Source organism: Streptomyces narbonensis (genome assembly GCF_014649015.1).
GTDB classification, from domain to species: Bacteria; Actinomycetota; Actinomycetes; order Streptomycetales; family Streptomycetaceae; genus Streptomyces; species Streptomyces narbonensis.
Map to the genome: position 1 here is coordinate 115,343 of NZ_BMSF01000009.1, position 112,849 is coordinate 228,191.

Consider the following 112,849-nt stretch of genomic DNA (forward strand, 5'->3'; position numbering starts at 1 on the left):
ACCCGTGAGCTGGCGCCGGGCTCGGTCGACGTACGGCTGCGGGGGACGGACCCCGAGTTCGTGGTGACGTCCCCGTTCGGGACCGAGGCTCCGCACGACGCCGCCGCCACCATGGCAGCACCGATGGCACCACCTTCCCCCCTGGTGGCGCCGCCCGTCGGGGACGGTGACGACGGGGGCACCGCCCGCATCAACTTCCGCCTCCCTGCCCACCTGAAGGCCCGGGTGGAGGACGCCGCCGGCAAGGAGGGCCTGTCCGTCAACGCCTGGCTCGTCCGGGCGGTCGCCGTGGCCCTGGAACCCGCGGGAGCGGCCCAGCCCGCGCCGCGGCCCAGCCCCGTCGGCCAGAGCTACCGGGGCTGGGTCCGCTAGGGGGTGTCGTCAAATTCCCGTCTGCCCCTCAACGTCTGGCACGCACTCTCGCCGCACCGGGCGAAAGCCCACGTACGTCCAGTACGTGGGCTTCCACCCGGCACGCCGAGAGCACGCACCAGACGCCGCAGGGCCGCCCTTCGGGCGACGACGGGAATTTGACGACACCCCCTAGCCGGACCCCACCCCACCATCACCCGCACCACCTGCGCGAACACCCACCAGAGCCAAGAGGACGGGACAGCCATGCCTTCTTACGAAACGCCCGAGCCCATCACCGCGATCCTGGACTTCGAGGTCGGCACCGCGCGCCTCGTGGCGAGCGAGCGGAAGGACACGGTCGTCGAGGTCCTGCCGAGCAACGGCGCCGAGGACGTCGACGTCCGCGTCGCACAGCAGACCAAGGTCACGTACGCCAACGGCACCCTGACCGTGAAGGGGCCCCGCAAGCGCTCCCCCTTCGGCAAGCACGGCTCGATCGAGATCACCGTCGAACTGCCCGCCGGCTCGCGTCTCAACGGCACCGCCTCCATCGGGGACTTCACCGGCGAGGGGCCGCTCGGGGAGTGCCGGGTGAAGGCCTCGCTCGGTGACATCCGGCTCGCCGAGGCGGGCGTCACCCACCTGCGGACCGGCCACGGTGACATCCACGTCCACCGCGCGACCGGCCGGGCGGAGATCCACGGGCAGGGCCGGATCGAGTGCGACGAGATCACGGGCCCGGCCGTCGTCAAGAACGGCAACGGCGAGATCGCGATCGGCGAGATCACCGGCGCGCTCAAGGCCAACTCCGCCAACGGCCGCATCACCGTCGGCCTCGCCCACGCCTCCGTGGACGCCCGGTCCGCCAACGGCGCCATCCGCATCGACGAGGTGGTCCGGGGCGTGATCCGGCTCCAGGCCGCCGCGCACGACGTGGAGATCGGCGTACGCGAGTCCACGGCGGCGTGGCTGGACGTCAACACCCGGGTGGGCGCCGTGCGCAACGGGCTCGGCGCCGCCGAGGGGCCCGACACGTCCGAGGAGACCGTCGAGATCCACGCCCGCACCGGCGTGGGCGACATCGTGATCCGCCGCGCCTGACCCCTCCCGAGCCCGCTCACTCCCGAGCCTGACCCCTCCCGAGCCCGCTCACTCCCGCGCCTGACCCCTCCCGAGCCTGTTCGCTCCGGGGCCTGGCCCCTCCCGAGCCCGCTCGCTCCCGAGCTGACCCCTCCAGAGCCCGCTCGCTCCCGGGTCGCACCTCCCCCGGCCCCCCAGCCTCCCCCAGACCCCGGCCTCCCCCCGGCCCCCAGCCTTTCCCCCGGCCTCGCCGTCGCCACCCTCACAGTGGCGACCCGCAACCGGGCAGGCAATTTCACATGTGCCATGTCACATCACACCAGCACAGGGAGACGCACGCCATGACCGCGACACCCCTCACCGCCCTGGCCACCGCCCCGGCGATCTCCGCCCTCGGGCTGCGCAAGTCCTACGGGGACAAGGTCGTCCTCGACGGCATCGACCTCACCATCCCCGAGGGCACGGTCTTCGCCCTGCTCGGCCCCAACGGCGCCGGCAAGACCACCACCGTCCAGATCCTCTCCACGCTGATCGCCCCCGACGGCGGCCGGGCCCGGGTCGCCGGCCACGACCTCGCCGAACGGCCCGAACGCGTCCGGGCCGCCATCGGGGTGACCGGCCAGTTCGCAGCCGTCGACAACCTCCTCACCGCCGAGGAGAACCTGCTCCTCATGGCCGACCTCCGGCACCTGCCCCGGCCCGAGGGCAGACGGCGCGCCGCCGAGCTCCTGCGGCGGTTCGACCTCACCGAGGCCGCCCGCAAGCCCGTCAGCACCCTGTCCGGCGGCATGCGCCGCAAGCTCGACCTCGCGATGACCCTGGTCGGCGACCCCCGGATCATCTTCCTCGACGAACCGACCACCGGGCTCGACCCCCGCAGCCGCCGCACCATGTGGGAGATCATCCGCGAGCTGGTCGTCGACGACGGCGTGACGATCTTCCTCACCACGCAGTACCTGGAGGAGGCCGACCAGCTCGCCGACCGCATCGCCGTCCTCGACCAGGGCCGGCTCGTCGCCGAGGGCACCTCCGAGGAGCTCAAGCGCATCGTCCCCGGCGGCCACATCCGCCTCCGGTTCGCGACGCCGGACGAACTCGACACCGCGGCACGTCACTTCGGCGCGGCGGCCCGGGACCCGGAGGAGCTCACGCTGCGCATCCCCAGTGACGGCGGGATCGCCACCCTGCGGGCCGTGCTGGACGTCCTCGACGGCGCGGCCGTCCGGGCCGAGACGCTGACCGTGCACACGCCCGACCTCGACGACGTGTTCCTGAACCTCACCGGGCACGGCCCGCCCGGCACCGCCACGGAGATGACCCGATGAGCTCCCTCTCGTACGCCGCCGCCGACTCCCTCACGATGCTGCGGCGCAATCTCAAGCACGCCATGCGCTACCCGTCGATGACCCTCTCCACCGTCGTCATGCCGGTGATGATGCTGCTGCTGTTCAACTACGCCTTCGGGGGCGCCCTCGGCAGCGGGATCGCCGGCGCGCCCACCGGCGGCGGGGAGTACATCGACTACGTCGCCCCCGGCATCATCCTGATGGCCGCGACGGCCGGGGCGGTGGCCACCGCGGTCGGTGTCTGCGTCGACATGACCGAGGGAATCGTCAACCGGTTCCGTACGATGTCGATCTCGCGGGCCGCGTTCCTGACCGGGCACGTCGTGGGCAGTGTCATCCAGACCATGATCGCCATCGCCCTGGTGATCGGCATCGCGCTCGGCATCGGCTTCCGCCCCGACGCGTCCGCCGTCGAGTGGGTCGCCGCCATCGGGCTCCTCACCCTCCTCACGCTGGCGCTGACCTGGCTGTCGGCCGGCATGGGCCTGGTGGCCAAGACCCCCGAGTCGGCCAGCAACGCGCCCCTGCCGCTCACCTTCCTGCCCTTCCTCGGCAGCGCCATCGTGCCGACCGACTCCATGCCGACGGGGCTGCGCTGGTTCGCCGAGTACCAGCCGTTCACCCCGATCATCGAGACCCTGCGCGGCCTGCTCATGGGGACCGGGATCGGCAACAGCGGGTACCTCGCGCTCGCCTGGTGCGTCGGCCTCGCGCTCGTCGGCTACCTGTGGGCGCGGTCCGCCTTCGGCCGCACGGCCACGCTCTGACGCCCCACCACCGCACCGCACCCGCTCACGCACTCACCACGGAGGACACGATGCAGAACGTACCGTCGACCCGCCCCGAGAACGCGGAGACCGTGAAGACCGGGGAGACCACGGAGCCCGGCGCTCCGGTCACGCTCCCCACACAGCGTGCTGCCGGCTGTCCCTTCGACCCGCCGGCCGGGCTCGCGGAGCTGCGCGAGGAGCGGCCGCTCGCCCGTATGACGTACCCCGACGGGCACGTCGGCTGGCTGGCCACCGGTCACTCCACGGTCCGCGCGATCATGGGCGACAGCCGGTTCAGCTCGCGCTACGAGCTGCTGCACTATCCGTTCCCCGGCGGGCCCGAGGGCCCGCTGCCGTCCGCCCCGGTCGGCGACATGACCGGGATGGACGCACCCGAGCACACCCGCTTCCGGCGCATCCTGACCGGCAAGTTCACCGTCCGCCGGATGCGGCAGCTCTCCGACCGGGTCGCGGAGATCACCGAGGAGCGCCTGGACGCGATGGAGCGCGGCGGCCCGGGCGTGGACCTGGTCGAGGCCTTCGCCCGCCCCCTCCCCGCGCTGATGATCTGCGAGCTGCTCGGGGTGCCGTACGCCGACCGCGAGCGGTTCCAGGGGCACGCCCACACGATCATGTCCATGGACGTGACGCCCGAGGACCGGTACGCCGCCTTCGTCGGGCTCCAGGAGTACATGGCCGAGCTGGTCGCGGCCAAGCGCGCCGCGCCCTCCGACGACCTGCTCGGCGACCTGGCCCGGGACTCCGACCTCACGGACGAGGAACTGGTCGGCATCGGGGGCTTCCTGCTGGCGGCGGGGCTCGACACCACCGCCAACATGATCGCCCACGGGACGTTCGCGCTGCTCACCGAGCCCGCCCAGGCAGACGCGCTGCGGGCGGACCCGGACCTCGCTCCGCAGGCCGTCGAGGAGCTCATGCGCTATCTGACCATCGCCCACACGAGCGTGAAGTCCGCGCTGGTCGACGTCGAGCTGGACGGCCTGCTCGTCAGGGCGGGCGAGAGCGTCACCCTCTCGCTGGAGGCCGCCAACCGGGACCCGGAGCGGTTCCCCGATCCCGACGTGCTCGACCTGCACCGCAAGGCCACGGGACACCTGGGCTTCGGGCACGGCATCCACCAGTGCCTGGGGCAGCAACTGGCCCGCGTGGAGCTGACGGTGGCCCTGCCGGCACTGCTGCGGCGGTTCCCCACGCTGCGGCTCGACGTGCCGGCCGAGGAGGTGCCCCTGCGGACGGACATGAGCATCTACGGCGTGCACCGGCTGCCGGTCACCTGGGACGAGGCCTGATCCCGTGGATGTCCGAGTCGACCGCGACCGCTGCCTCGGCGCCGGAATGTGCGCCCTGACCGCTCCTCGGGTCTTCGACCAGGACGAGGAGGAGGGCCTGGTCGTCCTGCTGGACGCCCGGCCGCCGGAGGAGCGGCGGGCGGCGGTCCGGGTCGCCGCCGGCGTCTGCCCGGCATCGGTCATCACCCTCACGGAGCACGGCTCCTCCCCTGCCGCTTGACCACACCACCGCACACCCGTGACCGCCTCCGCAGGAAGAGGCCGAGGCCCCGGGCGAGTTCCCCTCGCCCGGGGCCGCCTTGCGCGTGCCGTGGCCGTCTCACCCCGCGCGGCGGATCCGACGGGCGGTGTCGCGGAGCCAGAGGGCGCTGCACTTGGGCGTACGGGTCTGGGTGGCGTAGTCGACGCGGACGAGGCCGAAGCGCTTGTCGTAGCCATAGGCCCATTCGAAGTTGTCCAGGAGCGACCAGGCGAAGTAGCCGCGGACGTCCGCTCCCCCGGTGCGGGCCCGGGCGACCGCGGCCAAGTGGGCGGAGAGATAGGCGGTGCGGTCGGTGTCGTCGACGAAGCCGTCGGCGTCCGGGTGGTCCTCGTACGCGGCGCCGTTCTCGGTGACGACCATCGGCGTGCCGGGGTAGTCGCGGGAGACGCGCAGGAGCAGTTCGGTGAGGTCGTGGGGCATGACCTCCCAGCCGAGGCCGGTGACCGGGAGCCCGCCGTGCGGGAGGTTGCGGGTGACGGGCAGGCCCCGGGCGTCGGTGGTGGCGCCGCGCTCGTCCGTTCCGGAGGTGCGCATGGAGCGGTAGTAGTTGACGCCGAGGGTGTCGATGGGACTGGCGATGATCGGGAGGTCGCCGTCCTCGACGGGGATCTCGATGCCGTGCGCGGTGAGGTCGTCGATCAGGTCCTGCGGGTACCGGCCGCGCAGGATCGGGTCCAGATAGAAGCGGAAGCCGATCGCGTCGGCCCGGCGGGCGGCCTCGCGGTCGGCGGGACTGTCGGTGGCGGGCCGGCTGGTGCCCAGGAGGTGCGTGACGGCCAGGTCGAGGGGGCGGCGGGCGGCGGCCCGCAGGCGCTGGACCGCGAGGCCGTGGGCCAGGTGCAGGTGGTGGACGGCTGCCACCCCGTCGGCGAGGGAGCGACCGCCCGGTGCGTGGATGCCCATGACGTGGCCGAGGACGGCCGAGCAGAAGGGCTCGTTGAGCGTGGTCCAGTGGGTGACGCGGTCACCGAGGCGCTCGTGGACGAGTTCCGCGTAGTCGGCGAAGCGGTACGCGGTGTCCCGGGCCGGCCAGCCGCCGGCGTCCTGGAGCTCCTGGGGCAGGTCCCAGTGGTACAGGGTCAGCCAGGGGGTGATCCCGTACCCGAGGAGTTCGTCGACCAGGCGGTCGTAGAAGCCGATGCCGGCGGGGTTGGCCTGGCCCCGGCCGCCGGGCTGGACCCGGGGCCAGGAGACGGAGAAGCGGTACGTGTCGAGGCCGAGCGAGGCGAGCAGGGCGACGTCCTCGGGCATGCGGTGGTAGTGGTCGCACGCCGTGTCCCCGGTGTCGCCGTTGTCCACGGCCCCGGGGACCCGGCAGAAGGTGTCCCAGATGGACGCGGTGCGGCCGTCCTCGTCGGTGGCGCCCTCGATCTGGAAGGCGGAGGTGGCGGCGCCGAAGCGGAAGTGCGGCGGCAGGAGATCGATGAGCGCGTCGTGCTGGGCGGTGACGGACGGGGCGGGGGCGGTCACGGGGGCCTCCTGGTACCGAGGGGCGGACGGGAAAGCGGCCCGGGCGCCTGTGAGGGCGTCCGGGCCGTGGGCGGGAACGGGGTCAGGGCAGGCGGTGGTTCTCGTCCAGCACGACACCGCGCTCGGGCCGGTACAGGTCGAAGCCCCGGGTGTCGCACTGCAGGCCGCCGACGATGCAGTGGTCGACCATGGCCTTGAGGGTGCGCTCCTCCCACGCGTTGAAGAAGTCGTAGTGGAAGGAGTAGCCGCGGCCGCTGGCCAGGCGGACCTGGGACATGTCGCCGTTGACCGGCCACGCCATCTTGAACTCGATCATCGGCAGGGCGACCGGGTGGGAGGCCGGGCACATGTTGTCGTTGGTGCCGGGCTTGACCACCGGGTAGGCCATGTGGCTCTTGTGGTCGGGGGTGTCGAGGTACAGGCCGTTCCAGCAACTGGGCGCCTGCATACGCAGGTTGAGCTGCACGTCGGGCCGTGCCGGACAGGTCGCCGGGATGTCGGTGTTGAAGAAGCTGTCACCGCACTCCCAGCCCTCGACGAAGCCCTTGTGGGCGCGGAACTCCTCCGCGCTCTGCATCGGGTTTCCGACGACGAACCGCAGGCCCTTGGGGAAGGGCCGCACGCTCCGGTAGTCGGTGACACCCGCCTTGTAGTAGATGACCTGCGGTCCGACGGGCAGGATCTTCTGGTCGCCCTTGTACAACGAGGGCATCCAGTACGCGGAGGCGTCCGCGGGCGCCTTGCAGGTGGTGCTGCCTCCGTAGAGCGAGCCGGTGGTGCTGGCGGCGTTGGTGGAGGTGTTGCCCATGAACGTGTGGTCGTGGGACTTGCCGAACTGGCCCGGGTAGACGATCGGGTCGTCGGGCGCGGTGTGGGTGACGGCGCAGCCGGCCTGGAACTCGTGGTGGTAGGCCGGGGGCGGGGTGGCGGTGGACGGTGTCACACCGGTGACCTGGGGTACGGCCGGGATGTAGCCGTCTCCGTCGGCGTCGTCGCCGGAGGCCCGGGTGGACACGGCCATGACGTGTCCGGCGTGGACGCCGGCCGTGGCGACGGCGGGCGGGCCGGCGTCGTCCGTGCCCGCGGCGGAGGCGATGGTGCCGAAGCCGAGGACGCCGGCGACGAGGGCCGTGCCGAGGAGGAGTGCGGGGAGCCGCTTCGGACTCGATCTCATGGGGATCTCCTGCCCATGGGGGTGGGTTCGCGTGAACGCGTGGACGCCACACGACTGGTGTGCTGGGTTCCCGTGCGGTGGTGCAGGGGTGACGGGGTCCTGTCGCGGCCCCCGCCACGCCCGTTCGGGGGAGCCGGCGTCGTCAGCTGTAGACGCCGAACTCGTGGAGGGAGTAGCCCCATCCGGTGCCGCGCGCGGTGAGCTGGAGCCTGACGTACCGGGTGGTGGTGGCGGTCGTGACGGTGTCGATGTCACCGTTGCCCGTGGTGGTGGTGTGGATCGTCCGCCAGGTGTTCCCGTCGTCGGAGACCTGCACGTCGTAGGACTTGGCGTAGGCCGGGTCCCAGACGAGCTGCAGGGTGCGGATGGGCTTGGCCGAGCCGAGGTCGACCTGGATCCACTGCGGGTCGCTCCAGTCGCTGGCCCAGCGGGTGGAGGTGTTGCCGTCGGTGGCGTTGGAGGCGGGGCAGGGGCAGTCGCCGTAGGAGGCCTGGGCGGAGGAGGCGGTGGTGGGCCGGCCCTGGGCGATGTTGGTGCCGGTGACGGGCGGGGCGACGACCTTGACGGACTTGGTCTCGATGCCGACGTTGCCGCGGCCGTCCTCGGCCTGGACGTACACCTTCCAGACACCGAGCTTCTCGGGCGCGGTGACGGCGAAGGTGCCGTTGCCGAGGGAGCGGTACGGGGCGTCGATCAGGCGCTTGTCGCCGTTGGCGTAGTTGCCGCTGAGGAGGATCTTGGTGGTGACGGGGTCTCCGTCGGGGTCGCGGATGTCGGCGCGGACCGTGAACTCGCCGCCGGCCGGTGCCGATCCGGCGGGGGTGACCGTCATGCCGCTGATGACCGGCGGGGTGTTGTCGCCCGCGAGGGAGCCGGTGTACGCCTTCTTGAGGGAGTAGTACGAGAGCCGCTTCAGGCCGTCGGGGAGCAGGTTGAACCAGACGCCGCCGAAGTCGTGCTCGATGCCGTAGTGGAAGGCGGTCGCGCCGAGGGCGACGCCCTGGTGGCCGGTGACGCAGTTCCAGGCCTGGGTGTAGCCGTCGGCCTTCTGGACGTCGGTGGGCTCCTCGGGGACGCCGTTGGCGTCCTTGGGGGTCTCCCACTCTCCGGCGGGGCCGGTCTCGGTGATGATGTAGGGCTTGGTGTAGCCGCCCTCCACCCAGTCCTGCCGGACCCCGCAGATGTCGCCGTAGGCGTTCATCGAGTACAGGTCCAGGTCGGGCGCGTTCCGCTTGTAGTACGGCCAGGCGCCCGTCCACGCGTCCGTGGAGGTCACGGGGTGGTCGGGGTCGATGGAGTGGATCTTCTTGGCGACGTCGTTGACGAAGGTCGTGTACGCGTTGCGCTGGGCCTCCAGCTCGGTGCCGCCGTAGCAGTTCTGCAGGCCGAGGACGGACTCGTTGCCGACGTTCCACATGAGCGTGGCCGGGTGGGACTTGTAGGTGTCTACCCACTTGGCGAACTCGGTGAGCATGGTGCTCTTGTACGCGGTGTCCGTCACGTAGTTCACGCAGCCGCCGGAGCCCGGGCCTCCGCCCGGCTGGAGCCAGAAGCCGTTGATCACCTTGACGCCGTTGGCCGCGGCCGCGTCGAGCAGGGGCTTGGTGCCGGCGTCCGTCCCCCAGGTGCGGACGGTGTTGACGCCCATGGACGTGACGTCCGGCATGTAGCGGGGGGCGTCGGCCATCGCCGGGCCCCAGGTGACGCCCTTGACCGTGAAGGGCTGTCCTCCCACGGTCAGCCGCCAGTCGCCCTGCGTCCCGCTCACCCGGACGGCGCCGCCGGGCTCGGGCTGCGCCGACCCGCCGCCGTACACCTGGAACTCCCACAGGGAGTAGCCGTACCCGGTGCCCCGGGTCACGCCCTGCAGGCGTACGTAGCGGCCCGTACCGGTGACGGCGAGGTCGTCGGTGCCTCCGTCGCCGGCGGTCACGGACCTGACGGTGCGCCAGTCGCTGCCGTTGTCCGAGAGCTGGATGTCGTAGGCCTTGCCGTAGGCGCCCTCCCAGTTCAGGACGACGCGGCTGACGTCCTTGCTGCTGCCGAGGTCGACCTGGATCCACTGGGCGTCGGTCCACTGGCTCGCCCAGCGGGTGCCGGTGAGGTCGCCGTCGAAGGCGGCGGACGCGCCCCAGGCGGCGCCCTCGGAGGAGGACGCGGTGGCCGTCTTCCCCTGGGAGAGCAGGGTCTCGGCGGCGGTGGCGGGCGCCGCGGTCAGCAGGGCGGTGGAGGTGACGGAGGTGGCGAGCAGGGCACCCAGGGAGAGGAGTGAGCCTGTCGTACGGGCGCGGCTGCGGCGCCGTGGTGTCGTCGGGTCGGTGATCGCGGTCATGGCGGCTCCTGGACGGAGAGCAGGGGAGGCGGGGAAGGGACGGGGATCGCCTTCCGGGCGGCGCAGCGGGGACTGGGCGCCGCCCGGAAGGGGTGAGGGGGCCGGGACGCACCGCAGCGGGGCGCCCCGGCGGGCCGTCAGGGGAAGGAGACGACGGTGGACGGCACGGTCGAGGTGCCGGCGGGGATGGTGGACGCCCCGGTGTCGTTGATGACGTGGTTGTAGTGGCCCATGCCGCCGAGGGACACCACCAGGAGGCTGTGGAACTTCACGTTCGGCTTGACGGGGGCCTTGAAGCCGTGGTCCTGGACGATGGTCGGGTCCACGTTGTAGTTGCAGTAGCTGCCCAGGCCCCACGCCTCGTGGGTGTCGACCGAGTCGTCGACCCGGTAGGCGGCGTACCCCTTCGTCGAACCGTTCTGGATGGCTGCCTGGTTGGGGGCGTCGTACGCCTTCTCGTTCTGGTAGAAGATCGTGCGACCGCGCTCGCCGTACCACTCCACGTCGTACTTGTTGAAGTGCTCGACGAACAGGCCGGTGGCGAGCACGTCGTCGCCGTTGACGCGGACGCCGTAGTCGGCGCGGTTGGTCTCCCAGCCCCAGCCCTCGCCGTGGTCCGCGCGCCACACCCAGGTGTGGTCGATGATGGCGTCGTCACTGTTCACGACCATGCTCGTGGTGGCCTTGCCCGCGCCGGCGCCGCCGATGCGGATGTACACGTCCTGCACGGTGGTGGGGTTGGCGGCGTGGTCCGCGCCGCTGTTCTGCGGTCCGAGCTCCAGCAGCGTGGAGGAGTTCACCGGGCCCGCGTCGATCAGGAAGCCGGCGAGCCGGACGCCGTCGACGTCGGCGACCTTCATCGCGGTGACGCCGTTGTCCGGGATGATCGTGGCGAGGCCGAGGCCGAGCACGATCGTGTTCGCCCGGTTCACGTTGATCGTCTGGTCGACGTGGTAGATGCCCGGCGTGAAGAGCAGGTTCAGCCCCTGCGCGAGCGCCTGGTTGATGGTGGCGGCGGTGGCGCCGGGCTTGACCACGTAGAACTGGCTCAGCGGGACGGACTCGCCCTGCGGGGTGCCGTTCGCCCAGCTGGTGCCGCGGGCGTTCACGCGCTTGGCGGGCGCGAAGACCTTGTACTCGTTGCCGTCCAGGTAGAGGTAGGGCTTCTCGCGGGAGATGGGGGTGGTGTCGAGCGTGGTGTAGCGGGGCTCGGGGAAGGAGGTGGCCGGAGCGCCCTCGACACCGGAGAAGGTCTGGTTCCACACGCTGTTGGACCAGCCGCCGATGGAGCTCTCGCGGGTGTACCACTGCTGCTGCGAGTAGTTGCCGATCTGGCCGTCGACCTTGGAGTCGGCGATGTACCCGCCGCTGGCCCAGCCGTAGCCGTTGGGGGCGAGGTTGAGGCCGCCCTTGACGTGCATGCGGCGGAAGGAGGAGGCCTGGGAGACGGCCCAGCGGTTGGTGCCGTTGACCGGGTTGAGGGTCAGGCCCTCCGCGCCGCGCCAGAAGTTCTGCGTGGCGTTGCCGTTGAACCAGCCGGCGTCGACGGTCACGTCGCCGTTGATGGTGGTGTCGCCGGGGCGCAGGCCGAGACCGGCTATCTGGGTGTAGAAGCCGATCTGCGCGTTGAGGCCGTTGTACGTGCCGGGCTTGAGGAGGAACGCGTGGCGGCCCGCACCGAACTGCGCCGACTCCTGCGCCTGGAAGACCTGGTCCAGCTTGGCCTGGATGTTCGGCGTGGACGGGTCGAGGACGTGCACGTTGGGGCCGAGGTCGCCGCCGCCCGGCAGGGTCGGACCGCCGCCGTCGGTGGAGCCGTAGACCTGGAACTCCCAGAGGGAGTAGCCGTATCCGGTACCGCGGGTCAGTCCGTTCATGCGGACGTAGCGGCCGGTGCCGGAGAGCGTGACGTCGTCGGTGCCGCCGTCGCCGCCGGTGACGGTCGTGACGGTCCGCCAGTCGGTGCCGTTGTCGGAGGCCTGGATCTCGTAGCTCTTGCCGTAGGCCGCTTCCCAGCTCAGGAGGGCGCGGCTGAGGGTGGCGCTCTGGCCGAGGTCCACCTGGACCCACTGGGCGTCGGTCCACTGGCTGGCCCAGCGGGTTCCGGTCAGATTGCCGTCGACGGCCGCGGACGCGGCGTAGGTGGTCCCTTCCGTGGACGAGGCGGTGGCCGTCTTGCCCTGCGAGAGCAGGGTGGGGGCGGCCTGTGCCGTCGCGGCGGGCAGGACGGCGAGCAGGCCGCCGGCGAGCGAGGCGACGAGTGCGCCGACGGTGGCCCGTCGGACGGATGATGCGGGGCGCCGGAAGGCCGGCGGGGACCCGACGGAAGACATGGGGCTCCTCGGTGTATGTGGGGGAAACGTGGGAGAGCGCTCTCCCGAACCTTGCCCGGCGGTCACGATGACGGTCAAGCCATACGACACCGCTTTTCTTTTGGCTTTCATTAAGTCGCAGCGTCACCTGCGCCCAGGGCGGCCGGAGCCGTACCACCACCGGACACGGAGCCCCGATATGGTGCACAAGTGGGGAATCGACAGAGCGCGCGGGTGGGAAATCGAGGTCCGACCCTGGAGGACGTCGCACGCGAGGCGGGGGTGTCCAGGGCGACGGTGTCCCGTGTCGTCAACGGCGTGCGCAACGTGGCCCCCGGTATCCAGCAGGCCGTACGCGACGCGGTCGCCCGCACCGGCTACACGCCCAATCAGGCCGCCCGGTCCCTGGTGACACGCCGCACCGGAACCGTCGCCCTGGTGCTCTCCGCGACGGGAAGGGCCTTCGCCGCCCGGGTGTTCTCCGACCCGTTCTTCGGCCGGGTGGTGGACGGAGTGCTCCCGGTACTGCGCGAGCGCACGATCCAGCCGGTCATGCTGGTGGCCGAGTCGGAGGAGGCCAGGGCCCAGCTGGTGGAGTACCTGCGGCAGGGCGGCGCCGACGGGGCCCTTGTCGTCCCGCTCGACGCGGACGACCCCCTGCCCGCGATGCTGGTGGCGGCCGACGTCCCCACGGTCCTGTTCGGCCGCCCACACGACTCCACGCGGTGCGGCTTCGTCGACCTCGACAACACCGCGGGCGCCCGACTGGCCGCCGAGCACCTGTGGGCCACCGGCCGGCGGCGCCCGGCCACCATCGCGGCACCGGTCAGCGCCCCCACCGCGCCCGAGCGCCTCGACGGCTTCCGGGAGGCGTTCGCGGCCCGCGGGGTGACATCGGTGCCCGTCGTGCGGGGACGGTTCTCGGTGGACAGCGGTCGGCGCGCGATGGCGCGGCTGCTGAAGGAACACCCGGGGATCGACGGGGTGTTCGCCGCGAACGACCTGATGGCGCAGGGCGCCTGCCAGTACCTGCGCGAGGAGGGGATCGCGGTCCCCGGTTCGGTGGCCGTGGTGGGCTTCGACGACTCCGTGGCCGCGCGGAGGGCACAACCGCAGCTGACCACCGTGCGTCAGCCGGTGGAGCGCATGGCTGCCGCGATGGCCCGCCTCCTGGTCGAGGAGCTCACCGGCGGCCGGCCGGAGTCGGACCGGCAGCCCCACGAGCCCGCCTCGAAGCTGTTCGAGCCGGTGCTCGTCGTCCGCGAGTCCACCTGACCCGGCCACACCGGCGCGTCACGCCTCCAGGGCGTCCAGTAGGGCGAGCTGCCGCGCGACCCGCTCGGCGGACCAGGTGTCGAGCCAGGCCGCGAACTCCCCGCCGTAGGCACGGGGGACGGCTTCCACCCGCATGACGAGGGCCAGGTAGACGCGGTAGAGGGCCAGTCGTGTACGGGCTCCGGTGTCGACGGTCAGGCCGGGAGCGACGGACCGGTAGCCGGCCATGAGGTCGGGATCGTCCTCGGGCGAGCCGAGCGGGTCGAGCCCGACGAGCTCGGCCAAGGGGTCGCCGAAGAAGGCGCGTTCGCCGTCGATGAGGCCGCTCAGGTGCCACGGGCCGTTCCCGGTCCGGGCGAGGACGATGTTGCCCTCCCAGGCGTCGAAGTGGACGAGCGCGGGGCCGCGGACCTCGGCAAGCCGGTGGCCGAAGCGCACGGGCAGGTCGGCGAGGCGATCCGGCGGGGCGGGCAGGGCGACTTCGAACCGGACCGCGTCGGCGAGGACGGCATGCAGCATGGCGGTGAACGCGGAGGGCCAGTGGGGACCGGAGAGACCGACGGACGGACGCGGATAGCCGTAGGCGGCACCGGTGACGGTGGCGATCCGGGCCAGGCACTCCCCCAGCCGGTGGCGCAGCGCGGCACGGTCGGCCGGTGCGATCCGGTCGCGGGCGGCGTCCCAGGTGGTCCCGTCGACGTGGGTGAGGAGCAGCCACTCGGCGGGGTTGCCGGGGCCGACCGGCTCGTGGTGGAGGACGGTGGGGGCGGGAGCGCCGGCCCGGGCGGCGAGGCGGTGGAAGAGTGCCTCGGTGCCGAGGAGGCCCTGTTCGTGGGTGAGGGCCGGGGCGCCGGCCCGGGGCGCCGTCTTGAGCACCAGCCGCCGCCCGTCGGCGAGTTCGAGCAGGCGGGCCGTGTTGTAGAGGCCGCCGCCGAGGGCGGTGCTCCGGACGACCGCCACCGGGCCGAGGGCGTGCCGAAGCCGCTGGGCTGCGAGCTCGGCCTCCGCCGCGTCGGCGTCGTCGGGGCCCTGCGGAGGAGACGGATCGGTGGTGGCGGCCATGGGACGCTCCTGTGCGGGGATGCCTCGGGGATGGTAGGGCCATGGGGGGCAGGAGTTCGTAGGGCCAGGTGCTCGTAGGGCCCGGTGCTCGTAGGGCCCGGTGCTCGTAGGGCCCGGTGCTCGTAGGGCCCGGTGCTCGTAGGGCCCGGTGCTCGTAGGGCCCGGTGCTCGTAGGGCCCGGTGCTCGTAGGGCCCGGTGCTCGTACCGCGGAAGGCCGCCCCTGCGATGCCGGGCGGCCTTCCTGACCGGTACGGCGGCTGCCGGTCAGCCGGTGGGCGCCGCCCGGTGGGCGCGGATGATGTCCGCGTACCGCCGGCCGCTCGTCTTCACGGTCCGCTTCTGCGTCGCGTAGTCGACGTGGACGAGGCCGAAGCGCTTGTCGTAGCCGTAGGCCCATTCGAAGTTGTCGAGCAGGGACCAGGCGTAGTACCCGGCGAGCGGGGCGCCCTTGCGCAGGGCGCGGGCGCAGGCGGCCAGGTGCTGTTCCAGGTAGAGGGTGCGCTCGGGGTCGTGGACCCCGCCGTCGGGGCCGACGGTGTCGGGGAAGGCGGAGCCGTTCTCGGTGACGTACAGCTCGCGTACTCCGTAGTCCTCGGTGAGGCGCAGCAGGAGGGCCTCCAGGCCACCGGCGTCGATCTGCCAGTCCATGCCCGTGCGGGGGACGTCGGGGAGGCGGACCTCGCGGGCGTACGGGACGGGGCCGGCGGGGTCGTCGGCGACGGTCACCGGGAAGTAGTAGTTGAGGCCGTGCCAGTCGAGCGGGGTCGCGATGGTCTCCAGGTCACCGGTCTGTTCGGGGAGTTCGACGCCGTACAGCTCGCGCATGTCGGCGGGGAAGCCCCGGCCGTGGACCGGGTCGAGCCACCAGCGGTTGGTGTGGCCGTCCATGCGGGCGGCGGCCGCGATGTCCTCGGGCCGGGTGGAGGCGGGGGCGACGGTGGAGTGGTTGGTGACCAGGCCGACCCGTGCGCCGGGGGCGGCGGCGCGGATGGCCTGGGTGGCGAGTCCGTGGCCGAGGAGCAGGTGGTAGGAGGCGCGGACGGCGGCCGTCAGGTCGGTGTATCCGGGGGCCATCCGGCCTTCCAGGTGGCCGATCCAGCCCGAGCAGAGGGGTTCGTTGAGCGTGGCCCACTGGGTGACGCGGTCGCCGAGGCGTTCGGCGACGACGGAGGCGTACGCGGCGAGGTGCTCGGCGGTGGCCCGCTCCGTCCAGCCGCCGCGACTGTCCTGGACCCGGTCCTGGAGGGCCTGCGGCAGGTCCCAGTGGTAGAGGGTGACGGACGGGGCGATGCCCGCGTCGAGGAGGGCGTCGACGAGCCGGTCGTAGAAGTCGAGTCCGGCGGCGTTGACCGGTCCGTCGCCGCCGGGCACGACGCGCGGCCAGGCGATGGAGAGGCGGTAGGCGTCGGTGCCGAGGCCCTTCATCAGGGCGAGGTCCTCGGGCCAGCGGTGGTAGTGGTCGCAGGCGGTGTCGCCGGTGTCGCCGTTGTCGATCGCGCCGGGGGTGCGGGAGAAGGTGTCCCAGATGGAGGGGGCGCGGCCGTCCTCGGCGACGGCGCCCTCGATCTGGTAGGCGGATGTCGCCGTGCCCCAGGCGAAGGTCGGAGGGAAGGCCTCCAGGTCGAGCGCGGGGCGGGAGTCGGAGGATGCGGACACGGAGAACCTCTTCGTGATGGGAGGAGAGAAGGCCGAGGGGTCGGAGAGCGACGTCACTTGACCGCACCCGCGGTGAGGCCGGCGACGAGGTAGCGCTGGAGGAGGAGGAAGCCGACGACGACGGGCACGCTCACGACGAGGGAGGCGGCCATCACCTGGTTCCAGTACACGTCGTTCTGGGTGGCGTAGCCCTGGAGTCCGACGGCGAGGGTGCGGGTCGTGTCGTTGGTCATGACGGAGGCGAAGAGGACCTCGCCCCAGGCGGTCATGAAGGCGTAGACGGCGACGGCGATGATGCCGGGGGACGCGGCCGGGACGATCACCCGGAACAGGGCCTTGACCGGCCCGCAGCCGTCGACCTTGGCGGCTTCGTCGAGTTCGCGCGGGATCGAGTCGAAGTAGCCGGTCAGCATCCAGATCGAGAACGGCAGCGAGAACGTCAGATAGGTGAGGACCAGGCCTTCGCGCGAACCGAAGAGCGCGATGCCGGTGGCGTTGCCGATGTTGACGTAGATGAGGAAGAGCGGCAGCAGGAAGAGGATGCCGGGGAACATCTGCGTCGACAGCACCGTCACGGTGAAGACCCGCTTGCCGCGGAAGTCGTAGCGGCTCACCCCGTAGGCGGCGAAGATCGCGACGACCACCGAGAAGACGGTGGCCGCGCCCGCCACGACGATCGAGTTCACGAAGTAGTCGGCGAGCGGGACGGTCTCCCAGATGTCGAGGTACGGGCGGAACGTGATCCCCGAGGGGATCCACCGGAACTTCCCCGAGACGTCCTCCAGCGGCTTCAGCGAGCTGGAGACCATCACGAACACCGGCAGGAGCACGAAGGTGGTGAGCAGGGTGAGGAAGATCCGCCGGGTCCACAGGAAGGAGCGGGGCGCGGCCATCGGGGAGCGCCGGGCCGTTCGGCCACGGGCACGCGCTGTGCGGCGGGGGGCTCGCCCCGTGTGCCGGAGGGCGTTCTCAGACATCGGAGGTCTTCCTTCCGCGGGTGGTGAGCAGGAGGTAGACGCCCGTGACGACGAGGAGGAAGAGCAGCAGCAGGACGGACATGGCCGAGCCGGTGCCGAAGTTCCAGGTCTGGAAGGACGACTGGTAGATGTGCAGCGAGATCAGGTCCGCCGCTTCCGGGGCCGCCTCGCCGAACAGGACGAACGGCGTGTTGAAGTCGTTGAACGTCCAGAGGAACAGGACCAGGACGAGGATCTGGTTGACCGGCCGCAGCGACGGCAAGGTGATGTGCCGGATCTGCTGGAGGACGCCGGCGCCGTCGAGGGAGGCGGCCTCGTACATGTCCCGGGGGATGTTCTGCAGTCCCGCCATGACCGTGAGGAACGCGAACGGCCAGCCCTTCCACACGGAGACGACGAGCAGGGCCCAGAAGCTGTTGTCGCCGATGAGCCAGAAGGCGGGGCTGTCGCCGATGCCGAGCTGGTCGTGGAGGACGTGGTTGATCAGGCCGTTGTCCCGCTGGAACATGAACGCCCACGTGATGACGGCGGTGTAGACCGGCAGGGCGTACGGGACGAGGAAGAGGGTCCGCAGGAAGCCGCGGCCCCGGAACTCCTCCTGGAGGAAGATCGCGGCGGCCGTCCCGAGGAACCAGCACAGGGCCACGGACAGGACGGTGAACAGGCAGGTCGTCAGGAAGGACTTCAGGAGCGCCTGGCCGACCGGGGCGTCGAAGTCGATCGAGACGGCGAAGTTGTCGAGGCCGGCCCACGGAGCTGCGGACCAGTCGCGGATGTAGAACTGGGTGAGCTCCTTGAAGCTCATGCCGATGCCCATGAGCATCGGGACGAGGTGGACGAGGAGTTCGAGGAGCAGGGCGGGCAGGAGCAGCAGGTACGGCAGTGCGATGCGGCGACGCCCGGAGCGGCGTGGTGCGGGCGCCCCTCCGGGTGCGGCCTTGCGCACCGCCGGCTCCCGCTCGGGAGCGACGGCGGTTCTGGTCATGGAGGGGCTGCCTACTTCTTGGGCATCTGCTGCTGGGCCTTTTCGAGCTTGGCCCGCACGGACTCGGTGGTGACGGGCCGGCCCGCGGCGGCGTCCGCGAACAGTTCCTTGACGGCCGTGCCGACCACGGTCTCGAACTGGGACTCCTCCGGGACCTGGGGAAGTGCGGCGGCGCTGGTGGCGAGGGTGTCGCGGATGACGTCGAGGGCCGGGTCGGCGAACACCGGGTCCTTCTGGGCGCCCTTGACCGGCGGGACCGATCCGTAGGCCTTGTTGAGGAGGATCTGCTCCTCGTCGCTGGTCATGAACTTCACGAACTTGAGGGCGCCGTCGAGGTTCTTGGTGTTCTTGAAGACGGCCATGTTGATGCCGGCGACCATCGAGTTGGTCTGCTTGCCCTGGCCGGGCTTGCCCGCGGGGACCGGGGCCGGGGCGACGCCCCACTCCTCGGGGGCCATGCCCTGGGAGGCGAACGTCTGCGAGGGGGTCTGCCACAGGACCATGCCGGTCCTGTCCTTGGCGAAGTCGCTCAGGGACTGGTTCTGGGCGTACTCGGCGTTGCCGGGGGCGACGATCTTCTGCGTGGCCATCAGGTCGACGTACTGCTTGACCGCCGCGACGGCCCCGTCGGAGGTGAAGTCGGCCTTGCCGTCGGCGGTGAAGAAGTCGGCTCCGTGCTGCTTGGCGAGGACGAAGACCTGGTGGATGTTGTTGGACAGGTTGGAACCCTCGACGCCGATGCCCCACTTCCCGTCCTTGCTCAGCTTCTTGCCGGCGGCGGCCACCTCCTCCCAGGTGGTCGGCGGCTTGGCTATGCCGGCGTCCTTGAACATCTGCTTGTTGTAGTAGAGGGCGTAGGCCATGGAGTAGAGCGGGACGGCGGCCGGGTCCTTGCCCGCGACGCCGGTGGAGCCGAGTGCGGAGTCGACGAAGCGGTCCTTGCCCCCGATGGCCTCGAAGTTCTTGGCGTCGAACGGCAGCAGCGCGCCGGTGGACTGGAGGGAGGCGCTCCAGGTGTTGCCGATGTTGAGGACGTCGGGACCCTGGCCGGAGGTGGTGGCGGTGAGGATCCGGTTGAGCAGGTCGGACCAGGGGATCACCTCCAGCTTGACCTTGATGCCGGTCTCCTCCTCGAACCGGTCGAGCTCGGGCTGGAGGACCTTCTTGTCGACCTCCAGGCTGGAGCCCTGGTTGGTGGCCCAGTAGGTGAGGGTCTTCGGCGTCGCCTCGCCGCTCTCCCCGCCGCCGCAGGCGGTGGCGGTGAAGGCGAGGGAGAGGGTGACGGCACCGGTGACTGCGGCTCTGATTCTGCGCATGGCTCCTGGGCCCTTTCGGGGGGTGACGGGGATGCCGAACGAGGGGAGCGCCTGGACCGCTCTCCGTTACATCGGCTTAATTTAGGATGTGAGTTAAACCCCACGGGAAGGTCGCGTCAAGGCCTGTACTGCGGGTATGTTGCAACGAACGACTTCAGAGACGGGGACCCAAGTGCACGCGAGAAGTGGCCGCACGGTGCGTGACCTGCGGCGTGAGAACCGCACCGCTGTTCTGCGCAGGCTGTACTTCGACGGGCCGGCGAGCCGCCTCACGCTCGGCCCCGAGACCGGCCTGAGCTCCGGCTCGGTCAGCAACGTCGTCGCCGAGCTCATCGCGGAGGGTCTGGTCGAGGAGGCCGGCAGCGTCGACTCGGCCGGCGGGCGCCCCCGTACCCTGCTGCGCGTCACCCCGGACAGCGCGTTCATGATCGGTGTCGACATCGGCGAGACCCGGATCAGGATCGAGCTCTTCGACCTCGCCCTCGCCGAACTCGCCCGCGCCGAGAGGGCCTTGGCCAGCACCGGGCCCCGCACCGGGCGTTATGACGTGGACCTCGTCGTCGCCCACCTGCGCGACGGCATCGCCGAGGTGCTGCGGGCCGCGGACGTCCCCGCCGACCGACTCCTCGGCGTCGGCGTCGGCGTCCCCGGCATCGTCGACCACGGTGAGGACGGCGCGGTCGTCCACGGCCAGACCATCGGCTGGGACACCGTCCCCCTCGAACGACTGCTGCGCGCCGCCGTGGACCTGCCCTCCACCGTGCCGTACCGGATCGACAACGGCGCCAAGACCCTCGGCCAGGCCGAGATGTGGTTCGGCGCCGGCCGTGGCGCCCGGAGCGCCGTCGTCGTCCTCTTCGGCTCCGGCGTCGGCGCCTGCTCCGTCACCGACCCCATGGAACCGGGCCGCGCCCTCGAATGGGGACACCTGACGGTGCGGGTCCGGGGGCGGCGCTGCCGCTGCGGCTCCCAGGGCTGCCTGGAGGCGTACGCCGGCGCCGAGGCGCTCCTGGAGCGATGGCGCGAGGCCGGCGGGCGGCCGCCGGCCGGGGCCGACGAGGAGACCGCGCTCACCGCCATGCTCACCGCCGCCCACCCCGACGATCCGGGAACCGCGCCCGACATCACGGCCCTCGCCGTCCTGGAGGAGACCGCCGAGTACCTCGGCGCCGGCTTCGCCGACCTCGTCAACCTCTTCCAGCCCGAGCGCATCCTCGTCGGCGGCTGGGCGGGCCTCCAGCTCGGCGACCGCTTCCTGCGCTCCGTGATCCGGTACGCCGGCGAGTACGCGCTCCGCTACCCGGCGAGCCGCACCAGCATCGGCCTGGGCACCCTCGGGCCCGAGGCGGTCACCGTCGGCGCGGCGCTCCTGCCGCTGGCCGACTTCTTCGCCCGGGGCGGCCGCGGCCCCGAGCCCCTGCCCTCCGCACCCGCGCCCGCCTGGCGCGCCGCCCTCCAGGACCGCGTGTGACGCGCGGAACGGCACCGCCGGACGGCGCCGCTTGACCTTGACACCGTGACAAGGCCTTCACTGGGGCCGAGGAGGTGGTCACGATGACCGAGCGGAAAGACGCCGCGCACACACCCCGGGCCCTTCGAGGTCTGGAGCACGACAGCCCGTCCGTGCGACTACGGGCGGCACTGGAGGTGGGGACGAGCCCCGAACCGTGGTGCGTGGAGGCGCTCATCGGGCGGAGCGCGGTCGAACCCGACTTCTCCGTCCGCGAGATGCTCACCTGGGCCCTCACCCGCCACCCGGCGTCCACGACGGTCCCCGGGCTCGTCGGCGAACTCCGCTCGGAGCACGGCCAGGCGAGGAGCCAGGCACTGCACACGCTCTCCAAGATCGGGGACCGGCGGGCCTGGCCGGCGATCACCCGGGCGCTGCTGACCGACGCCGACGACGAGGTCGCGCGGAGCGCCTGGCGGGCGGCGGTGGCGCTCGTGCCCGAAGGGCAGGAGGCCGAGCTGGCCGGAGTGCTGGCCACGCAGCTCGGGCGCGGCGGACGCGAGACCCGGCTGAGCCTCAGCCGGGCGCTGATCGCGCTCGGCGAGGCGGCCGTGCCGACGCTTCGCGACGCGACCGGCCATCCGGACCCGGACCTGCGCCGGCACGCGCTCGCCACGGAGCGCCTGGCGCGCGACCCGGATGCCGGATTCGATTTCGCGATCGAGGAGGCGAAGCGCATCGTGGCGCTCGGCACGACCGGCCGGGAGGAGTGAACAGACGGTGTTGATCGGTGAGGTGGCACGACGGTCCGGGGTCAGCGCCCGCATGCTGCGGCACTACGAGTCGCTCGGCCTCGTACGGCCGACGGGGCGCACCGACGGCGGCTATCGCGAGTACGCCGACGAGGACATCCGGCGGATCTTCCACATCGAGAGCCTGCGTTCGCTGGGGCTTTCGCTGCGTGAGGTCGGACGGGCGCTCGACGATCCCGGCTTCACGCCCTCGGAGCTCGTCGACGACCTCATCCGCCAGGCGCGGGAGCGCGTCGCCGCCGAGACGGAGCTGCTGACGCGGCTCCACCGGATCGGGGCCGCCGAACCCGCCGACTGGGAGGACGTCCTGCGGACCGTCGCGCTCCTGCAGGCGCTGCACTCGAAGAGCGCCCGTACGCGGCAACGGGCGGCCCTGTCCTCGGCGGATGGTGAACCGGTCGCCTTGGAGGCCCTGGTCGAGGCGGTGCTGCGGGAGAGCGACCCGATCGTCGCGGGCGCCCTGCGCTGGGCTTTGGCGCGGGGGGCCGAGGGCGCAGCGGCGCTCCTCGCGGAGGGCCTCGCCTCACCGTCGGCCGAGGTACGGGAGCGCGCCGTCCGGTCCCTCGCCGAGATCCCGGACGAGGAGGCGACGGCCCCGCTCCGTGAGGCGCTCGCGCACCCGGACGCCGTGGTCCGGGGGCACGCGGCGCTGGCGCTCGGGGCCCGCGGCCTGGCCGAGGCGGTTCCGGTGCTCATCGACATGATCGTCGAGGAGACGAACGACGTCGACGCGGCCGACGCACTGAGCGCGCTGGCCGGCCGTCCCGGGTCGGCGGACGGGATCGCCGCCGGGCTCGTCGACCGCCTCGCCCACGGCACCGCCGGGGCGCCCGCACGCCGACGGCTGGCGCAGGCCCTCACGGACATCCCGGGAGCCACGGCGGCCCGCGCCCTCGCGGAACTCGCGCGCGACGAGGACCGGTCCGTCGCACTGACCGCGGCGTACATCGTCGAACTGCGCGAAGGGCGGGAGCGGTAGCCGTAGCGGTAGCGCAGTCGGACACGCATGCGAGCGGGGCGGAGGGCGGTGCCGGCAGCGCCCGCGGCCCGTCGTCACGCTCCGTGTCCGGCGTCCGCCCGCGCGGGGGGCACGTCCTCGTGGGCGGTCCGGGAGGGGCCGGGGATCCTCGTACGCTCCCCCCGTAACCATTCGCGGGAACAAGGGAGTTGTGGTGTCCACAGCAGTCGTGGTCGGCGCCGGGCCGGGGATCGGGAAGGCCGTGGCCTCACGGTTCGCCCGTGAGGGGTACTCCGTCGCCGTGATCGCACGGAGGCGGGAGACCGTGGACCGGGTCGCCGGGGAGATCGGGCGGGAGGGCGGCAGGGTGCTGGCGCTGACCGCCGACAGCACGGACGAGGCGGGGCTGCGGGCCGCCCTCGACACGGCCGGGAAGGAGCTCGGGCCGGTCGACGCGGCCGTCTACAACGCCGCGCTCATCCGGCGCGACGGCCCCGGGGAGCTCGACGCACGGGGGCAGTTGGAGGCCTGGGCGGTGAACGTGGTGGGCGCGCTCACCACCGCGAACCACGTGGCCCCGGGCATGGCCGGGCGGGGTGGCGGAACGATCCTGGTCACGGGCGGCATGCCACGTGTCGACCCGCGCTACGTGAGCCTGGGCCTCGGGAAGTTCGGCGTCAGGACCCTGGTCGACCTGCTCGACGCGCAGTACGGTCCGGCCGGGGTCCACGTGGCGTCGGTGACCGTCCCGGGGGCCGTGGCCCCGGGTACGGCGTACGACCCGGACGACATCGCGGAGCACTACTGGCGCCTGCACACCCAGCCACGGGACGGCTGGGAGCGCGAGGTCGTGCACGGCGGAGTACCGGTCGCTCAGTAGGGGCGCCGCCGCCCCCGCCGTCAAGGCATCCTTTCCGGACTCCGCGCCCCCGGGACGGTCCGAGATCACGCCCCGAGCGCGCCCGGGACGCGTCCGTACGTCCCGGGCAGGAAGGCAAGGGCCCCTTCGGTCAGGCACCGACGGGGCTTCGGCCATGTCCGGGACGTCCCGGTCTTCGTGAATGTTCCATGAACTACACAGCGCGACACAGCTCGTATCCCCTTCTCGTGGATATACACGAAGCAGGAATCCTTGTTCGAGCTGCGCTGACGCAAATCCAACTGCCGGGCGTCCGATCCGATGCAGCAGGATGAGGAGCATCTGTGAAGAGAACCGATATCGGTCCTCAGGAAAGGAGAACTCCATGCCCCGCGATCCTCAGGGCAAGTGCATATCTCTTTCGGCGGCACCTGGACGATTCACATGAGCACGGTCCTGCTCGACCCGCCCGGACCGGTGCGCACCCTGCGCACGGGGGAATCCGATCTGCAGCGGGGATTCCACGCCTGGGGTGATCTCGTCACGGACGCCTGCGGCCCGCTGCGCGTCTTCCGCACCGAGCCCGGCCGCTTCGAAGGGACCATCGCCACGGGCACCTTCGGCACCGTGCAGATCGCCGAGGTCCAGGCCGGGCCGCACGCCGTGGAGCGTACGGCGCTGCTCGCCACCAGGGCGGCGACCGCACCGCTCCACCTCGCCTGCGTCCTGGAAGGAGAGGTCCGCGTCCGTCAGGGCGACCTCACGGCCGTCGCCCGGGCCGGCAACCTCTTCTGCTACGACAGCTCGCTCCCCTTCTCCCTCTGGATGCGGCAGCCCATCCACATGGTCACCGTGAAGTTCGACCACCAGCTGGTCGATCTCAGGGCCGGGGCCGAGCACCCTCTGCGCGCGGCCACCTGGTCCGGCTCCGAAGGGGCCAGCGTGCTCCTCGCCGACCTCCTCCGCAGCGCCGCGCGGAACATGTCGCGGCTCGACCCGGCGATAGCGGACCACCTGGGCAGCAGCGTCGCCAGCCTGGTCGGCGCCGTCTGCTCGGAGAAGCTCGGCGAAGCGGTGCCCGACCCCGTCCTGGCCCGCCGCGCCCTGCTGCACCGGATCAAGGCCTTCGCCCGAGCCCGCCTCGGCTGCTCCGAGCTGAGCCCCCGGCTGCTCGCCAGGACGCACAAGATCTCCCTGCGCTACCTCCAGCTGCTGTTCCAGGACGAGGACAGCAGTCCCGCCCTGTGGATCCGCAACGAGCGGCTGCGCCGCTGCCGGGACGACCTCTCCGACCCGCGCACCGCCCATCTGACGGTGGCCGGCATCGCGGAGCGCTGGGGCCTCGACAGCGCCTCGCACTTCAGCAAGCTGTTCCGCGAGCGCTACGGGGTGGCCCCGCGCGAGTGGCGCCGCCAGTCGGCACGCGGGCTCCCCTGACGGGTGTCCCGCCCGCCCCATCGACACCCTCTCCCCCGCCCTTCCCGTTCTCTTCCTCGCTTCCCATAGCGGCGCGCACGCCGAACGAGCGTGCGCAAACCCGTTATGCCGCATGCGTGTTCGCGCCAGCGGCACCGACGGGAAGCCAGGAGACTGGAGACCGATTTCACAGGTTTTTCGGTTCGACTCTCCCGGCCTTCCGGTCCACGCCTTCTGTATTTCTTTCCTCACCTGTTCCGATCGGTTTTCCCTCGGTAAAAGAACGGACATCATCCGCGCCATTGAACGGGGTTCGCTCGAATGTTGTTTCCTGCGAGAATCGGCATCATCGGAGGCGGCGCCTCCGCCGTATGCCTGCTCGACGCTCTGAGCCGGCGCGACGAAATTCCCGAGTCGGTCACGGTGTTCGACCCGTCCCCGCACCTGTGGCGGGGCCGTGCCTACCAACCCGACGCGGCGACCCTGCGGGTGAACGCCCCGCCCGAGGACATGACCGTGCGGGCCGGCGACCCGGAGCACTTCACCCGGTGGCTGGAAGCGCGGGCCGTGGTCCTGGGCCCGGGCACCGACCACGTCGATGCCCGATCGGGCATCACCTTCCCTCCCCGGGCCCTGTACGGCGACTACCTGGAGCAGTGCGCCCGCAGCGCGCTGAACCGGCTCGCCGCCCGCGGCTGCGCCATCCGCCTGGTCCGGGCCGCCGTGGTCGACCTGGCGCGCGAGGACGGCGCCCTCGTCGCGTACACCGCGGACCGCGCCGCGTACGCCCTCGACCACGCCGTGCTCTGCGTGGGCGCCGGGGAGCCGGCCGACCCGCACGGGCTCACGGGCACGCCGGGGTTCGTCGCCGATCCGTACCCGGTGGCCCGGCGGCTCGCCGGCATCGGCGAGCGGGACCGGGTCGTCGTGGTCGGCAGCGGGCTGACCGCCGTGGACGTGGTGCTGCACCTGACCGCCGCCGGACACACCGGCGAGATCCTCATGGCCTCCCGGCGCGGGGTGCTGCCGAGCGTCCGCCAGCGGCCGGTGGAGCGCCACCCGCGCCATTTCACCGCCGCGCGCTTCCGCGCGATGGCCGCACGGGGCGAGCGGCTCTCCGTCGCCGACGTGGTCGCCCTCATGGGCGCCGAACTGGCGGACGCCGGGTCGTCGCTCGACTCCGTCGCGGCCGAGATCGCGACGACAGGCACCGAGGACCCCGTCGAGCGGCTGCGACGCCAGCTCGGCCTCGTGGACGGCTCCGACCCCGGCCTGCGGCTCCTCCAGCACGCCGTCCCGGACACGGGCCCCGACGTCTGGCCGCTGCTGCCCGAGCATGAACGGACCCGGCTGCTGCGGGACCACTACCGGACCGTGATGAGTCTGTGCTGCCCCATGCCGCCGGCCAGCGCGGCGACGCTGCTCGACCGGGCGGACCGGGGCCTGCTGCGGATCGTCCGCGGCGTCGACCGGATCACCGCCCGGCCCGCCGGCGGCTTCCGTGTGGTCGGCGACGCGGGCGTCCAGGACGCCGATGTCGTCGTCAACGCCGTCAGCCCCGCCTCGCACCGCGTACCGCGCGGCGCGTCGGCGCTCGTCGACGCCCTGGCCGGCAGGGGACTCGCCGTCCGGCATCCGCGCGGCGGCGTCCACGTCGCCCGGTCGACGAGCGGGCTGCTCGCCGCCGGCGAGACCGACCGGCGGATCCACGTCCTCGGCGACCTCGCCTCCGGGTCGCTCTTCTTCACCTTCGGCGTGCCCTCCCTGGTGGACCGGGCCGTCGACATAGCGGACGCCGTCCACGCGGAGGCGGCCCGCACGCCCGTCGGGTCCGCGGACCCGGTCCGCGCCCTGTGACGCGGTACGGCCCGCCGGCCCCCGCGACCCTCCCCACGCACGGCCGGACACCGGCCGCCCCACACGACGAGGAGCTCCCGCATGACTGACACCGCCACGCAGGAACGGGCCGGCTACCTGGCCGACACCCACACCGGCCTGCCCCTGCCCACCGAGCCCGTCTTCGACTCCGTCGCGGACGACCGCAGGCACCGCAAGCAGCGCCTGACCGCCGCGCTGCGACTGTTCGGCAAGTACGGGTACGGGGAGGGCGTTTCGGGACACATATCGGTGCGGGACCCCGAGGGCGACGACCTGTTCTGGGTCAACCCCTTCGGCGTCCCCTTCAGCCGGGTGAAGGTCCGCGACCTGATCCTGGTGAACTCCGAGGGCCGCGTCGTCGAAGGCCGCCACCGGCTCAACCCCAGCGCCTTCGTGATCCACTCCGCCATCCACCGCGCCCATCCGGGCGCCGTCGCCGCCGCGCACGGCCACACCCCGCACTCGCGGGCGCTCGGCGCGCTCGGCAGGCTCCTCGAACCGCTCGACCAGGAGTCCGCCGCCTTCTACGGCGACCAGGTCCTCTACAGCGACTACGAGGGCCCGTCCATCAGCCTCGCGCAGGGCGAGGACATCGCCGGCCGACTCGGCGACAAGCGGGCGATCCTGCTGCGACACCACGGCCTGATCACCGTCGGCGGCTCGGTCGACGAGGCCGTGCACTGGTTCTTCACGTACGAGGCCGCCGCCCAGGTGCAGTTGCTGGCGTCCGCCGCCGGGGAGGTGAAGCCGATGAGCCACGAGCAGGCCGAGGCGGCCCGCGACGGCTTCGGGGACCGCCACCTCGGCTGGTTCAGCTTCCAGCTGCTCTGGGACGAGATCGTGCACGAGCAGCCGGACCTGCTCGACGAGTGACCCCGGACGGGCCGCCCGGGCCGTTGCCCCAGGGCAGGCAGCCCGGGCCGTGACCGGCGCGAGAGGCCGCTCCCCCGTGAGGGGAGCGGCCTCTCGTGTACCGGCGACCGGCCACCGACGACCGGTCACCGGCGTCCGCCCCGGATCCGGGTCAGCGCCCGGACCTGCCGGCGGACTCGGCCGTACGGCCGTCCGCCTCCTCCGCACCGCCCGAACCGGCGGAGGCAGCAGAACCCGCCTCCGGGGAGCCGGCGTTCGAGGAGTCGGCCTTCGCGGAGTCGGCCTTCGCAGTCCCGCCGGCCTTCCGCCGGGCCGCCGCCGCGGCGATCGGCACCGAGAAGGCCGAGACGGCGGCGATCAGGACGATCACCCAGATGCCCTGGTGGTACCCGCTGAGCGACTCGGCGTGCGAGGGACTCTCCTCGCCGCCCATGCGCACGGTCACCACGGCGAGCACCACCGCGGCGCCCACCTGGTAGCCGGTCTGCAGGATGCCCGCGGCGAGCCCCTGCTCGGACTCGTCGACGCCCGAGGTGGCCGCGACGTTGGCCGCGGTGAAGGCGAAGGGGAAGCCCACACCGATGAGCACCATGCTCGGCAGGATGACGAACCAGTACGAGGAGCCCTCGCCCACCCTCAGGAAGAGCAGGAAGGCGACGGTGTAGGCGAACATGCCGCCGAAGACCGGCCGGCGCAGTCCGGTACGGCCGAGCCACTTCCCCGCGCGGGGCGCGAAGATGAGGATCATGAGGCCGATCGGCAGGAAGGCGAAGGCCATCTGCAGCGGGGACCAGCCCCGGTAGGACTGGAGGTAGAGGCTGCCGATGAACTGGTAGCTCATGTAGGTGCCGAGGATCGCCGCGGCGATGAGGCTGGCGCCCACCAGCGACTTGTTGCGGAGCAGGCCGAGCCGCAGCAGCGGCTGCGGGCTGCGGTTCTCGATCGCCACGAAGGCGGCGAGGAGCACGGCCGCGGCGGCGAGGACGCCGAGGGTGACGCCGGAGAACCAGCCCGCGGACGGGGCCTGCACGATGCCGTACACGAGGAGCAGCATCGCGGCGGTGACCGTGATCGCGCCGGCGGCGTCGAAATGCCGCTTGGAGCCGTCGTGTGCCGGATCCTTGGGGACCAGGACGAGGGCTCCGATCAGGGCGGCGATCGCGACCGGCACGCCGAGCACGAAGGTCCAGCGCCAGCTGGCCTGGGTGAGTGCGCCGCCGACGACCACGCCGATCGAGTAGCCGATGGCGCCGCAGGCCGTGTAGATGCCGAGGGCGCGGTTGCGCTGCGGTCCCTCGGGGAAGTTCCCGACGACGATCGAGAGGGCGGAGGGGGCGGTCAGCGCGGCACCGATGCCCATCACGAGCCGGCCGACGATGACCAGGAGGCCGCTGTTGGCGAGACCGCCGAGGAGGGAGCCTGCCGCGAGGACGGTGAGGCCGACGAGGAACACCCGCCGCCTGCCGAGGAGGTCGGACATCCGGCCGCCGAGCAGGAGGAAGCCGCCGAAGCCGAGGACGTATGCGCTCACCACCCACTGGGCGGCGGACGTGCTCATGCCGAACTCGTCCTTGATCTGGGGGGTGGCGATGCCGACCATGATGTTGTCGAGCGCGTCGAGGGAGAACGCCCCGCACACCACCACGAGCATCAGCCATTCCCGCAGGCCCCAGCGCACGCGGGGTTCGGGGTCGCTCGTACCGGGTAACGCGCCGCCCGCCGTGGCGTCGTCCGCGATAGTCATGAACTGGATCTCCTTGTCGGACCGACCGTAGAGTCGAAGGGAAGGACGAGGGCAGGACGGAGTGACCGCCGGTTTCCCCGTGGGGGGCAGCGGACGACACCACTTCTGTACTAACCTCTACAGAAGAGGCTATCGACCGGCTGATCGGCCGTCAAGGAGGACATGTGGCCCGCACCGGACGCCCCCGCAGCTTCGACCGGGACGCCGCACTGCACACGGCGATGCTCGTCTTCTGGGAACGCGGTTACGCCACCACGTCGACGACCGACCTGAGCGCCGCGATGGGCATCAACCCGCCCAGCCTGTACGCCGCCTTCAAGAACAAGGAGCAGTTGTTCCGGGAGGCCATCGAGCTCTACGAGCGCACCGAGGCGGAGTCCTCGCGCCGCGCCATGGACGAGGCGCCGACGGTTCGCGAAGCCGTCGCCGCGCTCCTGCACGGGAGCGTCGACCGCTTCACCGCCGCCGACCGGCCGCGCGGCTGCATGATCGTGCACGCCGCGAGCAGCTGCACCACGGACCACGAATCCGTACGGGACTTCGCGCTGCGCTGCCGGGCCCGGACCAAGTCCACCCTCAAGGCCCGGCTGGACGCCGCCGTGGCGGGCGGGGAGCTCGCCGAGGACACGGACACGGACCGCATCGCCGCCTTCTACACCACGTTCCTCAACGGCCTCTCGCTGCAGGCGCGGGACGGGGCCGAACGCGCCCAGCTCCACGAGCTGGTGGACATGGCGATGTCCGTGTGGAGCCCCCGTACCGGTCCGCTGGTCGCCGCGTGACGTAGGGCGTGCGGAGACGAGTCGAAAGACGGCCGGGCCGTGCCGCCCGGGCCCGCTCCCCCACGAGGGGTGCGGTTCCCGGCGGCACGGCCCGGCCGTGCGCGCTTTCCGGCTTTCCTTCCGCGACTGACCGTCCCCCTCAGTACGTGCCCTCCGTGATCCTTTCGAGCCAGGCCCGGGTCGCGTCCGGCGTCCTGACGGCCTCCCACATGTCGGCCGGGTGATTGAAGTTGGCGACGAACGCGTCGGCGACGCGCTGGTCGGCCGTGGCGTTCACGAAGATCCCGCCCAGGTGCTCGACCGGGGGCGCGACGTTCAGGTTCGACCAGGCGACGACCGGTTCGGCGATCCGCCACAGCCGCTCGGCCGCCCGCTCGACGAACGCCTCGTCGAACGGTCCGCCGGCGACGATGAGTTCGGCGATCTCGAAGGCGATGCGCGAGCCGAGGTTGGCGCCCTGCCCGGCGAGCGGGTCGTTGACGATCCAGGCGTCCCCGAGGGCCAGCGCGAACCTGCCCGAGTCGAGCGCGGCCCAGCCGCGGCGCACCACCGGGGTGAGGCCGCCCTGGATCACGTCGCCGGGGCGGCGGATCCCGAACTCACGGTCGGAGATGCGCTCGCGCAGGTCCGGCGCGTACTCGGCGACGAGCGACAGGAGGGTCTTCTCGAAGCCGGCGGGGTCCTCCGCGTGGTCGTAGGAGGCGAGCTGCTCCAGGGCGCCGCCCGGCAGGCCCTCCACGACGATGCCGTGCACAGGTCCTTCGTCGGTCAGGATGCGGGTGGAGAAGATCTCGCCCGCCTCGGAGACCTGGAAGTGGATGTGGCCCGGGTCGACGGGCGCGATGCCGTGGAAGAGGCCGGCGGTCAGGACGCGCTGGGGCGCCGTGTACGGCGAGCGCTCCGGATCGCGCGGGAACAGACCGGTGGTGGCGGCCCGTCCGCCGGCCACCACGACCAGGTCGTGGTCGCGGGAGATCCGCTCGATCTCGGCGGCGTCGGGCCGCAGCACGACCACCCGGCCGCCCCGCTCCAGGTAGTCGGCGGTGAGCGTGGGCAGGTAGAGGCGCAGGTCGACGCCACTCGCGGGGGCGTCGAGGCGGCCGAGGAATCCGATCCCGGCCCCGCGCGCCACGAGGCGGACGCCGAGGGTGTCGTTGTCCCCGCCCTCCCAGTGCGAGACGCCCAGTTCGCGCTCCCGGTCGAGGGTCCGGCCGAACCGGACGGGGAGGCTCAGCGGGCGCCCCGCCGCGAGCTCCTCGGTGCTGCGCTCGGCGTAGACCGTCGTGGTCACCCCGGCCTGCTGGAGTCGCAGGGCGAGGTGCAGGCCCGAGATGCCTGCGCCGACGATGGCGATGTCTGACATGGTGCTCCTTGCTCCTTCTGGGGACGGGCTCCAGGGGGTGTCCTGCTGATCGGGAAGACACCTCCCAGGGGGTGTCAGGCGAACTGCGGGAGGACGTGCTCGGAGAACAGTTCGAGGGAGCGGCGGGCCCGGTCGGCGGGCAGGCCCGGGGCGCGGCCGAAGAAGATGACGCGCTCGACGTCGCCGAGCGGCTTGATCCGGTCGCGGATCCCCTCGGCGACCACGTCCGGCGGGCCCACCAGGAACAGTTCGCGCGGCAGGTCGTCCACGGACGGCAGCCCGGGGTTGCCGAACCACTCCTGGAACTTGTTCAGCAGGTACCAGTAGTGCTCCCGGATCTCCTGCCAGCCCTCCTCGGCGTCCTCGCACACGTACACGCCGGGGGTGACGATGGCCGTCAGGCCGAAGGCGGCCGGGTCGTGTCCGTGCTCGGCGAGGGTGCGCCGGTACAGGTCGAGGATCTCCGGCGGGGTGCCGAGGTCGGGCAGGAAGCGCAGCCCGTGGCGGCCGGCCCGCCGGGCCGCGGCCTCGCTGCCGCCGCCGATCCACACGGACGGCGGGCTCTGCGGGACGGGGGTGACGGTCACGTCGTCGAGGGCGAAGTGCTTCCCTGCGTACGAGAAGGGCTCGCCGGTCCAGGCTCGGCGGAGGATCTCCACGGTCTCCTCGGTACGGGCGCCCCGCCTGGCCCGGTCGAAGCCGAGGGCTTCGAACTCCTTCTCCCGGTAGCCCGGAGCGATGCCGAGCTCCAGCCGGCCGCCGGAGAGCAGGTCGGTGACGGCCGCGTCCTCGGCGAGCCGCAGCGGATGGGTGAGACCGGCGAGGACCATGGCGGTGCCGAGGCGGACGCGGCTGGTGCGGGCCGCGATGGCGGCGAGCGCGGGGAACAGGGACGGCAGGTAGCCGTCGTCGGTGAGGTGGTGCTCGGACAGCCAGACGGACTCGAACCCGAGCGTCTCGGCGTCGGTGGCGAGCGACAGCGTCTCCTCGTAGACATCGGTCCAGGGCCGCCGCCATCCGGCCGGGTTGCGGAAGTCGAGCCAGATGCCGAATTTCACTGTGTCTCCTGGGAGTTCGGGGTGGATGCGGTCGGGCGGGTGGGACGGCCCACGGGAGCGGCGGCTCGGCTCAGGCTTCGGAGAGCGCGCGCGGGCCGCCGTTGACGAACACGAGCGGCGGCCGCCGGTACCGGCCGCCGGTGGCCAGTACCTCCCCGATCAGCACCGTGTGGTCGCCGGTGTCGTGGCGGTCGTAGAGGTTGCACTCGAGCCAGCCGGGGGCGTCGAGGACCAGCGCCCCGGTGCGCTCGCCGGGTGTGGCCGTGCAGGTGAGCAGGGCCCTGGCCCGGGTGTCCCGGTCGCCGTCCAGGGCCTCGGCCGTGTCGAGGCCGGCGACGTCGAGGATCGACACCGCCCAGACCTTGGCCGCGAGTAGGGTCGCGAGGACCTCGGAGTCGCGCGGGACCGCGAGGGAGACGAGCGGTGGGTCGAGGGAGACGGAGGTGAAGGAGCGGACGGCGACCGCATCGTGGCGCCGCCGGTCCCCCTCCTCCTCGTACGTGGTCACGACGCAGATGCCGGTGGCAAAAGTGCGCATGGTCGCGGTCAGGTCCAGGGACATGTCAGGCCTCTCGGTGGGGGAATCCTGCTGGGCTCGGTGCCGCGGGCGGACCGTCGGCGACGGCCGGGCGCCGGAGCTTTCCGGTGGCGGTCCTGGGCGAATCGGCCTGGTCCAGCACGTGGACGTGCACCGGGGCCGCTCCGAAGCGCCGCCGCACCCGCTCGCGTACCCGCTCCGCCGCCTCGTCCGGCGAGACTCCCGGCCGGGGCCGGAAGAGGACCGCGAGCCCGACGGGGCCCGAGGAGCTGCCCGCGCGGCCCGTACCACCTGCGGGGTTCGTACCGTCCGCCGCGAGCGGTCGGGCGATGGTGAAGGACGGCACCACGCAGGGGAGTTCCTCGACGGCGTCCTCGATCTCGTGGCCGTGCCACCGCCCGCCGCCGATGTCGATGATGCCGTCGGCCCGGCCGGTGACGGTGAGTTCGCCGTCCGCCACGAAGGCCAGGTCGTCGGTGACGAGCCAGCCGTCGGCCGAGAGCGGGGCCGGGCGAGCGACCCCGCCCACGAGGTACGTACGGGCGACCGGTTCCCCGGTGATCTGGAGCCGGCCCACGACCCCGGCCGGCACCACCCGCCCCGCCTCGTCCACGACCCGTACGGACACCCCGGGCTGCGGCTTCCCGACCGGCACATGGCGCCGGGGCGGTCCGTCGGCGGGGCGGAAGACGCCGTCGACGACACCGGAGGCCGTCTCCGGCATGCCCCACCCGGGATGCACGGCGGTGGCCGGCAGCCCGTGCGGGGCCAGCGCCCCGACGAACCGCCGGACGACGCGGTCCTTGACCGCCTCGCCGCCGTTCATCACGTACCGGAGGCGGCTCAGGTCCCAGGACCGGTCCCGTACCTCGGCGAGCCGGTCGACGAGGAGCGCGAGGACGCGGTTGGGCGCCCAGGTGGTGTCGATCCGCTCGGCCTCGGCCACGTCGAGCCAGCGCAGCGGGTCGGCGCGGACCCAGGCGGCGTCGGCGTGGACCTGGTGGCAGCCGAGGTAGACGTCCCGTACGTGGAACATGACGATCCCGCTGACGTGGTCGAGCGGCATCCGGTTGAGGCTGCGGGTGTCCGGGCCGAGGCCCCGCACGAGGGCGGTGCCGTGGGCCCGGGCGAGCACCTGGCGGTGGGTCAGTGGTACGGCCTTGGGCCGGCCGCCGCTGCCCGAGGTCAGGGTGAGCACCGCGGGATCGTCGGGCCGCGCCGAGAGCGGCTCGTGGGAACCGGCGGGTGGACGGGGGCCCTGACCGAGTGGTCGCAGCCCCTGCGGGGGCGGGCCGGGCGGCTCGTCGCCGAGCAGCCACGCCTCCCCGACGGCCCCGACCGCCTCGGCGAGCCCGGCGGCGCCGGAGCCGTACGACACGGGCAGCGGGACGAGCCCGCCGAGCACGCACGCCCAGAAGGCGGTGAGCAGGTCGCCGGTGCGGTTGGTGCGGATGATCACCCGCGCGCCGGGCCGCGCACCCGCGGCGGCGAGCTCCGCCGCCGTCCGTGCCGCGTCCGCGTACAGCTCGGCGTACGGTCTGCGGTCGGCCGTGCCCGCGCCGTCGATCACGACGACGCCGCGCGGGCCGCGCGCGGCTCGCCGCAGCGCCTCGCCGAGCGTGCCGACCGTCGGTGCCGTCAGCGGCCCGCCGCTCAGCTCGGCCCGGTCGGCCGGGCCCGCCGTCACCGCCCGGTCAGCCCGGTCCGCACGGTCCGCCAGGGCCGCCCGGTCCGCCGCGTCCGCCCGGTCCGCCGCGTCCGCCCGGTCCGTCAGGTCCATCCGGTCCGTCAGGTCCATCCGGTCCGTCGTGACCGCGGTGGCGGACGGGCCGCCGGCGGGCTGCGCGCGCGGGTGTCCGCTCATGCCACGATGCCCAGGCTGAAGGGGTTCGACGGGGTGCCGCCGAGCAGGTGCGCGCCGGCCGACTGGAGCACCTGGTCCTGGGCGATCACGTGCTGGCGCATCGTCGTCAGGTCGCGCAGCCAGCGGTCGAGCGGCGAGGGCCGGTAGACGGCCGTCGTCGCCACGAGGTCGTACAGCCTGCTGACGATGGCCCGGGCCACCCGGAAGGCGTTGACGCGTGCGAGGACGGTGTCCACCCGGTCGTCGCGGCCGATCTCGCCGCCCTTCTCCAGGATCTCGGCCTGCCTGCGCAGGCTGCCGTAGACGGCGTGCCGGGCGGCACCGAGTTCCATCTCCGACTCGGCGATCGCCATCTGTACGCGGTAGGTGTCGGCCCAGGGCGTGGCGGCGGCGCGGTCGGTCCGGCCGGCGGCCAGTTCCCGTACGTGGTCGAGCGCGGCCCTGGCCACGCCGAGCGGCACGCCGGGCATGTTGCGCAGGATCGCCTCCGCCGTGGAGTGCGGGCCCTCGACGCGCGGGGCGCCGAGGCTGAAGGAGTGCTCCTCGGGGACGAAGAGGTCCTTGGCCTGGTAGTCGTTGCTCCCGCTGCCCGCGAGGCCGGTGGTGTGCCAGGTGTCGAGGACCTCGAACGCGTCGCGGCGGGCCAGCATGATGCGCCAGTGCCGGGGCGAGCCGTCGGGCCCCTGCTCGGGGCGTCCGTCCCGGTGGACGAAGCAGCCGGCCACGACCCAGTCGGCGTGGGTGATGCCGCTGCCGAACCCCCAGCGGCCGGTGACCCGGTAGCCGCCGGGCACCCGCTCGGCGCGGCCGAGCGGCAGGATCAGTCCTGCGGTGATGGCGTCGGGGTCGCTGAGCTCCTCCCGGGCGACGGACTCGGGCAGGAACTGGGCGTAGAGGGGTGTGTCCATGCCGATCATGGCGCACCAGGCGGCGGAGGCGTCGCCGCGGGCGAGGGTCTCCACCACCTCCGTCTGCTGGACGGAGTCGAGGCCCGGGCCGCCCTGTTCGGTGGGCACGCCCATGCGGAAGACGCCCGCGTCGCGCAGCTTCTCCACGACCGCGTCGGGCAGCCTGCGGGCCCGCTCGATGTCGTCGGAGAGGCCCCGCAGCACCGGGACGAGGTCCTCGGCGCGCCTGAGGAGCTCCTCCGGGGTGGTCGGCCGGGCGGGGGCGGGACGCCGGGCGGCGACCTCCTGTGAAGTGACCATGTGCTGTAGTCCCCTGTCTCACTGGTGTCCGGTGGGCTTCCGCGGTCAGCGGTAACGTCCCGGCGCGATGGCGTTGTTGGGGTCGAGTACGGCTTTGAGCCGACGGGTCAGGGCGAGGGCTCCGGGGTCGGCGGCGAGGGCGTCGCGCCGGTGGGCGTGGTCGGCATCCAGCCGGTACGGTGCGAAGCCGGCGTCGGCGAACGACGTGTGGAGCACGTCCAGCGCGCGGTGGGCCCGCTCGGGTGCGTCCCCCTCGCGGGGGAACTTCATCGCCACCACGCAGTCGATGAGGTCGGGGCCGAGGAGATGGAGCGTCGCCGAGAGGCGGGTGCCGGTCGCGGCGGCCGCCTCCCTCAGCAGTCCGTCCGCGCGGGAGACGTCGGCTCCGGTGAACGGCAGCAGCGGCAGAAAGAAGACGAACCCGGTCTCCGCGTCGACGCGGTCCGCGGGCACGCCCATCTTGGCCCGGAAGAGGACGTCGGCGATGTCGGGGTCGCCGGCGTAGCCGCGCTCCACCAGCCGGGCGACCTCGTGGTTCGGGTGGCCGGGGTCGATCGCCTCGACCGCCGTGACCTGGGTGAAGAGGCCCGAGCGGCGGGCCTCGGCGGTCAGGATGCCGGTGAGGGCTTCGACGGCCTCGGCCGTGCCGTCGACGGGGAGGTGCACCAGGAACTCACCCTCGGAGCCGCCGTACGAGCGGGCCGCCGCCGGGTCGTAGATCCTCGGGACCCCCCGGGTGAGGCCCTGGGCGACCCAGCGGCGCACCGCGTCGGTCGCCGCGCCCAGCGCGGACTGCGGGAAGTCGAGCCGGACCACGCGCAGCGCCTCGGGCCGGGGGGCCAGCCGGATCACCGCGGCGGTGACCACGCCGAGGGAGGACTGGACGAAGAGCGGCAGCGGCGAAGGGCCCAGGCCGTGCGGGTAGACCGGTGCGGTGCGGCCTTCGGTGGGCCACCAGCCGACCCGTACGGTCTCGCCGTCCGGCAGCACCACCTCCAGGCCCGCGAGGTCGTCGGTGCGCTGGCCGCGCAGGCCGACGCCGCGGTCCAGGGCGTTACCGAGGACGCTGGTGGCGGCGGCGGAGACCGTGACGTTGACGAGGCGCGGGGTGTGGGCGAGGAGCCGGGAGAGGTGGCCCTGGGTGACCCCGGGCTCGACGACGGCCCAGCCGGCCTCCAGGTCGAGCTCGCGGACCCTGTCGAGGCCGCCGAGGTCGAGGACGACGACGTCGTCGTCGGCCGGTTCGCGGGAGCCCAGACCCCAGTTGCGGCCGGTGCTGACGACGTGGAGGCTGCCCGACTCGGGGTCGCCCGCGAAGAGTTCGACGAGTTCGGGGACCTGCTCGGCGGTGGCGGGCCGGAGCACGGCGGCGATCCGGCGGGCGCGGAAGAGACCGGCGTTGGGGCCGAGGAGGCGGGTCGCCCACTCGTCGCTCCCGGGGAGCGACATCCGGTCGTCGCCGAGGATGCGGGCGGCCGCGTCCAGCGCCTTGCGCAGTGCGGGGTTCACGGGGACGGGCGGGGCGGCGGGTTCGCCGGCGGCCCTGGACTGTTCGGTCATGGTGGTCTCCCTGGACGGACGGTGTGGGGCGCGCACCCCGGATGCGTCACGGAATGGCGCTACGCGGACGAGTACGGGGCCGGCATCGGGGCCCGGTCACGGACCGGTCGCCGGGGTGAGCGCCCCGTGCAGGAAGACGAGGGGGTCCTGCGGTGCGCGCACCCCGGTGGCCAGGACGGTGCCGATCACCATGAGGTGGTCGCCGACCGTGAACGAGTCGGCGAGCGCGCACTCCATCCAGCCGGGCCCGTCGAAGAGGAGGGATCCGGTGTGCGGCCCCGGTACGGCGGTCAGGGCGGCCAGCGCCTCGGTCCGGCTCTCCCGTGAGCCGGCGAGGCGGCGGGCGGTCTCCGCGCCGTCGGCGGCCAGGATCGACACGCCCCACCGCCCGGAGGCGAGGAGATCGGTGAGGAAGGCCGACCCGTGACGCAGGGAGAGCGACACGAGCGGGGGGTCGAAGGAGACGGGGACGAGCGAGTTGACCGTGATGGCGTCGTGGCGACGCCCGTCCGGGCCGCCGGGGGTCTCGGTCCAGGTGCTCACCACCCCGACGCCGGTGGCGAAGTGCCGCATCACCGTGCGCAGATCGAGTTCCACGGTGTTCCTCCTTCGTTCGCTGACGGCCCCTTGGCGACAGCAAGTTATGGGCCGCCGCCGGGCGACTGTGCTGTCCCCGCGCATGCGCTCTGTCGCGTTCGCGAATGCCCGAAGTGCGCTGATGCGGTACTTGCCGTGCGCGGTCGGCCGAGAATCGGCCACCCGGTTGCGGTCAGACTGCGAGCGTCGCGGAGGAGGAGCGGCCGGACCGGTGTTCCACCGGGGCCGGTGGCTCCCGCGCACCGACGAACCGGCCATGAGGGGGAACAGTGATTCGCACTGCGGCAGTCGTGGGGACCGGCACGTCCGTGGGACTCGCGCTGACCCGCCGCGGCGTGCACGTCCATCTGCTCGACGCCGACGAGTCGGCGGCGCGGGTGGCCGCGGCGCGCGGGGCCGGCGTCTTCGGCCCGCCTCCCGAACCGGTCGACCTGGCCGTCGTCGCCGTTCCGCCGACGCGGGTGGCGCAGGTGCTTGCCGACCAGCAGCGCCGTGCCCTCGCCCACGCCTACACGGATGTGGCGAGCGTCAAGTCGGCGACGGCGCTGGCCGTCTCGCACACGGGGGTGCACCGGCCGAGCTATGTGGGCGGCCATCCCATGGCGGGGAGCGAGCGGTCCGGTCCGCTGGCAGCCCGTGCCGGGCTCTTCGAGGGGCGCACCTGGGTCCTGACCCCCGGCCCCGAGACCTCCTCGGGCACGCTGAACCGGGTGCTCGCCGCCGTCGCGCTGTGTGGGGCCGTGCCCCTGGTGATGGAGCCGGGTGCGCACGACCGGGCGGTGGCCCTCGTCTCCCACGCGCCGCACCTCGTGGCGACGCTGATGGCGGCACGCCTCGGTGGGGCGTCCCGGGAGGCGCTCGCCCTGGCCGGGCAGGGGGTGCGGGACGTCATCCGGGTGGCAGGGGGCGCTCCGGCGCTGTGGACGGACATCGTCCGGTCCAACGGTCCGGCCATCGCGGAGATCCTCGGCGACCTGCGCAAGGACCTGGAGGCGCTGACCCGCGCGCTGAACGCCCTTGAGGTGTCGGGCCCGGAGTCGGAGGAGGCCCTGGCCTCGCTCGGCGACCTGCTGGAGCGGGGCCGGGAGGGCTGGGAGGCGGTGTACGAGCCCGGGGGCCGGGTCGCCGTGGAGCGCGTGACGCTGACGGTCCCGCTGGACGGCGGGCCCGGTGAGGTCGACCGGCTGATCGACGCGGCGGAGGTCTCGGGCATCGACGCGGACGGCATCAGGCTGAGTTGGTCCGACGAGGACACGGAGCTCTCGGCCCTGCTCGCGGCGCCCGTCCCCACGGCCGAGGCGGTCCGCCGCCGGCTCGCGGACGACGGCTGGCGGGTGACGGTGGCGGCGGGGTCCTGAGCGGTTCCCGTTCCGTTTCGCACGCGGCGGGACCGCGACGCCGGGCCGCCGTACCGGCCCGGCGTCGTCGTGTCCGCCCGCCCGTCGCTCAATCCGCCGTCGCTCGGTCCGCCGACCTTCGGTCCGTCGCCGCTCGGTCCGTCGCCGAAAGGTCCGTCGACCTTCCGTCCGTCGCCGCTCGGTCCGCCGTCGCTCGGTCCGCCGTCGCTACGTCGGCCGGCAACCCGTAGGCGTCGGCTATGAGTTCGTAGGAGCGTACGCGGAAGTCGGGGCCGTGCGCGTTCATGGCGAGCATCAGCTCGTCGGCGCCGGTCCGCTTCTGGAGCTCGTCCAGGCCGGCCCTGACCTCGTCGGCCGTGCCGTACAGGGCGTTGTCGAGCCAGGTGCCGAGGACCGCCCGCTCCTGCTCGGTGAAGACGTGACGGTCGGCCTCCTCGGGTGTCGGGACCAGCCCCGGACGGCCGCTTCGCAGCCGTACCGTGGCGAGCGCCCCGGTGAGCGCCTGCCGCCGCGCCTCGTCGGCGTCGTCCCCGGCGAAGGCGAAGACGCCGAGCGCGACGTACGGCTCGGCCAGGGTCTCGGACGGCCGGAAGCTCGACCGGTAGAGCTCCAGGGCCGGGAGCGTGTTGCGCGCGGAGAAGTGGTGGGCGAAGGCGAACGGCAGGCCCAACCGGCCGGCGAGGCGGGCGGAGAAGCCCGAGGAGCCGAGCAGCCACACCTGCGGCTGTCCCACCTCGCCCTGTACGGGGCCGGGCACGGCGTGGATGCGTCGGTAGGGGTGCCCGTCGGGGAAGTCGTCGCGGAGGAAGCGGATGAGCTCGGCCACCTCGGCCGGGAAGTCGTCGCTCTCCGCTCCGCCGGCCCGCCGCAGTGCCGCCGCGGTGGCTCCGTCGGTGCCGGGCGCACGGCCGAGGCCGAGGTCGATGCGCCCCGGCGCGAGCGCCTCCAGGGTGCCGAACTGCTCGGCGACCACGAGAGGGGCGTGGTTGGGGAGCATCACTCCGCCGGAGCCGAGTCGGAGGGTGCTGGTCCGGGCCGCAAGGTGGGCGAGGATGACGGCCGGGCTGCTGCTGGAGATGCCCGGCATGGAGTGGTGTTCGGCCACCCAGTACCGGTGCAGGCCGCGGGCCTCGGCCAGTCGGGCCAGCCGCACCGAGGCCTGGAGCGCCTCCCGGGCCGTGGTGCCCTCGCCGACGGCCGCGAGGTCGAGTACGGACAGCGGGACGGGGGCGGACCCCCGGGCCGTGCCACGGATGAATTCGCTCTGGGACGCAGTCATGCCCGCGAGAACGGCCGGCCGTCGCCCAACATTCCCAACCCACTCAGTAGGGAATGAAGTTTGGCCGAACACCCACGTGGAGGGGCCGGTCCGCCCGTCTTGCGGAAGTGAGCGGAGACGAGGTGAATCCTTTCCGGTCCTCCCCGACTCCTATGTGCGTGTACCGGCCGCACGGGCCGGTACGAAACAGGAGGAGACGGCCATGATGGTCACCGCACTCGTCGTACTCGGAGTCGTGCTCGTGGGCGCGTGCAGCTGGCACCTGACGCGCCGCTACCGGAGCCGGGGCTGACCGGCCCCCGCGCCACGGGCCACCCGCCGAGCATGAGTTATGAGTAGGACATGAACCGACGCTTCACCTGGCCGGACGAGCGGCTGATCAAGGCCGCCCAGGACGGCGACGTCAACTCTCTGACCACCGTCGTCGTGCAGTCGCAACCGCACGTGCGCAAGTTCGCCCTGTCGCTGTGCGCCTCCCCGCAGGACGCGGAGGACGCCGCACAGGAGGCGCTGATCATCCTCTACCGGAAGATCGGCACCCTGCGGGCGACGGGCGCGCTCGCCTCCTGGATGTTCCGGATCGTCCGGAACGAATGTCTCCGGCAGGTACGGCTGCTCGCCGCGCGCCGCGAAGGGGCGCCGGACGAACCGGAGGCGCCCGAGGGGCCGTCCGCCGAGGAGTCGGTGCTGCACAGGCTGGAGGTGGAGCGGATCGCCGCCGCGGTCGGCGCCCTCCCCCGTGAGCAGCGGCAGGTGCTGATCATGCGGGACATCCAGGGCCTGCCGGGCAGGACCGTCGCGGACGCGCTCGGCCTGAGCGGCGCGGCGATGAAGTCCCGCCTGCACAGGGCCCGCACGAATCTGCGCCACTCCCTGGCGACGACCGGCCATGCGACCGGTCCCGCCGCCGACCCACCAGTGGGAGGAGACCCACGACCGTGAAGACCCTGAACGCCGTGAAGACACTGAACACCGTGAAGGCACCGGACGCAGTGGAGACACCGGATGCCGTGAAGCCGGTGGACGCCGTGGACCCGGGGCAGGCCGCGCACCCCGCGTATCCCGCGCGCAGCAGGCGCTCGGCCCCTCCCGAGAGGAACTTCGCGAGCAGGTCCGTCCCGCGTCATCTGGCGCGCGGCGCCATCGGCTTCGGGCTGATCATCGGCTCGCTCGCCCTGGTGCCGGTCGCCGGCCCTGCCACCCTGCTGGCGGCCCCGCTGGCTCTGATCGCCTTCCGCGGCTGCCCCACCTGCTGGCTGGTGGGGCTGGCGCAGACCGTCTCGCGCGGCCGCCTGGAGCGTCAGTGCGAGGACGGCGTCTGCACCATCGCCAAGGCACAGCCGACGGCGAAGTCCGCGGAGTAGGCACCGACACGACACACGAGGGGATCCGGCGCCCGGTGGCGCCGGGTCCCCTCGCGCCGTTCGGCGGTGTGCCGAAGCACGAGCTGCCGGCCATGGCCATCAGTGCCTTCATGCCCACTGTCAGGAGTCATGGGATGCGGTGTCGCGTCGGGTCTTCGCGAGGTGGATGCCGATGTACCGGATGAGGATCAGCGCGTCCTGCGGCTCGTCGGCCTGGAAGCTGACGCGACGCAGCAGGCTGACTCCGTCGAGCATGACGCCCTCGCGGGCGAGCACGAAGACGAGGGCGAGGAGAGCGGACCGGGCGTTGCCGTCGTCGAAGGGATGGAAGAAGCACACGTCGAGATAGGCACGTGCGGCACGGGCGATGAGGGGAACGGGCCGATCGGCGTGGCGCTCGCTCTCGGACAGGCAGGCGTCGAGGCGGGCTCGGGTGCCCGGGCCGATGCCGTAACGTTCCCTGCCCCCCTTGGCGAAGGCCGGCAGGTCGCGGAACGGCGGCGGCTGCGGCGTGCCCAACACATGCTGCTGCCAGCGCCGGAGCAGCTCGAAGTCGAAGACGGCGCCGCGCGCCGCGTCGCTCCGCAACAGGTCCAGGGCGGTGAGCAGGCCCCGTGCGCGGGCGGGATCCACGGCCGCATCGAAGGTGCGTATGTCCGCCGTCACGCCGTCGCGCGACGGAACCACCGGTTCGTCCCCACCGCCGTCCGGAACGTCCTGCCATGGCACTGTCTCGCGCACCGCGAGCCAGCGCTCGAGGTGGTCCGGCGCGGGTCCGCCGGACCGTGCGCCGTCGTCCGGCCGCAGCGACAGCGCGAGTCGCTCCGCGACGTCGTCGACCAGCACGATGTCGGGGCCGGTCCAGCTCGCGAACCGCCCGCCGATCGCCTCTTCGACCAGCTCTTGCGCGAGGTCGGTGTCGACACCCCAGCGGCTGAGGAACCAGGTGAGCACTTGACTGCAGTGTCCGTGCCAACCGCTGCCGCAGCCCGTGCGGTCGGTCACCTGAAGGATCAGGTTCCGGGCGGCACGCTCCCAGAGGATCCGCTGGTCCTCGATGCACGCCAGGTCCAGCGGGTACGCGTCGAGCCACCCGGCGAGGGTCTCCAGCCACTCGCGCCATTCGCGCAGTGCCGCGACGACACGGGCGAGCGTCTCCTCCGGTGTGGTGATCGAGTCCCGGGGGCAGCACCAGTTCCCGACGGGTCCTCCGTCGAAGTCGCCTTCGTCGTGCGACCAGCGCCAGCCCACCGTCCAGCGGCCGTAGTGCTCGGCGAGTGCGTGCGACATGGCGTCGGCCCAGGGATCCCCCTCGCCCGAGCTCCAGGCATGCATCGCCAGGTCACCGAAGGGGATGTCCGGGCGGCTGGGTACCCTCCGGGCGGGCCCGAGCGACCGCACCACCTGCGGTGCCGACGCGCTGTCGAAGAAATGGCGCGCGGGATCCACCTCGTCCCAGGTCAGAAATCGGGGAGCCCGCTCGACAATCACCACGCAAGCCTGCGCGTCGCCCCGGCCGTGGCTCAAGCGAATTACCGCGCCGGCGAACTGCCGCGCTTCGGCTCAGGCGGCGTTGTCAGTGGGCGGTTGTAGCTTCGGAGACGTTCGAGAGCGTGTGCGAGAGAGGTGGATTCGTGGGTGCCGAGCGTGCGTTGAAGGTCGTTCTGGTCGATGTGAACGACGAGGTGGTGGCGGCATGGCGCTCCGCCTTCGCGGACACGCCCGAGGTCGACATCCGGCAGGGCTCCCTCCTCGATGTGGAGGTCGACGCCTGGGTGTCCCCGACCAACGCCCGGGGCCGGATGGACGGCGGCGTCGACGCGCTCGTGAAGCGCCGGCTGGGCGCCGGGATCCAGGTGCGGGTGCAGCGGGCGATCCGCGAGCGGTTCGGCGGGAGTCTGCCGGTGGGAAGCGCGGTGTGCGTCCCCTCGGGGGCGGCCGTGCCGCGGTATCTGATCTCGACGCCGACCATGCGGGAGTCCTCGCAGAACGTCAGCGACACCGTGAACGTGGCGCTGGCGTGCGCGGCCGCGTTCCAGGCGGTGCACCTGCAGAACCGGGCGAAGCCCGGCAGCATCCGGTCCGTGGCGCTCGTCGGGCTGGGTGCGCGGACCGGGCGGGTGCCGGCGACGGTGTGCGCCAATCTGATGTGGACGGGCTACACCCTGTTCCACGACCACGGGTTCGCGGACTACGACGAGTTGCGGGCGGCGGTGCTCGGGCAGCTCGACGACATCGAGGGCGCGGGGCCGGCGCAGCGGGTGCGGATCAGCGTCCCGGCCGCGGGCGGGCCGGTGCCCGCGCCGACGGGTGTCTCCGCCGGGGACCCGCTGGGGCTGACCGAGCTGTTCGCCGGGGGCGGGGAACCGTGGCTGCCGTTGCTGGGTCCGGTGATCGAGGCGCAGCACGGAGCCGCCGGCTTCATCGGTCCGAAGCGGAGTCCCGAGGTCGTTCCGGTACGTGAGCTGACGTTCCAGGCGCTGAAGCCGCATCCGCCGCAGAAGTGGAAGGTCGTCGCCTTCGGGCAGAACCCGTATCCGAGGCCGGAGAGCGCGACCGGCATCGCGATGTTCGACAACACCTTCGGCGACTGGAAGGACAGCCAGTTCGGCCGGGTGGTCAGCATGCGCTGCCTCATCAAGGCGGCCGCGATGTGGAAGTACGGCATCGCGAAGAAGACGCCGATCGCCGACATCCGGGCCCTGTTGAAGAAGGAGGACACGGTCCAGCCGCCGGAGTGGTTCCAGGCGATGCTCACCCAGGGCGTGCTCCTGCTGAACGCCTCTCTGACGGCGAGTGCGGACGGGGCGGTGCCGACCGACCGGCACACGGCGTTCTGGCGGCCCGTGGCCGAGCAGATCGTCGAGGAGATCCTCCGGGCGAAGCAGAGCGGCCCGGAGGAGGACCGCGGTGTGGTGTTCGCCTGGTGGGGTGCCCATGCCCGCAGTCTGAAGAGCGTCGTCCAGCGGCTGGAGAAGAAGTATCCGGGGGTCGAGGTCCGGCACCTGGACCACGCGAACCCGGCGGCGCAGGGCGACATCTTCTGCGAGGGCGACCACTTCGCCCGGGTGAACGACGCCCTGGCGGCGGTGGGTGCGGAGCCGGTCGACTGGCTGCCGCGCAAGGGCTGGGACCAGGACGCGGGCGGCGCGGGCGGGGCAGCCGGCGGCGGTGGCGTCTCGGAGAGGATGGGCGCCTTCATCGCGTCGACGATGGAGCTGCACCAGCTGTACCTGGAGCGGCTGACGAGCGTCAAGGACGAGGGGCTCGTCCTGCCGCCGATCACCGGGGTGTTCGACACGCCGGTGATGGACTTCCGTAAGGCCGTCGAGCCGGTGTCCCAGGTCCTCGCGAACCTGGACCGGCACATCGAGCGGTCGAGCCGGTTCGCGGAGGCCAAGGTCGCGGAGGCCGAGGCGGCCGCCGGGGCGGCGGGCGGGCCGTCCGGGGAGGGGCTGTCCGCCGACGCGATCTCGGCGCTGTACCTGTACACGTGCGAGTCGGCCTTCTACCGCGAGATCAACGCCGTGCTGCGCTCCCCGGACCGGGAGCGGCTGGTGCCGTATCTGCCGTACCTGCGCCTGCTGTTCTCGGCGGTGGCGGGGTTGCCGGCGCGGACGGAGCCGTTGTGGCGTGGTGTGGCGCTGGACCTGCGGTCCCAGTACCCGCTGGGGCGGACGGTGACGTGGTGGGGCGTGTCCTCGTGCACGTCCGAGCTGAGCGTGGCCCGGGCGTTCCTCGGCAGCCGTGGCAGGAGGACCTTGTTCGAGGTGACGCCGGCGCGTGCGGTGGGGATCCGGCGGTTCTCCGCGTTCACGGGCGAGGAGGAGTATCTCCTCGCGCCGGGCACCCAGTTGAAGGTGACGGAGGTGACGGCGGAGCGCGGCGGCCTGTGCACGGTGCGGCTGACCGAGCTGGGCGGACAGGGGCTGGTGTCCTGACGCCGGGTGCGTAAGGCCGGTTCCGCGCCGGGTAGTCGACTCCCGGCGGGGCCGGCGCCGTGCGCCGCCGGCCGCGCCGGGCGCGCTCTTCGAGGCCTCCACGAGCGTCGTGCGCTCGCCGGATCAAGTGAATCCGGTGGGCTGTGCGTTGGTCCGCCGAAATCGCCGGGCACCTTCCGACCAGCGGTACTCACCGTTGAGAGGGACAGCCAATGACGAGCGACGTCACCGGAGTTGATCTGGAAGGCCTTCTCGGCCAGGCCCTGCGCGCCACGGATGGCGAGGCGCGCTGGACGGCCGATTCGGACGAGATGTGGTGCCGTGTCGCGCCCCGGAGCAGGGCGCGGCGCGAGCAGGGGTGGAAGCTGCACCTGTCGGCGACGGCCGCCTCGGCGGCGACGGTCCTCGGCAAGGCCCTCGAGGTGCTGCTGCGGGAGGATTCGGGATTCAAGTTCGCCCGGTCGCTGGAGCAGGTGAGTGCGCTCAACTCCCGTGCCACGCCCAGGGGAAGCTCCGGGAAGTTCCTCACCGTCTACCCGGGCTCCGACGCCGACGCGGCGCGGCTCGCCCGGGACCTGCACCGGGCCACCGCGGGGCTGGCCGGTCCGCGGATCCTGTCCGACCAGCCGTACGCCGCGCACTCCCTGGTGCACTACCGGTACGGCTCCTTCGTCGGCCGCCGGAGACTGTCGGACGACGGCCTGCTGGTGTGGTTCATCGAGGACCCCGACGGCAATCCCGTCGAGGACCGGCGCACCGGCCGGTACTCTCCGCCCTCCTGGGCGGTCTCCCCCTTCCCCGTCTCGGTGCCCGCCCCGTCCCGGCCCGCGCGCACGGCGGAGGACGCGGCCGGCGGTCCGGTGGTGCTGGGCGGTCGATTCGCCGTGCGGGAGGCGATCCGGCACACGAACAAGGGCGGCGTCTACCGGGGCAGCGACGTCCGTACGGGCGACCTCGTGGTGATCAAGGAGGCCCGGCCGCACGTGGAGGCCGATGCCTCCGGCCGCGACGTGCGCGACTGGCTGCGCGCCGAGGCCCGCACGCTGGAGAAGCTCAGGGGTACGGGGCTGGCCCCGGAGCCGCTGGCGCTGTTCGAGCACGGCGGGCACCTGTTCCTGGCCCAGGACGAGGTGCCGGGGGTGACCCTGCGCACCTGGGTCGCCGAGCACTTCCGGGACGCCGGAGCCGAGCGCTACCGCGCCGACGCCCTCGCGCAGGTCGCACGCCTCGTGGACCTGGTCGCGGCGGCCCACGCGCACGGCTGCGTCCTGCGGGACTTCACCCCGGGCAACATCATGGTCCGCCCGGACGGAGAGCTGCGCCTCATCGACCTGGAGCTCGCCGTCCTGGACGACGCGACCGCGCTGCCGACCCGCGTCGGAACGCCCGGTTTCAGCGCCCCCGAACGGTTGTCCGACGCGCCCGTCCGGCCGACGGCCGACTACTACAGCCTCGGCGCCACCGCGTGTTTCGTCCTGGCGGGGAAGGTGCCCCACCTGCTGCCCGACGAGCCCGCCGACAGGCCTCCCGAGCAGCGGCTCGCCGCCTGGCTGGCCGCGTGCACCCGGCCGCTCGGGCTGCCCTCCGGTCTCGCCGAGCTGGTCCTCGGGCTGATGAAGGACGACCCCGCCGAGCGGTGGGACCCCGCCCGGGCGCGCGAGGCTCTCCGCGGGGCGCACCTGGTGCGGCCGGGAAGCCGCACCGCCCACCGGGCGGCGCGGGACGACGAAGCCCTCGATCCGGTGGCCGGGATCGTGGACCACCTCGTCGACTCGATGACCCCGGCGGACGACCGGCGGCTGTGGCCCGTGTCCACCACGGCCGGGGAGAGCGACCCGTGCACGGTGCAGCAGGGCGCGGCCGGTGTCCTGGCCGTACTGACGCGGTACGGGGAACTCACCGGCGACGCGCGCCTGCCCGGCCTGATCTCCACGGCGGGCCGCTGGATCGCGGACCGCACCGATCCGCGCTCGGCTCCGCGCCCCGGCCTGCACTTCGGAGGCCGTGGCACCGCATGGGCGCTGTACGAAGCCGGGCGGGCCGTCGACGACCGCCGGCTCACGGACCACGCGCTGGCACTGGCGCTGGCCCCGCAGCAGGTGACGCCCCATCACGACATCACCCACGGGACCGCGGGCAGCGGGCTCGCCGCTCTCCACCTGTGGCACCGCACCGGCGATGCGCGCTTCGCCGAGCTGGCCGTCGACGCGGCCGACCGGCTGACCGCCGCCGCACAACGCGACGCGACGGCGGTGAGCTGGCCGGTGCCCGGCGAGGCCGATCCCGCCGAAGCAGGTTCCTCGGAGGCCGGCAAGCGCTACCTCGGCTTCGCGCACGGCCTGGCCGGCATCGGCTGCTTCCTCCTCGCCGCCTCGGCCGTCTCACGGCGCCCGGAGCACAGGGAGCTGGCCGTGGCGGCCGGCGAGCACCTGCTGGCCGAAGCCGTACTCGTCGGCGAAGCCGCCCAGTGGCCGGCCCAGGCGTCGGACCTGCCGACGGCCCCGTACTGGTGCCACGGTTCCGCGGGCATCGGGACCTTCCTCGTCCGGCTGTGGCAGGCGACCGGTGACGACAGGTTCGGCGACCTCGCCCGCCGCAGTACACGCGCCGTCATGGAACGCGCCTCCCGCGCCGCCCTCACCCAGTGCCACGGTCTCGCGGGCAACGGCGACTTCCTCCTCGACATGGCCGACGCCACGGGCGACCCCGTCTACCGGGCCATGGCCGCGGACCTGGCGCGCATCGTCCTCGGCGAGCGGGCCCACCGGAACGGCCACGTGGTCTTCCCCAACGAGTACGGGGACGTCTCGACCGGCTGGAGCGACGGATCGGCCGGAATCCTGGCCTTCCTCGTACGGCTCCGGCACAACGGCTCCCGGCACTGGACGGTCCAGGTACCGGGCTGAACGGCGGAAAGCCCGCCGTTCGAGCAACCCTCAGGAAAGAAGGAGCACCTCATGGAGAACAACGACCTCGAACTGCTGGCCCGGCTCCACGCTCTTCCGGAGACCGATCCCGTCGGCGTCGACGGAGTGGCCTTCGGCGCGACGTGCGAGTGCGTCGGCCTGCTGACCCTCCTCAACACCGTCTGTGTCGGCATCAGCTGCGCCTAGGACAGTCGGCACCGTCCGGCCGGCGGCTGTCCCGGGACAGCCGCCGGCCGGAGTGACGGCCCGGTGGACCGCGTGGCACGTCACGCCCCGGGCCGCGAAGAGAGGACCGGACCACATGCAGTCATCCACGGGCGACAAGGGCCCCACCCGCACGCCCCGCGCTCCCGAGCCCGTCCACGCCGTCAGCACGCGCGGCCTGGTCAAGAGCTACCCGGGCCCGCGGGGCACCACCACCCACGCCGTACGCGGCCTGGACCTGGACGTGCCTCAGGGCGAGACCTTCGCCTTCCTCGGCCCCAACGGCGCGGGGAAGTCCACCACCATCGCCCTGCTCTGCGCCCTGGCCCGCCCCACCTCCGGTCACGCCACGGTCGCGGGGGCGGACGTGCTCGCCCGGCCCCACCTGGTACGGCGCCACGTCGGCATGCTCTTCCAGCACAGCACGCTGGACGCGGACCTCACGGCCGAACAGAACCTCCGCATCCACGCGCGCCTCTACGGACTCCCCCGACGCCAGGCCCGGCTGCGTACGACGGAGGTGCTGGAGACGGCCGGGCTCACCGACCGGCGGCGCTCCCCCGTACGGACCCTGTCGGGCGGCATGCGGCGGCGGCTGGAGATCGCCCGGGCCCTGCTGCACTCCCCCCGGGTGCTGTTCCTCGACGAGCCGACGACCGGTCTCGACCCGCACGCCCGCGCCGAGGTCTGGGACCAGCTGCGCGCACTGCGCGACCGGCACGGCAACACGCTCTTCGTCACCACCCACTACCTGGAGGAGGCGGAGAACTGCGACCGCATCGGCATCATCGACCACGGCCGCCTGGTGGCACAGGGAACACCCCTCGCGCTGAAGGCGGCGATCGGGGACGACCGGGTGGTGCTGCGCACCAGCGACGACCCGACGGCACACGGGGTGGTGTGCGGGATCGCTCCGCAGGACCGCGCCGTGACGGCGGACACGGACGGCATCAGCCTGCGCGTACCGGACGGCAGCGCCTGGATCCCCCGCTTCTGCACGGCACTTGAGCGTGCAGGCATCGCCGTCCACACCGCCTCCGCGTCCCGTCCCACGCTCGACGACGTCTTCTTCCACCACACCGGTCGCAGCCTCCACACGGCGGGCGGCGGCCGATGACCACATCCGCGCTGCGGGCAGCGGACGCGAAGGACGCCCCCGGCACCTCCGACTCCGGCTCCGGCTCCGGCTCCGGACGGGCGGCCCGGCTGCGCCTCGAACTCCGCGCCGTCCACGCCCTCGTCCACCGTGACCTGCTGCGACTGGCCGGCCAGCGCGTCCACACCGCGCTGCTGCTGCTCCACCCCGTGCTCTACCTCCTCGTCCTCGGTGGCGGGCTGGCGGCCCTCATCCCCCGCTCGTCCCTGGGCGTCGACTACCGGACGTACCTCTTCCCGGGCATGCTGATGATGACGGTGCAGACGCCGGCCGTCATGGTCGGCATCCGGCTGATCACCGACCGGGAGAGCGGCTACCTGCGCGAGCTCCTCATGGCTCCGGTCGGCCGCTCGACCCTCCTCCTGGGGAAGTGCGCCGGCGGCACCCTGGCCGCCACGGTCCAGGGAGCCGTACTGCTCGGCCTCGCCGGTGTGGTCGGACTGCCCTACGATCCGCTCCTCCTGGCCACGCTCCTGGCCGGGATGGTCCTGGCGTCGTTCACCATCACCGCCCTGGCCCTCGCCCTCGCCGTGACGCTCCGCAGGGCGGAGACGTTCCACACGCTCCTCGGGGTGGTGATGATGCCGCTGCTGTTCCTCTCCGGCGGATTCTTCCCTCTGGACGCACTGCCCGGCTGGGCCGGCACGCTGGCCGGCGCCAATCCCCTGGCCTACGCGGTGGACCTCCTCCGCCGCTGCGTCGCCCACCACGTGCCCGGCGGGCACGGCACCCCCGGCATCGCGTGGGCAGGCCGGCAGCCCCCGCTCCTCCTCGAAGCCGCCCTTCTCCTGACGAGCGGCGTCCTGGCCCTGCTGTGGGCGGCGCGCCGCTTCAGCCGCCCGGAGTGACCGACCGACCAACCGACCGACCACCCCTGTCACCCCGTCACCCCAGCTACCCCTCCCACCCCCGTCACCCCGTCACCCCGTCACCCCAGCTACCCCTCCCACCCCTGACGCCCCACCGTCCCCGGAACTCTCCCGTCCGTGCGACGGGCGCCCTAGCGTGCTTGTCATGACCTCGATCAGGTACTGGCGTGCGCCGCTGCTCGCCCTCGCGGCCGTCCTGCTGCTCGTCCCCCACCCCGCCTCGGCACGGGACCCCGGCAGCTCCCCCGCCCCCGTGCCGGCCGCGGCGACCCCGGACCGGCCGTCGTACGACGTGAAGCTGCGCGGCGACGCGGACGGCTCGCACTGGACCGGCCGCCAGACGGTCTCCTTCCGCAACGCCGCCCGCACTCCCCTTCGTTCGGTCGACGTACGCCTCTGGGGGAACGGCACCTACGGCTGCGGCGCCCCGGACAAGCCGTCTCCGGTCCAGGTCGGCCGAGTCGAGGGCGGCACTCCGGGACCGCTCACCGTCGACTGCACCGCGCTGCGGATCGACCTGCCCGCGCCGCTGCCGTACGGGGCGCGGGCGCGCGTCTCCTTCGACGTCGCCATCACCGTCCCGGACCGCGTCCACCGCTTCGGCAGGGACGGCGCCCACCGCTACCTCGGCAACGCCCTGCCCCTCCTGTCCGTCCGCGACGCTCAGGGCCGGCACCTCGACCCGGACGTCGGCTTCGGCGAGAGCTTCTACACCCTGGCCGGTGACTTCCGGGTCGTCCTCGACCATCCCGAGGCGCTCGTCGTCCCCGCGACGGGCACCACCACCCGGCGCGCGGGCGCACCCGGCCGCACGGTCAGCACCAGCGTCGCGCGCGGGGTGCGGGACTTCGTGTGGGCGGCGGGCCCCTTCCGTTCGAAGACGGTGACCACTCCCGGCGGGGTCCGGCTGAACGCGTACTGGACCGCCTCCACGCCCGCCGAGGGCGTCGCCCTCGACCTGCGGAACGCCGTCGCCTCGGTCGACGAGTTCGGGAAGCGGTTCGGACGTTACCCGTACGGCGAGCTGGACCTCGTCATGAGCGACGCCCTCGACGACTTCGGGAGCATGGAGTTCCCGGGACTCGTCCTGCTGTGGACCGAACCGGAGGGCTCGGCCGTCGTCCACGAGATCGCCCACCAATGGTTCTACGGCATCGTGGGCAACGACCAGTTCGCGGCGCCCTGGCTCGACGAGTCCTTCGCCCAGTACGCGACCGAGCTGTACTACGGGGACCCCACGGCCACCTGCTGGGAGGACCAGGGGATGTGGCCCAGCGAGACGGCCGCCCTCACCCGCTCCATGGCCTACTACGCGGACGGCCACCGCACGGAGTTCTTCCGCGTCGTCTACCCGCGCGGCGCCTGTGCCCTGCACGACCTGGAACGCGAACTGGGCGGACCGGCGATGGCCTCGATGCTGCGCGGCTACGTGCGGGACCACTGGCTGGGCGTCGCCACCACCGCCGCCTTCAAGCGCGCGGCCCAGGCCGCCACGGCGAAGGACCTCGGACCGTTCTGGAGGGAGCACAGGATCCTCTGACGGACGACCGGGGCCGGCGCCGCCTCAGCCGGTGAACCCCGGCACCACCAGACCGGACTCGTACGCGATCACCACCGCGTGAGTCCGGTTCTGGGCGCCGAGCTTGGTCAGCACGTTCCCGACGTGCGTCTTCACCGTCTCCAGGCTCACCGTGAGGGACCCGGCGATCTCCGGGTTGGAAAGGCCCGTGGCCATCAGCCGCAGCACCTCCTCCTCCCGCACCGTCAGCGCGGCCCGCGGCAGCGCCTCGGCGGAGTCCAGGGGCCGGGCGGCGACCATCCGGCGCAGGGTCGCAGGGAAGAGGATCGCCTCCCCCGCGGCGACGATCCGTACGGCCTCCGCGATCTGCCGGACCGGGAGCCGCTTGAGGACGAAGCCGCTCGCGCCCGCGCTCAGGGCGGCGGTGACGTAGTCGTCGTTCTCGAAGGTCGTGATCACCACGACCTTCGGCCGCGCACCCGACGTGGTCGTCCCCGCCTCGGAGACGAGTTCGCGGGTCGCCTCGATGCCGTTGCGACGGGGCATCCGTACGTCCATCAGGACCACGTCCGGACACAGCCGCCGCGCCTCCTCGACCGCCTCGACGCCGTCGGCCGCCTCCCCGATCACCGTGATCCCCGACTGTGCCGCGAGCAGGGTGCGCAGCCCGCTGCGGGTCACCTCGTCGTCGTCCGCGACGAGGAGGGTGACGGGGGTGTCCGCCGTGACCGGTGAGCCCGTCGCGCCGGGTCGTTCCGCCGTGGCAGGTGTACCCGTCTCGGCGCCCGCGCTCGCCTCGGAGCCGTTCACACCGACACCCGTACGGGCAGCCTGACGGCCAGCCGCCAGTGTCGCGGCCCGGCGGGCCCGGCCTCGAACTCGCCGTGCAGCAGCCGCACGCGCTCGGCGAGACCGGGCAGACCGTGCCCGGACGTGCGGAAGGCACCCCGGCCCGTCCCCGTACTCGTACCGTCGTCGATCACGTTCACCACACCGAGCTCCAGTTCCTCCGTCGTCACCGCCACCCGGACCTCGACGGGCCCGCCCCCGCCGTGCCGCACGGCGTTCGTCAGCCCTTCCTGGAGGATCCGGTAGGCCGCTCGGGAGAGCGTCCCCCGCACCCTCGTCGGCTCCCCGGAGAGATCCAGCTCCACCACGGCGCCCGTGTGCCGCAGGCGGTCGAGCAGTTCGGGCAGGTCGGCCAGGGTGCGGGTGGGCGCCGGCTCGGCCGGTGCCGTCCCGGTCTCCTTCTCGCGCAGCACACCCAGGACGTAGTCCAGGTCTTCGAGCGCTGCCCGGGCCGACTCCTCGATGCTGCGCAGGGTGGCGCGCGCCGCCGCCGGGTCGGCGGCGATGAGCTCACCCGCGACCGCGGCCTGGATCGTGGTCGTCGTCAGGGTGTGCCCGATGGAGTCGTGCAACTCGTGGGCGAGCCGGTTGCGTTCGGCGAGGCGCAGTTCCCGTTCGGCCGCCAGCGCGAGCCGTTCGGCCGACGACGGCCCGAGCAGCCGGGGCGCCGACCACCGCAGGGCCTTCGTCACCCCCGCGCACACGGTCGCCGCCAGCAGCAGGCAGCAGAGCCCCGCCAGCCAGCTCTCCCAGCCGCCCGTGACCCGCACCGACCGCCCGAAGAGGCTCAGCCCTGCCTCGGCGCCGAGCCATCCCCCGGGCAGCGTCAGGCCGGCGAACAGCAGCACACCGCTCGCCAGGGCCCCCGTCCACCCCAGCGTCACGTGCAGCACGAGCCACAGAGGGGTCCGCCAGCGGTCGGCGCGCGGCGCGACGAACGCCCGGCCCGTCCCGGCGCCGGCCGGAATCGTGGACGTCCGTACGGCGGCGGCGTCGGGCAGCGCCACGCCCAGGAGCCGACGGGCGGACAGGATGAGCACCCGCCGCGTGGTGCGGGCCAGCCCGACGAGGCCGATCAGCACCGACCAGACGAGCAGCACGACGACGAGCCGCACGCCCTCGGAGGCGGACCGCCAGGCCAGCGCGGGCAACAGCGCGAAGGACAGCAGGGGAAGGCTCGCCAGAACACCGGCGTAGGCGAACAGCGCACCCACGTACGTGGAACGGCTCAGCAGCGGCCGCAGTCCCTTGATCATGATCAGCCAGTATGTACGGGCGTTCGGCGGGCGGCCTCCCCCGATCGGGGGAAGAACTTCTCCCTCCGTACCGCGATGCGCTCCTGAGCCCCCGAAATCCATGATCGTGTCCTGCCCGGTCGACGGGTGGCGCGGCGGGAAGCGCCGCGCGATTCCACACGGTTCCCAGGGAGTTGACTCATGCACGAGCAGACGTGGCGCGGTCCTCGTTCCGTCGAGCGACGGCGGCGGGGCGGCCGGCGCGGGGCCATTGCGGCCGCGGCGGCGATGACCATCGCCCTCATGACGGCGGGCGCACCGGCACCGGCTTCGGCTTCGGCGGCCGCCGCGCCCCGGCCCGACAGCGTCCAGCAGGGCCTGAACGCGCTGGTGCGGGACGGCCAGCCGGCCGCGCTGGCGAGCGTCGCGGACCGGGAAGGCCGGACCCGTACGTACACGGCGGGGGTCGGGGACCTGGCGACCGGCGCGAAGGTGCCGAGGGACGGCCAGGTGCGGATCGGCAGCAACACGAAGACGTTCACCGCGGTGGTCGTGCTGCAGCTGGTCGGCGAGGGCAGGATCGCCCTCGACGCCAAGGTCGACACCTACCTCCCGGGCCTCGTACGGGGCAAGGGCGTCGACGGCCGCCGCATCACCGTCCGCCAACTCCTCCAGCACACCAGTGGCATTCCCGAGTACGGGGCGCACATCAGCGACGAGGACATGAGGGACCGGTACTTCGAGCCCCGCGACCTCGTCGACATCGCGCTCGAGGACGAGGCCGAGTTCGCTCCCGGGGAGAAGTGGGGCTACAGCAATACGAACTACGTCCTGGCCGGCCTGATCGTCCAGAAGGTCACCGGCCGCCCCCTCGCGGAGGAGATGGACCGGCGCATCATGCAGCGCCTCGGCCTGCGCCACACGTACTTCCCCGCGCCGGGCGACAAGACGATCCGGGAACCGCATCCGAAGGGGTACGCGAGGAGTTCGGCCGGCTCGACGCCGCGCGACTTCACGGAGGTCGACCCGTCGGCGGGCTGGGCGGCGGGCCAGCTGATCTCCACCAACTCCGACCTCAACCGCTTCTTCACCGCGCTCCTCGACGGCCGCCTCCTCCCGGCGGCCCAGCTCGCCCAGATGCGGACGACCGTCCCGGTCGGGGACACCGGCAGCCACTACGGACTGGGGCTGATGAGCAGGCAGTTGTCGTGCGGAGGCGTCTACTGGGGCCACGGCGGCGACCTCGTGGGATACGAGACCCGGGGCGGCGTCACGGACGACGGCCGCGCCGTCAACGTCGCGGTGACGAGCATCCCCCCGGACGAGGCGGGCATGAAGGGCGTCCAGAAGGTCGTGGACACGGCCTTCTGCCGCTGACTTCTGCCGCTGAGCAGGAGGACACCCGGCCCGGAGCGACCTGAAGACGTTCCGGGGAGGCCCGTCGGAGGTGCTCCGGAGATGCTCGGGAGGGGATGGTTCCGGATGTCGTCTAGCCGCGTCGTCCCGGGACGTCCAGGACCATCGTGTCCGAGCCGCCCTGGCGCCCGGCCCGGACGAATCCGAGGGACGTGTAGAGGCGCGCGGCGGGGTTGCCGTCCTCGACGCTGAGACTGATCCGGGTGACGGGCCCGGCCTGCTCGGCGGCGGCCCTGATCAGCGCCTCCATGAGCGAACGGCCGAGCCCACGGCCGCGGTGCGCGGGCAGCACGCCGAGGGTCAGCTCGGGGACGTCCGCCGCGACGAAGCCGTACCCGGGCCGGTCCTCGGGCAGGCACCGCGCCCAGGCCGCGCCGACCGGTTCGCCGTCCCCGGTCTCGGCGACGACCCCGAAGTCGCCGCCGCGGGGCCAGTCGGCGACGTATCGCTCGGCGTGCGGGTCGGCGGCGAGCTGCTCGGCCGTGAACCGCTGCTCGCCGTTCCAGTTGTACGCCTCCTGCAGGATGCGCCGGAGGAAGCCGGCGTCGCGGGCGGTGGCGGGGCGGACGGGCACGGGCGGTCTCCGGGGCGGGGGCGGGGCGCGAGCGGCGCTGGACCGGCCGACGGTAGACCGCCGTCGGCAAGGACGGCAACAGGATTGACGCCCCGGACGGGCCCGCTCGTCCGGGAACCCGCCGTACGGACCCCGGCCTCGGCCGCCCTCAGCCGTCCGCCGCCAGCGCGGTCACCCCCGGACCGCTCAGGTCGTCCAGGGCCGGGCGGCGGCCGGAGACGGCCAGGAGCAGGGAGAGTGCGGGGCCTGTCGCCTCCGGGCCGGTGCCGAGGGTCAGGCCGGTGTCGGTCGCCGTGAGCCGGACGCGGGCCAGGAGCTCCTTGGCCCCGCCGAAGGAGGCCGGTGTCCGGGCCTGCAGGCGGAGCGACCTGACCACGGCCTCTGCCGGATAGGCACGGGTGAGGCCCAAGGGGCGGCGGATGTCCTCGCCGTGGACGACCTCCTCGACGAGCCGGCTGTCGAGGGGCGCCGGCGGGGTCGAGGTCCGCGAGGCCGCCCGACGCAGCCGCTCCAGGGTCTCCTGCGGTGTGGCCCCGCGCTCGCGGGCGACACCCACGGAGTTCTGGCGGTCGAAGTCGAACCGCGCCCGGGCGAGGCCGACCACGAAGCCGAGGCGTGTCGTCCGGTACGTGTCGACCAGATGGGCGGCCACGTCGTGGACCGTCCATCCGGCGCAGAGCGAGGGCTGCTCCCATTGCGGGCCGTCCAGGCGTGAAAGGTCCTCGACGAGCGCCGCGCGCTCCGCGTGGACCATCGCCCAGACCTCGTCCTTCTCCGCCATGACTTCTCCTTCGTCGGCCACCGTGTGTGCCGGGGAAGACTCCGGGACGAGCGGGAACTCATCGCTCCGTGCCGCGCGGAGCCCGGCACGGACAGGTCCTCGGCGTCGTCCGGCGTCGAGCCTCGCACAGTCCCGGCGTCGTCCGGCGTCATGCCGGTGTCAGCCGCCGTTCAGCGCGTCGGAGACCGCGACCGCGAAGGCGTCGGGGTTGTCGAACATGATGTTGTGGCCGCAGTCGGGGATCGCCCGGAGGGTCACGCCCGAGGCGCGCAGGCCCGCCGCGTCCGCCGGTTCGCCGTCGGCCTCCGGGTGGAGGCAGGTCCGGGGGACGGAGAGCCCGGCCAGGTGTTCACGCAGGGTGGGCGAGGTCCCGCGAGCGCGGTGGACCGTGGTCCGGTAGAGGGCTTCAGGTCCCGCGAGGCGCATCGTGGACCACCAGAACGCGCCGACCCGCTCCTCGGTGCGCTGCCGGCCGTGGGCCAGGAACTCCTCCTCCGTGTAGGCGGCGATGCCGCTGCTGCCGGGGGCGGGTTCCGGCGGGGCGGGGTCGAGGACGGAGTCGACGAGGACCAGGCTCGCGACGAGCCGTGGGTGCCGGGCTGCGAGCAGGATGGCCACCGCCCCGCCGAGGCTGTGCGCGACGACCTCGGCGTCCGTCACCTCGGCGGCCTCCAGTGCCGCCGCCACGGCGTCGGCGTGCTGCTCCAGCGTGTATCCGAAGTCCGTGGGGCGGTCGCTGATGCCGAAGCCGAGCAGGTCGAGAAGCAGGGACCGGCGGCCGGTCAGCAGGGGGTGCGCGGCGGCCGCGGCCCAGTAGACCGGGGACGTGGCGCCGAGTCCGTGCAGGTAGAGCCTGGTGGGCTCGGTGCCGGGGATCTCGACCCAGCGGATCTGGTCGCCGTTCGGTGTCACGGGGGCATGGCGCATGGCGGACTCCTCGCCTCGGGGGCTGACACCCGACGATACCTCGATATCGAGGTATAGCGGTATCGATATATCTCGGCGCCTTGATACCTCGCCGGTTCTGACACCATGGGCCCATGCTCAAGCTCGCGATCCTCGGGTTCCTTCGGGACCGGCCGATGCACGGCTACGAACTGCGCCGGCACCTGGCCGCCCTGACGGGCCACATCCGTCCGCTCAGCGACGGCACCCTCTATCCGGCGATCAAGCGCCTCGAAGCCGACGGCCTGCTCGTCCGCGAGACCGAGCCCGGTTCGACCGCCGCCCCCCGGCACACCCTGCACCTGACGCCTGAGGGGCGGGCAGCACTGCTCGAACGGCTGCGCACGCCGGAGCAGTTGGACATCAGCGACGAGAACCGCTGGTTCACCGTGCTGGCCTTCCTCCGCCACCTCGACGATCCCGCCGCTCAGGCCGTCGTGCTCCGCCGGCGTCTCGCCTTCCTCGAAGAGCCGGCGAGCTTCTTCCACGACGAGGCCGGGCCGCTCGACGCCGAGCGGATCACCGACCCCTTCCGCAGCGGCATCCTGCTGATCGCCCGGGCGACGTCACGGGCCGAACTCGCCTGGCTGCACGACATGATCGCCGCCCTGGAAACCCAGGGCGGGCGGGACCTCACGGCAACGGGCGCGTGAGCCAGACCACTTCGCCGTTCTCCTCCATGGAGAGGTGGTCCCGCTCGAAGTCGAGCTTCTCCAGGACGCGCAACGACGGTGCGTTCCACGTGCCGACGGTCGACCAGAGCCGCTTCCGCCCAGTCGCCGCGGCGGCCTCGACGACCGCCGCGGCCGCCTCCGTGGCGTAGCCGCGCCCGTGCGCGTGCCGGAACAGCTCGTATGCGATCTCGGGCTCGTCCAGGGTGGCGCGGCCGATGATCAGCCCGCAGTAGCCGATGAAGTCACCTTCCTCACGGCGCTGGATGGGCAGCAGCGCGATCCCCGTCTCCTCCGTGGCCGCGAGCAGCTCCACGATTCCGGTCCGGGTGCGCTCGACCGTGAAGGTCCCCTTGTCCCGTTCGGAGAGGAGGGCGGTGAACTCGGCGGCATCCGACTCGGCCCACGGCCGCAGTATCAGGCGCTCGGTCTCCAGGTGGAACGACATCGTCTCGTACGCAGTCATGGCCCTCACTCTGCCCCACGCGTCACGTGTGACACTTCCGGACCCCTGCCCGCTCAGGAAGCGAGGGAACCGAAACCGTCGGCTCCCCATCGACTCCCCAGGGGCCGGCATGCATCGACACGGCATCACCGCGGCGGACATGCCGCGACACTCCGCGGGGCTCCTCAGGGCACTCGCCGTCCGCCGCTCCGCCACCGCCCACGGCCCGCTCCCGCTGAACTACTCGACCGCGAGCCTGCGTGTGGTGGACTTCCTCATCGACGGCCTGCGCCGGGACGGTGACGCGCGGGCCGAGACACCGCGGAGTCTGCTCTTCGGGCTCGGCTCGTACGTGGGTGAGGTCCTGGTGCGACAGGCGGGCGCGGTCTGGGTGGACCTGGACGCCTCCCAACGCGAGTACTTCGGCCAGCGGGTGGGGGTGCGGATGCCGGACGGACGCATACGCAGCCCGCTCACCAAAGTCGAGAACCGCTACCGCCTCGGCCCCGCGGAATCGCTGTACGAGTTCTACCTGACCCTCCCCGGCCGCTCCCGTGCGAGACGGGTCCGGGTCTGATCCCGCCCCCTCAACCGGCCTGTGGAACCGCTGTGATAGTCCTGTGCGGGAAGATCATTCGGCTCGGCCAGGGGTGGCGGGGAAGACGCGAGGAATGGGATCCAGGGGTGTACCAGCAGAAACCGGCGACCGGGCACGGGAGTCGGGACGGCGGGGCCCACGACCGAGAACTCGAGGAGGCGGTGAAGCGGGCCCAGCAGGGCGACGAGGACGGCTTCACGCTGGCCTACCGCCTCGTGAACCCGCTCCTCATCGGCTACCTGCGGGGTCTCGTCGGTGACGAGGCGGAGGACGTGTGCGCCACCGCCTGGCTGGAGATCGCGCGTGACCTGGGACGCTTCCGCGGCGACGGGGCCGGCTTCCGCGCCTGGACCGTCTCCATAGCCCGCAACCGCGCCCTGGACCTGCTGCGGCGCGAGAAGGTCCGCCCCAGGAAGTCGTCCACCACGCTGGACGACCTGCCCCATCCCGCCTCCCCCGAGCTCACCGACGACCAGGCGCTCCAGGCGCTCGCCACCGAACGGGTGCTGGCTCAGCTCGCCGGACTGCCACGGAGCCAGGCGGAGGCGGTACTTCTGACGACGATCGTCGGCCTCGACAACCCGTCGGCCGCGCGCATCCTCGGGAAGCGTCCCGGCGCCGTGCGGATGGCCGTGAGCCGCGGGCTCGCGACCCTGCGCCGGCGCCTCCCCTTACAGGAGCTCGATCTCCGCCCGATCACCCGACGACGCCCCACCGTGCCGACCCCTGGAGGACCCGATGACTGAGCGCCCCGCCGCGGCCGTCCCCTCCTCCGCCTCGGACCCCGGGATCGAGCGTCTGCTGACCGAGGCCCTCGTCCCCGCGTCCCCGCCCGCCTCCGCCGCTGCCGCCGAGGCCGAGGCCGCAGCCCTGACGGCGTTCCGAGCGGCCCGGGATTCCGGCGCCCTCGACGCCCTCCCCCTCCCTTCGGATGACTGGCGCCCGCGCGATGCGGCCACGTCCTCCCGGCTCCCCCTGCGCACCTACCTGGGTGCCGCGCTCGCCGGACTCTCCCTGAGCGGCGTCGCCGTGGCCTCGACCCCTCTCCCCGCCGAAGCCGACCAGTCCTCCGAGCGGCCCGCCCCCGCCGGCCGTACGCCGTCCCCCGGCTCCACTCCCGTCTCCGGCCCGCGCCCGTCCGCGACCCCGGAGCGGCGCGTGGCCCCGCCGTCGCCTCCCGCCGCCCCCGGCCCTCCGACCGTGCGGGAACCCGCCGGCGAGCCCGGGCACGTCGACGGCTTCACGTCCCTGTGCCGCACGCACCTGCGTCACCACACGGCGGAAGCCGCCGACCCCTCGCACAACTCCGCGGCCTGGCAGCGGCTCGCCGCGGCGGCCGGCGGCGAGTCACGGATCGACGCGTACTGCACGCGGGCCCTGGCGAAGGAGAAGCCCCCTGGGGCAGCCATGGTGCCCGCCCCTCCCCGAGACGGGAAAAGGGACCCGGACGGACCGGCGGGGAGGTCCGCGAAGGGGCCGTCAGCAGGAGTCGCGGACGGCTCGGACCGTCCGGAGCGGGGTCATGCCTCCCGGTCGGAGCCGTACACGAAGCGGCACAACGCCTTCTAGGGCGTGTGCATGGACCGCCCCACGGTGGGCACCCGCCCCCTGGTGATCGGGGCCCGGGCGGCCGGGCAGGTCGCCGTCAGCCGGGAGGTCAGCGGAATCGAGCCACGTGTCGTCGCCGGTGTTCGGCAGACGAGCGCGTGGCATGGAGTTCGCGGAGGCGAAGGATGAGCTTTCCCCTGCCCGACAGTATCGATGCCCTCAAGGACATGATCCACCGCGAGACCACCGCCCTGCGCACGGTGGTGCGCCGGAATGCGGAGCGTCCGCTCAGTGGATCGGCCAGCACGGAACTGACATCACCCCTCCAGTCCTTGGCAGTGCTCCCGCCGTCCGCGGAGACGGACGGGGTGTCGCGATGCGTGTGCAGCACCCACGAGCCGGCCGGCAGCGGCCTCTGCTCGGTGCTCGCCGCGATCCCGGTCTCAGCCGTGCTCCTCGAACCGGTGTGGGACGAGGCGGGCGCCCTCCTGGACTTCCGCATCGCGGCCGGCAACCGCGTCCGGTCGGCGGACTGGCTGGAGGCGCCGGAGCACCAGATCGGTCAGCGGTTCCTGGAGGCACGGCCGGGAGCGGCGACGTCCGGACTGCTGGCCGCGCTGGCGGATGTCGTGGACGCCGGCAAGCCCTTGGACGGGCTGGTGGTGGACTACACGGAGCAGCGGCTCGGCCGCATCCACCGGGCTCCGCTGCTGTACTCCGCGGCCCGGTGCGGCGACCAGGTGCTCGCGACCTGGCAGCCCGTGCAGAGCCGGGCGGAGCTGCTGACGATCGACGCCCAGTTCCTGGCGTCGATGGGATGGGGGAACTGGGATCTGCTCTCGGGGAAGGTGACCTGGTCCGAAGGGCTCAGCCGGATCTTCCACGCCGATGTGCGCATGCCGTGGACGCTGGAGCAGTTGTGCGACGCGTTGCTGCCGGACGATCTGACGGCGCTCGCGGAGTTCCTCAGCTCGGTCCTGGCAGGTGAGGAGCCCGCCTGGACCCGGATCCGTTTCCTCGTGCTCGGCGAACTCCGTACGCTCGACCTGCTGGGGCGGCCGGTCACCGGCACGGACGGCAGGGCGTGGGCGGTCAACCTGGTGGCCCGTGACCTCACGCCGCAGATTCGCAGCCGTCGACGGCTCGCCGAGACGGAGCGGGAGTCGGACCGGCTGCGGCGGCAGACGGCAGCGGAGCGGAAGGTCGCGGACGCGCTGCGCGAGGCTCTTCTCCCCACGCATTCCGAGGCGCTGGCGGCGGTCGGGCTGACGGTGGCGGCCTCCTACCGGCCGGCCGAGCCCGACGCCGCGGTGGGTGGTGACTGGTACAAGTGCCGACTGCTGCCGGACGGCCGGGTGCTCGTCGCGATCGGCGACGCGTCGGGACACGGCCTGGACGCCGTGGCGCGGATGGCTCAGCAGCGGCACGCGCTGGCCGGCCTGGCCCAGACGGGAGCGTCCGCCGGCGAGATCACGACCTGGCTGAACGAGTTGGTCTGCAGCGACCCGGCGGGACAGACGGCCACGGTGGTGGCCGGTCACCTCGACGAAAACAAGGTCCTGCACTGGGCCGACGCCGGGCACCCCGCACCGCTCCTGCTGCGTGACGGCCGGGCCGAACCGCTGGTCGCCGAGCACCGCGGTCCGCTCCTCGGTGCGCTTCCGGGGTACGCCTACGAGACGTCGTCCACGCCGCTGCGCCCGGGCGATCTGCTGGTGCTCTACACCGACGGCATGGTCGAGCGCCGGGGCGAAGACGTGACCGAGGGCATCGCGCGGCTGGCCCATGCAGTGGAGGACGCGTCCGCCCTGGAACCGCAGCAGGTGATCGACGCGCTGCTGACCCATCCCGAGATCGCGGACCACGAGGACGACGCGTGCGTCCTGGGCATCCGGGCGGACTGAACACGCGACAGGCGCCAAGGTAGGTTGTCCGACCGGCCTGCCGGGCCTGTCGGCGCGGCCACGAGTCGGCGGGCGCGTCAGCAGGCCATGGAGGCTGGGCGTACACGGCCCCGCTGAACTATGGTGTCCCACCACATACGACGCTGACCTGCCACTTCCTACGGTGTGGCGACACCGAATCGTCCCCGCCCTTGCCTGGAAGTGGTGCACATGTCCGCCGCAACAACCTCCCCGACGCCACCCGGTTCCCTCAAGCGGATCGTCGCCGCCAGCCTCATCGGCACGACGATCGAGTGGTACGACTTCTTCCTGTACGGCTCCGCCGCGGCGCTCGTGTTCAACAAGCTGTTCTTCCCCGAGTCCGACCCGCTCGTCGGGACCCTGCTCTCCTTCCTGACGTACGCCGTCGGGTTCGCCGCCCGGCCGCTCGGGGCGCTGGTGTTCGGGCACTACGGGGACCGGCTCGGGCGGAAGAAGCTCCTCGTCCTGAGCCTGCTCCTGATGGGCGGGGCGACCTTCGCCATCGGGCTGCTGCCGACCCACGCGACCATCGGCTCCGCCGCCCCGGTGCTGCTGACCGTCCTGCGTCTCGTCCAGGGCTTCGCGCTCGGGGGCGAGTGGGGCGGGGCCGTACTCCTCGTGTCCGAGCACGGCGACGCGAAGCGGCGCGGCTTCTGGGCCTCGTGGCCGCAGACCGGCGCGCCCGCCGGGCAGCTGCTCGCGACCGGTGTGCTGTCCGCGCTGACCGCGCTGCTCTCGGACGCCGCCTTCGCCTCCTGGGGCTGGCGCATCCCCTTCCTGCTCTCCGGCGTCCTCGTGATCGTCGGGCTGTGGATACGGCTCTCCGTCGACGAGTCGCCCGTCTTCAAGGCCGCGCTCGCCGCGGCCGAGGAGCGCAAGGCGGTCGCCGGGCAGGTCGAGAAGCTTCCGCTGGTCTCCGTCCTGCGGCACCACTGGCGGGACGTGCTCGTCGCGATGGGCGCCCGGATGGCCGAGAACATCTCGTACTACGTGATCACCGCGTTCATCCTCGTCTACGCGACCACCCAGGTCGGTCTCTCCAAGCAGACCGCGCTGAACACCGTCCTCATCGGCTCCGCCGTCCACTTCGCGGTGATCCCGCTCTGGGGCGCGCTCTCCGACCGGCTCGGCCGCCGCCCCGTGTACCTGATCGGCGCGATCGGTGTCGGCGCCTGGATGTTCCCGTTCTTCTCCCTGATCGACCGGGGCACCTTCGGCTCGCTGCTGCTCGCCGTGACCGTCGGCCTGGTCCTCCACGGGGCGATGTACGCGCCCCAGGCCGCCTTCTTCTCCGAGATGTTCGCGACCCGCGTGCGCTACTCCGGCGCCTCCATCGGCGCCCAGTTCTCCTCCGTGGCCGCCGGCGCCCCGGCACCGCTCATCGCGACCGCTCTGCTGGCCGACTACGGCGACTCGACGCCGATCGCGCTGTACGTGATCGCCGCCGCGCTGCTCACCGTCGTCGCCATCGCCTGCGCCGAGGAGACCCGCGAGCGCGACCTCGGCGAGATCGCCGAGCGGACCTCCGAGAGGCCCCGGGTCGGCGCCGACGTCTGACGGATGCCGAAGTGCCCCGTGCCGCGCTCCTCACGAGCCCGGCACGGGGCACTTCTCGCGTCACCTCCCCGGGACCGCCCCCGCGAGCGCGTGCAGGCGCAGGGCCAGCTGGATCTCCAGGGCGCGGGCCGGGGACTGCCAGTCCGGGCCGAGAAGCCGGCCGACCCGTTCCAGGCGCTGGGCCACCGTGTTGACGTGGACGTGGAGCTCCTCCTTGGTGCGGGCCGGGCTCATGCCGCTCGCGAAGTACGCGTCCAGGGTGCGGACGAGATCGGTGCCCCGGCGGCGGTCATAGGCGACGACCTGGCCCACGGTCCGGTCGACGAAGCCGCCGATGTCGCGGCTGTCGGCGAGGAGCAGCCCGAGGAAGCCCAGGTCCTCGGCGGCCGCCCCCTGGCCGGAGCGGTGCAGGAGCCGGAGCGCGTCGAGGCAGCGGCGGGCCTCCTCGTAGGCGACGCCGACCTCGTCCGGGCGGTCGAGGGGCGCGCGTACGGGGGCGGAGGCACCGACGGTGACGGACTCGCGCAGGGTGTCGCCGAGGTGGCGGGCGGTCTGGCGGGCCAGGTCGGCGGCGCTCTCGCCGGGGCCGAGCGGCAGCAGCAGGACCGTGCCGCCGTCGCGGGCGGAGGCGAGTCCGTGCCGGGTGGCGGCGAGGTGCGAGGCCGCCGCGCCGAGGCGCCGCCGGTCGGCGCTCTCGCGGCGGCCGGCATCGGTGTCGGCCGCGCCGCCCGCCCGGTCGACGCGGGCGGCGAGCACGACGTGGGGCGCGGCGCTGTCGGCGCGCAGCCGGGCGGCGCGCTCGCGCAATAGGCGGCGGTCGCGGTCGGGGGCGTCGAGGAGGTCGTCGAGGAGTTCGCCGCGCACCCGCTGCTCGGCCTCTCCGGCGGAGCGGCGGGCGAGCAGCAGCAGGGAGGTGACGAGCGCGGCCCGTTCCAGGGTCCGCTGGTCGACGGGGTCGAGCTCGGGCCGGCCGCGGAGGACGAGGGCGCCGAGGGCCTCGCCGCCGGCGGAGACGGCGGCGACCCAGTCGTCGCCCTCGCGGACGGCGTGGCCCTCCGCGCGGCGGACCGATCCGGCGTCCGTCTCGGTGAACTCGACGGTGCCGCCGAGGACCTCGGAGACCGCGTCGGCCACGTCGTGGACGCCGCCCCCGTGCAGGACGAGCTCGGAGAGCCGGTCGTGGACCTCGGAGGCCCGCTCGATGACACCGCTGTGCTCGCGGATGATGTCGTTGGCCCGCTCCAGCTCGGCCAGGGCCGAGCGGGTCTCGGCGAGCAGGTTGGCCGTGTCGATGGCGACGGCGGCGTGTGCGGCGAAGGAGCAGAGCAGGGCGACCTGCTCGCGCTCGAAGACCCTGGCCCTGCGGTCGGCGGCGAAGAGGACGCCGATCACCTGGCTGCCGAGGCTGAGCGGGACGCCGAGGATGGCGACGAGGCCCTCGTCCCGTACCGCCGTGTCGATCGTCCGGGTGTGCTGGAAGCGCTCGTCCTCGAAGTAGTCGTCCGTGACGTACGGGCGGGCGGTCTGCGCGACGAGCCCGCCGAGGCCCTCGCCCATGCCGAGCCTCACCTGCTGGAAGCGCGCGGAGACGGAGCCCTCCGTGACCCGCATGTACGTGTCGCCCGCGACCGGGTCGTTGAGGCTCAGGTAGGCGACCTCGGTGCCGAGGAGCGAGCGGGCGCGCTGGACGATGGCGCGCAGCACGGCGTCGAGGTCGCGGAGTCCCGCGAGGTCGTGGGCGGTCTCGATGAGCGCGGACAGCTCCGCCTCACGGCGCCGCCGCCCCTCCAGCTCGGCCCGTACGCGCAGGGCGAGCGTCTTGGCCTCTTCGAGCCCGGCCAGCGCCTCGGGGCCCGCGCCGCTCGCGCGGGCGAGCAGCACGGGCCGGTCGTAGGCCTCCGTCGCGGCTCCCCTCGCGAGGAGTTCCAGGTAGGAGACGTGTTCGTGGGACATGGACACAGGGATACCTGCCGGACGTGTGCTCGCACCACCCCTGTGGACAAGCTTCACCACCGCGACCGCGGGGGGCAGCTCAGTGGGCGGTCCAGCCGCCGTCGAGGGTGAGCGAGGTGCCGGTGATGAACGAGGCCTGCGGGGTGCACAGGTAGAGGACGGCCTCGGCGACCTCCTCGGGCTCGATGAGGCGCTTGAGCGCCGAGTCCTTGAGCAGCACCTCCGAGAGGACCCGCTCGCGGGGGATGCCGTGGGCGGCGGCCTGGTCGGCGACCTGCCGCTCGACGAGCGGGGTGCGTACGTAGCCGGGGCTGACGCAGTTGGAGGTGACCCCGTGCGGAGCGCCTTCGAGGGCGGCGGTCTTCGAGAGGCCTTCGAGACCGTGTTTGGCGGCCACATAGGCGGACTTGAAGGCGGAGGCGCGCAGCCCGTGGACGGAGGAGAGGTTGACGATCCGCCCCCAGCCCTGGGCATACATGTGCGGCAGCGCGCCCCTGATCAGACGGAAGGGCGCCTCCAGCATCACCGTGAGCACGGTGTGGAAGACGTCCGGCGGGAAGTCCTCGATGGGGCGGACGAGCTGGAGTCCGGCGTTGTTCACGAGGATGTCGGCTCCGGCGGCCGCGCCCTCGGCCGCGTCCAGGTCGGTGAGGTCGAGGAGCCGGGGGTCGACGCTTCCGGGGAGACCGGCGGCCTCGCCCACCAGCGTCTCCAGGCCCTCGGCCGCCCGGTCAACGGCTCTGACCCGGGCCCCGGCGGCGGCGAGCCGCAGCGCGCAGGCCCGCCCGATGCCGCCGGCCGCGCCGGTGACGAGCGCGGTGCGGCCGGTGAGGTCGAGGGCGACGGCCCCGGGCAGCGGAGCGGGCGAGGCCGTGGGGGACGCGGAGCCGGGGCCGAGAGGGCTGCTGATGGGGGCGCTCATGCTCCGCACCCTACGAACGGGCCACTCCCCCACCGATGTGGTGCCCGCCTACAGTTCAGCCGGTCTCTGTGGTGCGGAACCATGTGGGGTCGTCGGCGAGCGCCTTCTCGATCCGGAGGTACGAGAAGCGCTTCATCTCCGGCAGGTCGTCCACCTCGAACCAGCCGACCTCGGTCGACTCGTCGTCGTTGACCCTGGCCTCTCCGCCGACCGCCCGGCAGCGGAAGGCGACGTCCATGTACTGGCAGGTGTCGCCGTTGGGGTAGACCACGGGCTTGCGCAGGGTCTCCACGAGCAGGATCCGCTCCGGTACGCAGTGCACGGCGGTCTCCTCGAACACCTCGCGGACCGCGCAGTCGGCAGGCTGCTCGCCGGGCTCGACGATGCCGCCGATGACCGCCCACACGCCGTTGTCCGCGCGCCGGCCGAGCAGCACCCGGCCCCGGTCGTCGAAGACCACGGCGCTCACCCCCGGCAGGAAGAGGAGCTGGTGTCCGGCCGTCTCGCGCAGCGTACGGATGAAGTCAGGGGTAGCCATGACTCCGACCCTAGATCATCCGTGATCCGGGGCAGGGCCCGGATCACGCGGCTCCGGATCCCCCGGACGCGGATCCCTCGCACGCGGATCCCCCGTACGCGGATCCCCCGTACGCGGATCCCTAGACCGCGGATCCCTAGACCGCGGATCCCTGGACCGCGGATCCCTCGGTTCCCGCTGCCCCGGTCGCGGCCTCCTCGGCCGGCTTGCGCCGGGCCCGCGCGGAGCGGAGCGCCGACCAGCCGAGGCCGGCGGCGGCGAGGGCCACGAGCAGGGCCTCGGGCAGGGTGCCCATGCGGGTGGCCGGGGTGAGCGAGGAGCGCAGGGGCACCTCCTCGACGAGGACGTCGGGGGTGAACATCTTCGTCTGCGAGACGATCTCGCCGTCGGGGCGGATGACCGCGCTGACCCCGCTGGTGACGGGCACGACGACCGACCGGCTGTGCTCGACGGCCCGCACGCGGGACATGGCGAGCTGCTGGTAGGTCATCTCGCTGCGGCCGAAGGTGGCGTTGTTGCTGGGGACGGTGATGAGCTGCGCGCCGTGGGTGACGGTGTCCCGCACGGCCCAGTCGAAGGCCGCCTCGTAGCAGGTGGCGAGGCCGACCTTGGTGCCGGCGAGGTCGAAGACGCCGACCTTCGTACCGGCTCCGAAGTCGCGGCTGACCCGGTCGACGTTGCTGTTGAAGAGCCGTACGAAGGGCCGCATCGGGATGTACTCGCCGAAGGGCTGGACGTGCCGCTTGTCGTACGTGGCCACGGGGCCGAGCTCCGGGTCCCATTGGATGAGGGTGTTGCGGAGCTTGCCGGTCGGCGGGGCGAGGACCGCACCGATGACGGTGGGCGCCCCGATGGCCCGGACGGCGCCGTCGATGACGTCGGCCGCGTCGCCGTTCGCGTACGGGTCGATGTCCGAGGAGTTCTCCGGCCACAGGACGAAGTCGGGCTGCGGCTCGCGGCCCTCCTTGACGGCCTCGGCGAGCTCGCGGGTGCGGGCGGCGTGGTTGTCGAGGACGGCGCGGCGCTGGGAGTTGAAGTCGAGGCCCAGGCGGGGGACGTTGCCCTGGACGGCGGCGACGGTCGCGGTGCCGTCCTCGGCCGAGTCGTCGACGAGCGGCAGCGCGGCGACCGCGCCCGTGACCGGCAGGAGCACGGCGAGCGCGGTGGCGGCGAGCGGACCGCGCGGGACGGCGCCGGTGGCGCGGTAGGCGCGGAGCCGCCGGTATGCCTCGTACAGCCCGAAGCCGCAGAGGGCGACCGCGAAGCCGAGCACCGGGGTACCGCCGACGGCGGCGAGCGGCAGGAAGACGCCGTCCGCCTGCCCGAAGGCGATCTTGCCCCAGGGGAAGCCACCGAAGGGCACGCGCGCGCGTGCCGCCTCCGCGAGGATCCACACCCCGGCTGCGAAGAAGGGCCACCACGGGAGCCGGGAGACGGCCGCGATGCCGAGCCCGGCGGCGGCCACGAAGAGCGCCTCGATCGCGGCGAGGGCGACCCACGGGACGGGGCCGACCTCCTCGCCGGTCCAGATGAGCAGCGGGAGCATGAAGCCCAGGCCTGCCAGGTAGCCGAGGCCGAATCCGGCGCGCGGGCGACGGCCCCGCAGGGTCCAGCCGAGCAGCGCGAACGCGGGCAGGGCGAGCCACCACAGGGGGCGCGGCGGGAAGCTGAGGAAGAGCAGGAGCCCGGACAGCAGGGCCGTGGCGGGCCGCACGAACCGTCGCAGCTGGGAACCCTGCGCGGGCGGACCCTCGGCTCCGGACGCGGGGGCGGGTGCGGGGGTGATGGTGGCGCTCACCTTGCGGAGTCTACGGGGCGCCCCGGTGGATACCGAGGCCGGTACGAGCCGGGTGCGGTGTCCTGGGCCCGCCGTCCGAGGAGGGCTCAGACGCCCGTCGTGGCGGGCGGGCCGGGCGGGGCCGGGTGGCGGAGGCGGTCGCGGATGACCCGGACCGCGGACTCGGCGTCGTCGACCGTGACCGTGAACGTACGGCCGTCGCCGAGCCGCAGGACGAGGCCTTCGCCCCGTCGGACGATCACCGCCGTGCCCTTCTCGGGGCGCCAGCGGTAGCCCCAGCCGCCCCACTGGCGCGGGTTCACGCTCGGGGCGAAGTCCGCGCCGACGACATGGGAGAGGGGGATGCGGCGGCGCGGCAGGCCGATGTGGCCACAGCGGACCTCCATGGCGCGGTCGTCGACCTTGACGGCCACGTGGACGAAGGCGAGCGTGCCGAAGAGGACGAGGAGTCCGGCCGCGACGCAGCCGATCACCGCCATGAGGAGCGCCGCGATCCCGGAGGTCCAGGCCGACTCGACCGCGATCGTGATGCCGAGCGCCATGCAGGCGGCGCCGGCCAGGGCCGCGAGCCACTGGACGCGGTTGGTGGCGCGGCCGGTCCAGACGGCGGGTTTCCGCTTGTCGGCGTGCTGGTCCCGGGGGTACTGCCTCATGTCAGGAAGAGTACCCAGGATCGCGCGGCGCAGCGCGTCGGGGCGCGGTCACTCCCTCACGGTCAGTGAGCGGGTGCGGTGGCCCCGAGGAGACGGCCTTCGGCGTAGCCGAGGGCGGTGGCGGGGAGCTGTCCGGGGCGGCCGCTGAGCAGCACGGACAGGCTGCCGGTGGGGTCCGCGTCGGGCGCCGGCTCGGCACCGATCCGGCGCAGCGCCTGGGCGGCGACGGCGTCGGCGGAGCCGTGGAAGACGATCGGTGGCAGCCCGTCCCGGCGGCGCGCCTGCAGGGCGGCGAGGATGCGCCCCTCGACCAGCTCGTAGTGGGTGCAGCCGAGGACGACGGCGCGGACGTCCGTCGGGGTGAGGGCGGCGGCCGCGGCGACGGCCGCGTCCACGGCGTCCCGGTCGGCGTGCTCCACGGCGTCGGCGAGCCCGGGGCAGGGCACCTCGGTGACCTCGGCGCCGTCCGCGAAGTCGCGGATCAGGCCGCGCTGGTAGGCGCTGCCGGTGGTGGCCGGAGTGGCCCAGATGGCGACCTTGCCGCCGGCCGCGGCGGCGGGCTTGATGGCCGGGACGGTGCCGATGACGGGGACGCCCGGTTCGAGCGCGGCGCGCAGGGCGGGCAGGGCGTGCACGGTGGCGGTGTTGCAGGCCACGATGAGCGCCTCCGGCCCGTGCTCGGCGGCGGCGAGGGCGACCGCGAGGGCGCGCCCGGTGAGGTCCTCGGGGGTACGCGGACCCCACGGCATGCCGTCCGGGTCGTTGGAGAGGAGCAGATCGGCGTCCGGCCGCAGCCGACGCACCGCGGCAGCCGCCGGGAGCAGGCCGATTCCGGAATCCATGAGCGCGATCTTCACCCGGTCACCCTAGCCGATGGGCCTCGTACGCCCGGCGATCTGGGGCAGACTGCGGCAAATGAGCACCCTTGCCTGGTTCGCGACCGCTTCCCTGGCCACCTGGCTCTGGCTGCTGCTGGGCCAGGGCTTCTTCTGGCGCACGGACCAGCGTCTGCCGCCGGTCGGGGAGGACGGTGCCGCAGGCGCCGGGGGCGGGTGGCCGCGGGTCGTGGTCGTCGTACCGGCGCGGGACGAGGCCGAGGTGCTGCCGCTGAGCCTGCCGTCGCTGCTGGCGCAGGACTACCCCGGCGAGGCCGAGGTGATCCTGGTCGACGACGGCAGCACGGACGGCACGGGGCGCGTCGCCGCAGAACTGGCGGAGCGGTACGGGGCGACCGGGGAGCGGTACGGGGTGACCGGGGAACGGTACGGGGCGGCCGGGGAGCGGTACGGGGTGACCGGGGAGCGGTACGGGGCTGCCGGCGAGCGTCGTGGGCTGCCGTTGACCGTCGTGTCGCCGGGCGAGCCGGAGCCCGGGTGGACGGGGAAGCTGTGGGCGCTGCGGCACGGCATGGCCCTGGCACGCGCGCGTGATCCGGAGTTCCTGCTCCTGACGGACGCGGACATCGCCCATGGGCCGGACAGTCTGCGGCTCCTCGTCGCGGCGGCGCGGGCCAACGACCTGGACCTGGTCTCGCAGATGGCCCGGCTGCGCGTCGCGAGCCCGTGGGAGCGGCTCGTCGTGCCCGCCTTCGTCTACTTCTTCGCGCAGCTCTACCCCTTCCGCTGGATCAACGGGGCGCGGCCCCGCGCGACGGCCGCGGCGGGCGGCTGCGTGCTGCTGCGGACGGAGACGGCGGTGGCGGCCGGCGTGCCGGAGGCGATCCGGCGGGCGGTGATCGACGACGTGTCGCTCGCGCGGGCGGTGCGGCGGTCGGGCGGCCGGATCTGGCTGGGGCTCGCGGAGCGGGTCGACAGCATCCGCCCCTACCCGGGCCTCGGCGAGCTGTGGCGGATGGTCTCGCGGAGCGCGTACGCGCAGCTGCGCAACAACCCGCTGCTGCTCACGGGCACGGTGGCGGGTCTCGTCGTGATCTACCTCGTGCCGCCGGTGGCCCTGGTGGCGGGTGCTCTGACGGGGGACCCCGCATCGGCCTGGGCAGGGGGTGCGGCCTGGGCGGTGATGGCGGGGACGTACCTGCCGATGCTCCGTTACTACCGGCAGCCGCTGTGGCTCGCCGCGCTGCTGCCCTTCACCGCCCTCCTCTATCTGCTGATGACCGTGGACTCGGCCGTGCAGCACTACCGGGGCCGCGGGGCGGCGTGGAAGGGACGTACGTACGCCGGGAGCTACGTCTCCCGACAGGGGGACTAGGGGGTGTCGACTCCCCCTCGGGGGGACGAGGACCAGGCGCGGTGGAGGGGTCTCCGAGCGGACGGCCGGCTGCCGGATGTCCGTTTTCGTCGCCGGGCACGGGGCAGGCGCGCGCTAGGAACAGGTCGAGGCACCCGACAGAGGAGGAGGCGGCGTCATGAGGGCAGTCACCTGGCACGGAAAGAGGGACGTCCGTGTGGACACCGTGCCCGATCCCGTGATCCGTGACGGCGACGACGTGATCGTCAGGATCACGACGACCGGCCTGTGCGGATCCGACCTGCACCTCTACGAGATCCTCGGGGCGTTCCTCGATCCCGGCGACATCCTGGGCCACGAGCCCATGGGCGTCGTCGAGGAGGTGGGTCCGGACGTCACCGCCCTCGCCGCGGGGGACCGCGTGGTCATCCCGTTCAACGTCTCGTGCGGGTCCTGCTTCATGTGCGACCAGGGGCTGCACTCCCAGTGCGAGACGACGCAGGTGCGGGAGCACGGCACCGGGGCTTCCCTCTTCGGGTACACGAAGCTCTACGGCCAGATCCCGGGCGGCCAGGCCCAGTACCTCCGCGTTCCGTTCGGGAACTCCCTCCCGATCCCGGTCCCGGACGGACCGTCCGACGACCGGTTCGTCTATCTGTCCGACGTCCTGCCCACGGCGTGGCAGGCGGTCGCCTACGCGGCCGTCCCGCCGGGCGGGAGCGTCGCGGTCCTGGGACTGGGGCCCATCGGCGACATGAGCTGCCGCATCGCCGCTCATCGCGGCGCCGGCACGGTCATCGGGATCGACCTCGTCCCCGAGCGCCTGGAGAGGGCCCGCCGCCGCGGCGTCCACGCCCTGGACCTCCGGGAGTGCGGTGACGACCTGGCCGACGCGGTCCGGTCGCTGACCGGGGGGCGGGGCCCGGACGCCGTCGTCGACGCGGTGGGCCTGGAGGCCCACGGCAGCCGCATCGCCGCCGCCGCGCAGGGACTGACCACCCACCTGCCGGACGCCCTCGCGGCGGCCATGATGAAGCGCGCGGGGGTCGACCGGCTCTCCGCCCTCTACACGGCCATCGACCTCGTCCGCCGCGGTGGCACCGTCTCGGTGTCCGGGGTGTACGGCGGCGCGCTCGATCCGCTGCCCTTGCTGACCATGTTCGACAAGCAGCTGCATCTGCGGATGGGCCAGGCCAACGTCCTGAGCTGGGTCGACGACATCCTCCCCCTGCTCACCGACGGGGATCCCCTCGGCGTCGACGACTTCGCCACGCACCGCCTGCCGCTCGAACAGGCACCAGAGGCTTACGAGATGTTCCAGAAGAAGCGGGACGGAGCCGTCAAGGTCCTCTTCGCGCCCTGACGCGAGCCACCCGCACCGTGTGTACGCGGCTCGTACGGGAGCCGCACCCTGATCCGGAGGTACGCGATGTCCACGCTGACCGGCACGGCTCTCACCCCGGGGCCCCTCCTCGGCGGCCTGGTCGCGCTCCCGAGCGTCTACCGGCCACAGGCGGACACCCATCTGCTCGCCCAGACACTCGCCCACGAGGAGCTCGGCCCCGGGACGGACGTCCTGGAGATCGGCACGGGGACCGGCGCTCTGGCCCTGCAGGCCGCGCACCGGGGCGCATCCGTCACAGCGGTCGACGTCTCCTGGTCCGCGGTGGCGACGGCCCGCGTGAACGCCGCGGTGCGCCGCCTGCCCTTGCGCGTCCTGCACGGGGACTTCGTGGCGCGTACGGCGGGGCGGCACTTCGACCTGGTCGTGACGAACCCTCCCTACGTGCCGGCTCCGAGGGCCCGGCTGCCCTCGCGGGGCCCCGAGCGGGCCTGGGACGCGGGCCCCGACGGACGTCTGGTGATCGACAGGATCTGTGCGGCCGCTCCGGCCCTGCTGCGCCCGGGCGGTGTCCTGCTGATGGTGCACTCGGGCATGTGCGGACCGGAGGCGACGGTGGACAGACTGACGGGCGCGGGCCTGTCCGCCGAGGTCGCGGCGCGTGTCTCCGTCCCGTGGGGTCCGGTCCTGCGTTCGCGACGGTCCTGGCTGGAGCGGCAGGGCCTGGCGTGCGAAGCCGAGCAGTGGGAAGAGCTGGTGGTCGTCCGTGCCCGGAACGCGTGACGAAGCCGGGGGCTCGCAGCCCGCGTCCCGGACTCCCGCGCGCCGGGTGTCCGTCGACCCGCAGGGGCCCGTCCTCGTGGAGGGTCCCGTCGAGGTCGTTCTGGACGACGGGACGGTCGCCCGTTCCGACCGCTTCGCCGTCGCCCTCTGTACCTGCCGCCGCAGCCGTACGTACCCCTGGTGCGACACCAGCCACCGCCGCCGCGAGCGGTCCGCCCCGCCTACCGAGGAAAGGAAACCGTGATGCCCCCTGCCGGCCCGAGCCCGTCGGTCGCCGACCCCGCTCCCCTCCTCGTGGAGGGCCGGGGCGAGTTGTCCCGCGCCGTGACGCAAGCCCTGCGGTCGGGCAGCGCGCCGCGGTACGAGGCCGGGGCCGTGCCGGACGCCGACGCCTGGGGCGAGGACCTCCAGCTCGCCCTCTACCTTCTGTACGAACTGCACTACCGCGGCTTCGCGGGAGTCGACGACGCGCGCGAGTGGGACCCCGAACTGCTGCTGCTGCGCCGGGCGATGGAGGACCGCTTCCTGGATGCCCTGCGCGTCGGACTGCCCGATACGCCCGGGACGGCCGCTGAGGCCTTCGCACCGCTGCTCGTGGAGCCCGTGGACCTCTCCGGCAGCCTCAGCCACCGCCTGGAGACCGAGGGCGAGCTGTGGCAGCTGCGCGAGTACGCGGCCCTGCGCTCCCTCTACCACCTCAAGGAGGCCGACCCCCACGTCTGGGTCATCCCGCGCCTCACGGGACGGGCCAAGGCCTCCATGGCCGCCATCGAGTACGACGAGTTCGGCGCGGGCCGCGCCGACCGCGTCCACGCGCGGCTCTTCGCGGACCTCATGACCGACCTCGGCCTCGACCCCGCCTACGGGCGGTATCTGGACCACGCGCCCGCGCCGCTCCTCGCGACGGTGAACCTGATGTCCCTCTTCGGGCTCCACCGAGCCCTGCGCGGCGCACTCGTCGGCCATTTCGCCTGCGTCGAGATCACCTCGTCACCCGGGTCCAGGCGGCTTGCCAGGGCGATGCGCCGGTGCGGGGCGGGTGCGGCCGCGGAACATTTCTACGCCGAACACGTGGAGGCCGACGCCGTCCACGAACAGGTCGTGCGCCACGGGGTCGTCGACGGACTCCTCTCCGCGGAGCCCGAGCTGGAGGCCGACGTCGTCCTCGGCTGCGCCGCGACCGTCTTCCTGGAGGGCCGGCTCGCCGATCACATCCGCGAGGCGTGGGACCGGGGCGCCAGTGCGTTGCGCCGGCCTCTGGCGTAGACGCCTTTGCTGCCCCGGGATGGCTAGGGCCCCGGGACCCTTGCCGCCCCGGGACCCTAGCCATCTCGGGGGGCGGGGCCCATCGCGAACAGCCCGGCCGTGTCCGTGATCTCCATGAGGCGCAGCATCTGGTGGGAGGGCGCCCCCAGCCGGAGGGGGTGGCCCGATTCCAAGGCCCACTGTCGGGCGGCCAGGAGCGCGTTGAGTCCGGAGGAGTCGCAGAAGGACGAGTACGTGAGATCGACGATCACCTCGGTCGCGGGCGGTGCCGCGGCGATCGCTCCGAGGAGCGTCGAGCGGACCTCCTTCGCGTGGTGCATGTCCAGATCCCCGGACACCCGCACCACGCGCGCCTTCGGAGGTGCTCCGGCCGGGCGGAGTCCCCTTGCTGCGTCTACCGGGTGTGCTGCGTCTACCAGGTGGGCTTCGTCTTCCAGGTGGGCTTCGTCTTCCAGATGGGCCATCACGACTGTTCACCTCACACCCGGCGACTGCCCGGAATCGCCCACGGCACTCGGGCCTCCCGGCCGGCCCCGTCACCCGGGTTCGTCCTCGGGCGCCGCCGACGGCTCGGCGTTCTCGTCCGCCCCTGTGTCGACGTGCATCGCGGCCTCCTCGGCCGGCGCGGCCCCGTCGTCCGGGCCGACGTCCCGGGCGACGGCGTGATCGACGTGTCCGGGCCGCGAGCGGACCGGCGCCAGCCGTCCGGCACGGGTCGCCCCCGCCTGTTCGTCGACGGGCTCGCCCTGGCCTCCCGGGAGGTCTCCGATGCCGTCTCCGGCCGGCGGCTGCTCGGGAGGGTCGGGCTCTTCCTGCGCGAGCCTCTCGTCGAGGGGTTCGCCCTCCTGCTGCTCCCGCCGCGTGGTCCCGTGGCGGGTGACGCCCCGCGGGCGTTCGGGCGGTGAGTAGCCGGACCCTGACGGGTCGTCGAGCGGATCGGTCATGAGCGAGTTGTCGGGGTCGGGATGCTCGGTGGGACGGTCGGCGGTGTCGACACGGGTGGGCTGGTACACGTCGTCACCACGGGCCTCGTCCGCCATCCGGTCGCTTCCGCCGGTCGGGTCGGACGCATTGCTCGCGTCGCGGTCGGGCATGGCAGTTCCCTTCGCTTCCGTGACGGGGTGGGGTGGGGGGCCAGGGCAGCCGGCCGGGTCAGTCGGCAGCGAGAACGATCGCGTACACGAGGAAGAACAGGGCGCACAGAATGGCCAGCGACCAGATGATCACCAACGGGCCTGCCGCCCAGCCGCGCCGCGGTGGGCGGTACGGGCCGGTGCCTGTGCTCGTACCCGACTCCGCCGGTGGGGTCTCGCCCGAAAGGGTTCTGCCCTCCGGGAGGTCACGGGGGTCCGGGTCGGGGTTGCTGGGTCCGGTCATGACGTTCATCTCCCGGCGCGCCGCAGGGTGTCGACGGACGCACGCTCGACGGCGTCCGTCCGATACGCGCCATGTCACGCGACTTGCCGCCGCGGAGGCGTCCGAAACGGCCGTCCACGACATTTACGGAAGGCCGATGCTCTGTGTCGCGCAATTCTCCCTGCACGTCACCCTGGTCGATCTTGCTACCGGGCGGGACCTCGGCACACCGCCCGTGTCGCACCGGCCTGCTCCTCGGGGAATGGCGGAGACTTGTACCGGCCGACGACCGTGCGGACCTCGTGAACCGGTCGCCGCCCCCGGCCGGCAGCGGCACATGACGAGAGGCGGCGGCTTCCATGCCTCGTACGGCGCTCATCGTGATCGACATGCTCAACACCTATGCGCACGAGGACGCCGAGGTTCTGGTGCCGTCCGTCCGTGAGGCGCTGCCCGGGGTCGCGGCACTACTGCGGAACGCGCATGCCGGCGACTCGCCCGTCGTCTACGTGAACGACAACTTCGGCGAGTGGCGCTCGCACCACGGGGAGATCCTCAAGGCCGCCCTCGACGGCCGCCACCGCGATCTGGTGGAGCCGGTCGCGCCCGACGAGAGAGCGCTCTTCGTCGTCAAGGCGCGGCACTCGATCTTCTTCGAGACCCCGCTGGCCTACCTGCTGGGCCAGTTGAAGGCCGAGCGCCTGGTGCTCTGCGGACAGGTGACGGAGCAGTGCGTGCTGTACTCGGCCCTGGACGCCCACATCCGGCACTTCGAGGTGGTCGTGGCGAGCGACGCGGTCGCCCACATCGACGCGGAGCTGGCCGGGGCGGCCCTGCGGATGATGCGTACCAACATGGCCGCGACCGTCTGCCGGGCGGACGAGGTCGTCTTCGACGCGAGTCGTCCGGAGTGACGTCGGCCCGCATCCAGCCGCTGCCGGCGCCTGCGCGCCCGTCCCGCGCCCCGATGTCCTCTCCGGGTTTACGGTGGAAGGTGTCCGGTCCCGCATGAGTGACCGAGGGTGACGGCCGTGTCGACGTCGAGCCATGAGATCGCGGGCGCTCCGTGCTGGGTCAGTCTGATGACTCGGGACCTGGCCGCCGCGCAGTACTTCTACTCCCGTGTCCTCGGCTGGGAGTTCCGCTCCAGCGGCCTCGGGGACGGGTTCTCCGTCGCTCTCCACGAGGGCATGCCCGTCGCGGGGATCGGAGCACTGGCCGAGCGTCTCGACCTGCCCGTGGCGTGGACGCCGTACTTCGCCGTCGCGGACGCCGATGTCACCGCCGCCAGGATCTGTGAACGTGCGGCGACCATGGCCGTGGGGCCCCTCGCCTTCGGCACGGGCCGGGCCGGGCTGGCCGCCGATCCCGCCGGGGCGGTCTTCGGGTTCTGGGAGGGGGTCGTCGTCCCGGACTGGTCGGTGGGCCGTGGCAGCGTCCCGGCCTGGCTGGAGCTGCACACCCGCGACGCCGTCGAGGCCTCGACGTTCTACGGGGAGGTCCTCGGCTGGGCCGGGGAGGGGTCGGGCTCCTGTGTCGCGTCCCACGAGCACGACCACGTCGTCCTGCGCCACGGCCACGACACCGTCGCGCTTCTCAGCAGCGGCGGGGCGGTCGACGAGGCGCCGGATCCCCACATCCGCCCGCGCTGGCACGTCCACTTCCCGGTACCGGACCTGGAGGAGGCGATCGCCGCCACCGGGGCTCTGGGTGGCCGTACCGCCTCTCCCGTGCACACGTCCACGACGAGCAGGCGGGTCGTTCTCGCCGACCCCGACGGTGCGCTCTTCACCGTGGTCGCACCCCAGGACGCCAGCCCCTGACATCCACCGCCGGGCCGGAACCACCGCGGACGGCGGCGGTGCGGAGTGCCCCGACATCCGCCGTGGTCGCGGAGGGCATGGCGCCCCGGTGGGCGGGCAGACGCCTCGGACAGTGAAGCGCGAGAAGGGCGGCGGACCGTGCGTTCCCGCACGCGTCGCCGCCCGGACGGAAAGCAGCCCGCCATGTCCATGGAGCACACGACCGACGGCCACACCCTGCTCGTGAGCCTTCCGGCCGACCTCGACGTCACCGGCCGCGCCATGGCCGCCCTGCGCCTGCAGACGCTGGTGCTCACCTACCGGCCGCGCCTCGTACGCCTGTCCATGCCGGCCTGTCGGCCGACGGCGGCCTCGCTCAGTGTTCTGGCCCGCCTGCGCCGGCTCTGCGACGGCCTCGGCATCTTCGTCGCGCTCACGACGGCGCCGCCGGCCCCGGCATCGGCCGCCGAGGGGACAGCCGTTCGGTAGCCGCGATCCCGGCATCGGTACGAAGGCAATGCCGTTTTCCATTTCCGCGCCGCGGAACAGGGCCGCACACCGGTAGTCGGTCCGTCACCGAGCGCACCACTGATCAAGGAACGATCAGACCCCCGTTACGGTCGGTAATACGTCCATAATCCTGAGTTCCGGTCCCTTCGGGTCGCACGCCATCCGCCCTGGCCAGCACGGCGACGGCCACCCGGCCGAACCCTCCGCCTCTGACACTTCAGCATGCGGCCTGCAGCGGAAATGCCCCCCGCGTTAACGCAGCCTTTAACAACGTTTTGGCAGGTCAGGCCGACAAAAACAGCGTAAAACGGATAACCCCAAGATGGGGGCTCCCCAACCAGCACATCGTGGGCTTAACTTATGTGCCATGACCTCCCCCCGCTCCACCTATGGAGGCGGTTACTACACCGCGCCGTCCTTCCCGGACACCCCGATCTACGACTCCCTGGTCGCGGAGCGGGGCACGCCTCAGATCGCCCCGATCCGAGTGCCCGCCGCCTACGACACCGGCAGCAGCTTCCCCGTGAGCGGCTCCTATCTGCCGGCGCTCCCCGCGGCCCTGCCCGCCCTTCCGGCGGCGCCCAGCCCGCAGCCCTCCCCCGCCTACGGCGGCGGTGGGTACGGCTATCCGCAGCCCTCCCCGCAGATGGCCCCCGCACCCCTCCAGCACGCCCCCACCCCCTACATCCCGCAGCAGCCGGTGGCCCCGCGCGGCTACCAGGGCGGCGGATACCCGCAGCAGCCCCGCCCGGCGGCCGCGGGGTACGAGGCGATGCGCCCCGCGGCACCGCGGCCCGTACCGGCACCGGCCCCCGCGGCGCCGATGTACAACGACCCGTACAACCGCCCCTACCAGGGCGGGGGTTACTGAGAGGCGCGGAAATACCGGCCGACGAAGGCCGGGGCGGCTGGCAGGATGACGGTATGTCCACTCCTGTACTCCGCTCCGTCCACGTCCATCCGGTGAAGGCCATGCGCGCCCTGGCACCCACGGAGGCCGCGGTGGAGCCCTGGGGGCTCGCCGGCGACCGCCGCTGGACCGTCGTCGACGCCAAGGGCAAGGTCGTGACCCAACGCCGTCACCCCCGGATGGCGTTGGCCACGGCGGAGCTCCTGGCGGACGGCGGTGTGGCGCTGTCCGCGCCCGGGCTTCCGACGCTGGAGGTCGCGGTGCCGCCGCCCACGGTCACCGCCACGGTGGAGATCTTCGACAAGTTCGTGGAGGCGGTCCCGGCCGGCGACGGGGCGGCCGCCTGGCTCTCCGCCTTCCTGGAGACGGAAGCCCGGCTCTTCCACATGGACGCGCCCGAGCACCGGCGGCCGGTCGACCCCGCCTACGCGCTGCCCGGCGAGACCGTGAGCTTCGCGGACGGCTACCCCCTCCTCGCCGCCGCCACGGCCTCGCTCGACGCCCTCAACACCCTGATCGAGGCCGGCGACCACGCCCACGAGGGTCCCCTGCCGATGAACCGCTTCCGGCCGAACCTCGTGATCGAGGGGACCGAGCCGTGGGCGGAGGACGGCTGGACCCGGCTCGCGGTCGGCGAGGTCACCTTCCGTGTCGCCAGGCCCTGCGGGCGCTGTGTCGTCACCACGACGAACCAGTCCACCGCCGAGCGCGGCAAGGAGCCGCTGCGCTCCCTAGCCCTGCACCGCAAGCGCGACGGCCGCGCGATCTTCGGCCAGAACCTCGTCCCCGAGCACCGTGGCACGGTCCGGGTCGGAGACCCCGTGAAGATCCTCGACTGACGAGGGGCGGACCGAGGCGCCCGACAGGCGGGGACCTCCTGCCCGGGGCACACTCGTCGGAGCAGTGGCCAACAACGAGGGGGTCCCGACGTGCGTGCGGCCACCGGAGTCTGGCGCTGGCGGCGCAACCCACTCCGCCGGACCACGGACCTGGTCGAGGCCTGGGTGGCCCTCACGGCGGCCGCGCTCCTCTGCCTCCTCGTGCCCCTGGTCGGCTGGGCCGCGGGCTCGTCCGCGAGCGGCTCGCTCCAGCGTGCGGTCCGCGCGCAGCAGGAGCAGCGGCTGCCGACGACCGCCCGGGTCGTGCGCCTCGCCGACGGGCCGGCGAGCGGCCCCCGGACGACCGAGACCGCCGGGGAGCAGCGGCTGCGCCGGTCCGTCGTGGCGCGCTGGACCGCCCCGGACGGCACGCCCCGGACGGGAACGGTGCCCACGGCGCGGCGGCACTCCTCGCCGGGCGACGCATTCCCCCTGTGGACCGACCGCGCAGGACGCCCGGTCTCGCCGCCGATGCCGCCCGGCACGGCCCGCGCGCACGCGCTCATCGCCGGCCTGATGGCCGCGCTCCTGGCCGGTCTGCTGGTGGAGACCGTCAGGCGGCTCGTCGTCCGCCGGCTCGTCCTGCGGCGGTACGAGCGCCTCGACCGCGCGTGGGCGTCGACCGGGCCCGACTGGGGCCGCGCGGACACCGGCAGCTGACCCGTGCCCCGCCCCCGGTCTCGTATCGGGGAAGCCCTCATGACCCGTCATCCCCGAGCCGCCGCGCGCGCTACGGTGGGGCATCGGTTCAGCGGCAAGGCATCAGGCGGGGGCAGGGCACACCCATGGCACAGGGCACGGTCCAGGTGACGCACACCGGCACATCGCGGTGGCGGCGCCGCACGGGTGAGTACGCCTCTCTCGCCGCCGCCCTGGAGGCCGCGAGCGACGGGGACGTCCTGACCGTCGCGCCCGGCACGTACCGGGAGAACCTGGTCGTGCGACGGGCCGTCACCCTGCGCGGGCCCGAGGGGTCGGTCGGCTCGGTCCGGATCGCGCCGCCGGACGGGGTGGCGCTGACCGTCCGCGCCTCCGTCACCGTCCAGGACCTGCACATCGAGGGGCAGGACGTCGCCGCGCCCGCGCTGCTCGTCGAGGACGGCACGCCCGAGCTGCTCGACCTGCGGATCATGACGCGCTCGGCCGCCGGGATCGAGGTGCGGGGCGCGGCCCGCCCCACGGTCCGACGGTGCACGATCGACAATCCGGCCGGGGTCGGCATCGCCGTGGTCGACGGCGCGGGCGGGGTGTTCGAGGAGTGCGAGGTGGTCTCCGCGGGGCAGGCCGGTGTCTCGGTCCGCGGCGGGGCGCATCCGCGCCTGGAGCGCTGCCGGGTGCACCACGCCTCCGGGGCCGGGATCGCGGTCACCGGTGAGGGCAGCGGCCTCGAAGGCCTCGGCTGCGAGGTGTACGAGATCAAGGGCGCCGGTCTGCAGATCGCGGCCCGCGCCACCGCGCACCTCACCGACTCCTCGGTGCACCGGACGTCGGCGGACGGCATCACCCTCGACACGGACGCCGTCCTCACGCTCTCGGACTGCGACATCCACGACGTCCCGGAGAACGCGGTCGACCTGCGCTCGCGCTCGGTGCTGACGCTGACGCGGTCGACCGTCCGCCGCTTCGGCCGCAACGGCCTGTCGGTGTGGGACCCTGGCACGCGCGTGGACGCCAACCAGTGCGAGATCCACGACAGCACGGGCGACTACCCGGCGGTGTGGGTGAGCGACGGCGCGACCGTCGTCCTCGACGCCTGCCGGGTGCACGACGTGCCGGACGCGCTGTTCGTCCTCGACCGCGGCTCGCGCGTGGACGTCGTCGACAGCGATCTGTCGCAGGTGCGGAACACGGCGGTGTCGGTGAGCGACGGGGCGACCGCGCAGCTCGACGACTGCCGGATCCGGGAGGCGTCCACCGGTGCCTGGTTCCGGGACCACGGCAGCGGCGGCACCCTCGCGGGGTGCACGATCGACGCCGTGCAGACCGGGGTCATCGTCACCAAGGGCGCCGACCCCACGATCGACCGGTGCACGGTCACCTCGCCCGCCGAGGCCGGGTTCTACGTGTCGGCCGAGGGCCGCGGCTCCTTCCACGGCTGCCGGGTCACGGGCAGCGGCGGATACGGCTTCCACGTCACGGACGGCTGCCGGACGAGCCTGCGCAAGTGCCGTACCGAGCGTTGCGCGCGCGGCGGGTACGAGTTCCCCGAGGAGGGCGCGGTCGCCGAGGACTGCACCAGCGACGAGAGCGCGGTCCGCTCCTCCGTGCCCGACGGCGGCACGGTCCTGACGGCCACGCAGTCGGCGGGGCTCCTCGGGGCGGTCCCCCCTCCCCGTACGCAGCCCGTCGCCGCCTCGCCGACGGCCCCGGCGCCCGTCCCGGAGGCCCGCTCCTCGCAGGACGTCCTCGGTGAACTGGACGCCCTGGTGGGGCTGGAGAGCGTCAAGCACGAGGTGCGGACGCTCACGAACATGATCGAGGTGGGCCGACGGCGTCAGGAGGCGGGCCTGAAGGCGGCCTCGGTCCGCCGCCATCTGGTCTTCACCGGCAACCCCGGCACCGGCAAGACGACCGTGGCCCGGCTCTACGGTGAGATCCTCGCCTCCCTCGGTGTCCTGGAGCGGGGCCACCTGGTGGAGGTCTCCCGGGTGGACCTGGTGGGCGAGCACATCGGCTCGACCGCGATCCGCACCCAGGAGGCCTTCGACCGGGCGCGCGGCGGGGTGCTGTTCGTCGACGAGGCCTACGCGCTGTCGCCGGAGGACTCCGGCCGGGACTTCGGCCGGGAGGCGATCGACACGCTGGTGAAGCTGATGGAGGATCACCGGGACGCGGTGGTCGTCATCGTCGCCGGGTACACGGCGGAGATGGAGCGCTTCCTCACGGTCAATCCCGGTGTGGCGTCCCGCTTCTCACGGACCATCAGCTTCGGCGACTACGAGCCGGAGGAGCTCCTGCGGATCGTGGGCCAGCAGGCCGACGAGCACGAGTACCGGCTCGTGCCGGGCACGGACGAGGCGCTCCTCACGTACTTCACGAAGCTGCCGAAGGGGCCGGCCTTCGGCAACGGCCGGACGGCGAGGCAGACCTTCGAGTCGATGGTGGAGCGCCACGCGGGCCGGGTCGCCGCGCTCGCCGAGCCGAGCACGGACGACCTGACCCTGCTCTATCCGGAGGACCTCCCCGAACTCCCCTGAAGTTCCGGGTCGTTCGGGTCGCTCCGGTGCTGCACGGAGCGCGGCAGCCGGTCGAGGAGAGCGGAGCGCCGCCGGGCGAACTCGGGGTCGGCCTGGTAGTCGGAGTGACCCAGGATCGGTTCCGGCAGCGGGTGTTCGCGCGTGCGGCCGTACGCGACGGGGTCGAGGAGCACGTCCGCGTCGACGGCCGGCCGGTCCGCCTCGGCGGGGACGCAGACGGGGCCGCCGATCGGGTCGGTGGCGCGGTGGAGGTTGCTCCAGCAGTGGATCGTGCGGTGGAGGCCGCGGAGCGCCTCCGGGCCGAAGTAGGCGGGGAACCAGCGTCCGTAGAGCCGCTCCAGGGGTGAGCCGTAGGTGAGGAGCGCGACCCGGCCGCGGGTGGCGGGCGGGAGCTGCCAGACGGCGGCCGCGGCGAGGACGCTGCCCTGGGAGTGGCCGGAGATGACGAGCCGGCCGCCGGTGCGGCGGGTCCAGGAGCTCATGCGCCAGGTGAGGTCGGGGACGGCCCGTTCGGCGTAGCAGGGCGGGGCGAAGGGGTGAGCGGCACGCGGCCAGAAGGTGCCGACGTCCCAGAGGATGCCGATGGTGCGACGGGCCGAGGCGTCCTTGTAGGCGCGGCGGCCCCAGGTGACGAACAGCAGGAAGCCGAAGCCGATCATCCAGGAACCGAGGGCCTGGGCGGCGGACGCGGCGGAGGCGATCGCCGGGTGGGCGCCGTCGAAGGCCCGGCCGGGGACGTTTCCGCTGGCCCAGGCTCCGGCGACGGACGCGGCCCCGAGGAGCAGGGTCGCTCCGGAGACGACGCCGACGAGGACGGGCGCGGAGTCGGTGAGCCCCGCGCGGGCCCGGCCGGTCGCGATCTGGCCGGTGCGGACCGGGTCCGGTTCGCCCTCGGCACCGTAGTCGGCCTCGACGGCGGGCCGCAGCCGCCGGGCGTCGAGCACGGTCCGTACGGCGAGGAGGGCGGCGGGCGCGAGCAGCAGTAGGAGCAGGACGGGGATCACGGACGCCTGCCAGCTGAGGAGGACGGGCGGGCCGATCCGGGGCCCCACGCCCGCCCCGCTCGTGCCGTCGAGCCAGTCGGCGACGCGCTGGGCGACGCCGCCGGACATGACCCCGGCGAGGGCGCAGGCGAGCATGGCGACGGCGGGGCCGCCGAGCCCGCGCAGCGCGGTGCGCGGGTCCTTCCGGGGCCGCTGGAGGAGCAGGGCGACCACCCCGAGGGCGACGACGAGAATGCCCTGGGCGAGGGTGAGGGCGCCGAAGGCGGCGTCCCCGGGGAGGGTGCCGGAGGAGATCCAGCCGGGGCGGGACCAGCCGGCGTGCAGGGCGGTGAGTGCCAGCACGCCGAGGGCGGTGGCGGGTAGGCCGGACACGAGGGCGCGCTCGACGCGCAGGTCGACGCGGCGCTCGCTGCGGCCCCGGCGGCAGACGACCCAGAGGACGACGACACCCAGGGCGACGAGAGCGGCCTGGAGGGCGAGGCCCAGGGCCGCGCGCGCTCCCGTGTCGTGGCGGGCGGTGGCGGTGGTGAGGGCCGCGGCGACGGTGAGGAACCCGGCGGCGGTGTGCGCGCCCCGGAGCCGGGCGACCAGGCGCCGCCCGTACCAGAACCCGGGGCGCCCGAGCGCTGGGCGGAGCTCGACGGGGGTGGGCTCGGGTGCGGTGGCGGTGGGCCCTGGCCCGGCCGGGACGGGCCCGGCCCCGTCGAGGGTGGAATCGGGCCCTCCCTGGGTGGGGATGAGTCCTTCCGGGGTAGGGACGGGCCCTTCCGGGGTGGGGACGAGTCCTCCCGGGGTGGGCGCGGGCCGGGTGTGGGCGGTCCGGATCGGGGCGCTCCCGGCCGGGGCGGACGCGACCGGGGCGGTCTCGGGCGCGGGGGCGTCGTAGCCGGTGGGCGGACGCTGGGCCTCGTAGGCGCTCCAGGTCCGGTTGGAGAGGTACCAGAGCAGCACGACCAGCGCCGTCGGCACCAGCGCCGCGAGGGCGAGCCGGCGCCCCGGCACGGACCACCAGCCGCCGCGGTCGGCGGCGAGGAAGCCGAGCCAGGAGTACTCCCCCGAGCAGGCCGCGGTGCCCGCGCACTGCCAGGCCGTCAGATCGAGCGCGACCTCGCAGGCCGCGGCGGTGAGGAGCACGGTGAGGGTGAGGGCCACGAGCCGGACGAGGACCCCGTACAGCCTGACGAGTCCCGGCCGGCCCTGGGCGGGCGGCCTCATCCAGTGGGCAAGGTTGGCGACCATGAACGGCAGGAGCAGCAGCCATAAGGCGCGGGTGCCGTCGCCGGAGGTGAGGTTGGACCAGCAGTACGCCTCCGGTACCGGCCCCGCGGCGTACCGCTCGGGGTGGTCCTCGGCGTCCGTGTCCTCGGTCCGCCGGTACACGGCGGCGGTGGCGTCGCCGGTGACGCGCACGGTCCTGGGGTCGTCGAGCATGGACTGCGGGGTGGCTCCGCCGACTCCGTGGACGAGGAGTTCGAGCGCCGCGCCCCCGGTCTCCGGGGCGGGTGTGGCAGGGGACACTTAGGGGAGTTCCTCTCTGAGTGGGAGGATGCGACGTCGGAAACAGGATCGCTGACGGCCGCGCGCCCGCGCACGGACTCTCACCGAATCCGACACTGATCCCCTCGTCCCCTGCGGAAGGACCGGCCCCGGCGGTGACTGACAACCAGAACCTCCTCGCGGAGCAGCGGCGCGCCCTGATCCTCGACGAGGTCCGGCGGCGCGGCGGTGTACGGGTCAACGAACTGACCCGTCGGCTCAACGTCTCGGACATGACGATCCGCCGCGACCTCGACGCACTCGCCCGGCAGGGCATGCTGGCGAAGGTGCACGGCGGGGCCGTGCCGGTGGTCGAGGCGAGCACCCACGAGCCTGGCTTCGAGGCCAAGTCGGTGCTCGAACCGAGCGCCAAGGACGAGATCGCGCGGGCCGCGGCGGCACTGGTCGCCCCGGGCACGGCGATCGCCCTGTCCGGTGGTACGACGACGTACGCGCTGGCCCGCCGGCTCCTCGACGTGCCGGATCTGACGGTGGTGACGAACTCGGTGCGGGTCGCGGACGTGTTCCACGAGGCGCAGCCGGCGGGTGGCGGGGGCGAGGCGAGGCGCGGGGCGCCGACCGTCGTCCTGACGGGCGGGGTGCGCACGCCGTCCGACGCGCTGGTCGGGGCGGTGGCGGACCGGGCGATCCGCTCGCTCCACTTCGACCTGCTCTTCCTCGGGGTGCACGGCATCTCGGTCGAGGCCGGCCTGTCGACGCCGAACCTCGCGGAGGCGGAGACCAACCGGTGCCTGATGCGGTCGGCACGCCGGGTGGTGGTGGTCGCGGACCACACCAAGTGGGGGACGGTGGGCCTGAGTTCCTTCGCCGACCTGGGCGAGGTGGACACCTGGGTGACGGACCGCGGTATGGGCGAGGGCGTACGGGGCGAGGTCACCGAGCACCTGCCCGGGCTCGTGGTGGCGGGTGAGGAACCGGCGTGACGCTCTTCCGGGTCGAGCGGACCGTACCGCTGCCGCCGGACGAGGTGTGGCGGCGGCTCACGGACTGGCCGGCGCACGGCCGCCAGGTGCCGCTGACCCGGACGACGGTCCTGACGCCGGGCCCGAACGGGGCCGGGACGCGTTTCACCGCGCGGACCGGGCTCGGCCTGCTCGCCTTCGACGACCCGATGGAGGTCGTGCGCTGGGAGCCGCCGGAGGCCGGTCGGACGGGCGTGTGCCGGCTGGACAAGTCCGGCCGGGTCGTGCGGGGTTGGGCGGCGGTCGCGGTGACGGCGGCCCCGGGCGGCGGCTGCCGGGTGGAGTGGACGGAGGAGCTCTCCGTACGCGGCCTCCCGCGCGTCTTCGACCCGGTCCTGGCGCGCGCGGGGCGGTTCCTGTTCGGCCGGGCGCTGGACGGGCTGCTCGGCGGCTAGGGACATCGCCCCCCAGGGAGACAACCCCTAAGGGCGGAGTTCCGCCGCCAGCAGGGCCGCCGCCCTGGACACGAGCCGGTCGTCGGCCGCCGCGTCCTCCTCCGGCTTGGCCGTCGTGACGGCCAGCAGGACCGGGCCGCCGGTCGGCGGCCAGGCGATGCCCACGTCGTTGTTGCCGCCGTACCGCCCGCCGCCGGTCTTGTCGGCGAGGATCCAGTCGGCGGGCAGTCCCTTGCGGAACCGTTCGCCGCTGGTCGTGTTGGCGAGCATCCAGGCGGTCAGCCGCTCGCGATCCCGGGGCGCCAGCGCGTCGCCGAGGACGAGACGGCCGTAGGTCCGGCCGATGGCGCGCGGGCTGGTGACGTCGGTGGCGCGCCAGGGCTCGGCGGAGTTCAACTCGGGCTCCCAGCGGTCCAGTCGGGTGACGCCGTCCCCGATCGACCGGGCGAACCGGGTGACCGCCGTCGGCCCGCCCAGTTCACACAGCAGCAGGTTCGCGGCGGCGTTGTCGCTGTAGCGCATGGTCGCGTCGCAGAGCTCGGCGACGGTCATCCCGTCGGCGACGTTCTCCGGCAGCCCGGTCCTCGGCGAGTAGCCCGACCGCCTGACCAGCTCCTGCGTGTAGCGGACGCGCTTCGCCAGGAACGTGCCGTCGTGGTCGAGGTCGCGCAGGACGGCTGCGGCGGCGAGGGTCTTGAACACCGAGCACATCGGGAAGCGTTCGTCGGCGCGGTACGCCACCGTCCGGCCGGTGCGGACGTCGTGCGCGAACACGCCCAGCCGGGCGGAGTGCTCACCTTCCAGTTCCCGCAACCGGGTGGTGAGACGGTCACGGCCGCCGCCTCGGGCCGTCGAGGCGCGGGCGGTTCCCCCGAACAAGTGGACGGAGGCGAGCGCGGCGCCTGCACCGGCACCGGCACCGAGTGCGAGTGCGGTGCGGCGGGACGGGCTCGGTGCTGTGGCGGACAAGGTGGTTCCCCTTCCGGTCCGGGCGAGATGCCTGCGCAGGCCATCATGCGCGGAGGACGATGCCACCCTGTGCCATTGACATGCCGTCAGCTAGGGTTCACTTCCACATCCGCCCTGGGGAGGTACGGTCCATGGCACGCCGACTGAGGCCGGTGGAGCTCGACTTCACCGCAACCGCGCCCGTCCGTCTCGTCCACACGGCGACCCTGGCCGCACCACCGCCGGCGGTCTACCGGTCGCTGGCCGTCGAAGTGGGCAGCATGCCCTCGTGGTTCACCGCCGTCGCCTCCGCCGTCCCCACGGCCGACGGGGCGGGGCGGACCATACGACTGCGGGGCGGGATCGTCTTCGAGGAGACGATCCTCGCCACCGAGCCGGACACCCGGTACGGCTACCGGGTGGACCTCACGAACGCCCCCGGCGTCACGGCCCTGGCGGAGGAGTGGACCCTCTTCCCCGCCGGCCGGGGCACCCGCCTGCGGTGGACGATGGCCGTCGACGGTCCGACGCCGGTCCGGGTCGCGCTCCGGCTCGCCCGCCCCGGCCTCGGGCTGTCCTTCCGGGACGCGGCGCGCCGCCTGGACCGGCGGCTCACTCCGGCCAGACCCCCGTCGCCAGGAACCGCTCGATAGCGGCGCTGTACGGGGCGATGTCCAGGCCCTGGGCGGCCAGCCAGTCGTCGGAGTAGTACTTGTCGAGGTAGCGGTCGCCAGGATCGCAGATCAGGGTGACGACGCTGCCGGTGCGCTCCTGCCGGACCATCTCGGCAACGATCTTGAAGGCGCTCCACAGGCCGGTGCCGGTGGAGCCGCCCGCCTTGCGCCCGATGGCCGTCTCCAGGGCGCGGACGGCGGCGACGCTCGCGGCGTCGGGGACCTTCATCATGCGGTCGATCGCACCGGGCACGAAGCTCGGCTCCATGCGGGGGCGGCCGATGCCCTCGATGCGCGAGCCGCAGTCGGCGGTGGCGTCGGGGTCGTTGTGGGTCCACCCGTCGAAGAAGCAGGAGTTCTCCGGGTCGGCGACGCAGATCCGGGTGTCGTGCTGCATGTAGTGGACGTAGCGGGCGATGGTCGCCGAGGTGCCGCCGGTGCCCGCGGTCGCCACGATCCAGGCGGGCTCCGGATAGCGCTCCAACTTCAGCTGCTGGTAGATCGATTCGGCGATGTTGTTGTTGCCGCGCCAGTCCGTGGCCCGCTCCGCGTAGGTGAACTGGTCCATGTAGTGGCCGCCGGTGCGCGCGGCGAGGGCCGCGGACTCCTCGTACATCGTCCGCGAGTCGTCGACGAAGTGACACTCGCCGCCGTGGAACTCGATGAGCCGGCACTTCTCGGGGCTGGTCGTGCGGGGCATGACGGCGATGAAGGGGACGCCGATGAGCTTCGCGAAGTACGCCTCGGAGACGGCGGTCGACCCGCTGGAGGCCTCGATGACGGGCTTGCCCGGCCGGATCCAGCCGTTGCAGAGCCCGTAGAGGAAGAGGGAGCGGGCGAGCCGGTGCTTGAGGCTGCCGGTGGGGTGGGTCGACTCGTCCTTGAGGTAGAGGTCGATGCCCCACTTCTCGGGGAGCGGGAAGCGCAGCAGATGGGTGTCGGCGGAGCGGTTGGCGTCGGCGTGGACCTTGCGGACGGCTTCCTTCAGCCAGGCCCGGTAGGCCGCATCGCTGCGGTCGACGTCCACGGTCGCCGGCGCGGCGGTCACGCTCTTCTCGGTGGTGCTCATCCGTCCCACTCCTCGTTCACTGCCACTGCTTCGCGCTGCCGACAATACCCCTCCCACCTGGGCAAACGTTCCCTTTGACGTTCCATAGGCATCCCTTGTGGGGAGGCTACTGGTGCGGTTGCGGGCCACCCGGCACACTGGTAGCGGCAACCGGGTGAAAGGGGCGGACGGCATGGCGGAACCCGAGTTCAGCGCGAGGGGTGTACGGATCGCACGCTGGCCCCGCTCCCTGACGCGTGCGGGAGAGGTGCGGATCGAGGACGGCCGGCTCGCGCTCCTCACGAGCTACGGCAGCGAGATCGACAGCGCGCCGGTGACCGCCGTACGGGCCGGGCGGCCGTGGTTCGCCAAGGCCGACGAGACGGTCGCGACGGTGAACGGGACCCGGTACCGGCTGACCCTGCACCACGGTGACGGCGCCGGCCGCCAAGGGGGCGAGGCCGCGGAGTCGGGGCGCTTCCTCGCGGCGCTGAAGCGGGCCGCCGGGCGCTGACCTGCCACGGCTCGCCGCGAGTTGCGGGGCGGTCACCGCTGGTCCAGGCTGGTACCACCTCACCGAGGGTTCACTGGTGGTGACGTCACGCTACGACCACCGCCACGGTGTACCGGTATACCTCTGTACCGCAGTGCCGCAGTACCGCATGTGAGATCCGAATCTTCGTCTTCTTCCGGACTACTTCGGGGAGTCGCAGCCGTGATCAGCGAGCCGAGCAGGTATTACGCGGTGGAGCTCCATGCCCTGCCGTCGCGGATCGGTCAGGTCCGCAAGATTGTCTCCGCGCAACTGCGCCAGTGGCATCTCGACGCCTTGATCGACCATGCCGTGCTCGGGGTCACCGAGCTGCTGACCAATGTCCACCGGCACGCACAGCCGGACAAGCGGTGCACGGTCGAGATCGAGCTGCTGCTCGACCGGCTGACCGTGTCGGTCAGGGACCACGATCCGCGAATACCGCGGGCCACCCCCCTGGACGAGGTCGACGACGGTCACGAAGACGGGTCCGACGACGTCGAAGTGCTCGCGACCTCCGGCCGTGGCCTCGCCATCGTCGGCGCGGTCAGCGACAGTTGGGGCGTCCGGCCGTGCGGCGACGACGGCAAGGTCGTGTGGTTCACCCTCTCGGCGCCACCGTCCGCCCCACCGGTCGAGGAGCGCGTACGCATCGTGCACCTCCCCCCGACCGAGCGCGCGTACACGGAGTACGAGCCGTTCCCGGTCCTCGCCGGCCACGCGGGCTGAATCCCGTCGGGGTTCACTCCTGGGCGACGGCCCGGAGGATCTCCAGACGGGCCGCGCGGCGCGCCGGACGCCAGGCCGCCGCGACGCCCGCCACCAGGCCGACCAGCGTCACGGCGGCCAACGGCAGCGCCGGTACGGCGAAGGCGAGCGCGCTGTCGCCCGATCCCTCCGAGGCGCGCACGAGCACCCAGCCGAGGAAGCCGCCGAGGGCGAGCCCGCCGAGCGTGCCGAAGGCGGCGACCAGGACGGACTCCCAGCGGACCATGGCCCGCAGTTGGGCGCGAGTCTGTCCGACGGCCCTCAACAGGCCCAGTTCGCGGGTCCGTTCGTGGACGGCGAGGGTCAGGGTGTTCGCGATGCCGAGCAGCGCGATCAGGACCGCGAGCGCGAGGAGCGCGTAGACGAGGGTGAGCATCATGTCGATGCCGCCCGCCGAGGCCTCCGCGTACTCGTCGCGGGTCTGCACCTCCGGCCCGCCGAACCGGTCCGCGACCGCGGTCACGGCCGCCTTCCCGTCCCCCGCGGACACGCCGTCGGCGAAGGCGACGGCGACCAGACGGTCGGCGTCCTGGGTGCGGTGCGGGGCCCAGGCCTCCCGGGTGACGAGGTAGTCGCCGGCGAGGTCCGCGCGCTCGTAGACCGCCCGGACGGTGAAGGTCCCCCGGGTGCCGTCCGTGAAGGTCAGTTCGGCCGTCCGTCCGGGAGCCGGACCGGAGGCGGCGGCCTCCTCGGCGGCGACGGCGAGCCCGTCCGTACCGAGTCCGCCGAGGGAGCCCCGTAGCTCTCCCAGGTCGAGCGTGCGGGCGAGCGCGGCCGGGTCGGTGACGGTCAGCGCGCGGCCCCGGCGGCGCGGTGCAGGAGCGTGGACTTGCCCGAGCCCGAGGGGCCCATGACGGCGGTAAAGCGGCCGGCCGGGAAGCCGACGCTCACCCCGTCGAGGGCCCTGACTTCGGTGCCGCCGCGTCCGTAGACCTTGACGGCTTCCAGCACCCGGGCGGCGTCGGCCTGCCCGGCTGGGGAGTGGGTGGCGGGGGCGTGGGTGACGGGGGCGTGGGTGACGGGGGCGTGGCCGACGGTGGTCATGCCCGGCGCTCCTTGCCGGTCGCGGCGCGGCCGAACTGTTCCTCCAGGACGGTGAGCCGGCGCCAGTACTCGTCCTCGTCGATCTCCCCGGCGGCGAACCGGTGGCCGAGCAGGGCGATCGGCGAGTGCTCGTCGGGGCGGCCGTCCCGGTACGGGCGTCCGCCTCGTCCCGGGCGCCATCCGGCGCGGCGGGCGAGGGTGAAGAGCCCGGCGACGACGACGGCCCAGACCAGGGGGAAGAGCAGGATCCAGGGGCCGGGGCCCGCGTGGGCGAGTGTGTTCATCAGGGTTCAGCTCCTCGGTGCGCGGTGGTGGTGTGTCCGTGGTTCGAGACTCGCCCCGGGAGGGGGTCCGGGTCGTCGTACGGGCAGCGGCTTCGCGCGTACGCCGGGGGGAGTACGGCGGGCGGTCGACGGGGCCTACCGTTCTGTACCTACTGGTATGTACAGTGCGGTCATGAGCACCCCGAAGACCACGCCCGAGCGGCTCGTCGAGGCCACCCGCGAGCTGCTGTGGGAGCGCGGCTACGTGGGCACCAGCCCCAAGGCCGTCCAGCAGGCGGCGGGCGCGGGTCAGGGCAGCATGTACCACCACTTCGCCGGGAAGCAGGAACTGGCGCTCGCGGCGATCCGGCGTACGGCCGAGGAGATGGGTGCGGCAGCCGAGGCAGTGCTGGGCGGCGAGGGCTCGGCGTACGCCCGGATCGAGGCGTACCTGCTGCGCGAGCGCGAGGTCCTGCGCGGCTGCCCGGTGGGGCGGCTGACCATGGACCCGGAGGTGATCGCGGACCCGGAACTGCGCGCCCCCGTCGAGGAGGTGCTCGGCCGGCTGCGCGGCAGGCTCGCCGGGGTGGTCCAGGAGGGCCTGGACAGCGGTGAGTTGAGGGGTTCTCTCGATCCCGAGGAGATCGCGGCGGCCGTCCTGGCGACCGTGCAGGGAGGTTACGTCCTGGCCCGCGCCACGGGCTCACGGGCGCCGTTCGACAGCGCCGTACGCGGTCTGCTGTCGCTGCTCACCGCCGGCTGATCCCCCTGCCCCCGAAAAGTCCGAAAGGTCGTTCCATGCACGCGATGCAGTACGAGATCACCCTGCCCGCCGACTACGACATGGGGATCATCCACGAGCGGGTCGCGACGCGGGGCCATCTCCTCGACGCTTTCCCCGGGCTCGGGCTGAAGGCCTATCTGGTCCGGGAGCGGGAGGCCGGTTCGCCGGTCAACCAGTACGCGCCGTTCTACCTCTGGGCCACCCCCGAGGGCATGAACAGCTTCCTCTGGGGGCCGGGGTTCCAGGGCATCGTGGACGACTTCGGCCGGCCGGTGGTGCAGCACTGGACGGGCCTGTCGTACGAGGAGGGGCCGGCGTCCGCGTCGGCTCCGGCCGCCGCGACGCGCCGCAGGACCACGCTCGGCGAGGGGGTGCCGCCGGGCGAGGCCGTGGCGGAGGCGGTGGACCGGCACGCGCGCGAAGCGCGTCGGGAGGGTGTGGTCGCCTCGGCCCTGGCCGTGGATCCGCGCCACTGGGAGCTGCTCGCCTTCACCTTGTGGGCCGACGCGGAAGCGCCGGCAGACGAGGGCGAGCGCTTCCGGGTCCTGCACCTCTCGGCCCCGGGTCGCGGAGCGCTGGGGGTCGGAGGACGCCGGTGGTGACGCGGCCTCGGGCCACGGCGACGTCTCAGGCCACGGTGACGCCTCAGGCCACCGCGACGAGGGTGAGGTACGCGATGCCGAGGACCCGGCGGTAGCCGTTCAGCCAGGTCGACCGCTGCCGGTCGACGCGCTCGCGGGTCTCGGCGGCGAGCGGGTGGTCGGGGTGGGCGGCGAGCCAGACCTCGGTGTCGTACCGGTAGCCGGACTCGAAGTCCTCCCACTCGTCGGCGCTCGCCGTCTCGATCCACACGGGCCGGAAGCCCGCCTCGATCGCGAGGTCCACGAGGGCGCCGAGGGAGACGTGGTCGCCGAGATGCGCGCCGGGCCACATGGCGGCCAGCTCCTCGTCCGTCGGAGTGCGCTCCCAGAAGCCCTCGCCGAGCACGACCCGGCCTCCCGGCCGGACGAGTCGGCGCAGTTCGCGGAGGACCGCGGCGGGGTCGTAGGGCTGCTCGGGGTCGCAGAGCGCCTGGCTCGACCCGAGACAGAGGACGGCGTCGACGGGGCCCCGGTCGGTGCCGAGCGCCGACTCCTCGACGAAGAGCACGCGCTCGGCGAGACCGCGCTCCTCGGCGAGCGCGCGGCCGCGGGCCAGGTCCTCGGCGTTGATGTCGATCCCGATGCCCTTGGCACCCGGGGCGTCGGCCAGGGCGCGGAGGAGCAGCTCGCCCCAGCCGCAGCCGATGTCGAGGACGTCCGCGGGAGCCTCGGCGGCGAGTCTCCCGATCATGCGGGTGGCGCGGGCCTCGGAGAGGGGCCCGTGGAAGGTGAGGCTGCCGAGGCGCGGGGGAAGACCGGATTCGGAGATGTCCATGAGGCGGAACGCTACGTCGTACGGCCCACACCGCCCACGGGTTTTCGCCCCGCGGGGCGGGGACGACGGTCAGACGGCGGTTTCGGGGCGCGCCGGTCCGAGGTAGTGCGCGGTGCTGTGCTCGCAGTGCGGCCCGAGGAGGGTGCGCAGTTCGTCCGCCGCGGTCCTGAGCAGGTGCCCGTCGCGGGTGGCGGCGACGGTCTCCAGGAGGAAGGCGACGTGGGTGGACTTCTCCGTGACGCGGGTGCGGTGGGCGTCGCGGTGGTTCCAGTGCCGGGTGAGCACGCCGGTGGTGTCGGTGTAGACGACCTCGCCGGGCTTGGGGTGCTCGACGGTGTCGGCCGCGCCGAGGGGCGTGAAGGTCTCGGTGCCGTCGGCGTGGCGGATCTCGACGTCGCCGGTGACGTGGTCGAGGTCGAAGGCGCCGGCGGGCAGGCCGTGGCGCACGGAGACCGTGTTGTACGAGTCGACGGCCGGGTTGATGCGCGGCAGGGCGCCCGTCTTGGCCATGCGGCGGCCCAGGGCGTCGACGCTGGGCCGGATCCGGCGGGGGTTGGTACCGAAGGCGCGGTAGGCGGTGTGCCATGCCTCGATGCGCGGGTCGCTCTCGTCGGCGGGCCGCCAGACGCCGTCGGCGAGCTGCTGCTCCAGGTCCTGGAGAGCGGCTGTGGTGGCGGGCCAGGGCTCGTGGCCCCGCAGGCCGGTGGCGGTGACGATGACGACGAGGGTGTCGGGGAAGGCCTCGGCGACGGCGGGGCCGATGCGGAAGGTGGTCATCGGGGGTCCGTTCGGTGAAGGCGGCCGAGGGGCCGCGAGGTCAGTCAGGTCAATGAGGTCAGTAGTCGGGGGTCGGCAGTCGGGCGGTCAGCGGTCGGGCGGTCGGCAGTCGGCGAGGTCAGGTGAGGGCGAGGAGGCTGACGGCGACGGCGGCGGTGCCCAGGCCGATCAGCTGACCGCGGTGGACGCGCTCGGCGAGGACGCCGCGGGCGAGCAGGACGGTGCCGGCCGGGTACAGGGCGGTGATCACGGCGACGACGGCGAGGTCGCCGTCGCGGGCGGCGAGCAGGAACAGCAGATTGGCCAGGGAGTCCAGCACGCCGGCCGCCGAGGCCATCGCGTAGGCGGGCTTCTCCGGGCCCAGCCGCCGGTACATCAGCCCGGCCGTGGCGAGGGTGACCGCGGAGGAGACGGCGCGGCCGATGATCAGCGGGCCGACGCCGCTGTCCGCCGGCGCCTGGTGCAGGAAGACCAGCTGCAGGGCGATGGCGGCCCCGGCTCCGAGGGCCAGCAGCAGCGCGGTGCGCGAGGGGCGGGCGGTCTTCGCTCCGTGGCCGGCGCTGACCAGGACCACGGCCGCCAACGCCAGCGGCAGGCCGATCAGCCCGGTGAGCCCCAGGTGCTCGCCCTGGAGGAGGCCCACGCCGACCGGCAGCATCGCCGAGACCAGGGCGGTGACCGGGGAGAGGACGTTCATCGGGCCGATCGCGAGCGTGCGGTAGAGCAGGGCGAACGCGGCGGCGGAGGCGACGCCCGACGCCGCGCCCCAGGCGAGGGTCGCGGGGGCGAAGGAGGCGCCGAGGAAGGGCCACAGCAGCAGCTCGACGGTGAGCGACGCCGGGGCGGCGATCATGACGGTGCGCAGGACGTGGGCCTTACGGGCGCCGAGGCCCTCGAGGAAGTCGGCGCAGCCGTAGGCCAGGGAGCTGCCCAGGGCCAGCAGCAGAGCGATCACGGGTAACCCTTACTATGAGCGGAACGACCACACGGTACAACGCACCGACCGCAAGTCGTCAACCGAACGACCGCGTGGTGCATTGCACCGACCTGGCGGTGAAGTCGACGGAATCGACGAAGGGACGAAGCGATGGCCGAGACCGAGGCGGCGCTGCGGACGCTCGCGCACAACGTCCGCGCGGCACGCACCCGCGCCGGACTCTCCCTGGACGAACTCGGCCGTCGCGCCAAGGTCAGCAAGGGCGCCCTGGTCGGCCTGGAAAAGGCCCAGGGCAACCCGAACTTCGCCACCCTGGTCCGCCTCGCCGACACCCTCGGCGTCTCGGTGTCCGCGCTGATGGAGGGTCCCCCCGAAGGCCGCGTCCGGGTCGTGACCGCCGATTCCGTCACGCCCCTGTGGACCGGGGAGCAGGGCGGCGAGGCGCGACTCATGCTGACCACCTCCGGACCGGCCCCGGTGGAGGTCTGGCGCTGGAGGCTCGAACCCGGCGAGGAGTACCCCAGCCACCCCCACCAGGGGGGCGTCGTGGAAACCGTCAGCGTCACCGCCGGGCGGATGGTGCTCGTCGTCGACGGCGCCGAGCATCCCGTCGAGGCCGGGCAGACCGCCACCTTCGACGCGGACGCCCCGCACACCTATCGCGGCTCGGGCTCCGGGACCTGCCACCTGATCATGACCGTCCACCTGCCCCCGGGGCCGGCGTAGCGGCACGCACAGGAGACGCCTTCCGGGCCCTGAGTCATGCCGGGCCCCGCACACCACGCCTGCCGGGCCCTGCACCCCGTGCCGGGGCTCGCGAACCTTCCGGACCCCACACGCCGTCCGGGCCACCCCGCACGCCTTTCCGGACCCCACACGCCGTCCGGGCCACCCCGCACGCCTTGCGGGCCACGCTCAGACGGACTCCCGGCCGAGGGCGGCCAGCGGGTCGTCGAGCACCGGCTGCCAGGCCAGTTCGGCGGCGCCCACCAGGCTGTTGTGGTCGAGGGTGCACGGCAGGATCGGCACGCCTCCGCTGCGGCCCCACAGGCTGCGGTCGGCGACGACCGCGCGGAGACGCTCGGGGTCGGCGTCGAGGAGCTCGCGATGGAGCCCGCCGAGGATGATCCGGTCCGGGTTCAGGATGTTCACCAGACCCGCGAGGCCGAGGCCGAGACGGTCGATCAGCTCCCCGACGGCCACCCGGACCCCCGGGTCGTCCCGGCTGGTCCGCAGCAGGTCGCGGGCCTGCTGGAGCAGGGAGATCTCGGGTCCGGGGTCCCGGCCCGCGACCGTGAGGAAGGCGAGCGGGTCGGTCTCGACGTCGAGGCAGCCGCGGCTTCCGCAGTGGCAGGGGCGCCCCTCCGGATTGACCGTCAGATGACCGACCTCCAGGGCGAGGCCCGCGCTGCCCGTGTGCAGGCGTCCGTCGAGGACGAGCGCGCCGCCGACGCCGCGGTGGCCGGTGGCCACGCAGAGGAGGTCGCGGGCGCCGCGCCCGGCGCCGTGGCGGTGCTCGGCGAGGGCGGCGAGGTTGACGTCGTTGCCGGTGAAGGCGGGGCCCTCGATCCCGGCGGCCCGTACGCACTCGGCGAAGATCTCCCGGACCGGCGCACCGGCGGGCCAGGCCAGGTGGAGCGGGTTGAGCGCGGTGCCCTCGGGCTCGGCCACGGCGGAGGGGGCGGCGAGGCCGGCGCCGACGCAGCGGCGGCCGCTCTCGTGAAGCAGGGCGGCGCCCGCGTCGACGACGGCGCCGAGGACCTGGGCCGGGTCGGCGGAGACGGTGACGCAGCCGGGGGCCGTGGCGACGATGGTGCCGCCGAGGCCGACGAGCGCGGCCCGGAAGCCGTCCGCGTGCACCTGGGCGGCGAGGGCGACGGGGCCCTTCTCGTCGACGGCGAGCCGGTGGGAGGGACGCCCCTGCGAGCCGGCGGCGGCACCGGGGTTGGAGTCGACGCGGATGAGGCCGAGGGCCTCCAGCTCGGCGGCGACCGCACCGGCGGTGGCCCGGGTGACGCCGAGCTCGGCGGTGAGGACGGCCCGGGTCGGCGCCCTTCCGGTGTGCACCAGCTCCAGCGCGGGGCCGAGCGCGCTGCGCCCCCTGTCCAGCCGTGTCCGGGTCGTCGTCGCCTTGCCGTTCATGGGGGCGAGTCTCCCATGATCGGACCGTGGTGCGGCCCCGTACCCCACCGCTCCCCTGCCCGTACGCCGTCGGCGCAGTTGATTCCACGGGCGACCGACCCCTATCCTGAGTTTGTGCCGCTACTAAACAAAGTACGGACGGCCGTACCGGGGGGCTCCGGCGGAGACACCGCCACCCACTCCCTGTCCCGCCTCCGCTCCGCCCTGACCCTCTTCTTCGCCCTCGACGGCTTCCTGTTCGCCGGCTGGGTGGTCCGCATCCCCGCCGTCAAGCAGCAGACCGGCGCCTCGGCCGGCGACCTCGGTCTCGCGCTGCTCGGAGTGTCCGCGGGCGCCGTGATCACGATGACGCTGACGGGCCGGCTCTGCCGGCGCCACGGCTCCCACGCCGTCACGGTCGCCACCGCCGTACTCCTGTCGCTCTCGGTCGCCCTTCCGGCCCTCACCCGGTCCCCGCTCGCCCTTGGCCTCGTCCTGTTGGTCTTCGGCGCGGCGTACGGCGGGATCAACGTCGCCATGAACAGCGCGGCCGTGGACCTGGTGACCGCCCTGCGCCGCCCGGTGATGCCGAGCTTCCACGCCGCGTTCAGCCTCGGCGGCATGCTCGGCGCCGGTATCGGCGGACTCCTCGCCGGAAGCCTCTCCCCCACCACCCACCTCCTCGGCCTCACGGTCGTCGGCCTGGCCCTGACGGCCGCCGCCGGGCCCGTACTCCTGCGCCACCCCGCGCCCACGCTGCCCGAGACCCTCTCGGCGTCCTCCGGCGCCGGGAAGGCCCGGACGTCCGGGAAGCCGACGCGGGCCGCCCGCCGCACGGTCGTCGTCTTCGGCGTGATCGCACTCTGCACGGCATACGGCGAAGGGGCGCTGGCCGACTGGGGCGCACTGCACCTCGCACAGGACCTGGGCGCCCACCCGGGCGTGGCCGCGGCCGGATACTCCGTCTTCGCCCTGACCATGACCGCAGGCCGGCTCTCCGGCACGCTCCTCCTGGAACGCCTCGGCCAGACCCGCACCCTCGTCGCGGGCGGCGCCACGGCCGCCGCCGGCATGCTCCTCGGCGCGCTCGCGCCGACCGTCTGGGCCACGCTCCTCGGCTTCGCGGTGACCGGGCTCGGCCTCGCGAACATCTTCCCCGTCGCCGTCGCCCGCGCGGGCTCGATCGCCGGTCCCGGCGGCGTGGCGACGGCCTCCACGCTCGGTTACGGGGGCATGCTGCTCGGCCCGCCGTCCATCGGGTTCCTCGCCGACTGGTTCTCCTTGCCGGTGGCGCTCACCACCGTCGCGGTCCTCGCCGCCGGCGCCGCGGCGATGGGCTACTGGGCGCGGAACGCCGCTTCCGATCCGGCGAGTTGAGGAACCGGACGCATACGGCCTGCGAGAGTCCGCCCCATGGAAACGATCTACGGCGGCGGGACGATGGGGATCACGAAGCACATCGAGGCGCTGGAGACGGCCGGCCGGGCGCTCGCGGAGGCCGCGGGCGGGGCCGGGCCGGACGCGGAGGTCCCGACCTGCCCGGGGTGGCGGGTCCGGGACCTCCTCCGCCACACCACGACGGTGCACCGCTGGGCCACCACCCTCGTGGTCGAGGGCCGCACCTCCTACCACCCGGGCGACGGCGAACCGGCCCTCGACGGCGACGAGTTGCTCGCGTACTACCAGGAGGGCCACGCGGCCCTCGTCACCGCCCTGCGCGCGGCGCCTGAGACCCTGGAGTGCTGGACCTTCCTCCCGGCGCCCTCGCCGCTCGCCTTCTGGGCGCGGCGGCAGGCACACGAGACGATCGTGCACCGCGCGGACGCCGAGTCGGCGCTCGGGAGCGGGCCCGGCGCGGTCGATCCGGCGACGGCCGCCGACGGGATCGACGAGCTGCTGTGCGGCCTCCACGGCCGCGAGAAGAGCCGGGTGCGCACACCGGAGGAGCGGGTCCTGCGGGTACGGACGACGGATACCGGCGACCTCTGGAACGTACGCCTCTCGGCCGCGGAACCGCCCCGGGCGGAGCGGGGGACCCCCGCCACGGCGGGAGAGTGGGGGCCGGCGGACGCGGAGTTCACCGGGCCCGCCGACCGTCTGTACCTGGCCCTGTGGAACCGACTCCCCGCCGACGCCGTGACCGTGACCGGGGAGGAGGCGCTCGCCCGGCTGTGGCGGGAGAACTCGGCGGTCGTCTGACCCCCTTGACCCGCCTGACGACCCGCGGGCATCCGACCGGCCCGCCCGGCTCAGGTGACCCGCGGGCAGGCGTCCAGCCCGGCCGACGACCGGGTATCCGACCGGCCCGACCGGCTCCGGTGACCCGCGGGCGGCTCAGTCCGCCGACTGCTCCAGACGCGAGGGGCGGCCGCCGTTGATGCCCGCGACGAACGGGCGCATCGTGCGCTTGCCCGTCGTCCCGTCCTCGCCGCCCGTCTCCAGGAACCGCGAGAAGGTGGCCCTGATCTCGGCGGCCGGAACGTTCGGGGCCTTGCTCGAACGGACATTGCCGGTCCGTCCGGACGCGGGTGTCAGGAACGGACGCGGACGCGCGCGGGCGCGGGCGTCGGGAGCGGAAACGGGCGCGGGCGTCAGGAACGGACGCGGACGCGGGCGCGGGCGCGGGCGCGGGCGTCGGGAAGGGACGCGGGTGTCAGGAGCTGCGGTCCAGCATCCGGGTCAGGACATCGCGCTGGAGGGGCAGGACCTCGGCATGGCGCGCGAGCCCCTTCTCCGTGAGTTTCACCTGGACGCCGCGCCGGTCCTCGGCGCACATCCCCCGCAGGACGAGGCCGTCCTTCTCCAGGCGCGCGACCGTCCGGGACAGCGCACTCTGGCTGAGGTGGACCCGCCCGGCGAGCTCCTGGACACGCCAGGAGCCCGGGCCGTCCTCGGCCGCGCCTTCGGCGAGGACGTCGAGGACCTCGAAGTCGCTGGCGCCGAGCCCGAACGGATGGAGGGCCCGGTCGAGCTCGCAGGTCGTACGGGCGTGCAGGGCGAGGACGTCACGCCACTCGTCCACGAGCGCGCGTTCGGACTGGTTCGCTGCCATCCCCGCACGTTAGCAGAAACGACCCACTTTGTTGCACGGGAATTAAATGCACTCGCATTCAATGCATGTGCATGTACCGTGCTGCCCATGACCTCTCCGCTCACCGCCGCACCCACGGCCGCCACGCAGGAACGCTGGAGTCCGCGGCTCTGGGGCACCCTGCTCGTGCTCTGCGCCGCGATGTTCCTCGACGCCCTCGACGTCTCGATGGTCGGCGTCGCCCTGCCCTCGATCGCCACCGACCTCGGGCTGTCCACCGCCACGCTCCAGTGGATCGTCAGCGGCTACATCCTCGGCTACGGCGGCCTGCTGCTCCTCGGCGGTCGCGCGGCCGACCTCCTCGGCCGCCGGCGCGTCTTCCTCATCGCCCTCGCCGTCTTCGCGCTCGCCTCGCTCCTCGGCGGACTCGTCGACTCCGGCCCGCTCCTGATCGCCAGCCGGTTCATCAAGGGCCTCAGCGCCGCCTTCACCGCACCCGCGGGCCTGTCGATCATCACGACGACCTTCAAGGAGGGCCCCGAGCGCAACCGGGCCCTGTCGATCTACACCACCTGCGCCGCCACCGGCTTCTCCATGGGCCTGGTCCTGTCCGGACTGCTCACCGAGCTCAGCTGGCGCTGGACCATGCTCCTGCCCGCCCCGGTCGCCCTGATCGCCCTCGTCTTCGCGCTGCGCCTCATCCCGCACAGCCCCCGCGAGGACTCCTCCGGCGGCTACGACCTGCCGGGCGCCGTCACCGGCACGGCCGCGATGCTGCTGCTCGTCTTCACCGTCGTCCAGGCACCCGAGGTCGGCTGGACCTCCGCCCGGACCCTGCTGTCCTTCCTCGTCGCCGCCGCACTCCTCGTCACGTTCGTCCTGGTCGAACGGCGCAGCGCCTCCCCGCTCGTGCGGCTCGGAGTCCTTCGCTCGGGGTCCCAGGTCCGCGCCCAGCTCGGCGCGGCGGCGTTCTTCGGCTCGTACGTGGCCTTCCAGTTCATCGTGACCCAGTACATGCAGTCGCTGCTCGGCTGGTCCGCGCTCCAGACGGCGCTGGCCTTCCTCCCGGCCGGCGTGCTCGTGGCGCTCTCCTCCACGAAGATCGGCGCGGTCGTGGACCGCTTCGGCACCCCCCGGGTGATCGCCGTCGGATTCACGCTGCTCGTCGTCGCGTACGCGCTCTTCCTGCGGATCTCGCTGACCCCGCAGTACGCGGCCGTGATCCTGCCGTCGATGCTGCTCCTTGGCGCCGCCTGCGCCCTGGTCTTCCCCTCGCTCAACATCCAGGCCACCAACGGCGTGGACGACCGCGAGCAGGGCATGGTCTCGGGGCTGCTCAACACCTCGATCCAGGTCGGCGGCGCGCTCTTCCTCGCCGTCGTCACCGCCGTCATCACCGCGGACGGGGAGGCGTCGCCGTCCCCGCAGGCCACCCTCGACAGCTTCCGGCCGGGCCTCGCCGTGGTCGCGGTCATCGCCCTGGCCGGACTCCTGATCACCCTGCCGGGGCTCCGGAGGAAGCGGGCGGGCACCACGGAGTCGGTCGTCGTGGCGCGCTCGGCTCCCGCGGGCACCGAAGGAACGGCGAACACCGCGGGGTCGGCGGACACCGCGGGAGCCGCGGCTACCGCGCGATCCGCTCGCACCGCCGACTCCACGGGATCCACGAGCACCCCCGATTCCACGGGATCCACGGACACCCCTGATTCCACGGGATCCACGACCACGGACACCGCTGAATCCGTCGCCAAGGTCGCCGTACGCGACTGAGCCCGTCGCCGACTCCCCGGGATCAGCCCAGCCAGCCAGGCCGCACGAGGCCCGACTCGTAGGCCAGGACGACGAGTTGGGCCCGGTCCCGGGCGCCCAGCTTCACCATCGCACGGCTCACGTGCGTCTTCGCGGTGAGCGGGCTGACGACCAGCCGGCGGGCGATCTCCTCGTTCGAGAGGCCGATCCCCACGAGCGCCATCACCTCCCGCTCCCGATCGGTCAGGGCGCCCAGCCCGGCCGCGGCCGACGGGGGCTTGGAGCGGGCCGCGAACTCCTCGATCAGCCGCCGCGTCACCCCAGGGGAGAGCAGCGCGTCCCCGTGGACGACGGCCCGGACCGCCCGCAGCAGCTCCTCCGGCTCCGTGTCCTTCACGAGGAACCCGGAGGCGCCGGCGCGGATCGCCTCGAAGACGTACTCGTCGAGTTCGAAGGTGGTCAGCATCACGACCCGGACCTCGCCGAGGTCCGGGTCGTCCGTGATGCGCCGGGTGGCGTCGAGCCCGTCGAGCGCCGGCATCCGGATGTCCATGAGGACCACGTCGGGGCGCAGCGACCGCACCCGCTCGACGGCCTCGGCGCCGTCCGCGGCCTCCCCCGCCACCTCGATGTCCGGCTGGGCGTCGAGCAGCGCCCGGAAGCCTGCGCGGACCAGCGACTGGTCGTCGGCGAGCAGGACACGGATCACGAGGTCTCCTCGGTACGGAGCGGGAGTACGGCATGGACGCGGAAGCCTCCGTCCGGCCGGACGCCCGCCTCGATCGTGCCACCGAGGGCGGCGGCCCGCTCCCGCATTCCGGCAAGACCGTTGCCGCTCCCGCCGGCCTCGGTGCCGGTGGCCGGGCCGTCGTCGTCGACGCGCAGGTCGAGGCGGGCGGGGCCGTGCGCGATCTCCACCCGGGCGGTGCGGGAACCGGAGTGCCGCACCACGTTGGTGAGCGCCTCCTGCACGATCCGGAAGGCGGCGAGGTCGGCGCCGGGCGGCAGGGCGGTGGTGGGCGGGCCGCTCGCCGTGACGGTGACGGTCAGGCCCGCGGCGGCGGCCTGTTCGACGAGTTCGGGGAGGCGACCGAGGCCGGGGGCCGGGGCGCGCGGGGCGTCGCCGGGGGTACGGAGGGTGTCGAGGACCTGCCGCACCTCGCCGAGCGCCTCCTTGCTCGCGGCCTTGATGGTGGTCAGCGCGGTACGGGCCTGCTCGGGGTCGGCGTCGAGGAGGGCGAGACCGACCCCGGCCTGGACGTTGATCACGGAGATCGAGTGGGCGAGCACGTCGTGGAGTTCGCGGGCGATGCGGAGCCGCTCCTCGTCGGCGCGGCGCCGCTCGGCGGCGGCACGCTCGGCCCGCTGCTGTGCCCACTGCTCGCGCCGCACCCGTACGAGCTCGGAGGCGGCCAGCACGGCGACGGCGAAGGCACCGGCGGGCAGCTCCTGGCCCCAGGGCGCGGGGTCGTCGCCGGACGGGGGCAGCCAACGGTAGAGCCAGTGCGAGATCAGCAGATGCCCTGCCCACAGGAGGCCGAGGGCCCACCAGGCGGCGGTCCGGTGCCCGTGGACGACGGCGGCGAAGCAGGCGACGGCGACCAGGACGAAGACCGGTCCGTACGGGTAACCGGCCGCCAGATAGGCGAGGGTGACGCCGGCCACCCCGAACACCACGGGAACGGGCCACCGGTGACGGAACAGCAGCGCCGCCGCCCCGAGGAGCAGCAGGGCCCGCCCGAGAGCGTCGAGGGTCTCCCGGTCGTGCTGGTTCCGCGCGGCGAAGCCGGTCCCCGCCATCACGAACACGGCGATGACCAGCGTGGACCGCCACGGCAGCCCACCACCGGGGCCCCACTCCCCGGCCCACCGTCCCCACGGCACCCGGTCCGGGTCTCCGACACCGCGCCCGGCGGTCCGCTCCTCGTCCATGCCCGCCACGCTAGCCGCGCCCGCCTCGCGCGGACGTCACCCTGGCGGGGTGGTCGCCCCTACTCCCGGCGTAGTACGGGGGCGGCGTGCGCGGTCCGCGTACGGGAGGCGGCGCGCTCAGACGGGGGGCAGGAGGCCGATGTCCCGGCCCAGGCGGCGGGCGGCCGTCGCGAAGAAGGCGTCGCGGTCCTCGACGAGCCGGTGGAACTGGCCGAAGACCTCGAAGGAGACCATGCCGAAGAGCTGCGACCAGGCCGCGACCAACGCGGCGACGAGCTCCGGGGGGAGGTCCGGGGCCATGTCGGCGGTGATGCGGACGGCCTCGGGGCGCAGTACGTCGGGGAGCGGGGGGAGGGCGATGCCCTCGCCTCCGTGGGCCTCGCGGGCGATGCCGATGAGGACGAGACCGACGCGGGCGGCGGGGGCGTTGGTGTCCTGAGGTGCGGTGTAGCCGGGGACGGGTGAACCATAGATCAGGGCGTACTCGTGCGGGTGCGCGACGGCCCAGGCGCGGACGGCGCGGCAGACGGCGGTCCAGCGGTCCAGCGACCGCTCCCCGGCGGCCTCCCGGGCGGCGCTCTCGGCGGCGGCCCCGACGGCGTCGTAGGCGTCGACGATGAGGGCGGTCAGCAGGTCGTCGCGGCTGGGGAAGTACCGGTAGAGCGCGGAGGACACCATGCCCAGCTCGCGGGCGACGGCGCGCAAGGACAGTTTGGCGGCGCCTTCGGCGGCCAGCTGGGCGCGGGCCTCGGCCTTGATGGCGGCGGTGATCTCGACGCGTGCGCGGGCGCGGGCTCCTCTAACGGTTGTCATGCGGAGCAGTGTGCCATTCGCAGAGCACTGCCCCGAAACGAGAGCACTGCTCTTGCATGAGAGCGCTGCCCCATGCAGACTGGAGGCAAGCGAGAGCAGTGCTCACACTTTGCTCCCACCCGCTCCACAGGAGGAACCCCATGTCCGCTCAGCCCGCCGCCCCCGCCGCCCACGTCATGAAGCCCGGCTGGTTCACGGTCAACGTCCTCAACCGCGCCGTCGCGTGGATGACCCGCCGGGGCATCAGCGTGTGGGGATCCCGGGTCCTCGCGGTCCGCGGCCGTAAGAGCGGCGAATGGCGCCGCACCCCCGTCAACCTCCTGACGGTGGACGGCGCCCAGTACCTGGTGGCCCCGCGCGGCCACGTCCAGTGGACCCGCAACATGCGGGCCGCCGGCGGCGGACAGCTGCACCTCGGCAAGCGCGCGGAGGGCTTCACCGCCGTGGAGCTGGCCGACGACGACAAGCCCGCGCTGCTCCGCGCCTACCTCAAGCGCTGGAAGGCCGAGGTCGGCGTCTTCTTCGGCGGCATCGGCCCCGACTCCTCCGACGAGGAGCTCCGCGCCATCGCACCGAAGCACCCCGTCTTCCGCATCACGACGACGGGCCCCGCCGCCCCGGCCGTGTGAACCGGCCAGGGCAGCGGAGCCCGTACGCGTCGGCGGCGCCCATGGCACCGCCGGCCGTGCTGACTGCGAGACGTCAGACCTGCTCCGCGGCCTCCGAAGCGGAGGAGGACGCGGCCTGACCGTCCGTCTTGTCCCCGGGAGCAGCCGTCGGACCCGACTCCGGACCCGACGGACCCGACGGACCCGACTGCGGGACCGCCTGCGACACGGCCCCCGCCTCCGTCCCGGCCCCCGTCCCGGCCCCCGTCCCGGCCCCCGTCCCGGCCCCCGTCTCGGTCACCATCTCGGTCACGGTCTCCGCAGCCGTCACGGTCTCCGCCTCCGCCTCGTCGGACGCCCCGCGCTCGCGGGCGGTGACGCCCCGGCCGGCCGGGCCGACGCCGGAGGAGGTGTCCATCCGCTTGTCCAGGATCTCCAGCGCGCGCCGCGCCAGGCCGTTCGAGCGGACCATGCCGCCGAGCGTGGCGGAGCCGCGGGTGATGTCAGCGAAGGCGTTCCACGCGGGGCGGAAGCCCGTGATCGTGGCGTGCAGCAGCCCCGGACGCCGCTCGAAGAGCGCGAGCATCCGCCGCCCGACCGCCATCTCCACGCCGAGACCGGCCTTGATGGCGAACGCGTAGTTCAGGGCCTGTCGCCGCGCGTCGACCGCGTCGTTCGCCTCGGCGACCCGGACCGCCCACTCCCCCGCGAGCCGTCCCGAGCGGAGCGCGTACGAGATGCCCTCGCGCGTCCACGGCTCCAGGAGTCCGGCAGCGTCGCCGCAGACGAGGACCCGGCCGCGGGAGAGCGGCGAGTCGTCCGTGCGACAGCGCGTCAGGTGCCCGGAGGAGATCGTGGGCTCGAAGCCGGCGAGGCCGAGCCGGGCGACGAAGTCCTCCATGTACCGCTTGGTGGCGGCACCCTCGCCGCGCGCCGAGATGACGCCGACGGTCAGCGTGTCGCCCTTGGGGAAGACCCAGCCGTAACTGCCGGGCATCGGACCCCAGTCGATGAGGACGCGGCCCTTCCAGTCCTCGGCCACGGACGGCGGCACCGGGACCTCCGCCTCCAGGCCCAGGTCGACCTGCCCGAGCTTCACCCCGACGTGGGCTCCTATGCGGCTGGCGCTGCCGTCGGCACCGACGACCGCGCGCGCGAGGACGGTCTCGCCGTCGGCCAGGACGACGGCGACGGTCCGCCGGTCCGGCACGGACGGGCCGTGCTGCTCCACCCGGCTCACCGTGGCTCCGGTGCGCAGCTCGGCGCCCGCCTTCTGCGCGTGCTCGACGAGCTGCGCGTCGAACTCCGGCCGGTTGATGAGCCCGAAGAGCATCCGGCGCGAGCGCCGGGTACGGGCGAAGCGGCCGTCGAGGGAGAACGTGACGGCGTTCACCCGGTCCTGGAGGGGCAGTTCGAAGCCGGGCGGGAGGGAATCCCGGGAGGGGCCGATGATGCCGCCGCCGCAGGTCTTGTAGCGGGGCAGCTCCGACTTCTCCAGGAGCAGGACCCGGCGGCCCGCGACCGCCGCCGCGTAGGCCGCGGACGCGCCGGCCGGACCGGCGCCGACCACGACCACGTCCCACACCTCGGCCTGCTCGTCCGCGGCACCGCTGTCGGTGTCGGTGTCGGCGGCGACGGCCTCGACGGCGGTGTCGGGGACGGGACTGTCGGTGGCGGTGGCGATGTCGTCGGCGGCAGCTTCGCCGGCGGCGCCGAACTCGGCGGCGTCGTCAGCGTTGGCGGCGTTCTCGGGACCGGCGTTCTCTGCGTGCTCGCTGCTCACGATGTGCTTCTGCTCCTGATCCGACCGGTGGTCTGCTCTCGACGCATCCTACGGCTCGGTAGCCGGAGCCCCGCGCCGTAGGATCTACGGGGCGTTCGCCGTACCACGACATACGACGAACGCCCTCCCTTACGTCGTAACGTCGCACCCACCAGGAGCGTGCCCATGACCGCGAATCCGATCGCCGAGACCGTCAGGTCGCTGATGCCCCGGGCGAAGACCGAGCTCGCGGAGCTCGTGGCCTTCGAGTCGGTGGCGGACGAGGCCGTGGCGCCCCGCAGCGAGTGCGAGGCGGCGGCGAACTGGGTCGCTGACGCGCTGCGCGCCGAGGACTTCGAGGACGTGGCACTGCTCGACACGCCGGACGGTTCGCAGGCCGTGTACGGCATCCTGCCCGGCCCGGCCGGCGCGCCGACCGTCCTTCTCTACGCGCACTACGACGTGCAGCCGAAGCTGGACGAGGCCGCGTGGCTGACCCCGCCGTTCGAGCTGACCGAGCGGGACGGCCGCTGGTACGGGCGCGGCGCGGCCGACTGCAAGGGCGGCTTCATCCTCCACCTGCTCGCGCTGCGTGCCCTCAAGGCGAACGGCGGCGTCCCGGTGACGGTCAAGGTGATCGTGGAGGGGTCGGAGGAGCAGGGCACCGGCGGTCTGGAGCGGTACGCGGAGCAGCACCCCGAGGTGCTGACCGCCGACACGATCGTCATCGGCGACGCGGGCAACTTCCGCGTGGGTCTGCCGACGGTGACGGCGACGCTGCGCGGCATGACGATGATCCGGGTGCAGATCGACACCCTGGAGGGCAACCTGCACTCCGGTCAGTTCGGCGGCGCCGCGCCGGACGCGCTGGCAGCGCTGATCCGCGTCCTCGACTCGCTGCGCGGTCCCGACGGCTCGACCGTCATCGACGGCCTGCCGGGAGACAAGGCCTGGGAGGGCCTCCAGTACCCGGAGGACGACTTCCGCCAGGACGCCAAGGTCCTCTCGGGCGTGGACCTGCCGGGCGCCGGCACCGTCGCCGACCGGATCTGGGCGCGCCCGGCCGTGACCGTCGTCGGCATCGACTGCCACCCGGTCGCCGGGGCCACGCCGTCGATCCCCGCGTCGGCCCGCGCCCAGATCAGCCTGCGGGTGCCGCCCGGCCAGGACGCGGCCGAGGCGACGAAGCTGCTGTTCGCGCACATCGAGAAGCACACCCCGTGGAACGCCCGGGTGTCCCTGGAGCAGGTCGGCCAGGGCCAGGCCTTCCAGGCGGACACGTCGAGCCCGGCGTACGCGTCGATGGCCGACGCGATGAGGATCGCGTACCCCGGTCAGGAGATGCAGACGGCGGGCATGGGCGGCTCGATCCCGCTGTGCAACACGCTGGCCTCGCTGTACCCGGAGGCGGAGATCCTGCTGATCGGTCTGAGCGAGCCGGAGGCGCAGATCCACGCGCCCAACGAGTCGGTCTCTCCTGAGGAGCTGGAGCGGCTCTCGGTGGCCGAGGCGCACTTCCTCGTCAACTACGCCCGCTCGAAGCAGGTCTGACGGAACCGGCTCGGTCCGGTCCGGATTCAGCGCTCGGCGAAGCTCGCCGAGAGCGGACAAGCATGCGGCGGACCTGCGCGAATGCGTAGGTTCGCCGCATGGAAATCACCCAGGTCGCTCCTCGACTGCACCTCCTCGACTACTCCATAGGTCAGGCCTATCTCTGGCGGGACGAAGAGGAGTTGACTCTCATCGACGCCGGATGGGCGGGCTCGGCCGACGCCACGACGGAGGCGATCCGGGCCGCGGGCCTGGACCCTGACCGGCTGCAG

104 protein-coding genes and 2 pseudogenes (2 of these 106 cut by a window edge) are annotated in these 112,849 nt (G+C 73.3%); 57 read left to right on the forward strand and 49 right to left on the reverse strand.

Going from position 1 to position 112,849, the window contains the following annotated elements; all coding sequences use genetic code 11:
• The 6 genes from IE124_RS18745 to IE124_RS18770 form a co-directional block, all read left to right on the forward strand.
• Positions 1-372: the 3' portion of a hypothetical protein gene (locus tag IE124_RS18745; RefSeq protein ID WP_189508916.1), read on the forward strand. It extends 165 nt beyond the left edge of the window; the window shows 372 of its 537 coding nt (coding positions 166-537); its start codon lies beyond the left edge, outside the window; its stop codon occupies positions 370-372.
• Positions 373-618: 246 nt separating this feature from the next.
• Positions 619-1,455: a DUF4097 family beta strand repeat-containing protein gene (locus tag IE124_RS18750; protein WP_189508918.1), complete on the forward strand. Its 837-nt coding sequence runs from the start codon at positions 619-621 to the stop codon at positions 1,453-1,455.
• Between the two features lie 320 nt (positions 1,456-1,775).
• On the forward strand, positions 1,776-2,759 hold the full coding sequence (locus tag IE124_RS18755; protein WP_189508920.1) for an ATP-binding cassette domain-containing protein: 984 nt from the start codon (positions 1,776-1,778) through the stop codon (positions 2,757-2,759).
• Positions 2,756-3,547: an ABC transporter permease gene (locus IE124_RS18760; RefSeq protein ID WP_189508922.1), complete on the forward strand. Its 792-nt coding sequence runs from the start codon at positions 2,756-2,758 to the stop codon at positions 3,545-3,547. Before IE124_RS18755 ends, IE124_RS18760 begins: the two co-directional genes overlap by 4 nt.
• A gap of 50 nt (positions 3,548-3,597) precedes the next feature.
• A complete protein-coding gene (locus IE124_RS18765) occupies positions 3,598-4,860 on the forward strand; it encodes a cytochrome P450 (protein WP_189508924.1) in 1,263 nt (420 codons plus the stop codon).
• A 4-nt stretch (positions 4,861-4,864) separates the two neighbouring features.
• Positions 4,865-5,080 (forward strand): ferredoxin, encoded by a 216-nt coding sequence (locus tag IE124_RS18770; protein WP_189508926.1) that lies wholly within the window; start codon positions 4,865-4,867, stop codon positions 5,078-5,080.
• A gap of 99 nt (positions 5,081-5,179) precedes the next feature.
• Here the strand turns inward: IE124_RS18770 and IE124_RS18775 are convergent, their stop codons facing one another.
• The 4 genes from IE124_RS18775 to IE124_RS18790 form a co-directional block, all read right to left on the reverse strand.
• Positions 5,180-6,592 (reverse strand): GH1 family beta-glucosidase, encoded by a 1,413-nt coding sequence (locus IE124_RS18775; protein WP_189508928.1) that lies wholly within the window; start codon positions 6,590-6,592, stop codon positions 5,180-5,182.
• An 82-nt stretch (positions 6,593-6,674) separates the two neighbouring features.
• Positions 6,675-7,766: a DUF1996 domain-containing protein gene (locus IE124_RS18780; RefSeq protein WP_189508930.1), complete on the reverse strand. Its 1,092-nt coding sequence runs from the start codon at positions 7,764-7,766 to the stop codon at positions 6,675-6,677.
• Positions 7,767-7,908: 142 nt separating this feature from the next.
• A complete protein-coding gene (locus IE124_RS18785) occupies positions 7,909-10,098 on the reverse strand; it encodes a discoidin domain-containing protein (RefSeq protein ID WP_189508932.1) in 2,190 nt (729 codons plus the stop codon).
• Between the two features lie 137 nt (positions 10,099-10,235).
• Positions 10,236-12,431, reverse strand: coding sequence for a discoidin domain-containing protein (locus IE124_RS18790; protein ID WP_189508934.1), 2,196 nt, complete (start codon positions 12,429-12,431; stop codon positions 10,236-10,238).
• A gap of 213 nt (positions 12,432-12,644) precedes the next feature.
• On the opposite strand from IE124_RS18790, the gene IE124_RS18795 reads away from it, so the two are divergent.
• On the forward strand, positions 12,645-13,685 hold the full coding sequence (locus IE124_RS18795) for a LacI family DNA-binding transcriptional regulator (RefSeq protein ID WP_189508936.1): 1,041 nt from the start codon (positions 12,645-12,647) through the stop codon (positions 13,683-13,685).
• A gap of 18 nt (positions 13,686-13,703) precedes the next feature.
• Here the strand turns inward: IE124_RS18795 and IE124_RS18800 are convergent, their stop codons facing one another.
• The 5 genes from IE124_RS18800 to IE124_RS18820 all read right to left on the reverse strand — a co-directional run bounded on the left by IE124_RS18800 (position 13,704) and on the right by IE124_RS18820 (position 19,682).
• A complete protein-coding gene (locus IE124_RS18800) occupies positions 13,704-14,747 on the reverse strand; it encodes a phosphotransferase family protein (RefSeq protein ID WP_189508939.1) in 1,044 nt (347 codons plus the stop codon).
• A gap of 265 nt (positions 14,748-15,012) precedes the next feature.
• A complete protein-coding gene (locus IE124_RS18805) occupies positions 15,013-16,404 on the reverse strand; it encodes a GH1 family beta-glucosidase (protein WP_189508941.1) in 1,392 nt (463 codons plus the stop codon).
• 53 nt (positions 16,405-16,457) lie between these two features.
• Entirely contained in the window at positions 16,458-17,297 is an 840-nt protein-coding gene (locus tag IE124_RS18810; RefSeq protein ID WP_189509188.1) for a carbohydrate ABC transporter permease, read from the reverse strand.
• Positions 17,298-17,373: 76 nt separating this feature from the next.
• Positions 17,374-18,366, reverse strand: coding sequence for a carbohydrate ABC transporter permease (locus IE124_RS18815; protein WP_189508943.1), 993 nt, complete (start codon positions 18,364-18,366; stop codon positions 17,374-17,376).
• 11 nt (positions 18,367-18,377) lie between these two features.
• Positions 18,378-19,682: an ABC transporter substrate-binding protein gene (locus IE124_RS18820; RefSeq protein WP_189508945.1), complete on the reverse strand. Its 1,305-nt coding sequence runs from the start codon at positions 19,680-19,682 to the stop codon at positions 18,378-18,380.
• A 172-nt stretch (positions 19,683-19,854) separates the two neighbouring features.
• Between IE124_RS18820 and IE124_RS18825 the strand changes: the two genes are divergently transcribed.
• From IE124_RS18825 to IE124_RS18855, 7 genes are all read left to right on the forward strand, one after another.
• The gene (locus tag IE124_RS18825; protein WP_189508947.1) at positions 19,855-21,153 is read left to right on the forward strand and encodes an ROK family transcriptional regulator; all 1,299 of its coding nucleotides are present in this window, start codon (positions 19,855-19,857) and stop codon (positions 21,151-21,153) included.
• Positions 21,154-21,236: 83 nt separating this feature from the next.
• Positions 21,237-21,905: a HEAT repeat domain-containing protein gene (locus tag IE124_RS18830; protein WP_189508949.1), complete on the forward strand. Its 669-nt coding sequence runs from the start codon at positions 21,237-21,239 to the stop codon at positions 21,903-21,905.
• A 7-nt stretch (positions 21,906-21,912) separates the two neighbouring features.
• A complete protein-coding gene (locus IE124_RS18835; protein ID WP_189508951.1) occupies positions 21,913-22,923 on the forward strand; it encodes a HEAT repeat domain-containing protein in 1,011 nt (336 codons plus the stop codon).
• 193 nt (positions 22,924-23,116) lie between these two features.
• Complete coding sequence (locus IE124_RS18840) at positions 23,117-23,782, forward strand: SDR family NAD(P)-dependent oxidoreductase (RefSeq protein ID WP_189508953.1); 666 nt, start codon at positions 23,117-23,119, stop codon at positions 23,780-23,782.
• Between the two features lie 423 nt (positions 23,783-24,205).
• Entirely contained in the window at positions 24,206-25,198 is a 993-nt protein-coding gene (locus tag IE124_RS18845; protein ID WP_189508955.1) for an AraC-like ligand-binding domain-containing protein, read from the forward strand.
• Between the two features lie 303 nt (positions 25,199-25,501).
• Positions 25,502-27,034, forward strand: a complete 1,533-nt coding sequence (locus IE124_RS18850; RefSeq protein ID WP_189508957.1) for an FAD/NAD(P)-binding protein — start codon at positions 25,502-25,504, stop codon at positions 27,032-27,034.
• A gap of 81 nt (positions 27,035-27,115) precedes the next feature.
• A complete protein-coding gene (locus IE124_RS18855) occupies positions 27,116-27,928 on the forward strand; it encodes a class II aldolase/adducin family protein (protein ID WP_189508959.1) in 813 nt (270 codons plus the stop codon).
• 151 nt (positions 27,929-28,079) lie between these two features.
• Here IE124_RS18855 and IE124_RS18860 read toward each other — a convergent pair whose 3' ends face one another.
• The gene (locus IE124_RS18860; RefSeq protein WP_189508961.1) at positions 28,080-29,672 is read right to left on the reverse strand and encodes an MFS transporter; all 1,593 of its coding nucleotides are present in this window, start codon (positions 29,670-29,672) and stop codon (positions 28,080-28,082) included.
• A gap of 164 nt (positions 29,673-29,836) precedes the next feature.
• On the opposite strand from IE124_RS18860, the gene IE124_RS18865 reads away from it, so the two are divergent.
• The gene (locus IE124_RS18865; RefSeq protein WP_189508963.1) at positions 29,837-30,454 is read left to right on the forward strand and encodes a TetR/AcrR family transcriptional regulator; all 618 of its coding nucleotides are present in this window, start codon (positions 29,837-29,839) and stop codon (positions 30,452-30,454) included.
• A gap of 139 nt (positions 30,455-30,593) precedes the next feature.
• On the opposite strand, the gene IE124_RS18870 is transcribed toward IE124_RS18865, so the two are convergent.
• The 7 genes from IE124_RS18870 to IE124_RS18900 form a co-directional block, all read right to left on the reverse strand.
• Positions 30,594-31,817 carry a styrene monooxygenase/indole monooxygenase family protein gene (locus IE124_RS18870; RefSeq protein WP_189508965.1) on the reverse strand — a complete coding sequence of 408 codons (1,224 nt, stop codon included), beginning with the start codon at positions 31,815-31,817 and terminating at the stop codon, positions 30,594-30,596.
• A 74-nt stretch (positions 31,818-31,891) separates the two neighbouring features.
• A complete protein-coding gene (locus tag IE124_RS18875) occupies positions 31,892-32,875 on the reverse strand; it encodes an LLM class flavin-dependent oxidoreductase (RefSeq protein ID WP_189508967.1) in 984 nt (327 codons plus the stop codon).
• 70 nt (positions 32,876-32,945) lie between these two features.
• Positions 32,946-33,437, reverse strand: a complete 492-nt coding sequence (locus tag IE124_RS18880) for a flavin reductase family protein (RefSeq protein WP_189508969.1) — start codon at positions 33,435-33,437, stop codon at positions 32,946-32,948.
• Between the two features lies 1 nt (position 33,438).
• Complete coding sequence (locus IE124_RS18885; protein ID WP_189508971.1) at positions 33,439-35,277, reverse strand: AMP-binding protein; 1,839 nt, start codon at positions 35,275-35,277, stop codon at positions 33,439-33,441.
• Positions 35,274-36,485 carry an acyl-CoA dehydrogenase family protein gene (locus IE124_RS18890; RefSeq protein WP_189508973.1) on the reverse strand — a complete coding sequence of 404 codons (1,212 nt, stop codon included), beginning with the start codon at positions 36,483-36,485 and terminating at the stop codon, positions 35,274-35,276. The genes IE124_RS18885 and IE124_RS18890 overlap by 4 nt, the downstream gene beginning before the upstream one ends.
• Before the next feature lie 45 nt (positions 36,486-36,530).
• On the reverse strand, positions 36,531-38,045 hold the full coding sequence (locus IE124_RS34955) for an FAD-binding oxidoreductase (protein ID WP_229832581.1): 1,515 nt from the start codon (positions 38,043-38,045) through the stop codon (positions 36,531-36,533).
• A 96-nt stretch (positions 38,046-38,141) separates the two neighbouring features.
• Positions 38,142-38,642: a flavin reductase family protein gene (locus IE124_RS18900; RefSeq protein WP_189508975.1), complete on the reverse strand. Its 501-nt coding sequence runs from the start codon at positions 38,640-38,642 to the stop codon at positions 38,142-38,144.
• Positions 38,643-38,911: 269 nt separating this feature from the next.
• Here IE124_RS18900 and IE124_RS18905 point away from each other — a divergent pair, with 269 nt between their 5' ends.
• The gene (locus IE124_RS18905) at positions 38,912-40,000 is read left to right on the forward strand and encodes a prephenate dehydrogenase (RefSeq protein WP_189508977.1); all 1,089 of its coding nucleotides are present in this window, start codon (positions 38,912-38,914) and stop codon (positions 39,998-40,000) included.
• 88 nt (positions 40,001-40,088) lie between these two features.
• On the opposite strand, the gene IE124_RS18910 is transcribed toward IE124_RS18905, so the two are convergent.
• Entirely contained in the window at positions 40,089-41,279 is a 1,191-nt protein-coding gene (locus IE124_RS18910) for an LLM class flavin-dependent oxidoreductase (protein ID WP_189508979.1), read from the reverse strand.
• Between the two features lie 342 nt (positions 41,280-41,621).
• Here IE124_RS18910 and IE124_RS18915 point away from each other — a divergent pair, with 342 nt between their 5' ends.
• On the forward strand, positions 41,622-42,221 hold the full coding sequence (locus IE124_RS18915; protein ID WP_189508981.1) for an RNA polymerase sigma factor: 600 nt from the start codon (positions 41,622-41,624) through the stop codon (positions 42,219-42,221).
• Positions 42,218-42,643 carry a hypothetical protein gene (locus IE124_RS36010; RefSeq protein WP_370468781.1) on the forward strand — a complete coding sequence of 142 codons (426 nt, stop codon included), beginning with the start codon at positions 42,218-42,220 and terminating at the stop codon, positions 42,641-42,643. Before IE124_RS18915 ends, IE124_RS36010 begins: the two co-directional genes overlap by 4 nt.
• Positions 42,644-42,763: 120 nt before the next feature.
• Here IE124_RS36010 and IE124_RS18925 read toward each other — a convergent pair whose 3' ends face one another.
• Positions 42,764-44,092: a Fic family protein gene (locus IE124_RS18925; RefSeq protein ID WP_189509190.1), complete on the reverse strand. Its 1,329-nt coding sequence runs from the start codon at positions 44,090-44,092 to the stop codon at positions 42,764-42,766.
• Between the two features lie 185 nt (positions 44,093-44,277).
• Here IE124_RS18925 and IE124_RS18930 point away from each other — a divergent pair, with 185 nt between their 5' ends.
• From IE124_RS18930 to IE124_RS18955, 6 genes are all read left to right on the forward strand, one after another.
• Positions 44,278-46,584 (forward strand): ADP-ribosyltransferase domain-containing protein, encoded by a 2,307-nt coding sequence (locus tag IE124_RS18930; protein WP_189508983.1) that lies wholly within the window; start codon positions 44,278-44,280, stop codon positions 46,582-46,584.
• Positions 46,585-46,796: 212 nt separating this feature from the next.
• Positions 46,797-49,490: a class IV lanthionine synthetase LanL gene (gene lanL / locus IE124_RS18935; protein ID WP_189508985.1), complete on the forward strand. Its 2,694-nt coding sequence runs from the start codon at positions 46,797-46,799 to the stop codon at positions 49,488-49,490.
• Positions 49,491-49,541: 51 nt separating this feature from the next.
• A complete protein-coding gene (locus tag IE124_RS18940; protein ID WP_189508987.1) occupies positions 49,542-49,697 on the forward strand; it encodes a VenA family class IV lanthipeptide in 156 nt (51 codons plus the stop codon).
• 115 nt (positions 49,698-49,812) lie between these two features.
• On the forward strand, positions 49,813-50,832 hold the full coding sequence (locus IE124_RS18945) for an ATP-binding cassette domain-containing protein (RefSeq protein WP_189508989.1): 1,020 nt from the start codon (positions 49,813-49,815) through the stop codon (positions 50,830-50,832).
• Positions 50,829-51,719 carry an ABC transporter permease gene (locus tag IE124_RS18950; RefSeq protein ID WP_189508992.1) on the forward strand — a complete coding sequence of 297 codons (891 nt, stop codon included), beginning with the start codon at positions 50,829-50,831 and terminating at the stop codon, positions 51,717-51,719. Before IE124_RS18945 ends, IE124_RS18950 begins: the two co-directional genes overlap by 4 nt.
• Positions 51,720-51,885: 166 nt before the next feature.
• The gene (locus IE124_RS18955; RefSeq protein ID WP_189508994.1) at positions 51,886-53,280 is read left to right on the forward strand and encodes a M1 family metallopeptidase; all 1,395 of its coding nucleotides are present in this window, start codon (positions 51,886-51,888) and stop codon (positions 53,278-53,280) included.
• A gap of 24 nt (positions 53,281-53,304) precedes the next feature.
• On the opposite strand, the gene IE124_RS18960 is transcribed toward IE124_RS18955, so the two are convergent.
• The gene (locus IE124_RS18960; RefSeq protein WP_189508996.1) at positions 53,305-54,069 is read right to left on the reverse strand and encodes a response regulator transcription factor; all 765 of its coding nucleotides are present in this window, start codon (positions 54,067-54,069) and stop codon (positions 53,305-53,307) included.
• Positions 54,066-55,364, reverse strand: a complete 1,299-nt coding sequence (locus IE124_RS18965; protein WP_189508998.1) for a sensor histidine kinase — start codon at positions 55,362-55,364, stop codon at positions 54,066-54,068. Before IE124_RS18965 ends, IE124_RS18960 begins: the two co-directional genes overlap by 4 nt.
• A gap of 180 nt (positions 55,365-55,544) precedes the next feature.
• Between IE124_RS18965 and IE124_RS18970 the strand changes: the two genes are divergently transcribed.
• Positions 55,545-56,720: a serine hydrolase domain-containing protein gene (locus tag IE124_RS18970; RefSeq protein WP_370468782.1), complete on the forward strand. Its 1,176-nt coding sequence runs from the start codon at positions 55,545-55,547 to the stop codon at positions 56,718-56,720.
• A 112-nt stretch (positions 56,721-56,832) separates the two neighbouring features.
• On the opposite strand, the gene IE124_RS18975 is transcribed toward IE124_RS18970, so the two are convergent.
• From IE124_RS18975 to IE124_RS18985, 3 genes are all read right to left on the reverse strand, one after another.
• A complete protein-coding gene (locus IE124_RS18975) occupies positions 56,833-57,333 on the reverse strand; it encodes a GNAT family N-acetyltransferase (RefSeq protein WP_189509000.1) in 501 nt (166 codons plus the stop codon).
• A 148-nt stretch (positions 57,334-57,481) separates the two neighbouring features.
• Complete coding sequence (locus IE124_RS18980; protein ID WP_189509001.1) at positions 57,482-58,114, reverse strand: maleylpyruvate isomerase family mycothiol-dependent enzyme; 633 nt, start codon at positions 58,112-58,114, stop codon at positions 57,482-57,484.
• Positions 58,115-58,273: 159 nt separating this feature from the next.
• The gene (locus tag IE124_RS18985) at positions 58,274-59,041 is read right to left on the reverse strand and encodes an alpha/beta fold hydrolase (RefSeq protein WP_189509002.1); all 768 of its coding nucleotides are present in this window, start codon (positions 59,039-59,041) and stop codon (positions 58,274-58,276) included.
• Positions 59,042-59,154: 113 nt separating this feature from the next.
• On the opposite strand from IE124_RS18985, the gene IE124_RS18990 reads away from it, so the two are divergent.
• A complete protein-coding gene (locus IE124_RS18990; RefSeq protein ID WP_189509003.1) occupies positions 59,155-59,712 on the forward strand; it encodes a PadR family transcriptional regulator in 558 nt (185 codons plus the stop codon).
• Here the strand turns inward: IE124_RS18990 and IE124_RS18995 are convergent.
• Positions 59,693-60,196 carry a GNAT family N-acetyltransferase gene (locus IE124_RS18995; protein ID WP_189509004.1) on the reverse strand — a complete coding sequence of 168 codons (504 nt, stop codon included), beginning with the start codon at positions 60,194-60,196 and terminating at the stop codon, positions 59,693-59,695. The genes IE124_RS18990 and IE124_RS18995 overlap by 20 nt on opposite strands.
• Before the next feature lie 109 nt (positions 60,197-60,305).
• On the opposite strand from IE124_RS18995, the gene IE124_RS19000 reads away from it, so the two are divergent.
• The 5 genes from IE124_RS19000 (at position 60,306) to IE124_RS19020 (ending at position 65,803) form a co-directional block, all read left to right on the forward strand.
• Positions 60,306-60,752, forward strand: a complete 447-nt coding sequence (locus tag IE124_RS19000) for a hypothetical protein (protein ID WP_229832585.1) — start codon at positions 60,306-60,308, stop codon at positions 60,750-60,752.
• 107 nt (positions 60,753-60,859) lie between these two features.
• Positions 60,860-61,519, forward strand: a complete 660-nt coding sequence (locus IE124_RS19005; protein ID WP_189509005.1) for an RNA polymerase sigma factor — start codon at positions 60,860-60,862, stop codon at positions 61,517-61,519.
• Positions 61,512-62,342: a hypothetical protein gene (locus IE124_RS19010; RefSeq protein ID WP_189509006.1), complete on the forward strand. Its 831-nt coding sequence runs from the start codon at positions 61,512-61,514 to the stop codon at positions 62,340-62,342. The genes IE124_RS19005 and IE124_RS19010 overlap by 8 nt, the downstream gene beginning before the upstream one ends.
• Positions 62,343-62,506: 164 nt before the next feature.
• Positions 62,507-64,225 (forward strand): PP2C family protein-serine/threonine phosphatase, encoded by a 1,719-nt coding sequence (locus IE124_RS19015; protein ID WP_189509007.1) that lies wholly within the window; start codon positions 62,507-62,509, stop codon positions 64,223-64,225.
• Positions 64,226-64,435: 210 nt separating this feature from the next.
• Entirely contained in the window at positions 64,436-65,803 is a 1,368-nt protein-coding gene (locus IE124_RS19020; RefSeq protein ID WP_189509008.1) for an MFS transporter, read from the forward strand.
• Between the two features lie 60 nt (positions 65,804-65,863).
• Here the strand turns inward: IE124_RS19020 and IE124_RS19025 are convergent, their stop codons facing one another.
• The 6 genes from IE124_RS19025 to IE124_RS19050 all read right to left on the reverse strand — a co-directional run bounded on the left by IE124_RS19025 (position 65,864) and on the right by IE124_RS19050 (position 72,524).
• Positions 65,864-67,756, reverse strand: coding sequence for a helix-turn-helix domain-containing protein (locus IE124_RS19025; protein ID WP_189509009.1), 1,893 nt, complete (start codon positions 67,754-67,756; stop codon positions 65,864-65,866).
• Positions 67,757-67,835: 79 nt separating this feature from the next.
• A complete protein-coding gene (locus IE124_RS19030; protein WP_189509010.1) occupies positions 67,836-68,678 on the reverse strand; it encodes a 3-hydroxybutyrate dehydrogenase in 843 nt (280 codons plus the stop codon).
• A gap of 55 nt (positions 68,679-68,733) precedes the next feature.
• Positions 68,734-69,216, reverse strand: coding sequence for an NUDIX hydrolase (locus IE124_RS19035; RefSeq protein WP_189509011.1), 483 nt, complete (start codon positions 69,214-69,216; stop codon positions 68,734-68,736).
• Positions 69,217-69,352: 136 nt separating this feature from the next.
• Positions 69,353-71,014: an apolipoprotein N-acyltransferase gene (gene lnt / locus IE124_RS19040; RefSeq protein WP_189509012.1), complete on the reverse strand. Its 1,662-nt coding sequence runs from the start codon at positions 71,012-71,014 to the stop codon at positions 69,353-69,355.
• A gap of 86 nt (positions 71,015-71,100) precedes the next feature.
• Positions 71,101-71,667 (reverse strand): hypothetical protein, encoded by a 567-nt coding sequence (locus IE124_RS19045; RefSeq protein ID WP_189509013.1) that lies wholly within the window; start codon positions 71,665-71,667, stop codon positions 71,101-71,103.
• A 62-nt stretch (positions 71,668-71,729) separates the two neighbouring features.
• Positions 71,730-72,524 carry a glutamate racemase gene (locus IE124_RS19050; RefSeq protein WP_189509014.1) on the reverse strand — a complete coding sequence of 265 codons (795 nt, stop codon included), beginning with the start codon at positions 72,522-72,524 and terminating at the stop codon, positions 71,730-71,732.
• 58 nt (positions 72,525-72,582) lie between these two features.
• Here IE124_RS19050 and IE124_RS19055 point away from each other — a divergent pair, with 58 nt between their 5' ends.
• The 5 genes from IE124_RS19055 (at position 72,583) to IE124_RS19075 (ending at position 77,248) form a co-directional block, all read left to right on the forward strand.
• Positions 72,583-73,878 carry a glycosyltransferase gene (locus IE124_RS19055; protein WP_189509015.1) on the forward strand — a complete coding sequence of 432 codons (1,296 nt, stop codon included), beginning with the start codon at positions 72,583-72,585 and terminating at the stop codon, positions 73,876-73,878.
• A gap of 157 nt (positions 73,879-74,035) precedes the next feature.
• Positions 74,036-75,220, forward strand: coding sequence for a zinc-dependent alcohol dehydrogenase (locus IE124_RS19060; RefSeq protein WP_189509016.1), 1,185 nt, complete (start codon positions 74,036-74,038; stop codon positions 75,218-75,220).
• Between the two features lie 66 nt (positions 75,221-75,286).
• The gene (locus IE124_RS19065; protein ID WP_189509017.1) at positions 75,287-75,982 is read left to right on the forward strand and encodes a HemK2/MTQ2 family protein methyltransferase; all 696 of its coding nucleotides are present in this window, start codon (positions 75,287-75,289) and stop codon (positions 75,980-75,982) included.
• Positions 75,966-76,226, forward strand: coding sequence for a CDGSH iron-sulfur domain-containing protein (locus tag IE124_RS19070; RefSeq protein ID WP_229832587.1), 261 nt, complete (start codon positions 75,966-75,968; stop codon positions 76,224-76,226). Before IE124_RS19065 ends, IE124_RS19070 begins: the two co-directional genes overlap by 17 nt.
• The gene (locus tag IE124_RS19075) at positions 76,226-77,248 is read left to right on the forward strand and encodes an iron-containing redox enzyme family protein (RefSeq protein ID WP_189509018.1); all 1,023 of its coding nucleotides are present in this window, start codon (positions 76,226-76,228) and stop codon (positions 77,246-77,248) included. The genes IE124_RS19070 and IE124_RS19075 overlap by 1 nt, the downstream gene beginning before the upstream one ends.
• A gap of 56 nt (positions 77,249-77,304) precedes the next feature.
• Here IE124_RS19075 and IE124_RS35385 read toward each other — a convergent pair whose 3' ends face one another.
• From IE124_RS35385 to IE124_RS19090, 3 genes are all read right to left on the reverse strand, one after another.
• Positions 77,305-77,712, reverse strand: a complete 408-nt coding sequence (locus IE124_RS35385; RefSeq protein WP_268246740.1) for an STAS domain-containing protein — start codon at positions 77,710-77,712, stop codon at positions 77,305-77,307.
• A 72-nt stretch (positions 77,713-77,784) separates the two neighbouring features.
• Positions 77,785-78,342, reverse strand: coding sequence for a DUF5709 domain-containing protein (locus IE124_RS19085; RefSeq protein ID WP_229832591.1), 558 nt, complete (start codon positions 78,340-78,342; stop codon positions 77,785-77,787).
• 58 nt (positions 78,343-78,400) lie between these two features.
• Positions 78,401-78,625 carry a DUF6480 family protein gene (locus tag IE124_RS19090; RefSeq protein WP_189509020.1) on the reverse strand — a complete coding sequence of 75 codons (225 nt, stop codon included), beginning with the start codon at positions 78,623-78,625 and terminating at the stop codon, positions 78,401-78,403.
• A 338-nt stretch (positions 78,626-78,963) separates the two neighbouring features.
• Here IE124_RS19090 and IE124_RS19095 point away from each other — a divergent pair, with 338 nt between their 5' ends.
• From IE124_RS19095 to IE124_RS19125, 7 genes are all read left to right on the forward strand, one after another.
• Complete coding sequence (locus IE124_RS19095; RefSeq protein WP_189509021.1) at positions 78,964-79,518, forward strand: cysteine hydrolase family protein; 555 nt, start codon at positions 78,964-78,966, stop codon at positions 79,516-79,518.
• 168 nt (positions 79,519-79,686) lie between these two features.
• Positions 79,687-80,427: a VOC family protein gene (locus IE124_RS19100; protein WP_189509022.1), complete on the forward strand. Its 741-nt coding sequence runs from the start codon at positions 79,687-79,689 to the stop codon at positions 80,425-80,427.
• 138 nt (positions 80,428-80,565) lie between these two features.
• On the forward strand, positions 80,566-80,895 hold the full coding sequence (locus IE124_RS19105; protein ID WP_229832593.1) for a hypothetical protein: 330 nt from the start codon (positions 80,566-80,568) through the stop codon (positions 80,893-80,895).
• Positions 80,896-81,283: 388 nt separating this feature from the next.
• Positions 81,284-81,787 carry a DUF6643 family protein gene (locus IE124_RS19110; RefSeq protein ID WP_189509023.1) on the forward strand — a complete coding sequence of 168 codons (504 nt, stop codon included), beginning with the start codon at positions 81,284-81,286 and terminating at the stop codon, positions 81,785-81,787.
• 53 nt (positions 81,788-81,840) lie between these two features.
• Positions 81,841-82,665, forward strand: coding sequence for an MOSC domain-containing protein (locus IE124_RS19115; protein ID WP_189509024.1), 825 nt, complete (start codon positions 81,841-81,843; stop codon positions 82,663-82,665).
• A gap of 90 nt (positions 82,666-82,755) precedes the next feature.
• Positions 82,756-83,364, forward strand: coding sequence for an Rv1733c family protein (locus tag IE124_RS19120; protein ID WP_189509025.1), 609 nt, complete (start codon positions 82,756-82,758; stop codon positions 83,362-83,364).
• A 125-nt stretch (positions 83,365-83,489) separates the two neighbouring features.
• Positions 83,490-85,901: a right-handed parallel beta-helix repeat-containing protein gene (locus IE124_RS19125; protein ID WP_189509026.1), complete on the forward strand. Its 2,412-nt coding sequence runs from the start codon at positions 83,490-83,492 to the stop codon at positions 85,899-85,901.
• Here the strand turns inward: IE124_RS19125 and IE124_RS19130 are convergent.
• Complete coding sequence (locus tag IE124_RS19130) at positions 85,871-88,423, reverse strand: hypothetical protein (RefSeq protein ID WP_189509027.1); 2,553 nt, start codon at positions 88,421-88,423, stop codon at positions 85,871-85,873. The genes IE124_RS19125 and IE124_RS19130 overlap by 31 nt on opposite strands.
• 134 nt (positions 88,424-88,557) lie before the next feature.
• On the opposite strand from IE124_RS19130, the gene IE124_RS19135 reads away from it, so the two are divergent.
• Positions 88,558-89,385, forward strand: a complete 828-nt coding sequence (locus tag IE124_RS19135) for a DeoR/GlpR family DNA-binding transcription regulator (protein ID WP_189509028.1) — start codon at positions 88,558-88,560, stop codon at positions 89,383-89,385.
• A complete protein-coding gene (locus IE124_RS19140; protein WP_189509029.1) occupies positions 89,382-89,819 on the forward strand; it encodes an SRPBCC family protein in 438 nt (145 codons plus the stop codon). Before IE124_RS19135 ends, IE124_RS19140 begins: the two co-directional genes overlap by 4 nt.
• A 27-nt stretch (positions 89,820-89,846) precedes the next feature.
• Here IE124_RS19140 and bla read toward each other — a convergent pair whose 3' ends face one another.
• Positions 89,847-90,788 (reverse strand): class A beta-lactamase, encoded by a 942-nt coding sequence (gene bla / locus IE124_RS19145; protein ID WP_189509030.1) that lies wholly within the window; start codon positions 90,786-90,788, stop codon positions 89,847-89,849.
• 131 nt (positions 90,789-90,919) lie between these two features.
• Between bla and IE124_RS19150 the strand changes: the two genes are divergently transcribed.
• A complete protein-coding gene (locus IE124_RS19150) occupies positions 90,920-91,420 on the forward strand; it encodes an SRPBCC family protein (RefSeq protein ID WP_189509031.1) in 501 nt (166 codons plus the stop codon).
• On the opposite strand, the gene cds1 is transcribed toward IE124_RS19150, so the two are convergent.
• Positions 91,380-92,510, reverse strand: a complete 1,131-nt coding sequence (gene cds1, locus IE124_RS19155) for an L-cysteine desulfhydrase Cds1 (RefSeq protein ID WP_189509032.1) — start codon at positions 92,508-92,510, stop codon at positions 91,380-91,382. The two genes, IE124_RS19150 and cds1, sit on opposite strands and share 41 nt — an antisense overlap.
• A gap of 172 nt (positions 92,511-92,682) precedes the next feature.
• Here cds1 and IE124_RS19160 point away from each other — a divergent pair, with 172 nt between their 5' ends.
• Positions 92,683-93,003 (forward strand): hypothetical protein, encoded by a 321-nt coding sequence (locus tag IE124_RS19160; protein WP_189509033.1) that lies wholly within the window; start codon positions 92,683-92,685, stop codon positions 93,001-93,003.
• A 201-nt stretch (positions 93,004-93,204) separates the two neighbouring features.
• Positions 93,205-93,750 carry an ATP-binding protein gene (locus IE124_RS19165; RefSeq protein WP_189509034.1) on the forward strand — a complete coding sequence of 182 codons (546 nt, stop codon included), beginning with the start codon at positions 93,205-93,207 and terminating at the stop codon, positions 93,748-93,750.
• Between the two features lie 13 nt (positions 93,751-93,763).
• Here IE124_RS19165 and IE124_RS19170 read toward each other — a convergent pair.
• From IE124_RS19170 to IE124_RS19180, 3 genes and pseudogenes are all read right to left on the reverse strand, one after another.
• Positions 93,764-94,594, reverse strand: a pseudogene (locus tag IE124_RS19170) (FtsX-like permease family protein); the annotation flags it as partial.
• Positions 94,591-94,833: pseudogene (locus IE124_RS34960) on the reverse strand (ATP-binding cassette domain-containing protein); the annotation flags it as partial. The pseudogenes IE124_RS19170 and IE124_RS34960, both read right to left, overlap by 4 nt.
• On the reverse strand, positions 94,830-95,117 hold the full coding sequence (locus IE124_RS19180; RefSeq protein ID WP_189509035.1) for an SHOCT domain-containing protein: 288 nt from the start codon (positions 95,115-95,117) through the stop codon (positions 94,830-94,832). The gene IE124_RS19180 and the pseudogene IE124_RS34960, both read right to left, overlap by 4 nt.
• A 157-nt stretch (positions 95,118-95,274) precedes the next feature.
• Here IE124_RS19180 and IE124_RS19185 point away from each other — a divergent pair, with 157 nt between their 5' ends.
• Both IE124_RS19185 and IE124_RS19190 read left to right on the forward strand, forming a co-directional pair.
• Complete coding sequence (locus IE124_RS19185) at positions 95,275-95,859, forward strand: TetR/AcrR family transcriptional regulator (RefSeq protein ID WP_189509036.1); 585 nt, start codon at positions 95,275-95,277, stop codon at positions 95,857-95,859.
• 35 nt (positions 95,860-95,894) lie between these two features.
• Positions 95,895-96,482 carry a DUF4865 family protein gene (locus IE124_RS19190; protein WP_189509037.1) on the forward strand — a complete coding sequence of 196 codons (588 nt, stop codon included), beginning with the start codon at positions 95,895-95,897 and terminating at the stop codon, positions 96,480-96,482.
• Positions 96,483-96,525: 43 nt separating this feature from the next.
• Here the strand turns inward: IE124_RS19190 and IE124_RS19195 are convergent, their stop codons facing one another.
• The 3 genes from IE124_RS19195 to IE124_RS19205 form a co-directional block, all read right to left on the reverse strand.
• Positions 96,526-97,296 (reverse strand): SAM-dependent methyltransferase, encoded by a 771-nt coding sequence (locus tag IE124_RS19195; RefSeq protein WP_189509038.1) that lies wholly within the window; start codon positions 97,294-97,296, stop codon positions 96,526-96,528.
• 69 nt (positions 97,297-97,365) lie between these two features.
• Complete coding sequence (locus IE124_RS19200; protein WP_189509039.1) at positions 97,366-98,073, reverse strand: B3/B4 domain-containing protein; 708 nt, start codon at positions 98,071-98,073, stop codon at positions 97,366-97,368.
• A 118-nt stretch (positions 98,074-98,191) separates the two neighbouring features.
• Positions 98,192-99,028 carry an EamA family transporter gene (locus tag IE124_RS19205; protein ID WP_189509040.1) on the reverse strand — a complete coding sequence of 279 codons (837 nt, stop codon included), beginning with the start codon at positions 99,026-99,028 and terminating at the stop codon, positions 98,192-98,194.
• 132 nt (positions 99,029-99,160) lie between these two features.
• On the opposite strand from IE124_RS19205, the gene IE124_RS19210 reads away from it, so the two are divergent.
• On the forward strand, positions 99,161-99,736 hold the full coding sequence (locus IE124_RS19210; RefSeq protein ID WP_189509041.1) for a helix-turn-helix domain-containing protein: 576 nt from the start codon (positions 99,161-99,163) through the stop codon (positions 99,734-99,736).
• A 189-nt stretch (positions 99,737-99,925) separates the two neighbouring features.
• Here IE124_RS19210 and IE124_RS19215 read toward each other — a convergent pair whose 3' ends face one another.
• A complete protein-coding gene (locus IE124_RS19215; protein WP_189509042.1) occupies positions 99,926-101,152 on the reverse strand; it encodes an ROK family protein in 1,227 nt (408 codons plus the stop codon).
• A gap of 114 nt (positions 101,153-101,266) precedes the next feature.
• On the opposite strand from IE124_RS19215, the gene IE124_RS19220 reads away from it, so the two are divergent.
• Together IE124_RS19220 and IE124_RS19225 are read left to right on the forward strand one after the other, a co-directional pair.
• Entirely contained in the window at positions 101,267-102,508 is a 1,242-nt protein-coding gene (locus IE124_RS19220; protein ID WP_189509043.1) for an MFS transporter, read from the forward strand.
• A gap of 63 nt (positions 102,509-102,571) precedes the next feature.
• A complete protein-coding gene (locus tag IE124_RS19225) occupies positions 102,572-103,330 on the forward strand; it encodes a maleylpyruvate isomerase family mycothiol-dependent enzyme (RefSeq protein ID WP_189509196.1) in 759 nt (252 codons plus the stop codon).
• A 454-nt stretch (positions 103,331-103,784) separates the two neighbouring features.
• Here the strand turns inward: IE124_RS19225 and IE124_RS19230 are convergent, their stop codons facing one another.
• Positions 103,785-104,183 carry a MarR family winged helix-turn-helix transcriptional regulator gene (locus IE124_RS19230; RefSeq protein WP_189509044.1) on the reverse strand — a complete coding sequence of 133 codons (399 nt, stop codon included), beginning with the start codon at positions 104,181-104,183 and terminating at the stop codon, positions 103,785-103,787.
• 87 nt (positions 104,184-104,270) lie between these two features.
• Between IE124_RS19230 and IE124_RS19235 the strand changes: the two genes are divergently transcribed.
• A complete protein-coding gene (locus tag IE124_RS19235) occupies positions 104,271-105,932 on the forward strand; it encodes an MFS transporter (RefSeq protein ID WP_229832595.1) in 1,662 nt (553 codons plus the stop codon).
• A gap of 22 nt (positions 105,933-105,954) precedes the next feature.
• Here the strand turns inward: IE124_RS19235 and IE124_RS19240 are convergent, their stop codons facing one another.
• The 3 genes from IE124_RS19240 to IE124_RS19250 all read right to left on the reverse strand — a co-directional run bounded on the left by IE124_RS19240 (position 105,955) and on the right by IE124_RS19250 (position 108,656).
• Positions 105,955-106,620, reverse strand: a complete 666-nt coding sequence (locus IE124_RS19240; protein ID WP_189509045.1) for a response regulator — start codon at positions 106,618-106,620, stop codon at positions 105,955-105,957.
• A complete protein-coding gene (locus IE124_RS19245; protein ID WP_189509046.1) occupies positions 106,617-107,843 on the reverse strand; it encodes a sensor histidine kinase in 1,227 nt (408 codons plus the stop codon). Before IE124_RS19245 ends, IE124_RS19240 begins: the two co-directional genes overlap by 4 nt.
• A 117-nt stretch (positions 107,844-107,960) precedes the next feature.
• Positions 107,961-108,656, reverse strand: coding sequence for a TetR/AcrR family transcriptional regulator (locus IE124_RS19250; protein WP_189509047.1), 696 nt, complete (start codon positions 108,654-108,656; stop codon positions 107,961-107,963).
• Between the two features lie 140 nt (positions 108,657-108,796).
• Between IE124_RS19250 and IE124_RS19255 the strand changes: the two genes are divergently transcribed.
• Complete coding sequence (locus IE124_RS19255) at positions 108,797-109,285, forward strand: nitroreductase family deazaflavin-dependent oxidoreductase (protein ID WP_189509048.1); 489 nt, start codon at positions 108,797-108,799, stop codon at positions 109,283-109,285.
• Positions 109,286-109,358: 73 nt separating this feature from the next.
• On the opposite strand, the gene IE124_RS19260 is transcribed toward IE124_RS19255, so the two are convergent.
• Positions 109,359-111,047, reverse strand: coding sequence for a geranylgeranyl reductase family protein (locus IE124_RS19260; protein WP_502266933.1), 1,689 nt, complete (start codon positions 111,045-111,047; stop codon positions 109,359-109,361).
• Between the two features lie 165 nt (positions 111,048-111,212).
• On the opposite strand from IE124_RS19260, the gene IE124_RS19265 reads away from it, so the two are divergent.
• The gene (locus IE124_RS19265; RefSeq protein ID WP_189509049.1) at positions 111,213-112,577 is read left to right on the forward strand and encodes a dipeptidase; all 1,365 of its coding nucleotides are present in this window, start codon (positions 111,213-111,215) and stop codon (positions 112,575-112,577) included.
• A 98-nt stretch (positions 112,578-112,675) separates the two neighbouring features.
• A protein-coding gene (locus IE124_RS19270; protein WP_189509050.1) for an MBL fold metallo-hydrolase crosses the window boundary here: on the forward strand, positions 112,676-112,849 show its 5' end (the start). It continues 507 nt past the right edge of the window; the window shows 174 of its 681 coding nt (coding positions 1-174); the start codon lies at positions 112,676-112,678; the stop codon falls past the right edge of the window.

Bases quoted from the DNA above. Each gene is read 5' to 3' on its own strand.
- IE124_RS18750 (WP_189508918.1), top strand. From the start codon at position 619: ATGCCTTCTTACGAAACGCCCGAGCCCATCACCGCGATCCTGGACTTC.
- IE124_RS18755 (WP_189508920.1), top strand. From the start codon at position 1,776: ATGACCGCGACACCCCTCACCGCCCTGGCCACCGCCCCGGCGATCTCC.
- IE124_RS18760 (WP_189508922.1), top strand. From the start codon at position 2,756: ATGAGCTCCCTCTCGTACGCCGCCGCCGACTCCCTCACGATGCTGCGG.
- IE124_RS18765 (WP_189508924.1), top strand. From the start codon at position 3,598: ATGCAGAACGTACCGTCGACCCGCCCCGAGAACGCGGAGACCGTGAAG.
- IE124_RS18780 (WP_189508930.1), bottom strand. From the start codon at position 7,766: ATGAGATCGAGTCCGAAGCGGCTCCCCGCACTCCTCCTCGGCACGGCC.
- IE124_RS18785 (WP_189508932.1), bottom strand. From the start codon at position 10,098: ATGACCGCGATCACCGACCCGACGACACCACGGCGCCGCAGCCGCGCC.
- IE124_RS18790 (WP_189508934.1), bottom strand. From the start codon at position 12,431: ATGTCTTCCGTCGGGTCCCCGCCGGCCTTCCGGCGCCCCGCATCATCC.
- IE124_RS18800 (WP_189508939.1), bottom strand. From the start codon at position 14,747: ATGGCCGCCACCACCGATCCGTCTCCTCCGCAGGGCCCCGACGACGCC.
- IE124_RS18810 (WP_189509188.1), bottom strand. From the start codon at position 17,297: ATGGCCGCGCCCCGCTCCTTCCTGTGGACCCGGCGGATCTTCCTCACC.
- IE124_RS18815 (WP_189508943.1), bottom strand. From the start codon at position 18,366: ATGACCAGAACCGCCGTCGCTCCCGAGCGGGAGCCGGCGGTGCGCAAG.
- IE124_RS18820 (WP_189508945.1), bottom strand. From the start codon at position 19,682: ATGCGCAGAATCAGAGCCGCAGTCACCGGTGCCGTCACCCTCTCCCTC.
- IE124_RS18830 (WP_189508949.1), top strand. From the start codon at position 21,237: ATGACCGAGCGGAAAGACGCCGCGCACACACCCCGGGCCCTTCGAGGT.
- IE124_RS18845 (WP_189508955.1), top strand. From the start codon at position 24,206: ATGAGCACGGTCCTGCTCGACCCGCCCGGACCGGTGCGCACCCTGCGC.
- IE124_RS18855 (WP_189508959.1), top strand. From the start codon at position 27,116: ATGACTGACACCGCCACGCAGGAACGGGCCGGCTACCTGGCCGACACC.
- IE124_RS18860 (WP_189508961.1), bottom strand. From the start codon at position 29,672: ATGACTATCGCGGACGACGCCACGGCGGGCGGCGCGTTACCCGGTACG.
- IE124_RS18870 (WP_189508965.1), bottom strand. From the start codon at position 31,817: ATGTCAGACATCGCCATCGTCGGCGCAGGCATCTCGGGCCTGCACCTC.
- IE124_RS18880 (WP_189508969.1), bottom strand. From the start codon at position 33,437: ATGTCCCTGGACCTGACCGCGACCATGCGCACTTTTGCCACCGGCATC.
- IE124_RS18885 (WP_189508971.1), bottom strand. From the start codon at position 35,277: ATGAGCGGACACCCGCGCGCGCAGCCCGCCGGCGGCCCGTCCGCCACC.
- IE124_RS18890 (WP_189508973.1), bottom strand. From the start codon at position 36,485: ATGGTCACTTCACAGGAGGTCGCCGCCCGGCGTCCCGCCCCCGCCCGG.
- IE124_RS34955 (WP_229832581.1), bottom strand. From the start codon at position 38,045: ATGACCGAACAGTCCAGGGCCGCCGGCGAACCCGCCGCCCCGCCCGTC.
- IE124_RS18910 (WP_189508979.1), bottom strand. From the start codon at position 41,279: ATGACTGCGTCCCAGAGCGAATTCATCCGTGGCACGGCCCGGGGGTCC.
- IE124_RS18915 (WP_189508981.1), top strand. From the start codon at position 41,622: ATGAACCGACGCTTCACCTGGCCGGACGAGCGGCTGATCAAGGCCGCC.
- lanL (WP_189508985.1), top strand. From the start codon at position 46,797: ATGACGAGCGACGTCACCGGAGTTGATCTGGAAGGCCTTCTCGGCCAG.
- IE124_RS18940 (WP_189508987.1), top strand. From the start codon at position 49,542: ATGGAGAACAACGACCTCGAACTGCTGGCCCGGCTCCACGCTCTTCCG.
- IE124_RS18945 (WP_189508989.1), top strand. From the start codon at position 49,813: ATGCAGTCATCCACGGGCGACAAGGGCCCCACCCGCACGCCCCGCGCT.
- IE124_RS18950 (WP_189508992.1), top strand. From the start codon at position 50,829: ATGACCACATCCGCGCTGCGGGCAGCGGACGCGAAGGACGCCCCCGGC.
- IE124_RS18955 (WP_189508994.1), top strand. From the start codon at position 51,886: ATGACCTCGATCAGGTACTGGCGTGCGCCGCTGCTCGCCCTCGCGGCC.
- IE124_RS18965 (WP_189508998.1), bottom strand. From the start codon at position 55,364: ATGATCAAGGGACTGCGGCCGCTGCTGAGCCGTTCCACGTACGTGGGT.
- IE124_RS18970 (WP_370468782.1), top strand. From the start codon at position 55,545: ATGCACGAGCAGACGTGGCGCGGTCCTCGTTCCGTCGAGCGACGGCGG.
- IE124_RS18980 (WP_189509001.1), bottom strand. From the start codon at position 58,114: ATGGCGGAGAAGGACGAGGTCTGGGCGATGGTCCACGCGGAGCGCGCG.
- IE124_RS18985 (WP_189509002.1), bottom strand. From the start codon at position 59,041: ATGCGCCATGCCCCCGTGACACCGAACGGCGACCAGATCCGCTGGGTC.
- IE124_RS18990 (WP_189509003.1), top strand. From the start codon at position 59,155: ATGCTCAAGCTCGCGATCCTCGGGTTCCTTCGGGACCGGCCGATGCAC.
- IE124_RS18995 (WP_189509004.1), bottom strand. From the start codon at position 60,196: ATGACTGCGTACGAGACGATGTCGTTCCACCTGGAGACCGAGCGCCTG.
- IE124_RS19000 (WP_229832585.1), top strand. From the start codon at position 60,306: ATGCATCGACACGGCATCACCGCGGCGGACATGCCGCGACACTCCGCG.
- IE124_RS19010 (WP_189509006.1), top strand. From the start codon at position 61,512: ATGACTGAGCGCCCCGCCGCGGCCGTCCCCTCCTCCGCCTCGGACCCC.
- IE124_RS19015 (WP_189509007.1), top strand. From the start codon at position 62,507: ATGAGCTTTCCCCTGCCCGACAGTATCGATGCCCTCAAGGACATGATC.
- IE124_RS19020 (WP_189509008.1), top strand. From the start codon at position 64,436: ATGTCCGCCGCAACAACCTCCCCGACGCCACCCGGTTCCCTCAAGCGG.
- IE124_RS19025 (WP_189509009.1), bottom strand. From the start codon at position 67,756: ATGTCCCACGAACACGTCTCCTACCTGGAACTCCTCGCGAGGGGAGCC.
- IE124_RS19030 (WP_189509010.1), bottom strand. From the start codon at position 68,678: ATGAGCGCCCCCATCAGCAGCCCTCTCGGCCCCGGCTCCGCGTCCCCC.
- IE124_RS19035 (WP_189509011.1), bottom strand. From the start codon at position 69,216: ATGGCTACCCCTGACTTCATCCGTACGCTGCGCGAGACGGCCGGACAC.
- IE124_RS19045 (WP_189509013.1), bottom strand. From the start codon at position 71,667: ATGAGGCAGTACCCCCGGGACCAGCACGCCGACAAGCGGAAACCCGCC.
- IE124_RS19055 (WP_189509015.1), top strand. From the start codon at position 72,583: ATGAGCACCCTTGCCTGGTTCGCGACCGCTTCCCTGGCCACCTGGCTC.
- IE124_RS19060 (WP_189509016.1), top strand. From the start codon at position 74,036: ATGAGGGCAGTCACCTGGCACGGAAAGAGGGACGTCCGTGTGGACACC.
- IE124_RS19065 (WP_189509017.1), top strand. From the start codon at position 75,287: ATGTCCACGCTGACCGGCACGGCTCTCACCCCGGGGCCCCTCCTCGGC.
- IE124_RS19075 (WP_189509018.1), top strand. From the start codon at position 76,226: ATGCCCCCTGCCGGCCCGAGCCCGTCGGTCGCCGACCCCGCTCCCCTC.
- IE124_RS35385 (WP_268246740.1), bottom strand. From the start codon at position 77,712: ATGGCCCATCTGGAAGACGAAGCCCACCTGGAAGACGAAGCCCACCTG.
- IE124_RS19085 (WP_229832591.1), bottom strand. From the start codon at position 78,342: ATGCCCGACCGCGACGCGAGCAATGCGTCCGACCCGACCGGCGGAAGC.
- IE124_RS19090 (WP_189509020.1), bottom strand. From the start codon at position 78,625: ATGACCGGACCCAGCAACCCCGACCCGGACCCCCGTGACCTCCCGGAG.
- IE124_RS19095 (WP_189509021.1), top strand. From the start codon at position 78,964: ATGCCTCGTACGGCGCTCATCGTGATCGACATGCTCAACACCTATGCG.
- IE124_RS19100 (WP_189509022.1), top strand. From the start codon at position 79,687: ATGACTCGGGACCTGGCCGCCGCGCAGTACTTCTACTCCCGTGTCCTC.
- IE124_RS19110 (WP_189509023.1), top strand. From the start codon at position 81,284: ATGACCTCCCCCCGCTCCACCTATGGAGGCGGTTACTACACCGCGCCG.
- IE124_RS19115 (WP_189509024.1), top strand. From the start codon at position 81,841: ATGTCCACTCCTGTACTCCGCTCCGTCCACGTCCATCCGGTGAAGGCC.
- IE124_RS19125 (WP_189509026.1), top strand. From the start codon at position 83,490: ATGGCACAGGGCACGGTCCAGGTGACGCACACCGGCACATCGCGGTGG.
- IE124_RS19150 (WP_189509031.1), top strand. From the start codon at position 90,920: ATGGCACGCCGACTGAGGCCGGTGGAGCTCGACTTCACCGCAACCGCG.
- cds1 (WP_189509032.1), bottom strand. From the start codon at position 92,510: ATGAGCACCACCGAGAAGAGCGTGACCGCCGCGCCGGCGACCGTGGAC.
- IE124_RS19160 (WP_189509033.1), top strand. From the start codon at position 92,683: ATGGCGGAACCCGAGTTCAGCGCGAGGGGTGTACGGATCGCACGCTGG.
- IE124_RS19180 (WP_189509035.1), bottom strand. From the start codon at position 95,117: ATGAACACACTCGCCCACGCGGGCCCCGGCCCCTGGATCCTGCTCTTC.
- IE124_RS19185 (WP_189509036.1), top strand. From the start codon at position 95,275: ATGTACAGTGCGGTCATGAGCACCCCGAAGACCACGCCCGAGCGGCTC.
- IE124_RS19190 (WP_189509037.1), top strand. From the start codon at position 95,895: ATGCACGCGATGCAGTACGAGATCACCCTGCCCGCCGACTACGACATG.
- IE124_RS19195 (WP_189509038.1), bottom strand. From the start codon at position 97,296: ATGGACATCTCCGAATCCGGTCTTCCCCCGCGCCTCGGCAGCCTCACC.
- IE124_RS19200 (WP_189509039.1), bottom strand. From the start codon at position 98,073: ATGACCACCTTCCGCATCGGCCCCGCCGTCGCCGAGGCCTTCCCCGAC.
- IE124_RS19210 (WP_189509041.1), top strand. From the start codon at position 99,161: ATGGCCGAGACCGAGGCGGCGCTGCGGACGCTCGCGCACAACGTCCGC.
- IE124_RS19215 (WP_189509042.1), bottom strand. From the start codon at position 101,152: ATGAACGGCAAGGCGACGACGACCCGGACACGGCTGGACAGGGGGCGC.
- IE124_RS19225 (WP_189509196.1), top strand. From the start codon at position 102,572: ATGGGGATCACGAAGCACATCGAGGCGCTGGAGACGGCCGGCCGGGCG.
- IE124_RS19230 (WP_189509044.1), bottom strand. From the start codon at position 104,183: ATGGCAGCGAACCAGTCCGAACGCGCGCTCGTGGACGAGTGGCGTGAC.
- IE124_RS19235 (WP_229832595.1), top strand. From the start codon at position 104,271: ATGACCTCTCCGCTCACCGCCGCACCCACGGCCGCCACGCAGGAACGC.
- IE124_RS19245 (WP_189509046.1), bottom strand. From the start codon at position 107,843: ATGGACGAGGAGCGGACCGCCGGGCGCGGTGTCGGAGACCCGGACCGG.
- IE124_RS19250 (WP_189509047.1), bottom strand. From the start codon at position 108,656: ATGACAACCGTTAGAGGAGCCCGCGCCCGCGCACGCGTCGAGATCACC.
- IE124_RS19255 (WP_189509048.1), top strand. From the start codon at position 108,797: ATGTCCGCTCAGCCCGCCGCCCCCGCCGCCCACGTCATGAAGCCCGGC.
- IE124_RS19265 (WP_189509049.1), top strand. From the start codon at position 111,213: ATGACCGCGAATCCGATCGCCGAGACCGTCAGGTCGCTGATGCCCCGG.